This is a genomic window from Billgrantia montanilacus, assembly GCF_003336675.1.
Lineage (GTDB): Bacteria > Pseudomonadota > Gammaproteobacteria > Pseudomonadales > Halomonadaceae > Halomonas > Halomonas montanilacus.
The window spans coordinates 456359-569702 of record NZ_QPII01000002.1 but is presented as its reverse complement, the minus strand read 5'-3'; the positions used below and the strand labels follow the sequence as shown (position 1 = coordinate 569702).

The following is a 113344-nucleotide window of genomic DNA, read 5'->3' as shown; positions in this document are numbered from 1 at the left end:
GGGTGCGCTGCACACCCTCGTCCAGAGGGTCCTGATCCAGCAGTCGCATGGCCAGCTGGATGCCGGCATCGATGGCGCCGGTGAGCACATAGTGGTCGAGCAGGCGATGCATCAGCTGCTGCATTGCCTCGTCCAGCCAACAGCGCTGCTCCAGCAGCCATGCCTCGAAGGGCTCGCCGCCATCGTCCAGGCCTTCCAGGAAGGGGCCGCGATAGAGTGCCAGCGCTCCCTCGAGCGTCTCCGGGGTGCCATCGGCGAGCCATCGCTCGAACGTTTCCAGGTCCACTCGAGCCGCCCGGGCCTTCAGTCCTACCGCCTGGCCATCGAGCACCAGGCACTCGCGCGTCGGCGGCGGAAGCGCCTGCTGAAGGCGCGACAGGGTCTTGCGCAGGTTGGCACGGGCGCGCGACTCGGGCATGGCATCCCACAGCAGCCCTGCCAGCTTGCTGCGCGAGTGTTGCCGGCCTGGGGTTGCCGCCAGGTAGGCGAGCAGCGCCGCGACCTTGCGTGTCGGAAAGGCGATCGGCTTGCCCTCGGCCGTCTGGCAGGCGAACTCACCCAGCAACGAGACGTGCAGGAGCGTCATGGTTATCTCCCTCCTCCTCCCAGCCTAAGCGGTGGTGTCGTTACCCGCTACGTTTTCGCGCCCTGTCACGTCCGTGTCACGCTGCCGGGACACCGAGCAGCTATTCCTGACGATGTACGCCACAACACACCATCGATCAGGAGGAACCATGATGGATATCAGACAGGAAACCGCGCGCCTCGCCTTGCCAAGCGACGCGATCCGGACGCTCGGGCAACAGCTGCACGGGACCCTGATCCTGCCCGATGACGCCCGGTATGACACGGCACGGCGTGTCTACAACGCCATGCATGATTGCCATCCGGCGCTGATCGTCGAGGCGGCGAACGTCGCGGATGTGATCTCGGCAGTGACCTTCGCCCGGCAGCAGGGGATTGACCTGGCCGTGCGTGGTGGCGCGCACAGCGTGCCTGGCTTCGGCACCTGCGACGGGGGGATGGTGCTGTCGCTGGAGCGCCTGCGCGGCATTCGGGTCGATCCTGAGCACCGTTGTGCCCGTGCCGAAGGCGGTTGCACCTGGGCCGATCTCAACCATGCCTGCGCCGCCTTCGGCCTGGCAACGACCGGCGGGATCGTGTCTACCACCGGTATCGCCGGGCTGACGCTGGGCGGCGGGTTCGGCTTCCTGGCACGGCGCTATGGACTCGCCTGTGACAACCTGCTCTCGGCCGATGTGGTCACCGCCGACGGAGATTTCCTGACCTGCAGTGATAGCCAACATGCCGAGCTGTTCTGGGCCATTCGTGGCGGCGGGGGGAACTTCGGTGTGGTGACCTCGTTCGAGTACCGCCTGCACGCCGTGAGCGATATTCTCGGCGGCCCGACCTTCTATCCGCTTGAGGCAGACGTGATGCGCCACTATCAGGAGTGGATCGTCGCGGCCCCCGAGGCGCTGGGGGCGATTCTAGGCGTTACCCTCGGCCCACCGCTGTCATGCCTGCCGGAAGAATGGCACGGTCAACCGGTGATCGTGGTGCTGACCTGCTGGAGCGGCTCACCGGACGAGGATGCGGTGGTCCGCGAGCAGCTTGCCCATCTCGGACCCGTGCTCGGCCAGGCTGTCCAGCGAATGCCCTATCCGGGAATCAATACCTTGTTCGATGAGCTGCTGCCCGCCGGGCTCTACCACTACTGGAAGGGCTGTTTCAGTCGCGAGCTCACCGACGAGGCGATTGCGGAACACATCGAGCATGGGGCCCACACGCCTTGCCTGGAAAGCGCGATGCTGCTGTTTCCCCTTGATGGTGCCTGCCAGCGTGTCGCCGACAACGCCACGGCGTTCCCCTACCGGGATGCCAGCTTTGCCACGGTAGTCAGCGCGAGCTGGCCGGATCCCGCCGACAACGAACACAACATCGCTTGGGCACGTGCCTATTTTCAGGCGCTCAAGCCTCATTCGGAAGAGGGTGGCTACGTGAACTTCATGTCCGCCGACGATGCGGGGCGGGTGCGCGCCAACTACCGCCAGCACTATGCGCGGCTGGCTGTGATCAAGCACCGCCATGACCCGACCAACCTGTTCCATTTGAACCAGAACATCGAGCCCTGCGGCGGTACCCCCGCCTGATTGGACCAGGCGCAGAGATCAGGTGGGGCGGTCAGGCCTGGTCGCCCAGGCGCTGGTGGAGTCGCAGCATGACCTCGACCTCGTGCTCGGGCCGCATCGGCTCGAGCCCCATCTCGCCGAACAGCTCGTTGCGGGCACGGCTCCACTCGCCGCCGACCAGGGCGGGATAGAGGCTGTCGGCCGGCGCCAGTTCGACGAAGGGATCGATGCCGTAGGTGTCGAAGAGGCGTGCCAGGGCGGCCTCGTCGTCGCTGATGCCGGCGGTGAAGAGCGTGGCGTTGAAGTGGTCGTTTTCCAGTTCCCGGATCACGTCCAAGGGGCTTGCGCCAAAGCTGGTCAGCTCTTCCATGCTGTATCCGTTCAGGGCATTCATCTCGTCGTCTAGCCAGTCATCATCCGGCTGGATTAAGGTGTGCTTGATGCGTCCGTCAGACAGCACCCAGGCGATGGCCAGGGGCAGGTCGCTGTCGTCGCCGGTCTCCACGGCAATGAATCCGGGAATGTCGGCCATCTCAGTGCTCCTCCTGCTGGAAATTGCCAGCAACGTTGGGATCCTCGGTCTCTGCCAGCCGGAAGAAGGCCCGAGCGGTTTGGGTGGTGGCCTGGGCCAGCTTGCCTTCGCTGATTCCCTGCCAATGGGCGATCTCTTTCACGATCCAGGGCAGCAACGAGGGCTCGTGCCGCCTGCCCTTGAGTTTGGCAGGTAAATTGCGTGGCAGCAGGTAGGGGCAGTCGGTTTCCACCATCAGGCGATCCAGGGGGATTTCGCCGACCAGTTCGCGCAGGTGGTGGCCTCGGCGTTCATCGCAGATCCAGCCGGTCAGGCCGATATGCAGGTCGAGATCGCGGTAGCCGTAGAGTGTCTCACGGTCGGCGGTGAAGCAGTGGATCACGGCATCCGGGAGATCGTCGCGCCAGGCATGGAGGATGTCACGCATGCGCTTGCCGGCGTCGCGTTCATGGATGAACAGCGGCTTGCCGCATTCCACCGCCAGGCCCAATTGCGCCTCGAAGGCGTGCTCCTGCTCTGCGGGCGTCGAGAAGTTGCGATTGAAGTCCAGCCCGCATTCGCCCACCGCCACCACCTCGGGCTGCCGATGCAGCTCGCGCATTGCCTGCTGCAGTGAGGCGTCCCAGCGGCTGGCATCGTGGGGATGGACACCGGCGGTGGCATGCAGCCCAGGGTGACGCCGTGCCAGCACCACGGCCTGCTCGGCGTGCTCCCGGTCGGTGCCGGTCAGGATCAGGTCGGTGACGTTGGCCGCCCGGGCGCGAGCGATCACCGCATCGAGATCGCGGGCGAAGCTCTCGTGGGTCAGGTTGGCGCCGATATCCACCAGCGGTGCTGGGGCGCGAAACCGCAGGGCCTCGGGCAGGAAATCATCGCAGGTCTCGGTCGGGTCAACCAAGGCAGAACTCCTACTGTCATCAGGACGTCGGGGCGAATGCCTCCGGGATGCGGCGTATTGTACAGGACCACGCCGAGCCGGCCATGCGTTACACTAGCCGCCTCGATGACTGGAAGAGGTAATCGCGTGACCCTGCTACGTCTGGAACGGCTGCAACTGGCCTATGGCAACCATGTGCTGCTCGACGGCGCCGACCTGGTGCTGGAGAGGGGCGAGCGACTGGCGCTGGTGGGCCGCAACGGCACCGGCAAGTCGACGCTGCTCAAGCTGGTCGCCGGTGAGATCCTGCCCGATGGCGGCAGCATATGGCGCGCGCCGGGACTCAAGATCGGCGTGCTGGCCCAGGATCTGCCAGCGGCCTCCGGCGAGACCATCTTCGATGTGGTGGCCGAAGGGCTGCCCCAGGCCGGCAAGCTGCTCGCCGAGTATCATCACCTGGTTCAGGATCCCGACCCCGACATGAACCGCATGGCACAGCTCCAGACCCGGCTGGAAGCCATCGAAGGCTGGTCCTTCCACCAGCGCATCGACGTGGTGCTGACCCGTCTCGGACTGCCCGCCGACGACGAGATGGCCTCACTCTCGGGTGGCTGGCGCCGCCGCGTGGCCCTGGCCCGGGCCCTGGTTGCCGAGCCGGACCTGCTGCTCCTCGACGAACCCACCAACCACCTGGATCTGGATACCATCGCCTGGTTGGAGGAACAGCTTGCCGCCTTCCCCGGTTCGGTGTTGTTCATCACCCACGACCGAGCCTTCCTGTCCAAGCTGGCGACGGCCATCCTGGAGCTCGACCGCGGCCGCCTGGGTCGCTACCCCGGCGACTATGCGAAGTACCAGGAACAGAAGAGTCATGAGCTGGAGGTCGAGGCCCGGGAGCACGCCGAGTTCGACAAGAAGCTGGCCCAGGAGGAAGCGTGGATTCGCCAGGGCATCAAGGCCCGTCGGACCCGCAACGAGGGCCGGGTGCGTGCGCTGGAGCAGCTGCGTCGCGACCGCAGCCAGCGCCGCGAGCGCCAGGGAAAGGCCAACCTCAGCGTGGACAGCGGCGAACGCAGCGGCAAGCGGGTCGTCGAGCTCAAGCATGTCACCCAGCGCTTCGGCGACGAGGTGGTGATCCGCGACCTCAGCCTGGAGATACAGCGCGGTGACCGAATCGGCTTGATCGGTCGCAACGGCGCCGGCAAGACCACCTTGCTCAAGATTCTGCTCGGGCAGCTCGAGCCCAGCGAGGGAGAGGTGCGGCTCGGCACCAACCTGCAGGTGGCCTATTTCGACCAGTTGCGCGCCGGCCTGGAACCGGAGAAGACCGTCTACGACAACGTGGCGCAGGGCAGCGACCGGGTCACCGTGGGCGGCAAGGACAAGCATGTCATCAGCTACCTGCAGGACTTCCTGTTCACCCCCGAGCGCGCCCGCCAGCCGGTCAAGGCGCTCTCCGGCGGTGAGTCCAACCGCCTGTTGCTGGCCAAGCTGTTCACCCAGCCGGCCAACGTGCTGGTGCTCGACGAGCCGACCAACGACCTCGATGTCGAAACGCTGGAGCTCCTGGAAGAGTTGCTGCTCAACTTCGAGGGCACGCTGCTGCTGGTCTCCCACGACCGTGCCTTCATGGATAACGTGGTGACCGGCGTGCTGGCCTTCGAGGGCGACGGCCAGGTTCGCGAATACGTGGGTGGCTATACCGACTGGGTGCGCCAGGGTGGCAGCCTGCCGCCGGCGCCCTGGGAAGGTGCTGCCCGCCAGGGCATCGAGCCCACGCGCCAGGCGGCCGAGCCGGTCGAGGACAAGAAGACATCCCAGCCCGATACGGCGAAGAAAGCGGTCAAGCTCTCCTACAAGCTGCAGCGCGAGCTGGATACGCTGCCGTCACGGATCGAGACCCTGGAGGCCGAAGTGGCCGAACTCGAGTCTCAAGTGGGTGATCCTGGCTTCTACCAGCAGGACGCCGACAGCGTCACGGCCACCTTGCAGGCGCTGAACGACAAGCAGGCCGAGCTGGAGGCTGCCATGGAGCGCTGGATGGAGTTGGAAGCGATGGCGGCGGGGGAGTAGGTTGGTGAGCTGTCGCTCGAGGCATCCAGTGGCATGAAGCGACAAGGCGCCTGAAAACAGGCGCCTTGGATGACAGCGGATTACTCCTCGCTGGTTTCCCCCTTCTTGCCGACGCGAACGGCAAGGACGTCGCACCTGGCGCCGTGCAGTACGCCGGTGGAGGTGGAGCCGAGCAGAAGGGCGAAGCCGTGGCGGCCATGGGAGCCCACCACGATCAGATCGACATTGTGCTCCTCTGCGAAGCGGTGGATCTCGGTGTCGGGCATGCCCACCACCACGTGCTGGTTCTCCTTGGCAACGTGGGGATCGGCAATCTCGGCCAGGCGTTGCTTGGCATGCTCGTCGAGCTGGTCCTGAATGCTGGTGAGGTCCATGGGGATATCGCCGCCGTAGGCGAAGCCCAGCGGCTCCAGGGTGTGCATGATGGATAGCTTCGCCTGGTTGCGCTCGGCGATCTGCATGGCACGTTCGAGGATCTTGTGAGAATCCTTGGTCAGATCGACGGCGACCAGGATGTGGCGATATTCATTGCTCATGTCAGGCTCCTGCGCAATGGCATGGTTATTTGGGGCATGCCTCCACTCTAGGACGACTGCCGAGTCAAGACAACGACTTGCGTCAAGATTCATTCAGGAGAAGCCGATGGTTTGGGCAATGATAGTGTTGGTGCTGCTACTGATGATTGCACCGGTGATGTGGCTCAAGCCCAGCCCGAGACAGCGTCGTATCGTGCCGCTGCGCAATGCCGCGGCGAAAGCGGGGGTCAAGGTGAAGCTGGAGACACCGCCGCTGCATGGCTTCGGTACGGCCATGCCAGGCTATCGCTGGCACTATCCCGTCGATTCACCTGGCCCCCGGTTTCTGCTGGTGCGTGACAGCGAGGCCAGCGATGCGTTGAAGCCCTATGTGGCAGGCTGGCGCTGGCGTATCGAGCCCCTTCGTGCCTTGCCGGAGAGGGCGCGCAAGCCGCTTGAAGCGTTGCTGATGAGGCTGCCACAGGACGCCCTGGTGGTCGAGTCCAGCGAGGCTGGTATCACGCTCTGGTGGTGGGAGTCCCAGGGCGCCGAGCGATTTCAGACCTATGTGGCCGATTTTCGCCGCATGCGCGATGCCCTGGCAGGCCGTGCCGACCGGCCGCCGGCCACCCGCGCCCTGGACGGGGACAGCGACTCCATCTCTCGTTGACTCTCGCTGAGCGGTTCAGGCCTCGCTTTCGCGGGCCTGAATTGCCAGGCCGTTGTTTTCGATATGGGCCAGCAGGGCGTCGAGGCGCTTGACATCGTCCTCGTTGAGGCCTGCGAGCATTTCGCGGCGCGCCTGGGTCACAACCTCGTCGATCTGTTCAAGTAAAGGCGTCGCCTCGGGGGTCAGGAAGACCCGCTTTGTGCGGCGGTCCTGCTCGCAGGGTCGCCGTTCGATCAGGCCCTGCTCCGAGAGCTGGTCGAGGGTCCGTACCAACGATGGCGCTTCCACGCCGATGGCTCGGGCCAGGTCGCACTGGGGCTGGCCGTCGCCGAGACGCCAGAGATGGTAGAGGGTGATCCAGCGCGTCTGAGTCAGGCCCAGTGGTGCCAGTCGCTCGTCGATAATGGCTCGCCACAGACGGGGCAGGCGGGACAGCCGGAAGCCGATGTTCTGGTGCATGGGACTCCGCAATTGCGTTGAATTTGCCGAATTGTCCGGACCCGTAGCGTGTAATGCAACTCAAAGCGAACGGCGGCATGTGACAGGCGCTATCGAGGAGCTGCTACGAGGATGTGTCTGTTCTCGGCGCCTCCGCTTTATGCGCGTCGGATTCGCTGCCTTCCATGGGGTGAGGGGCAGATTCTGCTGGCGTATCCAGCGTATCGGGCTGTTCGCGCTGGCTTGAGCGATTCCCCGGGACAAGACGTCGCAGGTCGAGACCGGGCAGCCCAGGCGGCGGTGAGGCACGGCCATCGGCCAGGGTAGCCGTCGACGCATCCTGCGCTACCTGAAAGCGCAGCACGCCGATGCGCTGCCCGCTGTCCGTCATCACGTCGATGCGCCACCGGCCGGCAGGGTCCGAGGGAAAGTTCAACTTGTGAGTCCAGGCCCGATAGCCCTCCTGGCGCCCTCCGTGAATGGTCAGCGGAATGCGGTCGACCAGTTCACCTTCGTGTCGCCATTCATGTACGACCTCTTCGCGCAGGCCACGTGGCGCGCGAATGGCCGTGTAGGCATAGAGTCCCTGGCTGCCCAAGGTGTCGGGTGTCAGCAGGGCGCTACCTTCGGGGCTTCGCTTCGCAACATCGAAGGCCGGCGACAGGGCGCTGGCCGATATCCAGAGGTTGGCTGGGGGCACCCAGGCGCGCCCGGTCCAGGCCAGTAGCGTCAAGAGCGGTAGCGTGACCAGCACAATGGCCCAGCGTCGGATAGTCATCGGCCGCAAGAGCTGCAGCAGGCTCGGTAGGCTGAATACCAGCATGCACGCCAGGGCCAGCCTGAGGCTCTGGCCTGTAGTCAGTTGAAGCATCAGCGGCATGATCACCAGTACGACCAGGAAGACGCACTGGGCATGGAAGGCGAAGTAGAGCCAGCGGGCTCGCTCGGCCAGCTTGTAGTAGAGAGGGTCGAGTATCGAAAACACGGCCATGCCGAGCACCAACAGGGCAAACAGGCCCTGACCGCTGGCCCAGACGGTCGTCGCGAGCACGAAGGGAAGACAGAAGAACAGGGTCTCCTGGTGCACCATCTGAGCGATGAAGGTGGTGACGCCCCGGGGCAGGCTGGGGTGGCCGCGGCGTGCGAGCAGGCGCCCGATCAGGCTCTCGGAGAGGAGCAGGGCCCAGGCCAGCAGCATGCTCAAGGCCAGTACGGCTCCCAGCCACTGTTGGCGTTCCACCAGAAAGAAGCTGCCAACCCCGGCGGCAAAGGCGAGAGGCGGCCAGAGCCAGCTCCACGGGCGGACTTGCTCGACGAGTCGTTCGAGGCGTTCCTGGAAACGCTGCATCCGGGGCGAAGGGGAGACCGGTGGCGGAGAGGGCACCGTATCGGACAGGCTCATGGACGACACCTTGGAGAGACATTGGGTCTATCCTATCAGCCATTCGTACTGTCGGTGCATCGATACACCGCATGCTGGGCCATGGGTGATGAATCCAGGGCTTGACGTCTCGGCTGTAGTGCACCAAGCTTCGAAGAATCAAACGGCCGTATGAAACTAGGCACTCCTCCAACGCCAACCTCTGTGTGGAGATTCGTGGATGATTTATCAAGGCAACGCCATCACGGTGGCACGCGGTACCCAGAACGGGGGCGATGACATCGCCATGCTCACCTTCGACCTGAAGGGTGAGTCCATCAACAAGCTGTCCAGCGCGGTTGTGGCCGAGTTGGACGATGCCATCAAGGCGATCCAGGGCGAGAGCGGTCTCAAGGGGCTGGTCATCGGCAGCGCCAAGGATGTCTTCATCGTCGGTGCCGATATCACTGAATTCCATGGTCTGTTCGACAAGGGCGAGGAGTATCTGGTCGAGATGAACCTCAAGGTTCACGACATCTTCAACGCCATCGAGGACCTGCCGTTCCCCACGGTTACCGCCATCAACGGCCTGGCGCTGGGCGGTGGCTGTGAGGTGACCCTGACCACCGATTTTCGCGTCATGGGCGAGAAGGCCAAGATTGGCCTGCCCGAGACCAAGCTGGGGATCCTGCCGGGCTGGGGTGGCTGCGTGCGCCTCCCACGCATGATTGGTGCCGACAACGCCATCGAATGGATCGCCGGTGGCACCGAGAACCGTGCCGATGCCGCCCTCAAGATGGGGGCGGTCGATGCCGTAGTGCCGGATGAATCCCTCGAAGCCGCCGCGCTGGATATCCTGGCACGCGCCTTCAGCGGCGAGCTGGACTACCAGGCACGACGCGACGAGAAGAAGGGGCCGCTCAAGCTCAATCCCATCGAGCAGATGATGGCCTTCGAGACCGCCAAGGGCTACGTCAAGGGCAAGGCTGGGCCGCACTACCCGGCTCCGGTGGAAGCGATCAAGGTGATCCAGAAGGGCGCCGGCGAGGAGCGCGGGCGTGCCCAGGCTATTGAGGCCAAGGCTTTCGCCAAGCTGGCGCTGAGCGATGTTGCCTTCAACCTCGTGGGGCTTTTCCTCAACGATCAGGTCGTGAAAAAGAAGGCCGGCAAGTACGAGAAGCAGGCCAAGGCGGTCAAGCAGACGGCCGTACTGGGCGCCGGCATCATGGGTGGTGGCATCGCCTACCAGAGCGCCTCCAAGGGCACGCCGATCCTGATGAAGGACATCAAGGAAGAGGCCATCGAGCTGGGGCTCAAGGAGTCACGCAAGCTGTTTGCCAAGCAGGCCGAGCGCGGCAAGCTGACCACCGAGCAGATGGCCGAGAAGCTGACCCATATCCGTCCGACCCTCTCCTATGGCGATTTCGGCCACGTCGACCTGGTGGTCGAGGCGGTGGTAGAGAACCCCAAGGTCAAGGACAAGGTTCTCACCGAAGTGGAAGGCCTGGTCGCCGAGGACACCATCCTTACCTCCAACACCTCGACCATCTCGATCACGCGTCTGGCCGAGAACCTCAAGCGTCCCGAGAACTTCTGCGGCATGCACTTCTTCAACCCGGTGCATCGCATGCCGCTGGTCGAGGTCATCCGTGGCGAGAAGACCGGCGATGCCGCCGTGGCCGCTACCGTCGCCTACGCCCGCGCTATGGGCAAGACGCCCATCGTGGTCAACGACTGCCCGGGCTTTTTGGTCAACCGCGTACTTTTCCCCTACTTCGGCGGCTTCAGCCTGCTGGTCGAGCAGGGTGCCGACTTCCAGCACATCGACAAGGTGATGGAGAAGTTCGGATGGCCCATGGGCCCGGCCTATCTGCTCGACGTAGTGGGCATGGATACCGCCGTTCATGCCAATGAGGTCATGGCCGAAGGTTTCCCCGACCGCATGGCACGCGAAGGCAAGACAGCCATTCAGGTCATGTACGAGAACGAGCGTCTGGGACAGAAGAACGACAAGGGCTTCTACGCCTATGAGGAAGACAAGAAGGGCAAGCCGAAAAAGGTCAACGACGACGATGCCTACGCGCTGGTCAAGCAGGTGGTGAAGGAGCAGAAGACGTTCTCCGACGATGACATCATCGCTCGCATGATGGTGCCGCTTTGCCTGGAGACCGTGCGCTGCCTGGAGGATGACATCGTGTCGACACCGGCCGAAGCCGATATGGCGCTGATCTATGGCATCGGTTTCCCGCCGTTCCGCGGTGGCGCGCTGCGCTATATCGACGCCATGGGAGTCGGCGAGTTCGTCAAGCTGGCCGAAGGCCTCGCCGAGGAACTGGGCCCGCTATACGCCCCCACCGACAAGCTGCGCAAGATGGCCGAAACCGGTGAGCGCTTCTATTCCAGCCAGGCCAAGAGCTGAACCCACCACGAGAAGGAGTAGCGAAAGATGAGTTTGAATCCGAGAGATATCGTGGTGGTCGACTGTGTCCGCACTGCCATGGCGAAGGCCAAGAACGGCGCTTTTCGCAACGTGCGTGCCGAGAACCTTTCCGCCGCGGTGATGCAGGCGCTGTTCGATCGCAATCCCAACCTGGATCCGTCCGAAGTCGATGACGTGATCTGGGGCTGCGTCAACCAGACCCTCGAGCAGGCCATGAACATTGCCCGAAACGCGGCGATCATGACCGGTATCCCGCGCAGCGTGCCGGCTCAGACCGTCAACCGTCTCTGCGGCTCTTCCATGACCGCGCTGCATATCGCCGCGGCCAACATCAAGGCAGGCATGGGTGATTTCTACATCATCGGCGGCGTGGAGCACATGGAGCACGTGCCCATGACCCACGGCGTGGACGTCAACCCGGCGGCCAGCAAGTATGCCGCCAAGGCGGCCATGATGATGGGTCTTACCGCGGAACTGCTGGGCAAGATGCACGGCGTCACCCGTGAGGAGCAGGACAAGTTCGGCGTGCGTTCGCACCAGCGTGCCCTGGCGGCCAACGAGAAGGGCTACTTCGATAACGAGATCATCGGTATCGAAGGCCATGACCAGCGTGGCTTCAAGACCCTGTTCAAGCATGATGAAGTCGTGCGCAGCGATGCCAGCCTGGAGAAGATGGCTGAGCTCAAGCCGGTCTTCGACCCGCGGGGTGGCACCGTCACCGCCGGTACTTCCTCGGCGCTCTCGGTAGGCGCCGCCGGCATGGCCGTGATGAGCTACGAACGCGCCCAGGCGCTGGGCCTCGAACCGATCGCCAGGGTGCTGTCGACCGGCGTTGCCGGCTGCGACGCCTCGATCATGGGCTACGGCCCGGTGCCGGCCTCGCAGAAGGCGCTCAAGGCGGCGGGCCTGACCAGCGATGACATCCAGACCGTGGAGCTCAACGAGGCCTTTGCCGCCCAGGGGATCCCGGTACTCAAGGACCTCGGCTTCCTCGACGCCATGGACGAGAAGGTCAACCTCAACGGTGGTGCCATCGCCCTGGGGCACCCGCTGGGCTGCTCCGGCGCTCGCATCAGCACCACGTTGCTTAACGTGATGCAGCAGCGCGATACCACGCTGGGTCTGGCTACCATGTGTATCGGCATGGGGCAGGGTGTGGCCACGGTGTTTGAACGGCTGAAGTAAGCGTTTTTGTCGCCGGCGGCCCCGTCCTTGCAGATACGGGGCCGTTCTTGTTTTGAGGCGTTGACGGTTTGGTGGATGATCAATAAGATGCATTTTGTCTACTTCTTATTAAATCCACTGCGAGGTGACTCCCATGGGGCCGCTCAAGAACCTTTTCAAGAAAGGCAAGACAGAAGACAAGCCAGCCGTTCAGACGTTTGAGCCCGAGGCATCAACAACGCCGGGCAAGGATGCCACCGCTGACGAGGCTGCCAGCGCCGACGCCGACGCAGTAAAGAAGGCAAAGCATGGAGAGCCTGGTGTTTGCTGTGGATCATGCCACTGACCCCGGCCAGCGTTTAGCTGGATAGCCATTGCCAAGCGATAGCAGCGGGCGTGCCCATCAAGACACGCCCGTTTTTTCACAGCTCGCGGATTGCGCCCTTTGTCTGGCCAGCAGGCTATAGCACGCCCGCTTCAAGCCCTGCTGCCAGATAGAGGCCTAGCTCCTCGACCTGATCTACGAAGCTTTCCTGCCACTTACCGCGCAGTACTAGCGGCTCCTGCGCCCATTTCCAGCGCAGCCCGGTGACGATGCTCTCCACCGCCCGGCGTGTGCCGGTGCCGTCATGGCCGGCGCGTATATAGAGCGCACAGGGTAGCCCCTGCTTCTCTTCCAGCACCGGGTAGTAGCAGCGGTCGAAGAAATCCTTCAGGGCTCCGCTCATGTAGCCCAGGTTTTCCGTGGTCCCCAGCAGGATGGCATCGCATGACCGCACGTCGTCAGGCTCCGCTTCCAGCGGCGGCTTGACCATGACTTCCACCGCCTCGATCTCTGGGTGTCGCGCCCCGCGTACGGCGGCTTCGAGGAGTCTCTGCGTATTGGGGGAGGGCGCATGGGCCACGATCAGAAGCTGTTTCATATTGACAGTCTAACGGCTTTTTCCGACGCTGTTTCAGCACCTCGCCCTTTCGCTTTCGAATCGCTGGAATGACAGGAGCTATGACAGGAACCATCACAGGAGCCATCACAGAAACTAGCACTGGAACTAAGGAGGATGCCTGAATGGCCTTTGCACTTTCGAATATGCAGCTGGAGAGTTCCGCGTTCACTGCCCATGGCGCGATACCCGAGAAATACTCAGGTGAGGGCGACGATGTCTCGCCGTCGCTGAGCTGGCGTGATGCGCCTGAGGAGACCAGGGGGTATGCCATCATCTGCCACGACCCGGATGCTCCCCTGGTCCAGAACGGCGGCTACGGGTTCGTCCACTGGCTGCTTTACAACCTGCCGGGCTCTACCACCTCCCTGGCGGAGAACACCGGTGAGGGCACTCGGGGCAAGAACGATTTCGGCAAGATGGGCTATGGCGGACCCATGCCGCCGGAGGGACATGGTCAGCACCACTACTATTTCTGGGTATTGGCACTGGACAAGCCGACCGATCTTCCAGAAGGCCTCGGCCTGCCCGAGCTTCTCAAGCAGCTCGAGCCCCACCTGCTGGGCATGAATCGCCTGATTGGCACCTACCAGCGAGCCTGAGGCCGAGCGTGTTCCGATAGTCTCGACTCGTGGCGCTCCCCACCTCAGCGCTGCGAGCTTGCTCGCGAGAAGGGCATCTACGCCAAGGATGACGGGATCTTTGCACGTTTTGGCACAATCGAGGAGGGCGGTATACCAAGCTATTACTGCCGCAATGTGGTGAAACAAAGTCGCGTTGCAGGGCCCTGCTCGACTGGCTAGGGTGGAATAACCAATCGTGAGATTGGTAGAACGAATGATCAAGGAGGAGCATGCAATGAACGACGCTCAGGATCTATTTCCGACCCGGCTGGAGCGTAAGCTGGGAATGTTCGAGCGTTTCGACCCCGTCGTGCACAGCGAGGGAGCGCAACGCAGGGACGGCCCGCTGAGCGAGGAACAGCTCAGGGAGTACGAACGCAAGGGCTTCCTCTCCTTCGAGGACTTTTTCGACAAGGATGAGATGGATGCCTTTCTGCAGGAGCTGACCGACTACGAGGAGGATGAAGACCTCAAGCTTTCCGAGGGCACCATTCTCGAGCCCGGCCTAGGCCGCCAGGAGATCCGCTCGATCTTCGGTATCCACGACATATCCGAACGCTTCAGCCGCCTGACCCGGGATCCGCGGCTACTGGCGATGGTCCAGCAGCTGCTGGGTAGCGACGTCTATATCCATCAGTCACGTATCAACTACAAGCCCGGCTTCAAGGGCAAGGGCTTCGACTGGCACTCCGATTTCGAGACCTGGCACAGCGAAGACGGCATGCCCCGCATGCGCTCGTTGAGCTGCTCGATCATCCTGACCGAAAACGGCGAGTTCAACGGACCGCTGATGCTTGTGCCGGGCTCCCACAACTATTTCGTTCCCTGTGTGGGACGCACTCCCGAGGACAACTACAAGGCGTCGCTCAAGAGCCAGGAAGTGGGTGTGCCGGACTATGTTAGCCTGCGCCAGCTTATGCTGGACGGAGACATTGAAGCACCCAGGGGCGGTCCGGGCTCGCTGGTGCTGTTCGAGTGCAACACCATGCATGGTTCCAACATCAACATGTCCTGCTGGCCCAGGAGCAACCTGTTCTTCGTCTATAACAGCGTGGAAAACGGATTGCTCAATCCCTTCTGCGGCAACCGGCCACGGCCCGAGTTCCTGGCCAACCGCAAGGACTGGAGCCCGTTGACGCCTGTCAGATAGAGACAGCGGCCCGGCACGGCTCACCTGCCTGCCGGGTTTGCCCGCCTATCGGCTCTGGAGTAGGCTTCCAGGCTGAGTAAGCTGACCGATAGGTGCGTGATGAAGCTGGGCTGTGTGGCTTGGACAGGCAGGAATCAGGGTCGCCGGCGGTGGCTTCCATGGGGCACATGGCGGTCACTGCCTCGGTTATGGGCAGTGCCTCGGCTAGGCGTAGTGGCTATCGGTCTACTGACGTCGGGCTGTGCGATGATGGCACCTTCGCCTCCGCAGGATCAGACCAATATCTGCCGGATCTTTCATGAGCAGCCGAAGTGGTACGACTATGCACGCGCTGCGGAAGAGCAGTGGGGGACGCCCATCGCCACCCAGATGGCCTTCATTCAGCAGGAATCTTCCTTCCAGAGCCATGCTCGGCCGCCCAGGAAGCGCATCCTGGGCTTCATTCCCGGCAGCCGGGCCTCTTCGGCCCGTGGCTATGCACAGGCCATGGACCCCGTCTGGGGAGAGTACCGGGAGGATGCAGGCAGTACGCTGGCACGCCGCAGTCAGATGAAACATGCCACCGACTTCATTGGCTGGTACAACCGCCGCACGCACGATCAACTCGGTATATCGCTGCACAATCCCGAGCACCTCTACCTGGCCTATCATGAAGGCCAAGGTGGTTACCGGCGTGGCACCTACCGGAGCAAGCCCCAGGTTCGCCGTGCCGCCAGTCAGGTCAGCTCGCGAGCCGCCCGCTACCAGGCGCAACTTCCCGCCTGCGAAGCGGAACTGCGCTGTCGTCGCTTTTACCAGTTCGGCCCCTTCTGCACGTCGTGATGACCCATGGCGGCGTATCGTTTGGTGCCTCCCGATAGCTCGCGGCGATCCCATTCTCGTTTACCGCCGTGCAGACGACTTGGAAAGTCCCGTGCCTGTTGCCATTCCTCGTGTCGTCGTGCTTCGCCCTGAGCCGTGGCACTGCGGGCGATAAGCGGCGATGGCGTCGTTTCTGTAGCCGACGTTTGATGTTGTCGCCGATCGAGATTTTGGCTTTTTACTTTGGGTAACAAGAGATGCCTGGGCACTTGCTGCTTAAGTGATAGGCTGACAGGTGGAGCGCGGCATTCAGCCACGCTCCTTATCCAGAGTACTGCGCCAGAGATCAGCGCTCTTATCCCGAGCACTACGCTCTGGCGTAGTCCAGGAGTCACTGCCTATGCGTGTCTATGCCAATCCGGTCGGTCGCGGGTCTCTGTGGTTTGACAACCTCGCTACAGCCACGGGTACGCCTGTTGCCTATGACCCGCAGGCCAGGGCCTTCATTACCATGCCGCCATTCTGCGCCAATCGCGACGTGATAGGTTGCAACTGGATCGCCCCCGAGCAGGGGGGCTTCTGTCGCTCTTGTGCGATGACGGCACTAGCCCCGGATCCTTCCATACCCAATGCCATGCCCCATTGGGCCAAAACCGAGGCCGCCAAGCGCTGGGTGATCGATAACCTGGGCCGGTGGAACTGGTTTCGGCCGGAAGATCCCGGGGCTCCCCCGGTGTTCCATCTGCTGGCCGAAGGGCCAACGCCCGTTGCCATGGGGCATGTAGGGGGGGTGGTCACCATCAGCGTGGAAGAAGCGGACCCTGTGCTGCGAACCGCCCGTCGTGAGGCGCTTGAAGAGCCATACCGGACCATGATCGGCCATATGCGGCACGAAGTATCGCATATGCTCTGGTGGCGACTCAGCCTGCGAGACGACTTTCTCGACGCCTTCCGGGCGATGTTTGGAGACGAGCGTGAAGATTACGCCGAGGCCCTGCAGCGGCACTACAGACAAGGCCCGCCTGCGGGCTGGCGCTCGAACTTTGTCAGCACCTATGCCTCCGCACATCCCCATGAGGACTGGGCAGAAACCGCTGCCCATCTGCTGCATCTCACGGATATCGCCGATAGCTTCGTTGCCGCCGGCCTTTCCTCTGCCGACCTGCCGCATCATGGGTGGGATCCCTACATGGAGGCGGATGCCGAGCGCTTGATCCATGTTGCGACTCATCTAGTCATGGGGGTCAATCACATCAATCGCTCAATGGGGCTGCTGGATCTTTATCCCTTCGTGCTTTCCGAAATGTCGCGCCGCAAGCTTGTTTTCATGCATGACTGGCTGCGCCGAGGCGCCCAGGGGCTATGAACGCTTTTCCCCACAGTCCCGGCAGCGGGTGACTTCCTGTTGGCTATTCGCCTAAGAAGCCGGCAAGGCCCGAAACGCTCGCCTGAAAATCAGCCATACGCTACGATTTGTGCAGCGTTTCTATAGAGATTTGCCAGAGGTTTGCCATGCAGCCCAGAATCAGCATGATCACACTCGGTGTCCGTGACCTGGAGAGGTCTGTTCGTTTCTATGAACAGGGGTTGGGGCTGCCGCGCATGGAGTCGCCACCGGAGGTGGCTTTTTTCACGTTGAACGGCAGCTGGCTGGGTCTGTATGGGCGCGAAGCGCTGGCGGCGGATGCCGGTGTTTTGCCGGAAGGCAGCGGGTTTGCCGGGGTTGCTCTGGCCCACAATCTGGGCTCGGAGGCGGCGGTCGATGAGCTGCTGGCCCAGGCCGTGGCTGCAGGGGCAACGCTGGTCAAGGCGGCCGAGAAGGTCTTCTGGGGCGGCTATTCCGGCTACTTTGCCGATCCGGACGGCTACCTTTGGGAGGTGGCACACAATCCCTTCGTCTGGATTGGCCCGGCTGACACCGGGATCTGATCCCCATCCTGCCCCCTGCCCTGGCCTCGTTCCTCAGCGGTATGCCTTGAGACGCAGGCGGACGTAGTCGGCGGTCCAGTTACCGTGGCTGTCGCTCAGGCTATGGGACAGCAGGCCGATTGCATCGTCGAGGATCGCTTCGCGCACCTCTTCCTCAAGGCCGTGCAGGAAGGGATTGGCGAAGGTGGCCAGCCAGCCGGCCATTCCGGTGGGCAGGGGGGTGGGGCGCGGAATCAGTTCAATGGAATCGATGGTAAAACCGGCGGCTTGCAGGCTGGTACTGTACTCCTCCACCGTAGGAAAGAACCAGGGGAAGCGCGCCTTGCCGCTGATGCCGCGAGCCTGAAGCGCCGCCAGCAAGGCGGTGCAGATGGCGGCGACGTTGCCGTGACCGCCGAACTCGGCGACGAAGCGCCCCCCTGGCTTGAGTGCGCGGTGCACGCTGGCGATGACGGCCTCGTGATTGAGCATCCAGTGCAGCGCGGCATTGCTGAAGACCGCATCGAACTCATGATCGAAGGGCAGGTGGTGGGCATCCACCACTCGCGCATCCAGCCCGCGTGCCTTGGCGGCTTCGACCATGTCGGGTGATGCATCCACGCCGATGACCTTGGCACCGGACTTGGCCAAGACTTCGGTAAGGCTGCCGTCGCCGCAGCCCAGGTCGAGAATACGTTCGCCGCTTTTCGGATCCAGCAGCGTGGCCACAGTACTGCCCAGGGCGGGAACGAAATCGGCGTTATGGGCATAGCGACTGGCTTGCCATTGCTGCCCGGGGGCGTTGTGGGGAACATCGTTCATGGCGGGCTCCGGGGAATCGTTGTTATTGCATCTACGTTACCGCATTCGCACCGTTCCGCCATCATGCCGCTGTCCCGGACGCGTAGAAGATGAGCCATCGATCAGGAAACGAATGACCTAGTGGTCGATCGGTGCTTCGTCGCGAGCCGCCAGCTCCTGGGGTAGCAGGGCGGCGTGGACCAGCTGATGGGTCGGGGTGGCGACGCCCACGGCACGGCCAAGCCGCACCACGGCGCCATTCTGCGACTCCAGTTCCGAGGGCTGGCCGGCCATGATATTGCGCTGCATGGAGGAGGTGCTTTCCGCCGGCATGGCATCGATGAACTGCATGGCACGAGCGGCGGCATCGCTGGGGAAGGCCACCCCATGGCCACGGGCGACGGCATCGATCTCATCGAGCATGCGTTCGATGGCGGCGCGTGTCTCGGGCAGCTGGCGCGTCACCCCGATGGGCATGCGGGTGATGCTACCGATGCCGCTCATGGCGCAGATGAACAGGAACTTGCTCCACTGGGCCACCTTGATGTCATCGGGGATCTCGGCGCTGACCCCCCGGGCCCCGTCGAAGACGGCCTTGAGCTGGCTGATTCGCTCGCTGGTATGATTGTCGCACTCGCCGAAACGCACGAAAGGGTCCACCCCGGCGTGGCGCACATGCCCCGGGGCCTCGAGCCATGCCAGAATGCCGCACAGGCCATCGACCACCGGTGCCTTGCCCAGCACATCGCTCAGTGTGTCGGCAGCCTCCACTCCGTTCTCCAGTGGCAGCACGACGGTGTGCGGTCCGATCATCGGTCGAATCGCTTCCGCCGCCTCGCGCACCTGCCACGCCTTCACCGCCACGATCACGCAATCCACCGTGCCGACGCTTGCCGGGTCGTCGGTGGCCTGTGCAGGGCGGATCAGGACATCCCCCTTGATACTGGTGACGGCCAGCCCATCCTGGCGGATAGCGGCCAGGTGCTCGCCACGGGCGATGAAGGTCACGTCCTCACCCGCCTCGGCCAGGCGAGCGCCGAAGTAGCCTCCCACACCGCCGCTACCCATGATTGCGAATCTCATCTTGTCTCCTGCGACTCGGCGTCTTCCCGTAAGGATAGGATAATCAGGATAGTGTGACTGCAAGTCGACGTATTCAACGACTTCCGGCCACGATGAGCGACATTATGTCGAACAGGCCTTCGAGGCCGGCGCCGAAGGGTATATCCTCAAGGGCAATCCAGACGAGCTGCCAGTAACTATTCACCAGATGATGCAGGGGCGGCGCTACTTCAGCAAGACCTTGTAATATGTCCTGGGTCATACAGATTCGTGCAATAGAAGAAGGAGGCACTTTGTTCAAGGGTAGGGGGCGTGGCGAAGTAATACCGGGCAGGGAGCCGTGAGGCGGGCACTGGTTTGGCGGCTGTCACGCTGGCGGCATTGCCTGCTGGCTTCGCTGGTCGGCCTTGCCCTGGTGCTTGCGCAAGCCCAGCCTCTGGCGCAGGTTCCGGTGCGTGCCGATATGCCCACGGGGACGCTGGGTACAGTGGGCTCCGATACCCTGGCGGGACTGATGCTGCGCTGGGGTGAACAGCTCACCCACCGTTACCCGGGCGTACGCCTGCAACTGCAGGCCAGCGGCTCCGCCAGTGCCCCCCCGGCGCTGACCGCCGGTACCACCCGACTGGGCCCCATGTCGCGTGCCATGACCGATGAGGAACACGACGCGTTCGTGACGCGACATGGCTATCCGCCGTTGGAGGTCGAGGTGGCCCGCGACGCCCTGGTGGTGGTGGTACATCGCCACCACCCGCTCGAGGCCCTGTCTCTCGAAACGCTCGACGCGATCTTCTCGCGTACCCGTCATTGTGGTGCCGAGCACCCCGTTACGCGTTGGGAACAGCTGGGTCTAGACGCCCCCGCCCGACGCATCGAGCTGCATGGCCGCAACCTGGCGTCAGGCAGCTACGGCCTGTTTCGCCAGCGGGCGCTATGCGACGGCCAATATCGGCGGCGGCTCAACGAACATCCCGGTTCAGCGGCCGTGGTGGCGGCGGTTACCGAAAGCCTCGACGCCATCGGTTATGCGGGCCTCAACCACCTGACCCCGGGAATCAAGACCCTGGCCCTGGTGGATGCCGATGGGGTGGTGCATGCCCCGGATGCCGAGAACGTACGGCAGGGCGGTTATCCCCTGAGCCGCTCGCTCTATCTCTACCTCCATCTGCCCCCGGGTGAAGCGCTGCCGGCGCCGGAGCGCGCCTTTCTCGACTTGGTGCTGTCGCCTCAGGGGCAGGGCACGGTAACGGAGTTGGGCTTCGTGGCCCTGCCCGAGGAGATGCTAGCGCGCCAGAGGCAAGAACTGGGCCTGGCGCCGTGAGGCCGTCATCCAACTGTCATCAAGCTGTTATATGCTTCTGCTCATGATCAAGCCCTCGTCCGCTGCGCCTTCGCCCCGCTCCCCCCGGCGTCATCTACTCGACCGCCTGGCGACGGGGCTGATCGCGGCGGGGGGTATCGGTGTGATCCTGGCGGTGCTGGCCATCGGCGCCTTCCTGGCGCTCGAAGTGGTGCCGGCGCTGCTAAGCGGTGCACTGAGTCAGGGGCAGATCACCCGTTCACTGTCACCGCTGGCCTGGGGCACGTTGAAGGCGGCTTTCTGGGCGATGGTGTTTGCCGTCCCCATGGCACTGGGAGCGGCCATTCACTCTTCCGTCTACATGTCTCCACGGCTACGCAGCCGCATCAAGCCCACACTGGAGCTGATGGAAGCCCTGCCCGGGGTGGTGGTCGGCTTCGTGGCGGGCCTGGTGCTGGCACCCTGGGTGGAGCGCCACTTGGCTGGCGCCTTCGTCCTGCTGCTGGTGATGCCGCTGGGCGCCCTGATGGCAAGTGGCATTTGGCGACGCTTGAGCCCTGCCGTTCGCCAAGGAATGCCGCTGGCCTGGGCCGGCCTATGGCTGGTGCCCTGGCTGGCCATGCTGGGGATGGGTGCGCTGGAATTGGCCCCCTGGCTGGAAGCGTGGCTGTTCGGCGGTGATCTGCGCGGCTGGCTGGATGCCGAGCTTGGTATCGATTATGCCAGCCGTAACGCCCTTATCGTCGGCCTGGCCATGGGCTTTGCGGTCATGCCCAGTGTCTATGCCCTGGCGGAGGATGCGTTGTCGGGCGTGCCGAGCAGCCTGGGAGAAGGTGCCCAGGCCATGGGGGCAACGCGCTGGCAGACCCTGTGGAAGGTGGTGCTGCCGGCAGCGGCGCCCGGCGTCTTCGCTGCCGTGATGATCGGCGCCGGCCGCGCGGTGGGTGAGACCATGATCGTGCTGATGGCCAGCGGCAATGCTGGGGTGATGAGTCTCAGCCCCCTGGAGGGAATGCGCTCCATGGCGGCGGGAATCGCCATCGAGCTGCCCGAGGCAGTACCGGGCAGCGACAGCTACCGGCTGCTGATCCTGGCGGCACTGCTGCTGTTCCTTTTTACCTTCCTGGTGAATACCCTTGCAGAGGTGGTGCGTAGCCGGCTGCGGCGTCGCTACCGTCGGCTGGGAGATTTGTCGTGAGCCTCTCCGCGGTAACGGGTTTTCGCGCTCGGCTGCCCCGGGGCGAAGGCCCCTGGGCCTGGCTGGCCGCCGGCAGCGTGGCATTGTCGCTGCTGCTCTTGGCAGGGCTGCTGTCCCTGATTGCCGTTCGCGGCCTTGGCCACTTCTGGCCGTCATCGGTGTCGCTGGTGGAGCTCGACGATGGCCAGGTGTTCGCGGGCCGTGCGGTGCGCGAACTGCCGTTGCCGGCAGCGGATGGGGCAATCCGGGCCCGGGAGCGGCTCTACTTTACCGGCAACCGCGACCTCGATGGCCATGTCTGGCGATGGGTGGCGGTGGCGCGCATTACCGGGAGCGAGCGGCCCCGCGAACTGGTCGTGCTGGAGCGCGGTCGCCACGGTGATTTCATCGGTCGCCTGGTCGAGGTGATGCCTGCCGGACAGCGCGGCACATCGGTCGGCGATGGTGATGGCGATGGTGGTAGTGGTAGTAAGGTCGCCTGGGCCACGCTTCAGGCACGCCTCTCCGCCGTCGATGCATTGCGCGCCGAGCGCGACGAACTGCAACACCGCGTCATCCCGCCCTTGGTGCGTCGGCTCGGGAATGACCCCGCCGATAGCCAGGCGCAGCGTCGACTGGCCGAGACCAACGAGCGGATTCGCGGGCTCCAGCAGAGCATGCGGGCGGATGCGGTGGTACTGGAGAGCGTTGACGGCCGGCGCTTGGTCCTTACCCTGGACGAGGTGCTGCGTGCCTGGCGACCCAATGCCATGTCGCTGCCGCAAAAGCTGGGTGCCTGGGGGCGGGGGGTATGGCGCTTCCTCTCCGAGGGGCCAAGGGCCGCCAATAGCGCCGGCGGCGTATGGCCGGCGATCTTCGGTACCGTGCTGATGGTGATGCTGATGTCGCTGCTGGTTGCCCCATTCGGCGTGCTGGCGGCGGTCTATCTCAACGAGGTGGCTCACCAGGGCCGCTTGACGAATTGGGTACGCATCGCGGTTCGCAACCTGGCAGGCGTTCCCTCCATCGTCTACGGCGTGTTTGGCCTCGGTGTCTTCGTCTACGGTATCGGAGGCTCCCTTGATGAATGGTTCTTCAGCGACGAGCTGCCATCGCCCACCTTCGGCACGGGCGGGCTGCTGTGGGCTTCACTGACGCTGGCGTTGCTGACCCTGCCGGTGGTGATCGTGGCCACCGAGGAGGGGCTGGCGCGGATTCCCGACCACCAGCGAGAGGGGGCGCTGGCGCTGGGGGCCACGCGATTGGAGATGCTGACCCGGGTGGTGCTACCCATGGCGGTACCGGCGATGCTGACCGGCATGATCCTGGCGGTGGCCCGCGCCGCCGGTGAGGTGGCTCCGCTGATGCTGGTGGGTGTTGCCAAGCTGGCGCCCCAGGTGCCGGTGGACGGCGAATTTCCTTTTCTGCATCTTGAACGCAAGTTCATGCACCTCGGTTATCACGTCTACGATACCGCTTTTCACGGTGATGACATCCAGGCGGCCATGCCGTTGGTCTATGCGACGGCACTATTGCTGGTGCTGGTGGTGGTAGTGCTTAACCTGACTGCAATATTTCTGCGCCATTATTACAGGGCGCGTCACGGGGCGCTGTCGCGCCACTGACCGAGGATAGAGCCACACGATGCCCGAACTGCCGCTCTCACCATCAAGCCAGCCGCGACCGGATGCCACTCGTCCGCACTCGGATCGCGCGAATGTCACGGGGCCGATCATCGACTTCGCCCCCGATGTCAGCTGTCTCGATGTCGAGGGATTGAGCCTGGCCTATGACGGCAAGACGGCACTGCGCGATTTGACCCTACGCCTGCCGCGCCATCGGGTAACCGCCTTCATCGGCCCCTCGGGCTGCGGCAAGTCGACCCTGCTGCGAGCGCTGAACCGGCTGCACGACCTCAACGAAGCAGTCAGTCGACAGGGCAGCATTCGCCTAGAGGGGCAGGAGATTCACGCGCCCGAGGTGGCGGTGGACGAGCTGCGGCGCCGAGTGGGTATGGTATTCCAGGCGCCCAACCCATTCCCCATGTCGATCTACGAGAACGTGGCCTTTGGGCTACGATTGCAGGGTGGCCTGACGCGGCGGCGGATGAACGACATCGTTGAGTGGGCGCTGGGCGCGGCGGCGCTGTGGGACGAGGTGAAGGATCGCCTGCGTGCCTCGGCCTGGTCGCTCTCCATCGGCCAGCAGCAGCGCCTGGTGATCGCCCGTACCCTGGCGGTTCGCCCCGAGGTGCTGCTGCTGGACGAGCCGGCTTCGGCACTGGATCCGATTTCGACGCTGAAGATCGAGGAGCTGATCCGCAGCCTGAAGTCGCAGCTGACCGTGGTGCTGGTTACCCACAACATGCAGCAGGCGGCGCGGGTCTCGGACTATACCGCCTTCCTTCACGACGGCGAGCTAGTGGAGTATGCCCCTACGGCCAGTCTCTTCACCAACCCGCGCCTGGCGCGCACCGAAAATTACATCACCGGCCGTATGGCCTGACCTCGACGGTCACCAGGAGAGTCACATGGACATCACCAGCGATACCCATAGCCAGCATATTTCCCGGCAGTTCAATCAGGAGTTGGAGGAACTCAAGACCCACCTGATGACCATGGGTGGGCTGGTCGAGAATCAGGTCCTGGAAGCGGTGAAGGCCCTGCTCGAGGGAGATAGCCGGCTGGCCGAAAAAGTGCGCGACAACGACCGCCAGGTCAATGACATGCAGCTCAAGATCGACGATGAGTGTACCCGGGTGCTAGCGCGCCGGCAGCCGGCGGCATCGGACCTGCGCCTGGTGCTGGCGGTGATCCGTGCCACCGCGGACCTGGAGCGGATCGGCGACGAGGCGAGCAAGATTGCCCGCAATGCCCTGATCCTGATCGAGAACGGCACCACGGTGCGTGGCCTGGTGGAGGTGCGCCATATCAGCGAGCACGTGCGCAAGATGCTGCGCGATTCGCTTACCGCCTTCGCCCGTTTCGACACCGAGTTGGCGCTGCAGGTGGTGCGTGAGGACGAGGCGGTGGATGACGAGTACGGCAGTGCCATGCGTTCGCTCATGACCTTCATGATGGAGGACAACCGCGCCATCGGTCCGGTGCTCAGCGTGATGTGGATACTGCGTGCCCTGGAACGGGTCGGTGACCATGCCGACAACCTGGCCGAGTACGTCATCTATCTGGTCAAGGGGCTGGATATTCGTCACATGGACCCGGACCAGATCGACGAGGATGCGCTCAAGCGTCGTGGTTAATGGATGCCAGGACCAGCCGCGTATCAGGAAAGGCGCAGCGAAACAGCGCCCCTTGGCCGGGGCGTGTATCGATTTCCAGGGTCGCGTCGTGGCGCAACAGCACGTGCTTGACGATAGCCAGACCCAGGCCGGTGCCGCCGGTGGCGGTGCTTCTACCCTTGTCGACCCGGTAGAAGCGTTCGGTGAGCCGGGGCACATGCTCCGGGTCGATGCCGTCGCCGTCGTCCTCTACCTCGATGCAGGCACCTAGGCCGCACGCCTTCCAACGTATGACGATATGGCTGCCCGCCGGCGTATAGCGTACGGCGTTGTAGGCCAGATTGGATACCGCACTGCGGATCTCCTGTTCGCTGCCGAGCAGCGCCCGCTGCTCGTCGATCTCCACCGATATCCGCTGCTGGCCGTTGGCGAGCGCCGCGGCATCGCGGCGGATGCTCTCGAGCAGTTCGCTCATGTCCAGCGGCGCGTGGTCGTCACCGCTCTGCTCGAGTTCCAGTCTCGAGAGCAGCAGCAGGTCGTTGACCAGACTCTGCATGCGCGTGGTCTGCCCCTGCATCTGGGCGAGGCTACGGGCGAGGCGGGGAGGCAGCTGGTCGGCGTTGTCGGCGTAGGTTTCGAGATAGCCGGCGAGTACGGTCAGCGGCGTTCTTAGTTCATGAGAGACGTTGGCGACGAAGTCGCGTCGCATCTGCTCCAGGCGATGCAGGCGCGTGATGTCCCGCGCCATCAATAGCCGCTCGTCGTCACCGTAGAGGGTGATCTGGATCTGCAGCATCATCCGCTCGTCGATGGGCGATGGCAGCGTCAGGGGGTCACGGTAGTCGCGGGCGTTAAAGTAGGAGACGAAGCGCGGATCGCGCACCAGGTTGGTGATGTGCTGGCCGCGATCGTGCTGTGAGCGTAGGCCCAGCATGCGGTCGGCGGCGCCGTTCCACCACTCCAGGTCGCCATGCTGGTCGAGCATCACCACGCTGTCGCGCATGGCTTCCGAGGATTCCTGGATGCGTTTGAGGGTGGTACGCAGTCGCTCCTGGGTGTGCCGCTGGCCCTTCTGATAGCGGTAGAGGCGGTCGAACAGCTCCCCCCACAGGCCATTGGCGGCGGGTGGCTCGGCCTGGGGGTTGCGGGTGAGCCAGCGGTGCAGGGCGCGCAGCCGGCACAGGTGGCGGTAGAGGTAAAGACCCAGGCCAGCGGCAAGGCCGAGCCCGAAGGCTGAGAAGAACCAGCCGATCAGGCCGCCGGCCCCGGCTATCAGCCCCAGGCGCCAGAGTTCATGGCTCCATAGGCGCATGTCAGACCTTGTTGGAAAAACGGTAACCGGTTCCACGCACCGTCTGGATCAGGTGCTGGTGGTCGCCCAGCGCCTTGCGCAGGCGACGGATATGCACGTCCACGGTGCGCTCCTCGACATAGACATTGCCGCCCCACACCTGGTCGAGCAGCTGGCCGCGGGTATAGGCCCGTTCCTGATGGGTCATGAAGAACTGCAGCAGGCGATACTCGGTAGGCCCGATTTCCAGCGACTTGCCATTGGCACTGACCCGATGGCTGACCGGATCGAGCTGCAGCCCCTCGACCTCGACCAGGTCTTCCACTCCTTTCGGGGTGGAGCGGCGCAGCACGGCCTTGAGCCGGGCTACCAGTTCTCGCGGCGAGAAGGGCTTGGTGATGTAGTCGTCTGCGCCGGCCTCGAGCCCAAGGATCTTGTTGTCTTCCTCGCCCTTGGCGGTGAGCAGGATGATCGGCAACTCGCTGGTGGCGGTCTCGCGCTTGAGGCGTCGCGCCAGCTCGATGCCGCTGGTACCGGGCATCATCCAGTCGAGCAGCAGCAGGTCGGGCTGCTGGTCGACGACCATGGCGTGGGCGGTCTGGGCATTGTCGGCCTCGAGCACGCGGTAGTCGGCCATTTCCAGGGCCACGGCAATCATTTCGCGGATCGGCGCTTCATCATCGACGATCAGAACGGTCTTGGTTGTCATTCGGGGCCTCTAGCTCAGTAGCGGGTCGATGACGATAACAGCACGATATCATGTCATTTAGATGACAGCGCTGCACCAGGATCTCGATGGGGAGCTGTGCAGCCTGCCGCGGCCGCGATAGAATCCGACGGGATTCGCCACCTTGTTCCGCCCGTCGAAGGGGCATGAGGGGTTTCGTCAATGAATCGCCGATCGAGGGAGTACGGGCACTATGGCAATACGCACGCGTTCAGCAGGATTGGGCCTGCTGGTGGCCCTGCTGGCAACTGGCTGTGCCGGGCGTTCGGAGCCGCCCCCGATGGAAGCGCAGGCGCCACCGCAGGCCGATGTACCGCCGCCTTCCGCGCAAGCCGAACTGCCGCCGAATGGCACGACACGGGAAGATCGCTACTGGCTGCCGGCGCTGTTCGCTACCGAGGAGGATGAAGTGCATTACTTCATCAGCCGGCTGGCGGATCGGCGCTTCATCGACACCTATGGCGGCGACGAGCATCCGCGGGTCTGGTACATCGCGGCGGAGCGGCTGGGTCAGATCGGCAAGCCGGCCGTGCCACTGCTGTTCAGCCTGATCGACAGTACCGACCCCTACGAGCTGATGCTGGTGCTCTACGCGCTACAGCTGGCGACACAGGACCCTGCACTGCTGGTGGAGACGGGCGGTGACTACGTCCAACTGGGGTCCGTGCTGGCGGAAAGCGCCAACCTCGAGAACCGCCAGATCGCGCTGGCGTGGTGGCAGCGTCACGGCTGGCGCTGGGAGTAGGTGCTTGCCTGCATAATCAGGGGTTCCCCCGGGCTAGCGGTTGAATAGCCTCGTTGTATCGACCAGTCGCTGACAGATGGCGTCGAGCTTCTTTTGATGGGCCTCGTCGGTCAGGGCGCCATCGTCATCGAAGGCGTCACCCGCCTTGGCCACGGCCAATTGGTCCGGCAGTACCGTCACCCCGATATTGCTCAGCAGTTGGCGCATCAGCGTCAGGCTGCGCATGCCGCCAAGCCCGCCGGGAGAGGCGGCGAGCAGCGCTGCGACCCGGCCCGCGAACAGCTTGAGGCCGCTTTCGCCTTCATGGGGGCGGCTGATCCAGTCGATGGTGTTCTTCATCAACGGGGTGATGAAGCCGTTGTACTCGGGGGAGGCGAGCAGCAGGCCCCGGTGCTCGGCCAGCAGCTTGCGCAGTGCCAGTGCGTTTTGAGGCAGGCCATGCTCGGCCTCAAGGTCGCCATCGTAGAGCGGCATTGGATAGTCGCGAAGGTCGATGAAGGTGGCCTGGGCGCCTAGCGCATCCAGTCGTCGGGCACCAAGGCGGGCCAGCCGTTTGTTGAAGGAGGCTTCCCGGGTACTTCCGGCGAACACCAGAATACGGGCTTGGGTCGTCTGATCGGGCATGTTGGGTCTCCCTGGGTCATTTCGTCATCGCGGTGAGTCTGGTCGGGCAGGGCGTCACATCCTTCGCTTCGCCGGCCGGTCGCCGCGCAGAGTCGCTGCTGTTTTGCTATGGTCACGTCGGAACTGGCTTTTTCCTTCTCATGGACTCGGAGTCAACCTTCCATGGACAAGTATATGCAAGCTGCCCTGGATGAAGCGCACCAGGGCCTGGCTGAGGGAGGTATCCCCATCGGCTCGGTGCTGGTCTATCGTGGGCGCATTCTGGGGCGGGGCCATAACCGGCGGGTGCAGTCGGGCAGCACCGTGCTGCATGGCGAAATGGATGCCCTGGAGAACGCGGGGCGCCAGCCAGCCTCAGTGTATCGGGATTGCGTGCTCTACACGACGCTGTCACCCTGCCCGATGTGTAGCGGAGCCATCCTGCTCTACGGTATTCCCCGAGTGGTTGTCGGCGAGAATCGCAGCTTCATGGGTGAAGAAGCGTTGCTGCGCTCTCGGGGCGTCGACGTCGAAGTCCTGCAGTCGCCGGCCTGCATCGACATGATGTCCGATTTCATCGAGGCGTCGCCCGAACTCTGGAACGAAGATATCGGGGAATAGCGCACCGTACCGGGAGGTAAGCCCATGCCGGCGAGGCGATTTACCTGGCTGTCATGAAACTGTCACATATCCCGGTTACCTTGCGCGGACAGTAACGTGGGTGTCACACACCCGTCATTCTGAACGTGTAACCTCACAACGGCCTTTTCATGTCGAAACCAGATACCTCTTCGCCCGACACGAACCGAGCGGCTCTTACCCGCGAGCACAAGCGTGAGGTACCGGCCTGGATGCGCGGCATCTACGCCGGTATCTGTCTCTACCTCTTCCTTGCGGCGCTGAACGTACTCGGTTCGGGTCTGGGGACGTTCGGCAAGGCCAGCGATTTCCTGACCCAGCTTTTCGCCTACGGTGAGAACCCCTTCATCGCCCTGTTGGCCGGTGTGCTGGTCACCATGATCGTGCAGAGTTCGTCCTTCACCTCGGCGCTGATCGTGACGCTGGTGGCCAGCGGTGAGATGACGCTGGGTACGGCGGTGTTCGCCATCATGGGGGCCAATATCGGGACGGCGGTCACCGGGGTGATCGTGGCGCTGGCCAATGTGCGCATCAAGCGCAACTTCCGGCGCTCGTTTACGGCGGCCTTGATGCATGACTTCTTCAACATCCTTACCGTGGCGCTCGTCTTTCCCCTGGAGTACATCAGCGGGCTTTTCCATGAGGAAGGAAGGGGGATCTTTACTCAGGTGGCGGGCTGGCTGGCCGAGCTGATCGGCCTTGAAGAGGTGGCCCGACCCAACAGCCCGATCAAGGTGGTCACCGCACCGGTGGTCGATGCCGCGAATGGTATCGCCTCCCTCCTGACGACCGCCCCCACTTCCCAGGGGCTGCTGGTAGCCGGTCTCGGCATGCTGCTGATGTTCGGTGCGCTGATCTTCATGGTGCAGAATCTGCGCGGCGCACTATTGCGCCATATGGACGGTCTGTTTCGTACCTACTTCTTCCGCAGCGACCTGCGTTCCTATGGTGTTGGCCTGGTCTCCACCGTACTGGTTCAGTCCAGCACCATCACCAGCAGCCTGATGGTGCCGCTGGCTGGCGCCGGCGTTGTTCGCCTGCGCCGTGTGCTGCCCTTCATGATGGGGGCCAACCTAGGTACTACGATTACGAGTGTGCTGGCCGCCACAGCGAACCCCGTGGCCGCCGCGATGACCGTGGCCCTGTTCCATGTCATCTTCAATTTGACCGGCACCGCCATCTGGTACCCGCTGCGCTATATCCCGGTTCGGATTGCCATCTGGTATGGCCGGCTGGCAGCACGCCAGACCCGCTATGCCTTCGTCTTCCTGATCGGCGTATTCCTGGTGATACCGCTGCTGGGAATCGGCGCCACCGAACTGTTCACGAGCCTGCGCTGAGCGCGGTGACTCAGGAGATTTCTGCCATGTTTCGACAGCTTTATAGCGCCCTGACTTCGGAAAACACGCTCAACTTGGCGTTCGAGGACCTGACCCAGATGCTCAAGCACGGAGCCTGGATGTTCGACCGCGCCAACGAGGTCCTGCACAGCAAGGCATCGGCCGATGAGGTTCGCCAGCCGCTCTATGACCGCGACCGGGCAATCAATGAACTGGAGCGTTCGATTCGCCGCAAGGTGCTGCGTCACCTGACCGTCAATCCGGGCCATGATGTCGCCATTTGCCTGGCCTTGATGAGCGTGGCCAAGGATGCCGAGCGCATCGGGGACTACTGCAAGAATGTCTTCGAGGTGGGGCATTTCTACAGCGAAGGCTTCCATGTGCCCAAGTATCAGGAGCCGCTCGATAATATGGCGCTCGAGATGGGCGACATGTTTGACAAGGTGATCAAGGCAACGCGAAATTCCGACGAGCAGCAGGCTCGCCAGGCGCTCTCCAAGGCCGTGGAAGTGCGCCAGCGCAGCGACCGCTTGATCGAGGAACTGTTTCGCGACGAGCGCCAGATCGAGTTTCACGAGGCGGTGGCTTACTCACTTCTGGCGCGGCATTACAAGCGCGTTGCCGCGCACCTGGCCAACATCGCCACAGCTGTGCTGGGGCGGTTGGAGGACCTGGATTTCTATTCCGAGGCCGACGGCGATGGCTGAGCGGGCAGGGGTTGGTTCAGCCAGAAATAGCCGCCAAGCATAGCGGCAGGCTGTCCCGCAGGGAGCGTGGCAGTATGCCCAGGTGTTCGAAGGTGCCGACGTCATCGCCGGCGACGTTGTCATGGGCCATCATGACCACTTGGTCGCGCGTCAGCGGGGGGGTAGGCAGGGGCGAGGCCATCAGCGCCAGCAAGTGCCACAGTGTGAAGGGCATCGGCAGCAGGGGGCGTTCTCGCTTCTGCTCCCGCATGACCAGTTCGATCACCTCCCTATAGCGGATAATGTCGGGGCCGCCGAGTTCGAAGAGGCGTCGCTCAAGTGGTTCGTTACCGAGCAGCCGGCCGATGGCGCGGGCCACGTCCATCACATGGACCGGTTGCAGCCGCGTTTCGCCATGGCCGAACAGGGGAATGACCGGCAGCCGCGTCAAGCCTGCCACGGTCGACAGGAAGGCGTCATGGGGGCCGAACATGACGCTGGGGCGCAGGATCGTCGCCTTGGGCAGTGCTGTAACCACGGCTCTCTCGCCTTGGCCTCGGGCACTGACATAGGCCGAGCGTGATGCCGGATCGGCGCCGATGCCCGATATCTGTATCAGGCGTTGGATGCCCGCCTCATGGGCAAGCTGTGCCAGTTGAGCGGCGGCGTCCACATGGATGGTCTGGAAGCGCGCGTTCCGGCTTTCCACGTAAAGGCTGACCGCATTTACCACGCTCTCGGAGCCCTCGAGCGCCTTGGCGATATCGGCCTTGCTGCGAATGTCGACGCTGGCCAGCTCCAGCGGATCACCGGGTTCCGCCCACTCGGGCAGGGCAGGCCGACGTGCGGCGATGCGTACCGTGCGTCCTGCCTCCGTCAGCTCACGAACCACCTGGCCGCCGAGAAAGCCGGTTCCCCCGAAGACGGTGACGCAGCCGATCGCCATCTTTGACTCCCTTCATTCTTTCGTGGGTTCTTAACCTACCAGGCGGCCCATGAGTGGTGCAAAAGGGGCATTTGAGCCCAGATTCAGCCCAGTGGCAGGGGCAGTGCCCCGTTCTCCTTGACGGCGCGTATGGCGAAGCTACTGTCCACGCTGTTGACCATGGGTAGCTTCTGCAGTCGTCGCACCCACTGCTCATAGCCGCGCAGGTCGGCGGTCACCACCTGAAGGAGATAGTCGAAGGCCCCGGAAATGGTATGGCAGTTGATGACGTCCGGCATCTCCCTGACCGCTGCTTCGAACTGTTCGACCAAGGCATCCTGATGCTGGCTGAGGCGTACTTGTACGAAGATGGTGACGTCCAGGCCCAGGCGCTCCCTGTCCAGCTCGGCGCGATAGCGGGTGATCAGGCCATCCTGCTCGAGTCGTCGGATGCGCCTGGCGCAGGGGGAGGGCGATAGATTGACGCGCTCCGCCAACTCTGCGGTGGTCAGGCGGGCGTCCTGCTGCAGGGCCTCCAGCAGCATGCGGTCGATGCGGTCGAGCTTCAAGATACGCATGTCCTTGCCTCATATATGTAACTTTTCGTTATTCCTTGGCTGGGACGGCTAATACTATCTTTGATTCTGGTTAAGATTACCCATGTTTGCCAGCGGAGTTGGCGCACGCTGCCGCCGCTCCTTTCTTGTCCGAATCAGCGGCGGCGGTTGAATCGGGTGGCTGGAGTCGCATTGATCGGACGTGTAGGCTATTCGCCTTTCCTCGACCCCGTGCAGCCCAGCGATTCGCTCGCGCAGTCCTCTGTGCCGTGTTAGCGCTGGCTCGTCTCCACTGCCATCAGGATATAACCCATGAGTGACCTGCCACATTGCCCGGCCTGCGCCTCGGAGTTCACCTATGACGACGGCCTGCAGTTCGTCTGCCCGGAGTGTGGGCATGAGTGGTCGAAGGGGGCGGGGGCCGAAGCGACAGAGGATGAGGTTGCCGTACGCGATGCCAACGGCAATCCGCTCGCCGATGGCGATACGGTCACCGTCATCAAGGACCTCAAGGTCAAGGGCTCTTCCTCGGTGGTCAAGGTTGGCACCAAGGTGAAGAATATTCGTCTGGTGTCAGGGGATCATGACATCGATTGCAAGGTCGACGGCATCGGACCGATGAAGTTGAAGTCAGTGTACGTCAAGAAGGTGTAAGCGCTAGGCTGCTAGTCCGTCTCAGCGTTCGTCTCGGCCTCATCGGCTGCGTCATTTTCTTCGCCGTTGGCCTCATCCTCGATCCAGCCACGCTCGCGGTAGTAGCGCAGGGCGCCTTCGTGCAGCGGGGCCGATAGCCCCTCCTTGATCATTCGCTCAGGCTCGAGCACCGAGTAGGCGGGATGAAAGGCAGTAAAGCGTTCGAAATTGTCGAAAACGGCGGCCACCAGGGTGTAGACCTGGTCCGGATCGGTGGCTTCGCTGGCCACGACGGTAGCGCGGACGCCGAAGGTCTTCACTTCCGGCTGCTCGGGGTAGTAGAGCCCGGCGGGGATTTCGGCCAGGCTGTAGTAGGGAGCGTCGTCCACCAGGGCTTCGACGAAATCCCCCTCGACACCCACCACGGCGGCGTTGCATAGATCGACGGCCTGGCGAATCGTCAGGTCCGGGTGACCCACGGTATAGACCATGGCATCGATATTGCCGTGACACAGCTCCAGGGACTGCTGATCGGCGGGCAGTTCATTGACCAGGGCAAAATCGTCCAGTGACCAGCCCCTGGCCGACATCAGTTGCAGCATGGTGGCACGCTGCCCGGAGCCGGGGTTGCCGATATTCACCGCGCGCTGTTTCAGGTCGTCGAACCCCTGTATCCCCGCTTCCCGGCGTACCACCAGGGTAAAGGGCTCGCTATGCACCGAGAACAGGGCGCGCAATGAATCGTCCGGCCCGGTATCGGCGAAGTTTTCTCGCCCCTCGACGGCATGATACTGCTGGTCCGATTGGGCCAATGCGATCGGGACTTCACCATGACGAAGGTCGCGGAGATTGGCTACCGAGCCTTCCGACGGACGGGCATGGCAGGGGCCCTCTATCAGGCGACAGAACGCCTGGCCTGTGATGTGGTAGACCCCGGTCGAACTGGCCGTGCCGATGACGATTTGTGTTTCACCAGCCTGAGCGGGCTGCAACAGTGCCAAGGCAAGCAGCAGGCTACCGCCAAGTCGTGCCACCCCCGCGCTGGCTTTCGTGACAGTTTCACATGGTTTCATGGGGTCTCCCTGCCACGTCTCGCGGCGCGTAGCGGCTTTATTATGTCTCTGTTCAGTCTAGCAGGCAGGTGGAGATAGGCCTCGACCTTGGCAGGCGCACGCGAGCCATCCTTTGAATGACCTGACATGGGATTGCCCAGCCAGCCCAGCAAATGCGAATGATTGTCGTTATTGTGCGATCGGCGTCGATCTTGCCGCTATCGTGCCGCTAGCCCTGGCCAAATGGGCAGAGGGGACTTCACATCGAATCCATACAGGACTAAAATGGTCCTCAATCGAATGCGAAGCTCGTACAGGGCTTGGCGGCGAATCGTGAGGAGTCAGGCATGCTCAAGCTTTCTCGGCTGACCGACTATGCCGCGGTGGTGATGGCACAGATCGCGCGTCACCCGGAGCAGCCTCACGCGGCGGCCGACTTGGCCGAGGCGGTGCAGTTGCCTCATCCGACCGTGAGCAAGACATTGAAGATGCTGGTGCGTGCGGGGCTGCTGGAATCCCGTCGTGGCGCCCAGGGCGGCTATTCGCTGGCACGGCCGGCGTCGCGCATCACGGCGCGCGACATCATCACCGCCATCGAAGGGCCGGTGGCGATGACCGAGTGCAGCCATGTGGATGGCGACTGCGACCTGCTCGCCACCTGCGGTGTGTCCGATAACTGGCAGCGTGTTTCGCTGGCGGTACGCACCCTGCTCGATAGCGTGACCCTGGCGCACCTGGCCGACTCCTCGCCGATCAAGTTGCCGGTACAGCTGCCCATACAGAGTATCAGTCTGGCCGCCGATTCGGCCTGAGACGCGCAAGCCACCGAACACATTACCCGAGCGGGCTCGCTGCTCGCCGACCCAACCGCCCGGGAGGGGAACCATCATGGCAAGTCAGGAAATGGAACAGCTGGTCCGTCGCGAATACAAGGAAGGCTTCGTCACGGATATCGAGAGCGACACCATCCCGCCGGGGCTCGATGAGGGCACCATTGCCTTCATTTCCCAGAAAAAGGGGGAGCCGGAGTGGATGCTGGAGTGGCGGCTGAAGGCCTATCATCAATGGCTGAAGATGACGCCACCCTCCTGGGCGCACCTCGATTATCCGGCCATCGACTACCAGGCGATCTCCTACTTCAGTGCGCCGAAACGCCCGGAAGATCGCCCCCAGAGCCTCGACGAGGTCGACCCCAAGCTGCTCGAGACCTATGAGAAGCTGGGTATCCCGCTGCACGAGCGGGCGGCGCTGGCCGGCGTGGCGGTGGATGCGGTATTCGATTCCGTGTCGGTGACCACCACCTTCAAGGAGAAGTTGGGCGAGGCGGGCGTGATCTTCTGCTCCATTTCGGAGGCGATCCGCGACTACCCGGAGCTGATCAAGCAGTACCTGGGCACGGTGGTGCCGGTGGCCGACAACTACTTCGCCGCGCTCAATTCGGCGGTCTTCACCGACGGCTCCTTCGTCTTCGTGCCGGAAGGCGTGACCTGCCCGATGGAGCTCTCCACCTATTTCCGGATCAATGCTGCCAATACCGGCCAGTTCGAGCGCACGCTGATCATCTGTGAGAGCCGCGCCCAGGTCTCCTACCTGGAAGGCTGTACCGCACCACAACGTGACGAGAACCAGCTGCACGCCGCCGTGGTCGAGCTGGTGGCCCTCGATGATGCCTACATCAAGTACTCCACAGTGCAGAACTGGTACCCGGGTGACGAGGACGGCAAGGGCGGCATCTACAATTTCGTGACCAAGCGCGGCGACTGCCGTGGCGACCGTTCACGCATCAGCTGGACCCAGGTCGAGACCGGCTCCGCCATCACCTGGAAGTATCCCTCCTGCGTACTGCGCGGAAAGGACAGCATCGGTGAGTTCTACTCAGTGGCGGTGACCAACGGCCGCCAGCAGGCCGACACCGGCACCAAGATGATCCATATCGGCGAGGGCACGCGCTCCTACATCGTCTCCAAGGGCATCTCCGCCGGCCGCAGCAACCAGTCCTACCGTGGGCTGGTCAAGATCGGCCCCAGGGCCAAGGGCGCGCGCAACTTCACCCAGTGCGACTCGCTGCTGATCGGCGACCAGTGCGGCGCTCACACGTTTCCCTATCAGGAGATCGGCAACAGCACCGCGACCGTCGAGCACGAGGCGACCACCTCGAAGATCGGCGAGGACCAGCTGTTCTACTGCCAGAGCCGGGGTATCTCCGAGGAGGACGCGGTGAGCATGATCGTCAACGGCTTCTGCAAGGACGTGTTCCAGGAGCTGCCGATGGAGTTTGCCGTGGAGGCCGAGGCATTGCTTAACGTGACCCTGGAAGGCGCTGTCGGCTAGACGCTATTGGGCTCGCTCATGATGCGCTTCAAGGGCGATGGAAAGACACTTTTATCGGGTCGCCGCGGCGGCTCGCCAGAATCGAAAAGGTACTCAAGATGCTCGAAGTCAAGGATCTGCACGTCACGGTCGAAGGCAAGGAAATCCTCAAGGGCCTCAGCCTGACCGTCAACGCCGGGGAAGTTCACGCCATCATGGGCCCCAACGGGGCCGGCAAGTCGACCCTGTCGGCGGTGATCGCCGGCAAGGAGGGCTATGAGGTGACCAGTGGCACGATCACCTTCGAAGGCCAGGACGTGCTCGAGATGGAGATCGAGGAGCGAGCCCTGGCTGGCATGCTGCTCGGCTTCCAGTATCCGGTAGAGATCCCCGGGGTCAAGAATATCTATCTGCTCAAGGCGGCGCTCAACGCCCAGCGTGCGGCAAACGGCCAGGGCGATATTCCGGCGCCGGAGTTCATGAAGCTGATCAAGTCAAAGATCGCCGAGATGAAGATGGACGCCAGCTTCCTGCAGCGTGCCGTCAACGAGGGTTTCTCCGGCGGCGAGAAGAAGCGCAACGAGATCCTGCAGATGCTGGTGTTGCAGCCGAAGCTGGCCATGCTCGACGAGATCGACTCCGGCCTCGACATCGATGCCATGCGGATCGTGGCCGATGGGGTCAACAGCCTGCGCGCCGCCGATCGCGGCATCCTGCTGGTGACCCACTACCAGCGCCTGCTGGACTACATCATTCCCGATCACGTCCACGTCCTGGTCGATGGCCGCATCGCCAAGAGCGGTGACAAGGAGCTGGCCAAGGAACTCGAGTCACGTGGCTATGACTGGGTGGTGGAGGAGACCGCTGCATGAGCGATGTTCAGACCTTTCTCGATCGCCTGGCCGAGCGCACCGAAGCCAGGCGCCAGGCCCACGGTCAGGAGCCGACCTGGATCGCCGCCCGGCGCCAGGCGGGTGCCGCGCGTTTCGAGGCGCTGGGCTTTCCCGATCGTCGCGTCGAAGCATGGAAATATACCGACGTGCGTGCCATCGCCCGTGGCGACTTTGCCCTGACCGACAGCGCCGAGTTTTCGCCTGCCTCAGCGGCAGCGCTGACGCTGCCCATCGCGGCGCATCGGCTGACCTTCGTCGATGGCGTCTTCTCCGCGGCACTTTCCGACCTTGGCGAGCTGCCGACCGGGGTTGCGGTGCTGCCGCTTTCCCAGGCGCTGGCCGAGAATCACGAGGCCGTGGGCGGCCCGCTGGGGCGCCTCACCGGGGTGGAGTTCTCGCCCTTCTCGGCCCTCAATACCGCCTTCATGGAGGAGGGTGCCGTGGTACGCCTGGCCCCGGGCAGCGTGGTGGAAAAGCCGATCCTCCTGCAGTTCCTTTCCCGTGCCAATGCGCAGCCGGTGATGAGCCATCCGCGGGTACTGATCGAGGCCGGCGCTCGCAGCCAGGCAACGGTGATCGAGCATCACATCGGCGAGAGCGAGGCGGCCAACTTCACCAACCTGGTGGATGAGGTCATGCTCGATCGCGGAGCGATCCTTACCCACTACAAGCTGCAGGAGGCGTCGCTCAAGGACCTTCATGTCGCCAGCATCCATGTGGAGCAGGGGCGTGACAGCCGCTACACCTCGTTCAATCTGAACCTGGGCGGCAGCCTGGTGCGCAACGATCTGGTGGTCGACCTCAACGGCAAGGGCGCCGAAGCCAACTTCAACGGCCTGTTCTTCGCCCAGGGGCGGCAGCACGTGGACAACCACACCCTGGCCAACCACAACGCACCGCTCACGTTCTCCAACGAGAACTACAAGGGCATTCTCGACGACCGGGCGCGTGGCGTGTTCAACGGCAAGGTGGTGGTCAAGCGCGATAGTCAGAAGATCGAGGCGCACCAGAGCAACGCCAATCTCCTGCTCTCCGACCGTGCCGAGATCGATACCAAGCCCGAGCTCGAGATTTACGCCGACGACGTCAAGTGCTCCCACGGGGCCACGACCGGCCAGCTCGACGAGGAGGCGGTGTTCACCCTGCGCACCCGTGGCATCGACGAGCAGACGGCCCGTGGGCTGCTGACGCTTGCCTTCGCCGGGGAAGTGATGGAGCGAGTGGAGCTGGAAGCCGTGGCCGAACGGGTCGAACTGGCGGTGGCCGGCAAGCTGCCGGAGCGCTTCAATCTTTCCGGGCTGGTGGAAGCCGCCATGTCGTTGCATGACGACTGAGCCGAGGAGTCAACCATGAATCACCTGGCCACCGATCGCGTGCTTGAGACCCCGGCCCTGGATGTGGCCGGGATACGTGCGCAATTTCCGATTCTCGAGCGGCAGGTGCATGGCAGGCCGCTGATCTATTTCGACAACGCTGCCACCAGCCAGACGCCCCTGTGCGTCATCGATACCTTCCGCGACTACTACAGCCGCTACAACGCCAACATCCACCGCGGGCTGCACACCCTGGCCGACGAGGCCACGGCGGCCTATGAGGCCACGCGCGAGACGGTGCGAGCCTTTCTCAATGCGGCCGATCGGCGCGAGATCGTCTTTACCCGCGGCACCACCGAAGCAATCAACCTGGTGGCCAACAGCTGGGGCCGGGCCAATCTTCAGCCGGGCGACGAGGTGCTGGTGTCGCTGCTCGAGCACCACTCCAACATCGTGCCCTGGCAGCTTCTAGCAGACCAGCTCGGGATCGTCGTCAAGGTGATCCCGGTGGACGAGCGTGGCGTGCTGGATCTCGATGCCTACCGGGCGCTCTTCAACGAGCGCACGCGGCTGGTAGCAGTGAATCATGTCTCCAACGCTTTCGGCACCATCAACCCGGTGCGCGAGTTGGCAACCATCGCCCATGGGCACGGTGCCAGGATTCTCATCGACGGCGCCCAAGCCACACCGCACCAGACGGTGGACGTGCGCGACATCGATGCCGACTTCTACGCCTTCTCGGGTCACAAGGTCTATGGTCCCACCGGGGCCGGCGTGCTCTACGGCAAGGCCGAGCTGCTGGAGGCAATGCCACCCTGGCAGGGTGGTGGCGAGATGATCAAGAGCGTCTCCTTCGACGTGCCGACCACCTTCGCCGACATCCCCCACAAGTTCGAAGCCGGTACCCCGGCCATCGCCGAGGTCATCGCGCTTGGGGTTGCCCTCGATTGGGTCAGCGACGTGGGGCTCGCACGTATCGGCACCTGGGAGGCCGAACTGCTGGCACGGGCCACCGCGGGTGTCTCGCGTATCGATGGGTTGAGGCTGCTCGGTACCGCGCCCGACAAGGCCGGCGTGCTCTCCTTCGTCGTCGATGGCGCCCACTCCCAGGATATCGCGCTGCTGATCGATCAGTTGGGCGTGGCGATCCGCACCGGCAATCACTGCGCCCAGCCGTTGCTGGCTCGATTCGGTGTCGATGCCACCTGTCGGGCTTCCTTTGCCGTCTACAACACCCCGGAAGAGGTCGACGCCTTCGTGGCGGCCCTGGAGCGGGTCATCGGGATGGTGCGCTGAGCATGAGCGATATCGAACAGATTGCCAGGCTGGAGCGGGGGCAGACGCTCCCGTTGCAACGTGACGTGGCAGCGATTTCCATCCCTTTCGGCAAGACCATCACCCTGCCCGAGGACAGCATCGTCAGTGTGATGCAGGCCAAGGGCAGCTCGATCAGCGTGGGCTACGAGGGTCGGCTCTACCTGATCGAGGGAGCCAATCTCGACGCCCTGGGGCTAGAGGCCTTGCCGCGGCCGACACTGCCCGAGGATGCCACGGAGGAGGAGATAGAGCAGTTCGTCTGGGATCAGCTGCGCACCTGCTTCGACCCGGAGATCCCGGTCAATATCGTCGACCTGGGGCTGGTCTATGGTTGTCGCATCGAGCGGCTGATCACCGGGGAGCGCCTCGTCACCATCCGCATGACCCTCACCGCGCCGGGCTGCGGCATGGGGGACGTCATCGCCGCCGATGCACGCAACAAGATCCTCGGCGCGCCACAGATCAGTAAGGTACACACGGAAATCGTCTTCGATCCACCCTGGAGCCGTGAGATGATGAGCGACGAGGCGAAGCTCGAGCTGGGCATGTTCTAGCCGCAGGTCCGATTCATTGGTGCGGTTCTCGCACTCGCAACGCGAATCGGCGCTTCTGCTTCCCCATTGCCGGTCCGGGGATATCGATGGTTGCGCTGTTGTGGAAAGTCTTCAAGGTACTTCTTATGGCGCTGGGAGCCGCACTGCTCCTGGCGTCGCTGCTGTTCGTGGGAGCCAACGTCTGGGTGTTGAGTCAGACCCAGGGTCGTATCCAGCATGCGCTGCCGCTATGCGGGCCCGAGCGGGTCGGCATCGTCTTCGGTACCTCGCACTGGACCCGCAGCGGGGTTCGCAACCCTCACTTCGATGCGCGAATCAATGCCGCCTCCCGCTTGATTCGGCTGGGCAGGGTCGAACATCTGCTGCTCTCCGGCGACAACCGGACCCGTTATTACAACGAGCCCGTGACCATGTGGCGCGACCTGCGCGGACAACACGTGCGTCACGAGGACATGACGCTCGACTATGCCGGCTTTAGCACCTTCGACACCCTGGCTCGGGCGAGGGATGTATTCGACGTCGAACGGGCCCTGCTGGTCACCCAGTCCTGGCATCTTCCCCGGGCGCTCTTCATTGCCGATGCACTGGGTGTAGATGCGGTTGGCTGTGCCGCGCCGGAGCGGCCAGTAGCCGGGCTATGGCGGCTGCAGGCCAGGGAGTGGGTTGCCAGGGCGTCAACCGTGGGGGATCTCTATCTCTGGGGCCGAGAGCCCTATTTCCTGGGTCCCGTCGAGCCACTGGAGATCGCTCCACAGATTTGGAATGCCGTCATGATCGACGGAGCTCTCGACGAGGTCGGAACCGGCGAGGAAGACCTGGCGGAGTAGCGCCAACGCCTTGGTTTTTGCTGAAGCAGTTTCTAACGCTGACGTTGCTTCTGTAGCCGATAGAGCTCACGGATCAGAGCGCGGCACTGCTGCCAGCACTCTTCGGCGATGGGCTCCAGGGGGTCGGGCAGGGGATGCGTGAACAGGGTGGAGAGTGCCTGCATCAGCACGCGCTCCTGCTCCAGCAGTTCGCCGATGACGACCTGACTTTCGTTGCCAACGAAGCTCTTCAATCGGCTCCAGAGCCACATGTAGTCGTCGCGCTCGACATCGGCATCCCGGGGGAGCAGCTTGAGATGGTGCCTGGCAAGCTCCTGGAGCTGGCGCATCGCCTTGGCCCTGGCCTCGTAGTGGGGCTTGAGGGCTTCGCGCAGCGACGGGCGCAGGCGCTCCAGATTGTCCTGAAAATAATCGATGCTGTCGGCCAGCGCTTCCAGAACGCCGTCCATCGCCACTTGGCGATTGTCGAGAAACATGAGCGGTCACCTCCTCCGGTGACGCAGATTGTGGGGGTCTCGCCGTCCTTTTGCCACCCCCCCGGTAAATTAATTGCCGGTTCAACCCTTTGGCTTGGCCGGCGTCTTGCGGGGCGTGATTGAGTGTTTTTCCAGATGCTCGATAATCAGGCCGGCAATATCCTTGCCGGTAGCGGTTTCAATGCCCTGCAAGCCGGGAGACGAGTTGACCTCCATGATCACCGGACCGTGATTGGCGCGCAACAAATCGACACCAGCGACCCTCAATCCCATGGCCTTGGCTGCCCGGATTGCCGTGGAGCGCTCCTCAGGCGTGATACGGATCACGCTGGCGCTGCCCCCGCGATGCAGGTTGGAGCGGAACTCCCCATCGGCGGCCTGACGCTTCATGGAGGCTACCACCTTGTCGCCGATCACGAAGCAGCGAATGTCGGCCCCTTTGGCCTCCTTGATGTACTCCTGCACCATGATATTCGCCTTCATGCCCATGAAGGCCTGGATGACCGACTCGGCGGCCTGGTTGGTCTCGGCGAGTACCACGCCGATGCCCTGAGTCCCTTCGAGCAGCTTGATGACAAGCGGCGCCCCCTTGACCATGGTGATCAGGTCTGGAATGTCGTCGGGAGAGTGGGCAAAACCGGTGATGGGCAGCCCCAGGCCCTTGCGCGAGAGCAGTTGCAGCGAGCGCAGCTTGTCCCGGGAGCGCGTGATGCCAACCGAGTCGTTGACCACATAGGTACCCATCATCTCGAACTGGCGCAGCACGGCGCAGCCGTAGAAGGTTACCGATGCCCCGATGCGCGGAATCACGGCATCGAAATGTTCGAGTTCCTGTCCCTTGAGGTGGATCGAGGGGTGGTGTGCCGCGATGCTCATGTAGCAGCGCAGGGTATCCACGACCCGAATGCTGTGGCCGCGGTTCTCGGCGGCTTCCACCAGGCGACGTGTGGAGTAGAGATTACGATTGCGGGACAATATCGCGATATGCATCGAGGACTCCGAAGTCGAGGGGCGTGTGGGGGTCAAGGCTCGCCGTGCAGGAAGGTGGCGCCGGGAGCCACCAGCAGGCGGCGCAGGGCGCGGCGGCCAAGCAGCATGGGGTAGCGCATGTCGCTGCGGTCGGTCAGGGTCAGTTCTACCATCACTTCTAGTTCGCCCATCTGCATCGGCGTACGAATGACGTAGCGCCACTCCTTGTGGCCATTGGAACTCGTCACGCGGCGGCGGTCGTGCAGGTGGGTGCGAAAGACATGGGGTGGTGTCTCCTGGCCACCACTGCGGGTGGTGAAGCTGACCCACAGGTGACCCTCTTCTTCGAAGATCTCGATGTCCTCCGCATGCAGGGCAGAGGTATAGGCACCCGTATCGATCTTGGCGCAGACGGTAACGCCGATCGTCGGCAGCGTGACCATCTCGAGGCGTCCGATGACAGCCTTGGGAGTGTAGGGCAGTTCCTTCATCGATTCACTTCCTGGTTTCCGTACTTCAGTGGCCGAGCCCAGCGAGGCGCTGGCCGATGGCCGATCCCGGAGCGGCTTCTCGCAGCACCATCAGCACCGGTAGCCGCAGACGCGGTATCAGGGCGAGGTCCCGGGCCATGGCCGCAAAGTCGGCTTGTGGTGTCTCCGCCAGCCGGTTCAGAAAACGGGGCAGGCGCTCGGTATGTTCCAGGTGTCGCCAGCCCCGCCCGGCCATGGCCGCCAGCAGGTCCGGGCCACAGGCATTGGGGTCATCCAGCAGGGTATCGAACCACTCGCCGGCCATGGCGGCACCGCTGACGGCACGAACACAGGCGCAGAAGCTCTCGAGCTCACCCTCGGCAGCGGCGCCTTCTCCCCGGTGGCGTATCGCCAATGCCAGGGTGGCGGGCACGTCGACATGCTCAAGGCAGTAGCATAGAGAAGTCAGTACCTCGCCGGGGAGGGCGGGTAGCCGCTCGGCCAGCACCTGGCTAGCCTCTTCGTCCAGACGCACCGCGTAGTCGGCCAATCCCTGCAGTCCCAATGCCTGCCAGGCCAGGGGCTGTTGGCCGCTGAGATACGCTTCCACGGGCTCCAGGTAGGGGCTGGCGGGCTTGCCCATGTCATGGCTTGCCCGGGCATGCAGCATCGCCTGGAAGTGCAGCGAGGGGGTGAAGGCCAGCGGGTTGTCCTTCATCAGGTTGTCGATTGATTCGCCCGGCTGGCTGCGGCCTACCTGCTGTACGCTGCGACCCAGCGTCTCCAGCAGACGCTGAAGGAAGGCGTCACGCGAGGCGGGTACCAGCTGGCCCTGCTCATCCAGTGGCAGCGACAGGAACCAGATCAATGGGTCGCTCACGTCGCCGAGGCGAAACACCAGGCCCACCCTGGCCTGGCCCTGCCATGGGTTGGGCCAGGGGAGTTGGCCGATTTCGAAATCGGCCAGGATGTCCAGGGTGCAGGGTTCGACCCGCCGCCCAAGGTGATAGGCCCGCACTTCGGCACCGGTGCGCACGAAAAAATCGTGAAGCGTATGGATCGGCTGCATGTCGGCTCCCTTCTTGAAGCGTGCACTCTACCTTGCCCCCCGGGGGCTTGTCAGCCACTGCCGTGGGTTGGGTGCTGAAGAATCTGGTCAAGAATTGACCGGTCGCTTCCAGCGCCCTGCCCATCGGGGGCAAGGGCAGCTTTCCATAGTTTATCCACAGGCTCGTGCAGGATATCTGTGTATAGAGCGCTGCAGGACGGGGTGGCCAGGGCGGAACAGGAACGAGATAATGGAACTCAATGCAAGCGAGGTGCCCGACATGACCGTCTACGAGGAACTCGACGTAGCGCTACGCCGGCTGGAAGCCACTATGAAGGCCACCAACATGTGGCGTGTGGCGCGGCCCGACGCCGATGCCTTGGCCAGTCAGCAGCCGTTCTGCATCGATACCATGGCGTTGCCGCAGTGGCTGCGCTTCGTCTTCATTGCGCGGCTGGATGCCCTGGTCGAGGCGGGTGGGCCGATGCCGGAGAAGTGTGACGTGGCTCCGGCAATGGAGGCCTACCTGACGCAGCAGGGAACGCGCTCCACCGACCGGCTCTTGATCTGCAAGGCAGTGGAAGAGATCGATCGGTTGGTGACGGAAAACTGACCCAGGATAGCGAGACGCAAATGTCTTACTACTTCGCCTATGGCAGCAACATGAACACGGCCCGGGTCGAAGCACGTATTGGTGCAACCCAGCGCTCCCTGGCGGGTGTGCTGCATGATTATGCGCTGCGCTTCGACAAGGCGTCGCGGGTTGCCGGGATCGCCCATGCCAATGTCGTACCCGTGGTCGATGAGCGAGTCGAGGGGGCACTGTTCGAGCTTGTTGAGCCCGGGCAGATCGAGCTGATGGATCCTTACGAAGGTTATCCACATGAGTATCAGCGCCATCGGTTGCCAGTCGTTACCGAAGAGGGAGCCTTCGATGCCTGGGTGTATATCGCCGCCCCCGGCACCACGGCCAACGCCCTGAAGCCAGCCCGTGAATACCTCGCGCACCTGCTCGCCGGCCAGCCTTTCCTCAGCGCCGAGTACCACCGGAAGCTGGCTGGCGTGGAGGCCGTTGTCGGCCTGGACGATCCCACGCTGAATCTGCTGGGGTTGTCGCGTCATACCCCGCGTTAACCGGTTGCCACTAGACAGCGAGGCCCGCTGACTGGCGGGCCTCGCTGTATCAGGGTTGGCATGGCACTAATCAGAAGCGATAGCTGATGCCAGCCATGAAGCCCCAGGGGTCGATGCTCACCTTGCCGATGTCAGTCCCATTCAGGCTGGCGTCGGTATCGATATCGATATACCAGGCGGCGGCGTTCAAGCCCCAGTTGTCGTCCAGGCGTACGTCGACGCCCAGCTGTCCCGCGGCACCCCAGGAACTGCTCAGGTCGAGTTCTGCCGAGCCATCGATTTTCTCACTGAAGAAAGTGGTGTAGTTGAGGCCAATGCCGGCATAGGGCTGGATTTGAGATCCGGTGCCGCCCAGCGGGTAGTACTGCACGGTCAGGGTCGGGGGCAGGTGCTTGGTAGAGGCAACGTCGGCGCCATCAAGCCGGATATCATGCTTGAACGGAAGCGCCGCCAACAGCTCGACGCCAAAATTGTCGTGGAGCAGGTAGCCCAGGGTGAAGCCGAGGTTGGTGTCGCTGCGCACGTCGACATCGATTGTGTCGCCCGCCAGGCTGCCGTTGTTGCTCTTGGGGTCGACATGGGCAACGCCCACGCGGGTGATGAAATCGCCTTCGCTGTAGGCGAGTGCCTGGCTGCTGGCAATGAAGGTAGTGGCGGCCAGGCCGGCGGTCAGCAGGATGGGAAGTGGGTGCTTGCGCATGAGTCGACTCCTGTCGTTGCAAAGAGGCAGCCTCGGGCTGCCATGAACGAAGTCAGTCTAGTCAGTGGCTGGGAATGAATTATTGACCCATGACAATAGTTGTTACCGACAACTAAAAGTGTATTTCAAATATTACTTATACGCATGACCTTCATACACGTGCCCATGATGCAAAACGCCGGGCGCATGCCCGGCGTCGTCCTGCTATCGTCTCGTTCGGCTTTAGAAGCGGAAGGTTACGCCGCCGCCGATGGTCATGGGGTCGACCTTGGCGGTGCCCACCCGTTCGCCACCTTGCGACAGGCGAGAATCGACGTCGGCATAGTTGGCGAAGCCGTTGAGCATGAAGTTGTCGGTGACCGCCAGGTCGATACCCACCTGGCCGACGGCGCCATAGGAGCGACGTGCGTCGATCCCATCGGGCTCGCCGGAGAAGCGAGTGTAGTTGAGACCGGCGCCGACATAGGGCTGCACGCGGGAATCAAATCCACCCAGCGGGTAGTAGTTCACCAGCAGGTTGACCGGCATGCGATCGATGGTCCCGGCATCGGCACCGTCGGCGCTGAGGCTGTGCTCGATCTTTTCGGAGCTGTTGAGCTCGATGCCGATCTGGTCGTGGAACAGGTAGCCTGCGCCAAAGGTGAAGCCGGTCTCACCGCTGCTGATGCCCAGGTCGGCATCACCGATGTTGCCACTGTCAGAGCGGGTATCGGACTTGGCGAAGCCACCGCGTACGAAGGTGTCTCCGGCGCTGTAGGCCAGGGCCGCCTGGCTGACGAAGGCGCAACTGGCGGCAATGACAGCCACGGGAATCAAGCGAGTCGTTTTCATCAGTGCGTTCTCCTGGTCGACGCTGGCCGGAAGAGTCCGGCCTATTGAACTGCCCCTAGTATAGAAACACCGTTTCTAAAAGTCTTGTTTAATTTTGTTATGAGCACGATAGGCAGGATGAATAGCGACATTTCTCTAAATTAAGCGCCTCTTTTCCTCCTGAGATGGAACGGTCAAGGGCACTAGTGTGTATAACTATTGCTGTGGCGCAATATTGGCGTGGAGGAGCGCGAGGGGCTAAGCCTTGTCTATAGTCGATCGGAAGGAGCAGGTAATGAAGAGTATGACGAACGAGCGACCGGTCTGGTTGGCGATGGGCGCCATGCTGTTGGCGGCAGGCTTGGCCCTCTCGCTATTGCTGCACCCCGAGTTGATCAGCGGTCTGCCCATGCCGCTGCGCCTCCCAGCGATTGGCCTGGGTTTCTGGGCGCTGGGAGCGGCCTTCATGCAGCCGATGGGACTGACGCTGCGTCGCCACTGGCAGAGGCGCGCCACTACGCCGCCCTGGAACCTGGCGGCCCTGGGGGCGTTCACGCTGATCGTGGTGGTCCGTGGCCTGTGGTTGGCATGAAACGGTGGGGATGAAAGCGCAACAAGCCGCCCGAAGGCGGCTTGTTGCGCTAATGGCAGACAGGGTGCCATCGGCGTGTGCTGTCAGGCTTCTTCGAAGGTATCGAAATCGGCGGTGACCCGCAGGTCGGGCTCTTCGGTGGCAAGGCTTGCCACCATGATGGCGACATAGGCCAGGATCACACCCGGCACGATCTCGTAGAGATCGAAGATGCCGCCGGAGATCTCGGCCCATACCACTACTGTCACGCCACCCACCACGATGCCGGCGAGCGCACCCCACTTGTTCATGCGCCGCCAGTAGAGCGACATGATCAGCGCCGGGCCGAAGGCGGCACCGAAGCCGGCCCAGGCGTAGGCCACCAGATCGAGCACGGTGGCATCGGGGTTGAGTGCCAGCAGGTAGGCGAGCACGGCGATACCGATGACAGCAAAGCGACCGACCCAGACCAGCTCTGTCTGGCTGGCATCCTTGCGGAAGATCGCCTTGTAGAAGTCGTCGGTCAGGGCCGAGGAGGAGACCAGCAGCTGCGAATCGGCGGTGGACATGATGGCGGCCAGGATGGCGGCCAGCAGGATGCCGGCGATCACCGGATGGAAGATGATGTTGACCATCACCATGAAGACCGTCTCGCCATCGGCCAGGTCGCGCTGCACGAAACCCACCCCGAGGAGGCCCACAGCAATGGAACTGACCAGCGCGATGGCGGTCCAGGAGACGGCGATGCGGCGGGCGGCAGGAATGTCGCGGGCGCTGCGAATCGCGGCGAAGCGAGCCAGGATGTGGGGCTGGCCGAAGTAACCCAGGCCCCAGGCCAGCGAGCTGATGATACCGATGGTGGTCAGTGCCTCGCCGGTGGAGGCATCGCGGAACCAGGCGAGCATGTGCTCGCTCTCGGCCGCCAGTGCGGCGCCAGCGCCGCTGGTACCGCCCAGGTCGCTGAAGGCGATGACCGGAACGATGGCCAGCGCCGCTGCCATCATCAGACCCTGGATCAGGTCGGTCCAGGATACCGCCAGGAAGCCGCCGAAGAAGGTATAGGAGATGATCGCAATGGTGCCGATGGTCACGGCGACAGTGTAATCATAACCGAACACCGTCTCGAACAGCCGGCCACCGGCCACCAGACCGGAGCTGGTATAGAAGAGGAAGAACATCAGGATGAAGATGGCCGAGATCACCCTCAACAGCTGCGTCTTGTCCTGGAAGCGGTTGGCGAAGTACTCCGGCAGGGTCAGGGCGTCGCTGACCTTGAAGCTGTAGAGGCGCAGTCGGCGTGCCACGAGCAGCCAGTTGAGCCAGGTGCCGATCAACAGGCCAACGGCGATCCAGCTCGCCGAAATGCCGCTGACATAGGCCGCCCCCGGCAGGCCGAGCAGCAGCCAGCCCGACATGTCCGAGGCGCCGGCCGAGATCGCCGAGGTCCATGGGCCGAGCGAGCGGCCGCCGAGGATGTAGTCGGAGAGGTTCGTAGTGCGCCTGTAGGCGACGATACCGATGCCGAGCATCAGTATCAGGTACGCCAGAAAGGTAAAGCCGATGGCCATGTTGTTGTCAACCATGTGAAGGGTCCTTCAGTGTTGTTGTCGTGGCGACGAGTGGGGGAATCACTCGTCTCCCAGCGCGAGCAGTGACGCGTTGCCGCCCAGCGCGGCGGTATTGACGGTCACGGTCTTTTCCGTGGCGAAACGCAGCAGGTAGTGGGGTCCTCCCGCCTTGGGTCCGGTGCCGGAAAGGCCCTGGCCACCGAAAGGTTGTACCCCTACGACGGCGCCGATGATATTGCGGTTGATGTACACATTGCCAACCCGAATTTTCTCCGCAATGGCGGCGGCAAAGGATTCATTGCGGCTATGCACGCCAAATGTCAGTCCATATCCTCGGCGGTTGATGGAGTCGATGACCTGGTCGATCTCGTTGGCCTTGTAGCGCACGATATGCAGCACCGGACCGAACTGTTCTCGCTCCAGGGCATCGATACCATCGATGCGGAAGGCCACCGGCGGCACGAAGGTGCCAAGCGCGGTGAACGCCGGGTCCAGCCGGGTCTCTGCCAGTAACCGTCCCTCGCCCTTGAGCCTGTCGATATGAGCCATGAGTCCCTTGCGGGCATCCTCGTCGATCACCGGACCCACGTCGGTGCCCAGGTCCCGGGGGTCGCCGACATGCAGTTCGTCCATGGCACCCTTGAGTATCTCGATCACTCGGTCGGCAACATCATCCTGCAGGTAGAGCACCCGCAGTGCGGAGCAGCGCTGGCCGGCGCTCTGGAATGCCGACTGGATCACGTCGGCCACGACCTGCTCGGGGAGGGCGGTGGAGTCGACGATTAGCGCATTCATGCCGCCGGTCTCGGCGATCAGGGTCGGCAGGGGAGCATTTTCCCGCGCCGCCAGGGCGCGATTGATAATCTGGGCGGTATCGGTGCCGCCGGTAAAGACCACGCCGGTGATGCGTGTGTCAGCGCTTAGCACGCTGCCCACGGTGGGGCCGTCGCCGGGCAGCAGCTGCACCACGTCGCGAGGCATGCCAGCCTGGTAGAGCAGCTCGATCACGCGGTGAGCGACGATGGAGGTCTGCTCAGCGGGCTTGGCCAGTACGGTGTTGCCCGCTACCGCCGCGGCAACGACCTGGCCGCAGAAGATCGCTACCGGAAAGTTCCAGGGGCTGATCGCGGCGAAGACACCCTTGCCGCTGAGCATCAGTTCGTTGGATTCACCGGTGGGGCCCGGCAGCACGGTCGGCGCCTCGAACAGCTCTGCCGCTCGCATGGCGTAGTAGTGGCAGAAGTCCACGGCTTCACGGATCTCGTCGACACCGTCGGTGAGCAGTTTGCCACCCTCGCGTGAGCAGAGCGTCATCAGCTCGGCCAGGTTCTCCTCCATCAGATCGCCCAGCCGCCGGATGATCGCGGCCCGTTCAGCCACGGGCGTGGCGTCCCAGCGAGGAAAGGCCGCCCAGGCGGCGTCTACCGCCCGCGACGCCTGCTCCCTGCTGGTCCACTGAATGCTGCCGACTCGCCGATTGCGGTCATAAGGGCTATTGATCTCATGAGTATTGGCGGGGTCCCTCGGCACCTCGAAGGCAAGGAGCGGGGCTGCATCGTAGGTCTTGTCCATGAAGCCGGCCATCGCGTCCATCAGGGGTTGGTAATGGCTGTGCACGTTGAGGTTCACCCCTTTCGAGTTGCGACGTCTGTCGCCGTAAATGTCCTTGGGCAGCGGGATGCGAGGGTTTGCATGACTGTCGTACTGGCGAAGGCTCTCCACCGGGTGCACGCACAGAGATTCCACCGGCACCTTGGGGTCGACCAGTTGATGCACGAACGAGGAGTTGGCACCGTTCTCGAGCAGTCGCCTCACCAGGTAGGGAAGCAGGTCCTTGTGGGCACCCACCGGGGCATAGACGCGGCAGTAGGTGCCTTTCGGTGCACGCTTGAGGGCGGCGTCGTAGAGCGCCTCACCCATGCCATGCAGACGCTGGAACTCGAACGAGCGCTTCGCCTCGTTCGACAGCTCGAGAATGGTGCTGATGGTATGGGCGTTATGGGTGGCGAACTGCGGGAAGATGCGTCCGCGGGTCTGGTCCGAGAGCAGGAAGCGTGCACAGACCAGGTAGGCCACATCGGTGCTCGCCTTGCGAGTAAAGACCGGATAGCCCTCGACCCCCAGTTGCTGGGATTCCTTTATCTCGCTGTCCCAGTAGGCGCCCTTGACCAGGCGCAGCGGGATCTCGTCGCCCTGGCGCTCGGCCAGGCGGTTCAGGTAGTGCAGTACCGGCAGGGCTCGCTTGGAGTAGGCCTGTACCACAAGGCCGAAATGTCCCCAGCCCTTGCAGGTGTCGCTTTCGTAGATGGCACGAAAGACCTCCAGCGAGATCTCCAGGCGATCCACCTCCTCGGCGTCGATGGTCAGGGCCACGTCCCGTTCTCGGGCCATGGCGGCAAGCTCTCGCACGGTACCCACGAGCTCGACCAGGACCTGGTCGCGACGGCCGAATTCATAGCGTGGATGCAGGGCCGAGAGTTTGATGGAGACCGAAGGGGAGGGGGTGGTGGCGGGAAGCGCCTGGCTGGTCTTGCCGACACGCTCGATGGCACGGGCATAATCGTCGAAGTAGCGCTTGGCGTCGGCCCGGGTACGTGCCGCTTCGCCGAGCATGTCGTAAGAGTAGGTATACCCCTTGTTGAACAGCGGCTTGGAGCGCTTCAGTGCCTCATCGATATCACGACCGAGCACGAACTGCTTGCCCATGATCTTCATGGCTTCGACCATGGCGCGTCGGATGACCGGCTCGCCCATGCGGTTGACCAGCTTGTTGATGAAACTCGATGGCTTGCCTTCCCGCGGCTTGTCGAGGGAGACAACGCGACCGGTCATCAGTAGTCCCCAGGTGGAGGCGTTGACCAGCCAGGATTCGCTCTGTCCCATATGTGCCTGCCAGTCGGCGGGGCCCAGCTTGTCCTCGATCAACGCATCGGCGGTGGCCTTGTCGGGAATGCGTAGCATGGCCTCGGCAAGACACATCAGCATCAGGCCCTCATGGGTATCGAGGCTGTACTGCTGCAACAGCTCATCGATGGTATCCACCGCGGTGTCCATCTCGCGCACTTCGCGCACGAGCTCGGCGGTCTTGCCAGCAATACGCCGGAAGTCATCGGTATCGGCACTCAGCACTTGAACGAGTTCGTGGACGAAGGCGTCTTCATCGACCGCATAGTGTTCACTGATCCGTGCGAACAGGGTGTCGAGTTCCTGCTGCCAGGTGGCAGCGTCCAGCATGTTATTGGCATTGAGCATGAGAGGTCCCCGGGGTGTCATCCGCGTTGAAACGGCAAATCCACGGCTTCACCAGGCAAACTTGCCTGGTGCCGTTGGATACCTTTGACTGTAGGGGGGCAGGGGAGAGGGCGCTTGTCAATTTCCCGGTTTTGTTTGTCGATTTCGTGGCTAATCGTCGTTCCAGAAGCGATCTTTCGACTTAAGTCGTAGGTTGTGGCTGGGCGATCAGGGGGGTATTGCCACGCTCGCTGCTTGCCCGCCGTAGCTGGCTGGGAGGGCAGCCGAAGGTGCTGCGAAAGGCATGGGAGAGCGCACTTTGATGCGCGAAGCCGGTGCTTGCGGCGATCTCCGACAGTGGCAAGCGACTCTCTTCCAGCAGTCGCCGGGCCGCTTCCAGACGGCGGCGGCGAACGTACCGCCAGGGTGACAGGCCGGTCTGGTCACGAAAGCAGCTGCGAAAATGCGCTTCGCTCAGGCAGGCTTGCTTTGCCAGGGCGCCAACGGTCAGCGAGCGGGCGAGATTCTGGTCGATATAGAGGTCCAGCTTTTGCAGGTCCAGCCGGCGTCCGGCGGGGGGCTGTATCGCGTCACCACCCAGACGGGCATGCAGGCAGCCGAGCAGGGTAGCCGCCAGGCGGTCGCTCTGAGCGGGCGCACTCAGGCTCGCCTGGGTGATTGCCAGCTCGTGAAGCAGGAAGTCGAGATAGCGCTTCAGGGGGTCGTCGAGGGCGAAGAAACGAGGGGCATCGAAGAGGCGCGAGAGTTCATGATGATAGCCGGTTAATGATGGTGCATCGGTCGGCAGGTCGAGGATCAACTGGCGATTCTCACCCTGGCCGACATAGTAGTGCACATGGTTGGCCGGAACGATGCAGCCGGAGAGGGCGGAGATGGCGCCGCCGAGCCCTTCGATCTCGAATTCGGCCTTGCCCTGCAGGCCGATCACGATCTGGTGGAAGTCGTGAGCGTGGTGCTGGGTGGCGGTGTCGAGTGGAATCTGGCGAATGGCGCTGGGCATGGGAACCTCCCGGCCTGACTGGCATCTTTTCAAAGCATACTATACTCGAAAAGCCGTCAGCCTTCGCCTTGGTCACGCTGTCGTTGTCTGAGTCGGGTATGGGCAGACAGGTGATCGCGCAGAGCGGCCAACTCCTCCTGACCGGTGCTGTCGAGAAGCGGTTTACCCTGCGGGATGCGCCAAGCCCGCCCATGCGCTTCCATCAGTCGATACGCCCGGCGTCTTACCCCATCCAGGTACTCGTCATGGCGTATGGGGTAGTTGATGATCGTATCCCACTCGTGCTGGCTGAGGCGGTTTTCCAGCGCCTTGTCGAAGAGTTCGAGCAGGTGCTCGGACTCGGTGCGATAGCGTGGGGTGCGTGAAAACAGCAGAATCAGCACCATCCCGCCGATGATCAGCGTACAGACGGCGAAGATGAGAAGGAAAAGTGCCATGCGGGTACTCGCGTCGGGAGACGTCAGGGCCGCAGCAGGGGTGATCCGTGGGCCCAAGTGCCGCCGGGTGACGATTGGCAGGAGATCTTTAGCGGGTGAAGGCTATCGGTCTAACCCTTCATGTTTCTCTTGAATCAATGGGTTGCGTGATCGAAGAGGCGATCTGTAATCGCTGATATAGCCTTTCACGTGGCCATCAAATCATTCTTATAATACGTGGGCAGCTCGATGCTTTCAATCTCGACTTAGTCGCCCGCAGTGCGGTATTTCTCAAGTACGGATAACTAAACTGGCTTGTCGAGGAGTCGATCCCAGCGTTGCCGCTGCTCGGCCCTGGTCAGGCTCATGAGCGGTGTCATCTCCTTGAGGGTGGCATCTCCAGGTTCCGGGTGTAACGCGTTTATCACTCAATTTTATCATTCGGGATTTTTCCTTTAGGTGACAGCTGCGCCGACAGATAGGGGGAGAAGTTGAAATCTTACTGTCACATAAGCGCTGCATACTAGCGGATGTGCTAGCCATGCCCGTCTGAAGAAATACAGTACGAGCGTTGCGTGGCAATGTCGGATCCACCAAGTGGCGTCGGCTATTCAGATAAAAGGGAGAAAAAAGCCCCCTGGCGATACAGGAGTTTGTAATGTCAGAATTGCATGGCCAGGATAGTACTATTGAGCAAGATAACCGCCAGGATTTTCACCATGCTGAGCTCATCAGCGATGAGTCCCATTTAAGGGTCAATCATACGCGCACCGGGGTGCGTGCGAGACCTGTTACATCTTCTTCATCAGCGAACCTGGAAGACGCGAGTCTCTATTTCAATCGTGAAATATCAACACTGAAATTTCACATTCGTGTGCTTGAGCAGGCGCTGGATCCCTCGCATCCGCTGCTCAATCGGCTAATGTTTCTGTTGATTTTTTCCTCCAATCTTGATGAATTTTTTGAGATTCGTATTGCTGGGCTGAAGCGTCTTATAGCCTTGCAGTTCGATGAGGTGGGAATCGATGGGATGCGTTCCTCGGAGCTGATGGAAGATATTTCCCGTATCGCCCATGAGCAGGTCAATCGACAGTATCGGATCCTGAATGATACCCTGATACCCGAGTTGGCCCAGCAGAACATTTACTTTCTCCGCCGTGCTGACTGGACCAAAGAACAGAAAGAATGGGTGAGCGACTATTTTAAAGAAGAGATCACGCCGGTCATAAGCCCGATTGGACTTGATCCATCACATCCCTTTCCGCGCCTAGTCAATAAAAGCTTGAATTTTATTGTTGAACTGGAGGGCAAGGATGCCTTTGGGCGTGAAGGAGGACTTGCCATCCTCCCTGCACCTCGCTCTCTGCCTCGCCTAATCCGACTTCCGGAAGGCCTCCGACGTCCGGGATGCGACGAGTTCATTTTTCTCTCTTCGATGATACATGCCCATGCTGAAGAACTATTCCCTGGCATGAAAATCATGGGGTGCTATCAATTTCGCCTGACACGCAATGCCGATTTAACAATCGATAACGGAGAAATTTCCGATCTTGCCTCCGCATTAAAAGGTGAATTGCTAGCACGTCGATATGGTGATGGTGTACGTCTGGAGATTGTAAATAATTGTCCTTCCCACCTCACTGATTTTCTATTACGCCAATTTAATCTTGAGCCTAGGGATCTCTATCTGGTTGATGGGCCGGTAAACCTGAGCCGGTTGATGTCAATCCTTGGTGATGCTGAAAGACCAGATCTGTTCTTTCGGCCGTTCACCCCAGGCCTGCCCAAGGCCTTGAACAATAGCCAGGAAAGCCTGTTCGACCTGATGCGGCAGGAAGATATACTGCTCCATCACCCCTTCCAGTCATTCGCTCCGGTTGAATACTTGCTACGAGAAGCGGCTTGCGATCCCAGCGTGTTGGCCATCAAACAGACCTTGTATCGCACCGGTACTAACTCTCCGATCGTAAGCGCCCTAGTTGACGCGGCGCGGAACGGCAAGGAAGTGACAGTAGTAATCGAGCTGCGTGCCCGTTTCGATGAGGCGGACAACTTGGCCTTCGCAGCACGCTTGCAGGAAGCGGGCGCTATCGTGATATATGGCGTGATGGCGTACAAGACGCATGCCAAGATGTTGCATATCGTGCGACGCGAGAAAGGGGGTCTGCGTTACTATGCCCACCTGGGTACCGGAAATTATCATTCAAAGACAGCCAGGCTTTATACCGACTATAGCCTTCTTACCGCCAACGAGAAACTGTGTGAAGATGTTTATCTCGTTTTCCAGCAACTTTCTGGTATGGGGAAGCAAAGAAAGATTGAGACCCTTCTCCATGCACCATTCGTCCTGCATTCCCGACTTGTGGAGATGATTGATCGGGAGGCCAAATTTGCCGAAAAGGGCAAAAAGGCGCAAATTATCATCAAGTGCAACTCCCTGACTGAGCCAAAATTGATACGTGCACTCTACCGTGCTTCACAGGCGGGTGTACGCTGTGATCTGATCATACGTGGTATGTGTTGCCTGCGCCCTGGGCTACCAGGTGTCTCGGAGAATATTCATGTTCGCTCAGTTGTGGGGCGTTTCCTTGAGCATACGCGGGTCTTCTACTTTCTAAATGACAGTAAACCTGAAGTCTGGGCTTCCAGTGCCGATTTTATGGAGCGCAACATGTTTCATCGAGTGGAAACCTGTTTTCCGCTTCTTGATAAGAAGCTGATCCAGCGCGTTCGTAAGGATTTGGAGACCTACTTGGTGGATAACTGTCAAGCTTGGATTCTGACGGTAGAAGGCAACTACACAAAGCTTGTTCCTGAAGAAGGCGTGCCGGCTATCAGCGCGCAGGAAACGCTACTTTTTGCCTATTCGGCAAAAGCTTGATGGACAGCGTTGCGTTAGGTGGATCCTGTGAGCCTCGGTTAATTTGGCGTTGCTGTCGAGTCGGGACTAAACAAACATACCAGTAGAATTTTTTATGCGCGTACAGACACAGTGGAAGAACAAGCCAAATCTTGAGCTGAACCAGCCGCATCGTTTGGCGGCTATTGATTTAGGGTCCAATAGTTTTCATTTGTTGGTGGCTAATTATCAAGAGGATAAGTTGCAAGTTGTGGCTAAAGTAAGCGAAAAAGTTCAGTTGGCTGCCGGGCTGGGTTGTGATAATACGTTAAGTGAAGAAAGTATTCAGCGTGCGCTGTCTTGCCTGGCACAATTTGCGCCGTTTGTCGAAGGCATCCCACCTGAGCAAATGCGTATTGTTGGTACTAATACCGTGCGTTCCGCAGATAACAGCCAAACGCTGATCCAGCAGGGAGAAAGTCTGCTTGGTCATAATATTGAAGTTTTATCCGGGCGTGAAGAAGCTCGACTGATCTACTTGGGTGCGGCCCACGCTTTGGCTGACGTGCATGGTAAGCGGCTAATCGTAGATATAGGGGGCGGTTCCACCGAATTCATTGTTGGTGAAGATTTTAAGCCCTTGGCATTAGAAAGCTTGGAAATGGGCTGCGTAACGTATACAAAACGTTTTTTTTCGGATGGGCGGATCGATGAGAAGCGCTTTCGGCAGGCTGAAATTTCAGCACTTTCCGAGCTGGAGAATATCCGCCAGCAATACCTGTATCTGGGCTGGTCTGATCCGGTCGGAACTAGCGGTACCATTCGAACTGTGGCTGCGGTACTTGCCGCCACAGAAGGTTCCCCTAGTGGAATGATATATCGTGATTCATTGTATGCGCTGCGCAAAAAAATAATTAAATATAAGCGTGTCGATAAAGTGGCTATGGAAGGGCTGAAGGCCGATCGTGCCAGTGTTTTCACTGGTGGGCTGGCGATACTTTGTGCAATTTTCGAAGCTTTTGATTTGACTCATCTCAGCTGCTCGGATGGCGCCTTGCGTGAAGGCGTGCTCTATGATCTGGTTGGGCGCAATACCGCCGAAGATTCTCGTCTTCTGACTCTCGAAATTTTATGCCGACGCTATAGTATTGATATGCGCCAAGCTGATAACGTTGCAGCAAGTGCCATGGTCGCCTTCGACCAGGTGCGCGATGCCTGGCAGCTCACCGAAGAGCATCGCCATTACTTGACCTGGGCAGCGCGTCTACATGAGCTCGGGTTGGCTGTTTCGCATAGTCAATTCCAACGGCATGGTGCCTACCTGATTGAATACTCAGACCTTTCAGGCTTCTCACATACCGAGCAGCAGGGCCTGGCTTTTCTTGTGCGGGCTCATCGGCGTAAATACCCTCTTAAAGAGTTTAAATTACTGCCGAGCTCGGTTATGCAATGCTACGCTCGTCTTGCACGCTTGCTTCGCTTGGCGGTAGTGTTTAACCATTCCCGCCCGAACCTGCCAGTCACAGACTTTCGTTTATTTGTCGAAGGTGAGACTCTTCAACTTCAGCTTTCAAAAAACTTGGTTGGAAATGTTTTGTTACTAAATGACCTGATACAGGAGCGCGACTACCAGCAGTCTGCTGGCTTCGGATTAGATATCGGCCAGCATTCTCCTGCTACTGTGGCTGAACCCCATTCAGGAGATGGAAATTAGTCAGTCACGAATGGACATACTCGTATCGCGACGGCGGTAAGCCTGACCGGCAAGGGGCAGCATACGGTTGAAGGTATCCTGTCGGTGAACACGCCTTAGCGCGTGGACCTGATACGGCGCTGGCCAAGGTGGTGAAGGCGTTCGGCTCTTCCAGGCCGCGCTGTGCCTACCTGTTCGCCAAGCGCCGCGGCAACTGGATGAAGCTGCTGGTCCTATGGCCTTGGCATCTGGGTCTGGATAGGGTGCGGACCGCGCTTGAGCCAGGACATAGGCATTACGAGGTGTTGGAGCGGGTGAAGGGAATCGAACCCTCGTCTTAAGCTTGGGAAGCTTCTGCTCTACCATTGAGCTACACCCGCTGTCCGGATTCGATAGTAAACTCAATGCCTTATGTGGCGCAAGCCGTCACGCGCTTTTACCGTTTCTGCTTCGCTAAGTGCTTGTTTTACCGCTCAGAAGAACTTCAATCGAGGGGAGGCCGCTCCCCATCGTAGCCGGGCTAAGGATAGTGAAAGCGGTTGGCAAGAAAAATCTTTCGCCGAGCGAGAACTTTTGTCGATTGCGCTGTCTGATCTAGTACAGACAACAGCGCGATGGCAGTCGCTAACACTGTTGCTCTGGCTCGCAGTTTCGATCTTGCCGCCCATGTCCGCATGTGGCGGCTTTCTTTTGCGCCTACGTTCCTGTGCCCTAGCGCCTGCTGGCCAAAGGGGCCGGGGGGCTTCGAGACTGCGCCCGGCGATCGCCGGGCGCAGTGTCAGGATGAATAGGGTATGGATAGGAGGGCAGCCCTGACCTATTTGTGTCGCATGCGCACAATGGCCGTGAGGACGTCGCGACGAGTGACGATGCCGACCAGCCTCTCCTGCTCGACTACCGGATAGACCTTGGGCTTGTTTCCCAGCATCTCCTGGGCAAGGTCGGTGATGCTCTTGTTGGGTGAAACCGACAAGACCTCGTTACGCATCAGATCCCTGACCAGCGGCGGCTCGTCGTTGAGGTAGGCGCTCTGGAGAACCTTTCCCATGACATCCTGTTCGGATATGAAGCCGATCAAGTGGTCACTCTTGTCGACCACGGGAACACCCGGCAGCCGATGCAGGGCCAAGCCTTCGGCAAGGGTTGTCACGGAGGTGTTGGCGGTGACCCGATAGCAGTCGCGGGACATGATATCGCGAACGATAGTGGGAGCCTTTGTGGGCATGGGGCATCTCCTTGGCCGGTGGCACTTGGCAGGTCATGTAACCATCATAGCCGAGAGGGGCCCTGGTCTGGCCAGTCGGCATAAACACTTTTTCCAACGCTGCTGCGATCCTGTCCTGGAACATCGCGCCCATGTCATGACTCCAATCCTGTACGCTACCTTCGAGGTCGGCTTGCCCTGCTGATGAGCCGCCTTATCAGAGGAGACTGTGATGGATGCCCGGGAATATCTGGCCAGGAAAGGCATTGGCCAGGGTCGAGAGGAAGAGCGGCCCAATACGCTGGAAGAGAAGGCATGGGAGCGAGCGCGTGCTGCCGGCGAACATCAGCCGCATGCGGGCACTCCTCATGACTGGGAGGACTGGGAACGCTATCACGATGACTTGGCTGAGGGTGCCGAGAGCATCGAGCAGAAGATCGACCGTGATTCGCACCATCATGCATCGGAGCGGGTTACGCGTGATGCAGTCCAGCATTTTACTCCCACTGATACCGACAACTTACACCCCGGGGACGCGCCTCAATTGCAGGGCGCGCCCTGGGTGTATTCCACGGCGCTTAGCATTTCCTTGAAGGTGCTGGCGGTATTGATGCCGCCGCTGGCGGTGGGACTCTCTCATGGCGGTCAGCGACGTGTGGCGGTTAGCCTGCTGTTGACCCTGCTGGGCTGGGTGCCGGGTGTCATTCACGCTTTTACCTGGCTCAAGCGCGTCTTGGGTTGAGCCTGGACCTCGTTTTTCCCGCCTGTCGTTCGCGCATCGAGCCGCAATGCGCGCCTTTCTTGCCATAATGTTCGTAAGCGAAAGGTTTCTCCCGAAACGAATTTTTCCTCCCTGCCTGCTTTTCAGTAAAAACAACGAGTTGTTGGCTTTCTCAGCTTGGTTATCTTCATTCATAGACGAAGGTATAAGGCATAAAGCGGCCGCCAGCGTTGCCCATGATGGGGTCATAAGCTAGGCTCGCTATCGAAAACGAACATTATTTGGCTGGAATGATTGAAAACGAACATTTGGCGTGGGCCAGACGTGATCGATTCCGCCGGATCTACCCATAACAATAACCAGGGCGAAGTGCATGGCTTCCTATCTTCTATCCATCGATCAGGGTACCACCAGTTCCAGAGCGATCCTCTTCGACCGTGAATTTCGCCCTGTCGCCATGTCTCAGCAAGAGCTAGTCCAATCATTTCCTGCGGATGGCTGGGTCGAGCATGACCCGCAGTCGATTTGGGAGTCGGTGCTTTTCATTTGTCGCGACGTGCTGAGAAAAGGAAATGTTCGGGCCACCGACCTGGCCGGTATCGGAATCACCAATCAGCGTGAGTCCACGCTGGTCTGGGATCGTGCCACCGGCACGCCGATTCATCCGGTCATCGTCTGGCAGGATCGGCGCACCGTCCAGCAGTGCGAAAAGCTGAATGATGCCGGCTATGCCGAGGACGTTCAGGCGCGTACCGGTCTCCTGATCGACCCCTATTTTTCTGCCACTAAGCTGGCCTGGATACTCGATGAAGTCCCCGGGGCCCGCGAGTGTGCCGAGCGCGGTGAGCTGGCCTTCGGCACCATCGACACCTTCCTGATCTGGCGACTGACCGGTGGCAAGCAACACCTCACCGATGCGACCAATGCATCGCGCACCTTGCTTTTCAATATCCACACGCAGGCCTGGGACGAAAGGCTGCTCGAACTATTCAACATCCCCGCCGCACTGCTGCCCGAAGTCAAGGACTCCAGCGATGATTTCGGTCTGGCGGAGGCAGCGCTTCTCGGCAGTGAAGTACCCATAGCCGGTGTGGCAGGCGACCAGCATGCCGCGCTGGTCGGACAGGCTTGTTTCGAGCCGGGTATGGCCAAGAGCACCTATGGCACCGGCTGCTTCATGATGCTCAATACCGGTGAGAAGGCGGTCGTTTCAAATAATCGTTTATTGACCACGCTTGCCTATCGACTCAACGGTCGGCCTACCTATGCCATCGAGGGGAGTATTTTCGTGGCCGGTGCGACCGTGCAATGGCTCAGGGATGGCCTGCAGCTGTTCAAGGATGTCGCCGAGACCGAGCGGCTCGCCCACGAGACTCGCGCGGGGCACAGCGTCTATCTGGTACCCGCTTTCACCGGTCTGGGGGCGCCGCACTGGGATCCGCGGGCACGAGGTGCGATCTTCGGCTTGACCCGGGATACCGGTATTGCCGAGATCGTCGCGGCTGGCCTGCAGTCGGTCTGCTTCCAGTCACGTGATCTGCATGTCTGCATGGGGCAGGACATGGCGCAGGGCCAGGGGCGGCTGAGGGTCGATGGCGGCATGGTTTGCAACAGCTGGCTCATGCAGTTCCTGGCCGACATGCTCGGACAGGAAGTGGACAGGCCGGTGGTCCTCGAGACGACAGCCCTGGGGGCGGCGTATCTGGCCGCGCTGAGAGTAGGGTGGTACCGCTCACTGGATGAGCTGGTCGCGCTCTGGCAATGCGAGCGAACCTTCACACCGAGCATGGCTTCTGCGGAGCGGGAGTCGCTCTACGACGGTTGGCAGAATGCCGTACGACGTGTGAAGAGCGATCTCGGCGAGGCCATGCCGGCCTGAGCCGTGTGCCTGCCCCGGCAGGTCAGATCCATGGCGGTCATCGCGCTGACGGGCGGTGGCTAACACATTCGATATAACAACGTTGACAGCGAGTTCAGCATGTCACTGATTTTGGAAAACATCGATCATGTGGTCAATGGGGCCACACACATCGAAGGTGTCAATCTGGAGCTGGCGCCCGGCTCATTCAATGTCCTGCTGGGAAGAACCCTGGCCGGCAAGACGACGCTGATGCGAATCATGGCCGGACTGGATACGCCGACCCGAGGACGAATACTGATGAACGGGGAGGACGTTACCCGCAGGTCGGTGCGCCGGCGCAATGTGTCGATGGTGTACCAGCAGTTCATCAACTATCCAAGCCTGACTGTCTTCGACAATATTGCGTCGCCATTGAAGCTGGCCCGTGTTCCCAAGGCGGAGATCAACAGGAGGGTTAATGAAACCGCTGAGATGCTTCATATCGAGCATCTCCTGGACCGTTATCCCCAGGAGCTGTCGGGTGGCCAGCAGCAGCGCACCGCCATGGGCCGAGCCTTGGTCAAAGATGCCGACCTGATCCTGTTCGACGAGCCGCTGGTCAACCTCGACTACAAGTTGCGCGAAGAGTTTCGCGAAGAGCTTCGGGAACTTTTCAAGACACGTAACTGCATTGCCGTCTATGCAACGACTGAACCCAACGAGGCGCTGGCATTGGGAGGCTATACTGCGGTGCTGCATGAAGGCAGGTTGTTGCAGTATGGCCGTACCGACGATGTCTATCATCGACCGAAGGACATCCTTTCCGCCGAGATGTTCTCCGAGCCACCCATCAATATCTTGCCTGCGATGGTGTCGGGTTCAGAGGTGACATTCGACCGAAATATCCATTTTCCATTGAATCAGGATCTGGGCGCGCTGGCCCCAGGTCAGTATCACTTCGGCGTCAGGGCATCGCATATCGGCTTGCAACCACAGGCCGATGATGACCTCGAGCTCGAGGTAAAGGTTGATATTGCGGAAATCAGTGGCTCTGAAACTTACCTGCATGTGAGAAACGATTTGTTCAAATTGGTTCTTCATCTCGCGGGGATTCATGAGTTCGACGTAGACCAGACGATCAAGGTCTATTTTCCGACACACAAGATCTATGCCTTCGACAGGAGTGGTGGCGTCGTACACATTCCTGCACGGCCAGGGGTGCAGTGAGATGGCTCAGATTACTTTGAAGGCGCTGGCTCATAGCTATTCGACCAGTCCAGACGGCCCGCAAGACTATGCCATACGTGAAATGGATCACGTGTGGCATCAGGGAGGGGCCTATGCGCTTCTTGGGCCTTCGGGCTGTGGAAAATCCACCCTGCTCAATATCATATCCGGCCTGCTGACACCCTCTGAGGGGCAGGTGCTGTTCGATGACCAGGTCATGAACGAATTACCTCCTGAGGAGCGTAATATCGCTCAGGTTTTCCAGTTCCCGGTGGTTTACGACACCATGACGGTTTTCGATAACCTGGCGTTTCCTCTGAGAAATATCGGGACACCGGCAGAAAAGGTCAAGCAGCGCGTCGGAGAAGTGGCGGATATCCTCGATCTCACCTCTCTGCTCAAGCGCAAGGCAAAGAACCTGACTGCGGATGAAAAGCAGAAAGTGTCAATGGGACGCGGGCTGGTACGTGACGATGTTTCCGCCATCCTCTTCGATGAGCCGTTGACGGTCATCGATCCTCAGCTCAAGTGGAAGCTCAGGCGCAAGCTCAAGGAGATCCACGAAAAATTCAATATCACCATGATTTATGTGACGCACGATCAGCTAGAAGCCTCCACCTTCGCCGACAAGATAGCGGTGATGTATGACGGACAGGTGGTGCAATTCGGTACCCCTCGGGAACTGTTCGAAATGCCGGCACATACGTTCGTTGGCTATTTCATCGGTAGTCCGGGGATGAATTTCCTCGATGTCGAGCTGACGAAGACAGGGGTGCTGGTCAATGGTGTCTCTCTTCCATTGAGCCAACGTTTCCAGATGGCCATGCGACGTGCAGGCTCTCGTAATCTAAAAATCGGTATACGTCCTGAGTTTGTCGAGGTCTTACCGAAACCATCCGACGATACCTGTATGGTGGAAGTGAAGAACACCCAGGACTTCGGCACCTACCGTATCCTCTCCTTCCAGTTCGCTGGCCAGAACCTGAAGGCGCGTATCGATGAGGGTCAAGTCGTGTCAGGGGATCGGGCTCATGTGCGCTTTCCGGATACATATTTGAACCTGTACGTCGACGAGTATCGCGTGGAGGTAGGTGATGAATAAGGTATACAATAACAAGGCGTGGTTTCTCATCCTGCCTATGCTGCTGCTGGTGGCTTTCTCCGCCATCATACCCCTGATGACCGTAGTCAATTACTCGGTCCAGGACGTCTTCGATGCCAATACGCGTTTCTTTACCGGAACCGAGTGGTTCGAGACGATGCTGAACAATCCGACGCTGCAGGCCGCTCTCCTGCGTCAGTTTGCCTTTTCCTTTACCATACTGGCCATTCAGGTGCCGCTCGGCATCGGTATTGCCCTGTTGATGCCAAAGCGTGGCTGGCAGGCATCTGCCGTGTTGATCCTCATAACCCTTCCCCTGCTGATTCCCTGGAACGTGGTTGGCAGTATCTGGCAGCTTTTCACCCGCGGCGACATCGGCCTGATGGGCGTGGGCATTCGCCAACTGGGCTACGCCTACAATATTACTCGCAATCCCGCCGATGCCTGGGCCACCATCATTCTTATGGACGTGTGGCACTGGACGCCGCTCATCGCTCTGCTCTGTTACAGCGGCCTGCGTTCGATTCCCGATGCCTACTATCAGGCAGCGCGCATCGACAGGGCATCGAAGTGGGCGGTGTTCCGCTACATTCAGCTCCCCAAGCTGACTAACGTTCTGGTCATCGGCATTCTGCTGCGCTTCATGCACTCCTTCATGATCTATGCCGAGCCATTCGTGCTCACCGGCGGTGGGCCGGGCAGCTCCACCACTTTCCTCAGCCAGTCGTTGACCACCATGGCCATCGGCCAGCAGGACCTGGGCCCGTCGGCGGCGTTCTCCCTGATTTATTTCCTGATCATCCTGCTGGTCTGCTGGGTCTTCTATACCGCCATCATGAATATGCAGAAAGACAATGCCAATCAGGGAGGAGCTTGACATGACCCGCTCCGTACCGACCACGCCTGAAACCGTCCGCCAACAGGCCGCCGAGAGCGCTGCCAAGCGTCGCAAGCGGGCGCGCTCCGCCCCTATTCGTTGGCGTCGCCGCACGTTGCTCGGGCTCTACCTCGTCTTCGTAATGCTGCCGATCTACTGGCTGCTCAACCTGTCGTTCCAGACCAACAGCGAGATACTCGGCAGCTTCTCGTTCTGGCCTCAGAACTTCACACTGGGCAACTACGTGGGCATCTTCACCGATGCCAACTGGTACATGGGCTACGTCAATTCGTTAGCCTACGTGCTGATGAACATGCTCATCAGTATCTCGGTGGCGCTGCCCGCCGCTTACGCTTTTAGCCGTTTCAAGTTCATTGGCGACAAGCATCTGTTCTTCTGGCTGCTGACCAACCTGATGGCGCCCCCGGCGGTTTTCCTGCTGCCCTATTTCCAGCTCTACTACTCGGTGGGCCTGTTCGATACCCATATCGCCGTGGCACTGGCCCATTGCCTGTTCAACATCCCGCTGGCGATATGGATTCTTGAAGGTTTCATGAGCAGCGTGCCCAAGGAGGTCGACGAGACGGCCTATATCGACGGCTACAGCTTCCCGCGCTTCTTCGTCACGATCTTTATCCCGATGATCCGCTCGGGCATTGGCGTGACACTGTTCTTTCTATTCATGTTCTCGTGGGTCGAGTTGTTGCTCTCCCGCACGCTGACCGCCACCAATGCTCAGCCGATTGCCTCGATCATGACGCGTACCTCGACGGCGTCGGGTATTGATTGGGGAACCCTGGCAGCGGCCGGTGTGCTGACCATCCTCCCGGGTATCGTGGTGGTCTACTTCGTGCGTAATCACATTGCCAAGGGCTTCGCCCTGGGCCGGACCTGAACAGGAGGAAACCACGATGGAATGGATGGTCTGGACGTTACCCACGGCAATCTTCTTCTCCGTCATCGCTGCGATACTGCTCGGCATGACAGCCTGGGAGTTGGTTTCGCCCACGGTGGAGCGGCGTGGCTTCCTGCCGATCGCCACCACCCGCGGTGACCGGCTCTTCATAGGCCTGCTTTCCGCTGCCTATATTCATCTGGCAGTCGTCGGCTTCACCGATATCACGATTTGGTTTGCCCTGGGGGCTTCCGTCCTATGGTTGCTGGTGCTGATGCGCTGGGGCTGAACCAAGGCAGTACGGACGATAAACGTGTCACGGATGACTAAAAACGCACAACGAGGTCAACATGAAGAACAAAAGGATCCAACTAACGGCAATCGCAGGCAGCATTCTGCTTGCGTCCGCCGCGCTGCACGCCGACTCCCACGATGCACGGGCCATCGCCGAACGCCTGGTCGATGAACACTTCCAGAACTCCACGCTCTCCCGCGAAGAGCAGATAGAGGAGCTGCTGTGGTTTGCCCAGGCCGCCGAGCCGTTCCGTGGCATGGAGATCAATACCGTCGCCGAGGGCCTCACCACCCACGTCTGGGAGCGCGACGTGCTGGCGCCGGCCTTCGAGGAGCTTACCGGCATCAGCGTGACGCACAACATCATCGGCGAGGGTGATGTGGTGGACAACATGCAGACCCAGATGCAAACCGGGCGCAACATCTACGATGGCTACGTCAATGACTCGGATGCCATCGGCACCCATATCCGCTATGGCACAACCATCAACCTGTCCCAGGCGATGGAGAACGAGTGGGCCGATTACACTCTGCCGACGCTGGATCTGGATGACTTCATCGGGCTGCAGTACACAACCGGTCCCGATGGCAGCATCTATCAGCTGCCGACCCAGCAGTTTGCCAACCTCTACTGGTTCCGCTATGACTGGTTCCAGCGCGAGGACCTGCAGGAGCAGTTCCGCGATATCTACGGGTATGACCTGGGTGTGCCGACCAACTGGACGGCCTACGAGAACATTGCAGAGTTCTTTACCCAACACGTAGGCGAGATCGACGGTGTACAGGTCTACGGTCACATGGACTACGGCCGTCGTGATCCGTCACTAGGCTGGCGTTTCCATGACTCCTGGCTCTCCATGGCCGGCATGGGCAGCCCGGGCGTTCCTTTCGGCAATCCGGTCGACGACTGGGGTATCCGTGTCGATGAAGAGAGCCGCCCGGTGGGTGCCAGCGTGACCCGCGGCGGTGGTACCAATGCGCCTGCCTCGGTATTTGCCATGCAGAAGGCCGTGGACTGGCTCCGCGACTACGCGCCACCCGAAGCGCAGGGCATGACTTTCGGCGAGGCTGGCCCGGTGCCTGCCCAGGGTCAGATCGCCCAGCAGATATTCTGGTACACGGCCTTCACCGCCGACATGACCGATCCCAGCGTCGCGGTCACCGATGAAGAAGGCAATCCCAAGTGGCGCATGGCGCCGTCGCCGGTAGGGCCGTACTGGGAAGAGGGCATGAAGGTGGGCTATCAGGACGTGGGGTCCTGGACCTTCTTCGACTCCACCCCGGAGGATCGCCGTACCGCTGCCTGGCTGTTCGGCCAGTTCACTACCGCCAAGACCGTCTCCCTGGAAAAGCTGATTGCCGGCCTCACGCCAATCCGTGAATCCGACATCTTCTCCGACAAGATGACCGAGATGGCACCGAAGCTGGGTGGCCTGGTGGAGTTCTATCGCAGCCCCAACGAGTCCAACTGGACGCCGACCGGTACCAACGTGCCTGACTATCCGCGCATGGCACCGCTCTGGTGGCAGAACCTCGCGCCGGTCATCAGTGGTGAGATCACGCCGCAGGAAGGTCTCGACAACCTTGCCGGTGCCATGGACAACATCATGTCCCGCCTGGCTCGTGCCAATGTCTTCGAGGCCTATGCCCCGGCGCTCAACGATGAGCAGGACGCCGAGTACTGGCTGTCGCAGGATGGCGCGCCCAAGGCCAAGCTCGATGACGAGATGCCGCAGGGCACCACCGTTCCCTATGACCAGATGATGGAGGAGTGGATGGCCGCCGGTACACGTTGAGGGGTCCTGTCGGGCAGTGGTGCCTGACCGAGACCACTTTCACCGGCGCGGCAAGCCGGAATCGGCTTGCCGCGCCCAAGTCCGACACTCGCTGTTCGTGTTTCCGGTAGCCTGACCGGGTCAACTTTTGCCCCGTTCGGCGCTTGCCGAGCGGGGTTTTTTTCTCGAAAAGGTCCGAATATCCAGATAGGTCCGCACATGCAACTGCGCAGCAGCAATATCGACAAGTTGACGGGAGAGGTCTTCGACGTCCTGATCGTCGGCGGTGGCATCAATGGTGCAGCCGCCGCGGCGGCCTTGGCAGGGAAGGGTGCCAGGGTGGCGCTGGTTGAGCGCGGCGACTTCGCCGGTAGCACCAGCATGCACTCTTCCAACCTGGTCTGGGGCGGTATCAAGTACATGGAGAGCCGTGATTTCGCCCTGGTTCGCAAGCTTTGCAAGAGTCGTAATCACCTGATAAAGAGCTACCCCTCGACGGTGCAGGAAATTCGGTTTCTGACCACCATTCCCAAGGGCTTTCGCTATCATCCCCGCTATCTCTGGGCCGGCAGCTGGCTCTATTGGCTGATTGGCAACGGCTTTACGCGTATCCCACGTTTCCTTGCGCCCTCGGCGATCAAGCAGAGTGAAGCAATCGTTGACGTGGCAGAGGCCATGGGTGGCTTCGAGTACTCGGATGCCTATCTCCATGACAACGATGCCCGCTTCGTCTTCAATTTCGTGCGCGGCGCGCTCAATTACGGTGGTGTGGCCGTCAATTACGTCGAGTCACTGGGTGGAACGCGTGAGAACGGGCTTTGGGTCACCCAGTTGCGCGACGTGATTGACGGCGGAACGCTGGAAGTGCGCTCTCGCGTCCTGATCAATGCGGCGGGACCCTGGGTAGACAAGCACAACGCGCTGACGGGACAGCAGACCGATTATCACCATGTCTACTCCAAGGGTATCCACCTGATCGTACCGCGACTGACGGATAATCAGCGCGTACTGGCCTTCTTCGCCGATGATGGTCGTCTCTTCTTCGTCATTCCGATGGGGCCGAGAACCTGTATCGGCACCACCGACACCCGGGTCGAGAAGCCCGAAGTCGGGGTCACCGAGGATGATATCCGTTTCGTCCTGGACAACATCAACAAGCGGCTCACCCTGGAAAGACCACTGACCACCGCCGACATCATTTCCACCCGTTGCGGTGTTCGTCCCCTGGCCGTTCGGGCCAACGGCGGCGGTGAACGCGATTTTCTCCAGCTGTCGCGTAAGCATGCCATCGACATCAATGGCGAGGATGCTCACCTGAGCATCTTCGGCGGCAAGCTCACCGATTGTCTCAATGTCGGTGACGAGGTGGTCGATGCCGTTCGCGACATGGGCGTGTCAATACCTCACCCGGGTCATCGCTGGTATGGCGAGCCGCCGCAAGAGGTCCGTCATGAGTTCATGCATCAGGCCGCCCTGATGGGGCTCGACGTCATGACGGCACCGGAGGCCTCCGAGCCATTGTCGACGCGCCTGTGGCGTCGCTACGGTACCCATGCCCTAGAGATGCTCGAGGAGATCCGCGAGGATCCGCGTCAGGCCGAGGTGTTGATAGAGGGGACCGAATACCTTCGCTGCGAACTGCGTCATGCTCAGCGTCGTGAAATGGTCACCCGGCTGGAGGATTTCCTGCGTCGACGCTCCAAGATCGCCCTCGTCGTGGATGAGGTGGCGATACGTGACTCGCCGGGGCTGAGAGAAGCATGCGCCATTCTGTTCGGTGACCAGGCCGAGGCCCGTTATGAAGAGTACTTTGCCGCCAGCCGTGGCGAAGAGGCGGTCCTGCCGTCAACCGGCGAGTAATGAAAGGCTCGGGTGGCCTCGGCCAGGGGAAAGGGTGGTCGGCCAGAGGGGAAAGAGGGCGACAGGGGAATTGAAGCGGGACGGGTTGTGCGTATAATCGCTGTCAACTATCTCGCAGTATGGAGTTTACCGTGGGTTATCTGATTGGCGTTACCGCACTATGGGCCTTTTCGTTCTCGCTGATCGGCGTCTATTTGGCCGGCCAGGTGGACAGCTATTTCGCCGTGCTGGTGCGGGTTGCACTGGCGTCGGTGGTTTTCCTGCCCTTCCTGCGGCCGTCGCTCCTGCAGGGGCGGCAGCGCATGACGCTGATGGCGCTGGGAGCGGTGCAGCTTGGCTTGATGTATATCTTCTTCTACCAATCATTCCTGCTGCTGACGGTGCCGGAAGTCCTGCTCTTCACCATATTCACGCCCCTCTATGTCACGCTGCTCGACGATGCGCTGTTCGGTCGTTTCACGCCTTTCTACTTGCTCACGGCGGCCCTCGCCGTACTAGGGGCGGCGGTGATCCGCTACCAGGGCCTCGATAGCGGTTTCTGGCTCGGATTCCTGGTGGTACAGGGCGCAAACCTCTGCTTCGCCCTCGGCCAGGTGGGTTATCGCCGTCTCTCGGCGACCCTGCCGCCATCCTTGCCGCGCCATAGTGTCTTCGCCTGGTTCTATCTCGGCGCGTTGATGGTCGCATTGCCGGCCTTTGCCCTGCTGGGTAATCCCTCTGCCACGCCCACCACTAGTCTGCAGTGGGGCGTGCTCGCCTGGCTGGGCCTGGTGGCTTCCGGCATCGGTTATTTCCTGTGGAACCTGGGGGCGACCCGAGTGGATGCCGGTGCCCTGGCGATCATGAACAACGCCTTGATTCCCGCGGGACTGCTGGTCAACCTGGTAATCTGGAACCGCGAGGCCGACCTGCCGCGCCTGGCAATCGGCGGAGCCATTATCGTCGGCTCATTGTTTCTCAACGAGTGGTGGCAGCGCCGCCGGGCGACTGCTGCGGCTTGAGTTTGCCCGGCCTGCTGCCAGCCTCCATAATGGCCGGCCGTGATCCGAGAGGCCAGGGCATGCAAACCTTCAAGAACATCGGTCTGATCGGTCGCCTGGGAAGTACCAAGGTGGTCGATACACTTAAGCGCCTGTTGCATTTCCTCGACGAGCGGGACTATCACGTGATCATCGAGGATCGCACCGCAACCGTGCTGCTCGGCCATGGGCATCCGGAGGCCAGTCGCCGCACCCTCGGTGAGCTCTGCGATCTGGTCATCGTGGTGGGCGGTGACGGCAGCCTGCTGGGTGCGGCTCGGACGCTTTGCCATAGCGGTACCCTGGTGCTGGGCGTCAATCGCGGCCGCCTGGGATTTCTGACCGATATCTCGCCGGACGAACTCGAGGAACGTGTCGGGCAGGTGCTGGCCGGGCAGTACGAGGTCGAGGAGCGGTTCCTGCTCGATGCCGAACTCTACCGGGATGGAACCCAGGTCGGCAGTGGCGATGCGCTCAACGAGGTCGTGCTGCATCCGGGCAAGGCGGTGCGGATGATCGAGTTCGAGCTGTTCATCGACGGCCAGTTCGTCTACAGCCAGCGCAGCGATGGCCTGATCATCGCCACGCCGACCGGTTCCACCGCCTATTCGCTCTCGGGCGGCGGCTCCATCATGCATCCCAAGCTGGACGTCATCGAACTGGTGCCGATGTTTCCCCATACCCTCTCCAGCCGGCCCATCGTGATCGATGCGGCCAGCGAGATCCGCGTGCATATCGGCGAGACCAATCAGACCTACCCCCATATCAGCTGCGATGGCCAGACCCGTGCCGTGGCCAAGCCCGACGATGTCCTGGTCGTGAAGCGCAAGCCCCAGCGGGTTCAGCTGGTCCATCCCCTGGGCCACAATTTCTATGAGGTCCTGCGCAGCAAGCTGGGCTGGAGCAATCGGCTGGGGGACTGACGTGACGAGACAGGCAGCAATCGAAGGCTACGATCTCATCGGTGACGTGCACGGCTGCGGTGCCACCCTGGGCGCCCTGCTGGAGAAGCTCGGCTACCATCAGCGCGGTGGCGTCTATCGCCACCCACGCCGGCGAGTGATCTTCCTGGGTGACCTGATCGATCGAGGCCCCCGCATCCGTCTGGCGGTGAGTATCGCCCGGCGGATGGTGGAGGAGGGTGAGGCGCATATCGTCATGGGCAACCACGAATACAATGCGTTGGCTTACTGCCATCGTGCGCCCCGGCCACTGGGCCGGGAGTGGCTGCGCGAGCATTCGCCGCGACACAATCGCATCATCAAGGAGACCCTGGACCAGTATCGAGACCATCCGGCGGAGTGGGACGAGACACTGGCCTGGTTCATGGAGATCCCTCTCTATCTGGACTTCAGCGAGTTTCGGGTGGTGCATGCCTGCTGGGACCAGCCCCTGATCGATGCGCTTGAGCGAGAGTGCCCCGGGGGCATCATCGACGAGACGTTCCTGCAGCAGTCCGTGTCGACGGACACTCTCGCCTATCGAGTGCTCGATCGTCTGACTCGCGGTGTACACCTGCCCCTGCCGGAAGGCGTCGAGATCCATTCAGGGGACGGCTTTACCCGGCGTAGTTTCCGGGCCCATTTCTGGGCGCGGGAACCGCGAACCTGGGGCGATGTGATCTTCCAGCCGGACAACCTGCCTGGTGATCTCGAGGAGCGTGAGCTCAGCGCGGCCGAGCGGGCTCGTCTGCCACATTATGGGCTCGATGAGCCTCCGTTGTTCATCGGCCACTACTGGTGTGAGGGAATTCCGGCTCTGCCGACGGCCAACATCGCGTGCCTTGACTATAGTGCCGTGAAGTTCGGGCGGCTGGTCGCCTACCGCTGGAGCGGCGAGGCGCGGCTCGACGCCAACCATTTCGTCTGGGTTCGGGTGCCTCAGGAGGAGGCGGCAAGGCCCAGGCCTTGGGAGATCGATTTCGACTGAGCGATGCCGTTCTCAAGGCTGGCAATGCCATTACAAAGAATAACAACATTTTTTCTCTCGGCCCTGAACTTACCGCCGCAATGTCCATCAGAGTAAGTGTTCCCTTGAATGATCCCTTGCTCTTATCCGGCGGCCCCCTCCGCCGGATTTTTTCTGTACGTCGGTATGCCGCTCTCGTGGGAATCCTCGTGTGAAGCCTATTTTCCGGTTCGAGCCATTGTGGCGCTCGCCATTGCGAAGCAGAATTGAATCCCTAATGACTTCCGGGAGTGTTCATGTACCGCATCATGCTGTTTCCCCATGATGCCGAGATCGGAGAGCTGCGCCGAGCGCTTTGGGCCCACCGGATCGGTCACCGCTTCACCGAAGAGGAGGAGGGGCAGGTATTGTGGCTGGCCAATCCAGACCAGCATGACGCCATGATGCAGCTGTTGTCGCGCTGGCAGCGGGGCGAACGGCTCGCGACCGAACGGCGTCGGAGGGCGTCTGGCGGCAACTCGCTGGCAGTGCCTTTTCGGCAGGCGCCGGTTACAGCCACGGCGCTGGCAATTTCCCTGCTGGTATTCGCGCTGATAGGGTTGATGGGCGATATCGTGGTGGCCACGCTGACCATCGTGCCTGTGGGTATCGTCAACGGTAGCGTCATGTTCGGCAGTCTGGGCGATGCCATGGTATCGGGACAGGTATGGCGGCTACTGTCCCCGGCTTTCCTGCATTTCGGTTGGATGCATCTGATCTTCAACATGATGTGGCTGTGGTATTTCGGACGCCAGGTCGAGGCCCTGCAGGGCTCCTGGCGCATGCTGACGATTCTGCTGGTGGCCGGCATCGGCGCCAACCTGGCCCAGTACGCCACCGGCACGGTGCTGTTTGGCGGCATGTCCGGGGTCGACTTCGCGCTGCTGGGCTATGTCTGGCTGATGTCCCGGCGTGCGCCGCAGAGCGGCTTCTTCGTTCCCCAGATGCTGGTGGTCTTCATGCTGGGCTGGATGGTCTTCACCATGACCGACGCCGCCGCTGCCGTGGGCTTCGGCAATGTGGCCAACGAGGCGCATCTTGGCGGCCTGGTCGTGGGGCTGGCCATGGGGTGGTATTATTCCGGACGTGCCCGCCGCCTTTGATCAAGAGAGTTTGCAATGAGCGACATGACCTTCGAGCGCATGATCCAGCAGATGACCCCGGCCATCTACGATAGCCTCAAGCAGGCGGTGGCCCTGCGCAAATGGCCGGACGGCCGGATGCTGACCCCTGACCAGACCGAGCTCTGCCTCGAGGCGGTGATGCGCTACGAGGTGGAGAACAACGTGCCCGAGGCGCAGCGGGTCGGCTATCTGGAGCAGCGCACCTGCGGTAGCGCCAGCTCCGGCGCCGATGTGCCGCCGGAGCTGGCTGGCCTGGCCCGGGATGCCACCCGTGACTGAGGAAATACGGCATAAATGGCTGCGCGTGCGAATCGCTTCGTTGCGCGCTGCCGAAGCGTCGGACCGTCGACATCCTCACCTAGTACCGCATAGGCTCCGGTGGACTCGAAGCCTTCGGCTTTTCGCCCCTTCGGGGCCAGCCTACGGCTGTTTGTCGCTTCGCTCGGTTCTGCGCTGCGTGCGCCTTGCTCTTCATCCCGCTCGCCAATCTATGCCGCACTTCCTATGAACATTATTGAAAAGACAGAAATCAATCTCGCCGTCATTCAGGGCTGCCTGAGCAAGATGGCTATCGTCCCCGGTGAACAGGGCGAACCGGTACGCTATACCCTGCGTGCCGGCGAGGAGCGTCTCGACCTTAATGCGCGTCTGGGCAAGCCGCTGCGGCTGACCTGGACGGGCGCCATCGCTTGCACCCATTGCGGTCGTGCGACGAAGAAGAGCTTTGCCCAGGGCCACTGCTATCCCTGCTTCAAGAAGCTGGCCCAGTGCGATACCTGCATCATGAAGCCGGAGACCTGTCATTTCTTCGCCGGCACCTGCCGCGAGCCGGAGTGGGGGGAGCGCCACTGCTTCCAGCCCCATGTGGTCTACCTGGCCAACTCCTCCGGCCTCAAGGTCGGCATCACCCGCGGTACCCAGGTGCCGACTCGCTGGCTGGACCAGGGAGCGATCCAGGCCTTGCCCATACTGCAAGTCGAGACGCGTCAGCAGTCGGGCTTCGTCGAGATGCTGTTCAAGGAGGAGGTGGCCGATCGCACCAACTGGCGGGCCATGCTCAAGGGCGAGATCGAGCCGCTGGATCTTTGTGCTGAACGGGATCGGCTGCTGGCGCGCCTGGAAGGTGGGCTCGCCAACCTGCACGAGCGCTTCGGGGCCGAGGCGATTCAGGTGCTCGAGGCCTCGCCGATGGCGTTCGATTACCCGGTCCTGGAATTTCCCCGCAAGATCGTCTCCCACAACTTCGACAAGAACCCCGTCGTGGCCGGCACCCTGCTGGGCCTGAAGGGGCAGTACCTGATCCTCGACAGTGGCGTGATCAACCTGCGCAAGTTCACCGGCTACGAGGTGGCGGTGGCCTGAAACGGTGTCGCAGTGTTGCGGCAAGCGGCTATGCTTGTGCTTCCGACATCGACAGCTCAGGGAAGAAACATGTACCGCCTGCATATCGCCAACAAGAACTACTCTTCGTGGTCGCTGCGCCCCTGGGTGCTGATGCGCCAGCTCGAGATCCCCTTCGAGGAGTGCCTGACACCCTTCGCGACCGGCACCCCCGGTATCAACTGGGCCTCGTTTCGTAGCTTCTCGCCATCGGGCCTGGTCCCCTGCCTGGAAGATGGTACCCGCCCGGTCTGGGACTCGCTGGCCATCATCGAGTACCTGGCGGAGCGACATGCCGGCGTATGGCCTGACGACGACGATGCCCGGGCCTGGGCCCGCTGCGCCAGTAGCGAAATGCACGCCGGCTTCTCCGCGCTGCGTGGACAGTGCGCCATGAACTGCGGGGTGCGGGTGCGGCTGCATGAGGTGTCGCCGAAGCTGGCGCATGACCTGGCACGGCTCGACGAGCTCTGGCAGCAGGGGCTCGAGCGCTTTGGCGGACCCTTCCTGGCGGGCAACGCTTTCACGGCGGTGGATGCCTTCTTCGCTCCGGTGGCATTTCGCGTGCAGACCTTTGGCCTGGAGTTGAGCGATCCGTCACTGGCCTATACCGAGCGCCTGCTGGCACTGCCGGTCATGCAGCAGTGGTACGCCGAGGCACTGGCCGAGCCCTGGCGCGAAGCGGACCATGAAGCCGAGCTGCACAGGAGCGGCACCGTGCTTGAGGATCGGCGTGAGGTGACGGAAGAGTCGCCTCCACAGACCGGCTGACTTTATTCGAACAGGTCGCCCTGGTCGCGGGGCGGCCGGAAGGCCGTGACATCCAGTCGCTGCGCCGAGCGTGCGGCCGGTTCATTGAGGCCCAGTCGCCGGCAGGCATGACCGAAGCGCTGGGCCAGCAGGTCGGCAAACACCCCTTGGCCACGCATGCGCTTGCCGTAGCGGGCGTCATAGGTCATGCCGCCGCGACACTGACGCATCAGGCTCATCACCTTGCCGGCCCGCTCGGGGTAGTGGGCATGCAGCCACTCCTTGAACAGCGGTGCGACCTCGTGGGGAAGTCGCAGCAGGGTCCATCCGGCGCAGTCGGCACCGGCCTTTCGGGCCGCCTCCAGCAGTCGCTCCATTTCATGGTCGGTGAGCCCGGGAATCACCGGGGCGATCAGGGTGCCGACCGGCACGCCGGCCTGGGCGAGTCCCTCGATGGTTCGCAGCCGGGCGGTGGGGGAGGCGGCTCGCGGCTCCAGGGTGCGCTTGAGGTCAGGGTCCAGGCTTGTCAGGCTGATCATGACGCGAACCAGGTTGTGGCCGGCCAGCTCGGTCAGCAGGTCGAGATCGCGCAGGATCAGGGCGCTCTTGGTAATGATCGAAAGCGGATGGCGGCATTCGAGCAGAAAGGTGAGTATCTCTCGGGTGCTGCCGCGCTCCGCTTCCAGCGGCTGGTAGCAGTCGGTATTGCCGGAGAGGCTGATCGGCCGACAGACATAACCCGGCTGGCATAGCTCCTCCCGCAGGCGTTCCACCAGGCCGCTGCGGGCGATCAGTCGGGTCTCGAAGTCGAGCCCGGGCGAGAGGTCCCAATAGGCGTGACTGGGCCGGGCATAGCAGTAGATGCAGCCATGCTCGCAGCCCCGGTAGGGGTTGAGCGAGCGGTCGAAGGGCAGATCCGGGGAGCGGTTCCATGACAGGGCACTGCGGGCGGTTTCGTCGCGTACCAGTGTGGCGAGGCGCTGAGGCGTCGCGTCCTGCCACCAGCCATCGTCCTCGGTTTCGCTGTGAGTGGGGGCGAAGCGGTTGTCCGGATTGAAGGTGGCGCCGCGCCCCTTGCGTGGCGGCTGCTGGTCGGATGGCGGCATGGTCACGACTCCGTTAGCTGTATTTATGTACAGTATAGAGGCCAGCCTATGAAGTGCCAATGCTGGATAAATGACGACGGCCCATTACGCTTGTTGGCATGACGTCATCTACCCACAGTGAATCCCGGGACCTCGCCGAAGCGCTCTTTTCGGTGCAGGGGCTCTGGTGCACCAGCTGTGCCCTTGCGGTGGAGGCGCAGTTGGAACGGTTGCCCGGCGTGACGTCCGCCAGCCTGCATTATCCCAGCGCGACCCTGCTGGTGTGCGGGCAAGCCGAGGCACTCGACGAGAGCGTCCTGGCCAGCGCGGTACGGCGCATCGGCTATCGGCTGGGACCACCGGAGGCGGCGGGCGATGCCGAGGCACGCCTCGAGAAGGAGAGCCGCTACCTCATCCTGCGCCTGCTGATCGCTGCCTCCTTCGGCATGTGGACGATGATCGCATCGCTGCTGATCTATGCGGGGGCGCTGCCCGATGCCGGACTGGAGCAGGTACTGGCCTGGGTGTCGGGGGCCTTTGCCCTGCCGGTGGTGGCCTATGCCGGGCTGCCATTCTATCGTGCCGCCTGGCGAACCCTGCGTGCCAGGCGCCCCGGCATGGATGCGCTGGTCTCGCTGGGTACCCTGGGGGCTGTGGCGGTGTCGCTGTGGCTGCTCTATCGCGGTTTGTCAGAGGTCTACTTCGACACGGCGGTCATGCTGATCCTGCTGCTGCTGGCGGGTCGGCTGGTCGAGACCCTCTGTCGTCATCGCGGCCTTCGTGCACTGCATGCCCTGCATACGCCACCGGCTGATGTGCGCCGGCGGCAGCGGGGGCGCTGGCGGAGCTGCCCGGTGGAGGACGTAGCGCCGGGCGATTGTCTCTGTGTGGATCAAGGCGAGGTGCTTCCCCTGGATGGGGTGCTCAGGGAGGGGGAGGCGTTGCTCGACCTTGCACCGCTCACCGGGGAGAGTGCGCCCCGTCGTTGCCTGCCGGGTGACGCCGTGGCAGCTGGCTGTCGCAACCTGGGTGGGTCATTGATACTGGAGGTGACGGCCCTCGCCGGTGAGTGCCGACTGGACAAGCTGCGTGAGCAGATGTGGTGGCAGCAGGCGCGCAAGGGGGAGCTACAGCGCCTGGCCGACCGCTTCGCCGCCTGGCTGAGCCCGCTGGCCGTAGCGCTTGCCCTGCTCACTTGGGGCATGGCGCTGCTGGCGGGCGTGCCCGGAGAGGACGCCCTGGTGCGGGCGCTGTCGGTACTGGTCGTGGCCTGTCCCTGTGCCGTGGGCCTGGCGGTGCCCCTGGCCGGGCTGGCGGGCAGTGGTCAGGCACTCGCCCGGGGCGTGGTGTTTCGCGACCCGAGCACCTTCGAGAGCCTGGCGGGCATCCGGGCCGCGGCGTTCGACAAGACCGGCACCCTGACGCCCGGGGAGCCGAGGGTGCTCGGCGTCAACGTGGCCCCCGATGGCGTACGGGCGACGCTGCTGTCGCTCGCGGCCAAGGCGGCACGGGATAGCCAGCATCCGCTGGCAAGGGCGTTGCGACGTCATCTGCGTGATGAAGGCGTGTTCGAGACGGAGGGCATCGCCCTGGCGGAGGAGCTCGCCGGACGCGGGCGACGGGTTCGGCTCGATGATGGCCGCGAGCTGCTGCTGGGCAGTCGTTCGTGGCTGGCGGAGCAGGGCATTCGTGCGCCTGAAAACGGCGAGGAAGCTAGCAGCGAGATACTGCTGGCCTGCGATGGCCGCTGGCTGGGGAGTTTTGCCCTGGGGGAGCAGCCGTTACCCGGCACCGGCGAGACGCTGGCAGGGCTGCGTGAAGCCGGCCTGGCCCTGGCTCTGATCAGCGGCGATCGGCGAGGTGCCGTCGAAAGCCTTGGCAGGACTGTGGGCCTGTCGGCCGAGGAGTGCTACCCGGAGCGGAGCCCCGAAGCCAAGGCAAGGCTCGTCGGGGCACTGCCCCAGCCCTCGCTCTACGTGGGGGACGGCATCAATGACGTGCTCGGCCTGGCTACCGCCACGGTGGGCATGGCCCCGTTGGGTGCGAGTTCGGCCGCCCGGGAAGGGGCCGGCGTGGTGTTGATGCGCCCGGGCATCGAGGGCGTGGCCTCCGCATGGTGGTTGGCCCGTCGGACCCGTCGGGTGATGCGCCAGAACCTGGTGCTCTCGGGGCTCTACAATGCCCTGGCGCTGGGGCTGGCGGTGAGCATGGCGATTCCTCCCCTGATCGCCGTGCTGGCCATGGTGGCGAGTTCGCTGAGCGTCATGGGCAACTCCGCTCGGCTGGCATGGCATGACAGCGCGGAGCCGGCAGCCGAGCCGGGCGAGGCAGGGGAACCGTTGCGGCCAGGGGGCGGCAATTTCGCGATAGAGACTAAGCGGGTCTCCTGAGCGGCATGCGCACCATGCCCTGCTCTTGCTAATATGGTGCCCCTTGCCATGCTCCTTTCCACACCCACGCAGGATGCCACGATGCTCGCCGATACCCTTGCCCGCCTCCAGTCCACCGACAGGGACATCGCTGGACGCGTGGCCGATCACCTCGATCGGTTGACCAAGCCGCCGGGCAGTCTCGGCCGGCTGGAATCGCTGGCGATCACCCTCGCCACCATCACGGGCGAGGAGCTGCCCCGTATCACCCCGCCCGGCGTGCTGGTATTCGCCGCCGACCATGGTGTCGCCGCCGAGGGCGTCTCGGCATTTCCCCAGGCAGTTACCGCCCAGATGGTGGGAAATTTCGTTGCCGGCGGGGCAGCCATCAATGTCTTCGCCCGCCAGATCGGTGCGCGGCTCGAGGTCATCGACGTGGGTGTGGCCAGCGAACTCTCCCGGGACAGCGCCGCGCGGGGCGGCGAGAGTGGGTTGGTGCACGACAAGGTGCGCAGGGGCACCGCCAATTTTGCCGAGCAGGATGCCATGCAGCGGGCCGAGGCGGTGCAGGCGATCGAGGTGGGCATTCGCGCCGCCGAGCGGGCCGTGGCCGCCGGGTGTCGCTGCCTGATCGTGGGAGAGATGGGCATTGCCAACACCACCGCAAGCAGCGCCATGCTGGCGGTGCTGACCGGTGAGCCGGTAGCCGACCTGACCGGGCAGGGCACCGGCATTCCCGAGAGCCGGCTGGCCCACAAGCAAGCCGTCATCGAGCGCGCCATCGAGGCCCGGGCGCCGGACCCTCAGGATCCGCTGGATATCCTGTCCAAGCTGGGAGGGCTCGAGATCGCCGCCATGGCCGGCGCCTACCTGGGAGGGGCGTCTCGACGTGTCCCACTGCTGGTGGATGGCTTCATTGCCACCGTGGCGGCCCTGCTGGCCTGTCGCATCGATTCGAAGGTGCGCGACTATCTGATCTTTGGACACCGTTCCCGGGAGCCGGGCCACGTGCATGCCCTGACGGCGCTGGGCGGTGACCCGCTGCTGGAGCTCGGGTTGCGCCTGGGAGAGGGCACCGGGGCGGCGCTGGCGTTTCCGCTGCTGGAAGCGGCGACCCGCATGCTGGCCGATATGGCCACCTTCGCCTCTGCCGGGGTTGCGGGCAGCGAAGGCGCATGACGGCAGAGCCGTTCTCTCTGGCCCTGCTTGCCCTGGTGGCGATGGCGATCCTGCTCGACCTGATGATTGGCGATCCACGCTGGCTGCCCCACCCGGTGGTGGGCATGGGGCGGGTGATCGCCCGGCTGGAGCGAGCCTGGAACCGCGGTTCGCCACGGGCGCGCCAATGCAAGGGAGCCATCATGACCCTTCTCGTGGTCATGGGCGTCTATCTCCTGGCCTGGGGGCTGCTGGCGGGGCTGGCATGGCTTCACCCTCTGCTGGCGCTGGCCGCGGAGATCGGCCTGCTGGCCTCTGCGCTGGCCATCAAGGGACTGCAGGATGCCGCACGGGACGTGGCTCGGCCCCTGGTCGCCGGTGACCTGGCGGGGGCGCGCCGTGCCCTGGGGATGATCGTTGGGCGCGATACGGCAACGCTCGACGAGAGCGAGATCACACGGGGGGCAGTGGAGACGGTGGCCGAGAACAGCGTCGACGGTGTCACCGCGCCGCTGTTCTGGGCCCTGCTCGGCGGGGCTCCCCTGGCCCTGGCCTACAAGGCGGTCAATACCCTGGACTCCATGGTCGGCTATCGCAACGAGCGCTACAGTGACTTCGGCTGGGCATCGGCCCGGCTCGACGATACGGCCAACTGGGTGCCGGCACGCCTCACCGCGCTGGCGATGTGGCTGGCGGCCTTCACGATTCCCGGCGCACGTACCCGCGGTGCCCTGGCATCCACCTGGCGCGAGGCTCCACGCCATGCCAGTCCCAACAGCGGCTGGCCGGAGGCGATGATGGCCAACCTGATGGGCGTTCAGGTGGGCGGCACCAACCACTATGCCGGGGTCGCCTCCCATCGTGCCACGCTGGGACGGCCGCTCGCGGCGCTGGAGGTTCGTCATATCGTGCTGTCGATCCGCCACCTGCATGGAACCTGGCTGCTCTTCGTTCTGCTGATGGCGCTCATGATAGTGGTAAAGGAGGGGCTGGCATGAGATCACACAGTGCCTGGCCGAGTCACGGCGGACAGGCGTCAGCCCTGCTGGCACGCTTCGGCCTGCCGGCGATCCAGCCCCTGGTGGACTTCAGTACCAATCTCAATCCGCTGGGGCCGCCCGACTGGCTGGGCGATGCCATTGCCGGTGCGATGGCGGGACTATCCCGCTACCCCGACCCGAGCTACACAGAGCCACGCGAGGCAATCGCCCGTCACGACGGCGTTGACCCGAATCAGGTACTGCTGACCAACGGCGGTGCCGAGGCGATCTTTCTGGCCGCCGGGCTGCATGCCCGTGGCCAGGCTGTCATCGTCGAGCCAAGCTTCTCGGAGTATGCACGGGCCTGCGCGGCACATGGTTTCCAGATCACCCCGCTTCCCCTGGCGGCACCGGCCTTCGACCTGGCCCTGGACAGGCTGGCCTCCCCGCTCCACCAGGCCGACGTGCTCTTTCTCTGTCGGCCCAACAACCCCACCGGCACCCTGTTGCCATGGCATACCATGGAGAGGCTGCTCGATTCGGCGCGGCAGCAGGGCGTCACGGTGGTGGTGGACGAGGCCTTCATCGATTTCGTTGACGAGCCAGGGGAAGCGCTGACTCCGCTGCTGGCACGTTTCGACAACCTGATCCTGCTGCGTTCCCTGACCAAGCTGTATACCCTGCCGGGACTGCGGCTGGGCTATCTATTGGCAGGCGCGCAGACGATCCGTCGGCTCCAGGCTGGCCAGCCCCCCTGGAGCGTCAATCACCTTTCCGCTGCCCTGGTGGCGCCCCTGATGGCGGATAGCGACTTTCTCGATCGCACCCATGCCTGGCTGCGTGAGGAGCGCCCGCGCCTTCAGTCGGGCCTGCTGTCGCTGGGCCTCGAGGTGGTGCCGAGCCGGGTCAATTTCTTTCTGGTGCGCCAGGGCAGTGGCTCGCCAGCAGGCGATGCATTGCTGCGGCGATTGTTGCAGGCCGGCATCCTGGCCCGCCATACGCATAATTTCCCCGGCCTCGACGGAGGCTGGGTTCGGCTGGCGCTGCGCGGACGCGCCGATAACGATCGTCTGCTCGCGGCGCTGACGGCGGAGGGGGCGCCATGATCGCCTTCGTCAGCGGCGGGGCCCGATCGGGCAAGAGCGCAGTGGCCGAGCGGCTGACCCTCGACTGGCAGCAGCGGCGTGGTGGGCCGTGTTTCTACCTGGCCACCGCCACGGCTTCGGACAGCGAGATGGCGGCCCGTATCGAGCGTCATCGACGCGAACGAGGCAGCGGCTGGACCACCCGGGAGGCTCCGCTGGCGCTCGGTAAGGCGCTCGCGGAGGTGCCGGTCGGGGCCACCGTGCTGCTCGACTGCCTGACGCTCTGGGCCAGCCGAGCGCTCTATGAAGCCGGCTTCGACGAAGAAGAGGGATGCGCAGAGCTGGCGGAGCTGCTACTCGATGCCGGGAAAAGACAGATCGCCCTGGTGGTGGTATCCAACGACCTCAACGAGGACCTGCCGCCCCGGGATGCCGAGACCTGGCGCTATCTGGCCTTCCTGCAGCGGCTGCACCGTCAGTTGGCCATGGAGGCGGATCGCGTGGTCGAGGTGGTGGCGGGCATGGCCATCGAATGGAAAACCGATGAGGAGCCCGCACCATGAGAGAAGCCGGCTATGGCCTGCTGCTGGCGATCCAGTTCCTGACCCGGCTGCCGGTGCCGGTTGCATGCCCCTGGACGCCTGCCACTAGCCGCTGGGCGCTGCGCTGCTACCCGCTTGTCGGATTGGTGCTCGGGGCGATCCTTGCCAGCATCGGGGCGCTGCTGCAGAGCGTTCTACCCACGCCAATGCTGGCGCTGCTGCTGCTTAGCCTGTGGGTGGCACTCTCCGGTGGGTTGCACCTGGATGGCCTGATGGATGTGGCCGACGCCCTGGGCAGCAATGCGCCGCTGGAGCGGCGCTGGGAGATCATGAAGGACCCCCAGGTGGGCAGCTTCGGCATCCTGGCGCTGCTCTTCCTGCTGGCCTGGAAGGTGACGCTGCTCTGGACCTTGCTGGAGGCGGGAGTGAGTCTGGTCGTGCTCGTGGTGGTGCCAGCTCTGGGGCGCCTGGGTGGTGTCGCGTTGCTGCTGCTTGCACCCTGCGCCCGGCGCGAGGGCCTGGCCTGGGCTTGGCGACAGCACCTGCAGCGCCGCGATCTTGCGTTCTCGCTGGTGCCCCTGGTGGCGGTGTACTGGCTGCTGCCGGGGGGGCTTTTCCTGGCGAGTGGGCTGGCTGCGCTGCTGCTGGGTTGTCTGCTGCTTTTCCTGCTGGGCTATGGCCTGCTCATGAGCCGCGCCTTCGGCGGGGTCAATGGGGATATCGTCGGGGCCGCCATCGAAGTTGGGGAGCTATGGCTGCTGCTGATTGCCTGGGCCTGGTGGGTGTCGGGCTGACTGCCCGGGAAAGGAGGAAGGATGATGGAACCGACAACGCTGGAACTGGTGATCGTTCGCCATGGGCTGACCGACTGGAACCGTGAGCAGCGCTACCAGGGGCAGCGCGACATCCCGTTGCTGCTGCCCGATGCCCTCGATGCCATGGATCGACTGCGAGACCAGTTGGCCGATAAGCGTTTCGAGGCGGTGTACTGCAGTGACCTGACCCGCTGTCGCCAGACCCTGGCACATGTGTGGAGTGCCGGTGACACGTCCTGCGAGCCTCGTTTCGACGCCAGGCTGCGAGAGCTCGACTTCGGTGACTATGAAGGCATGCGCTATGCGGACCTCAAGGACGAGCCGCTCTATCGGGCCTGGATCGACAGCCGCGGCGAGCAGGCCCCGCCCGGCGGAGAATCCACGGCAGCGCTGAGGCAACGGCTTGGCGCCTGGCTGACGGAGCTGTTTCTGGCCGCCGAGGCCGAAGGGTATCGACGGATACTGACCGTGACCCATGGCGGCGTGATACGTGAACTGCGCCGACGCTGCGAGGCCATCGACTTCTGGGACGGCAGCGTCGGTCAGGCCCAGGGGCGGCGGCTGACCTTTACCCATCGGCAGGGAGGCTGGCAATGCAGCTCTTCATCGGCGGTGCCTGCGCCGGCAAGCGTGCGGCCGTAGTCCGTCATTTTCCTACGGCTGCCTGGTATCGCCTCGATCCACAGGCAGACCTATTCGACTGGCAGGCGGCACTTGAGCCGGGAGGGGGGCTGGTCGTGACGGGCTGGTCGGCCTGGTTGGAGGCGGCCCTGGTTCGGGAACCCGATGATGACCGGCTACGGCATGAACTAGCCGCAGCCTTGGCGGTTATCCTTGAAGCCGAGCGTGATCTCGGGCTGACCATGATACTGGTTCTAGCAGAAATAGGACGCGGGATCGTCCCAATGGCGCATCGGGATAGACGCCTGCGCGATCTTGCTGGTTGGCTGGGCCAAGATGCAGCGTCACTGGCGGAACAGGTATGGTACGTGCGCCACGGGCTCGTTCAACCACTGCGCCAGGTCAATACTCGGGTGATTGAGATTGACGCCCCTCGGAGCGATTGCTAGCTTACGTCCACCTTTCAGGTGCCTCATCACGTTATCTGAGGTTAATCGGGAAGTCGGTGATCGCTCCGCTCTTCATGATGAACGGAGAACAATCCGACGCTGCCCCCGCAACGGTGATCGAGTCTGGGTCCATCATTGCGCCACTGTGCCCTGGCATGGGAAGGCGATGGTCCCGAAGCTGGCCTGTTCTACATGCCGCTTCGCTCGTAAGCCCGGAGACCGGCCTGAGAGCTCAGGAAACGCCCATTTGTCGATGAGCGGAATGACGCGTATCACTGCGCTTCGTCCATTCAGTCATTCTTGCGGCGTTTCCCTTATGCCGGGTTGCGGTGGGCGACCAGGGGCAGGGCAGGCATGGTTTTCACGTTTTCCCTCTCCTCGTCCCTTCACGTCGCCCCGGCTTCATAGAGAAGACCGTGCGGGTAGGCACGGCGAGCAAGGGAATACCATGAAAACCAGAACCAACGCCTCTCTTGGCCTGGCTGCCTTCAGCCTGGCTGCACTTCCGCTGGTCGTCCAGGCCCAGACCACCACCGCCGAGCACGACGATACCGTCGCGCTCAACCCGATGGTCGTCACCGCCACCCTGGCGCCGCGCACCGCCGACGAGACGCTCTCCTCCGTCACCTTACTCGACGAGGCCACCCTGCGCCGTCAGGATCCAACCAGCATGACCGATATGCTCCGCGGCCAGCCTGGGGTGGATGTCACCTCGAATGGCAGCTTCGGCAAGAACAGCAGCGTCTATCTGCGCGGTACCGGCAACGAGTCGACGGCACTGATGATCGACGGCATCCGGCTGCGCTCCGCCACCGCCGGTGGCGCGGCTTGGCACTACCTCGAACCCCGGATGTTCGAGCGTGCCGAAATCGTCCGCGGCCCCCGTGGCAGCCTCTACGGCGCCGATGCCGTGGGCGGCGTGGTGCAGCTTTTCACCCATGAGGCTGAAGAGGGCGGCCCGCATCCGCGTGTCTCCGTTGGTGGTGGCTCCTTCAATACCCAGCGTTACAGTGCAGGTCTCTCCGGCAGCAGCCGCGGTACCCGCTACAGCTTCGCCGGTAGCCATTTCAGTACCGACGGAACGCCGGTGCGGCGCGACGGCGAGGACAAGGGCTACGACAATACTTCGGCTCTGGCCCGCATTGCCCATGAATTCGACGGCGGAGCCGAGGTCGGCATGCTGGCCCTGAGGGCGCGGGGCAGCAACGAATACGATGGCGGTGAGATGGATTTCGTCCAGCAAGTCGCCGGCGTTTACGGCGAGCTTCCGGTGACTGAAAACTGGCGGAGCCGCCTGACTCTGAGCGAAGCACGGGATGAAAGTGATAACTTCCGGACTACTGGCGATTCCATCATCGACACTCGCACTCAGACCGTTCGTTGGCAGAATACGCTTGGCTTCGGTCCGCACGAGTTGGTTGCCGGTGCCGAGTACAGCGAAGATCGGGTTTCCGGCACGACAGGCCACGCCGTGACAAGCCGCGATAATACCGCTGTTTTCACCCAGGGCCTGCTCGACTTCTCCCCCGTTGCTGTGCAGGGCGCCCTGCGCTATGACGACAACGAGGCCTACGGCGACGAAGTCACCGGTAGCCTGGCGCTGGGCTATGATCTCGATGGCCACCATACCCTGCGTGCTAGTTACGGCACCGCTTTCCGCGCGCCGACTTTCAATGACCTGTATTGGCCCTTCGAAGACTTCGGGCCTTGGGGCTCGTATCAAGGCAATCCTGACTTGCGTGCGGAAACGTCATCCACTGTCGAATTCGGTATCCGCGGTCAATACCAGACCATGTTTTGGGATCTGGCCGCGTACCAGACGTCGGTTGACGATTTGATCGCCACGGAGAGTATTGATGGTGATAGTCGCCCTACCAATATCAACGAGGCGAGAATTCGTGGCATCGAGCTGTCGGGTGGCGCTGATGTTTCGGGTTGGTCTCTGGCAGGGACGTTGACTTGGACGGATCCTGAAGATCGTGAAACGGGTAACCGGCTGCGTCGGCGCACCTCGCAAGCTGCACGCTTCGACGTGGATCGGGAACTGGGCGAGTGGTCCTTGGGCGGCTCCTGGATCCTGCAAGGCTACCGCTACGAGGATGCCGCTAATACCGATCGCATCGGTGGCTTTGGGTTGGTTAATCTGCGCGCCGGGTGGCAGTTTGCCCCGCTATGGTCCGCTCGCCTCACCGTCGAGAATGCCTTGGACAAGGAGTACGAAACTACCCGTGACTACCTCAGTGCCGGCCGTGCCGCGTTTGTCAGCGTTCACTTTGGCCATTGATCTGGCGTGCCTCGGCGGCGCTTGGCGCTGGCCGCTGGTCGCGCTGGGTCTAGCCGGCCTCCCGGGGCTCTCGGCCATGGCGGATGGCGAGGAGCGCTGCGTGGTCGATGACCGCGACCGGGAGGTCTGCCTGGAAGCGCCTGCCACCCGCATTGCAGCACTCTCGCCGGGTGCCACCGAGCTGGTCTACGCCGCCGGTGCGGGGGAGAAGGTGGTCGCGGTGGTGGCCTACAGCGACTACCCGCCCGAAGCGCAAGAGGTCCAGTCGGTGGGAAGCCACACCCGGATGGACCTGGAAGCTTTGGTGACCCTGCTACCGGACCTGGTGATCGGCTGGATGACCGGAAACCCGCCCGAACAGCTCGAGACCATCGAGGCGCTCGGCATGCCGGTTTTCTACATCGAGCCTCGTGATGTCGAGGGCGTCTCCAGTGCCATCGAGCGACTGGCGATCTTGGCCGATACCCGGGAGGCGGGCGACCAGGCAGCCGCGGTATTTCGCGACGGCATGGCGGCGCTCGCCGAGCGATATGCCGACGCCGAGCCGGTGTCGGTGTTCTATCAGGTCTGGGATGAGCCGCTGATGAGCATCAACGATGAACACCTGATAGGCCAGGTGGTCTCCCTGTGCGGCGGTATCAACGTCTTCGGCGCACTGCCGCGACTGGTGCCGCGTATCGATGACGAGTCGGTACTCGCCGCCGATCCCGAGGCGATCGTCGCTGGCGGCATGGGCGAGGAGAACCGCCACTGGCTGACACACTGGGAGCAGTATCCGACGCTGACGGCGGTAGCCCGGGACAATCTCTTCTTCGTGCCGCCATCGCTGATCCAGCGTCCGACGCCGCGTCTGCTGGAAGGCAGCCGGATCCTGTGTGAGAAGCTGGAGGTGGCACGTGGCAGACGGTAGACCAGCCTGATGCGACAGTTGAGCTTGCCCCTGGGCATATTGCTGGCGGCATCGCTGGCGGCGCTGGCGTTGTCAGTCAGCGTCGGCAGCGCCAACGTGGCGGCCGGCGAGCTGTGGGCGGTGCTGCGTGGCGGGGGAGAGGCCCTGTCGCGCACGCTGGTCCTCGAATTGCGGGTGCCGCGCTCGCTGTCGGCTTTCGCCGTGGGCGGGCTCCTGGCGGTGGCGGGTGCGCTGATGCAGGTGCTGTTGCGCAACCCATTGGCCGATCCGTATGTGCTGGGGCTATCCGGCGGCGCGTCGGTGGGCGCCCTGGCGGCGATGTTGGGGGGCATGGGAGGCATGGTGATCTCCGGTTCGGCGTTTGGTGGCGCCTTGCTATCCACCCTGCTGGTATTCGGCCTGGCCCATGGCACCGGCAGCTGGACCCCCTCGCGGCTGCTGTTGACCGGGGTCGTGGTGGCCGCCGGCTGGGGTGCGGTCATCACCCTCATGCTGGCGATTAGCCCCGCCGAACGGCTCCCGGGAATGCTCTATTGGCTGATGGGCGATCTCTCCTACGCGCGCACACCCTGGCCGCCAATGACGCTGCTCATGGCAGTCTGCCTGCTGGTGATACCGCTGGGGCGAAGCCTCAACGTGCTGGCGCGTGGGCCGCTGCAAGCCGCGGCGCTGGGGGTATCGGTTCGCCCGCTGGAGTGGTTGATCTATATTGCGGCAAGCCTGCTCACCGCCATGGCGGTGACCACCGCCGGTAGCATCGGCTTCGTCGGCCTGGTGGTGCCGCACATGCTGCGCCTGATGCTGGGCAACGATCAACGCCTCATCCTGCCGGCCTGCGCTTTGGCTGGCGGTACCCTGCTGGTGCTGGCGGATACCCTGGCACGCACCATGATTGCCCCGGAGCAACTGCCGGTGGGCGTCATCACGGCGTTGCTCGGCGTTCCGACCTTCCTCTACCTGCTCTACCGGAGCCGCTGATGAGCCGTCTCGAGGCGAGAAAGCTGGTCATCGACGTGCCGGGCCGTGCCGATGGGCAGCCGCTGGATATCTCTCTCGAGCCAGGACAGGTCTGGGGGGTGCTGGGTCCCAATGGCGCCGGCAAGACGACCTTGCTACACACACTGGCCGGCCTGCGTGCGGCGCGTGACGGCCAGGTGTCCCTCGATGATCGTCCGCTCTCCAGGCTGGGCCGCCGCGAGATAGCCCAGTCGCTGGGCCTGGTGTTCCAGGATAGCCAGGATGGCTTCCCTGCCACGGTGCGTGAGACCGCTCTGATTGGCCGTCACCCTTTCCTGTCGCCATGGCAGATGGAGAGAGGAGAAGACCTGCGCCTGGCCGAGGCGGCCCTGGCCCGCCTGGACGTGGCACACCTGGCCGACCGGCTGGTGAACACCCTCTCCGGCGGTGAGCGTCAGCGTCTGGCCATTGCCACGGTGCTGACCCAGGGGCCGAAGATATGGCTTGCCGACGAACCCACCAACCATCTGGACCTGCATCACCAGACCGCTGTCATGGCATTGCTCGCCGAGCAGGCCGCTTCAGGGCATGCGGTAATGATGTGTCTCCACGACCTCAACCTGGCGGCACGCTGGTGCGACCATCTGTTGCTGCTCTATCCCGGCGGCGAGGCCTGCTGGGGCCCTCGCGAGACCATGCTGGTGCCGAGTGCCCTGGAACGGCTCTATGACCAGCCCCTGGCCACCGCCGAGATCGACGGTTCCCCCGTTTTCGTTCCTGCGAGGTGATATGACAACCACAACCATTCGCGGCGAGTGCCACGCCGCCTTGATCACCGCCCCAGGCTCCGGCCAGGGCAAGTCCATGGTCACCGCGGCGCTGGCGAGACTGCACCGCAATGCGGGCCGCAAGGTTCGTGTCTTCAAGCATGGTCCGGATTATCTCGACCCTATGGTGCAGGAAGTGGCCTCGGGCCAGTCGGTCTATCAGCTGCATCCCTGGATGACTGGCGAGGCCGAGTGTCGCTGGCGGTTGGCCGAGGCCGCCCAGGAAGCCGACCTGATCCTGGTCGAGGGCTCCATGGGGCTGTTTGACGGCGACCCGTCCAGCGCCGATCTGGCGATACTCGCCGGACTTCCGGCGCTGCCGGTAATCGATGCCTGGGGCATGGCTCAGACCTTCGGCGCCGTGGCGCAGGGGCTGGCCAATTACCATCCCGAGCTCGCCATCCACGAGGTGATCGCCAACCGTGTCGGCAGCCCGGGCCACGGCAGGTTGCTGGCGGAGAGCATGCCGGCAGGGCTCACTCTGCTCGGTGCCATTCCGCGACATGAGGCGATGGCCATTCCCGACCGTCACCTGGGACTGGTGCAGGCCGGCGAACTCGCTGGCTTGGATGCGCAACTTGATGCCGCCGCCGAGGTTCTCAAGGAGGCGGGCCTCGACCGCTTGCCGGCACGGGTGACGCTCGAGGCCGAGGCCCCCGAGCCGCCGCCGCGCCTGCTCGATGGCGTACAGATCGCCGTGGCTCGGGACGACGCCTTCGCCTTTCTCTATCGCGCCAACCTCGATCTGCTGACGCAGATGGGCGCCGAGCTGCATTTCTTCTCGCCGCTGGTCGAGTCCGAGCTACCCGCATGCGACGCCCTCTGGCTGCCTGGTGGCTACCCTGAGCTGCACGCGGCAAAGCTCGCTGCCAATGCGCCGATGCTTGGCGCGATTTGCGCCCATCGAGACGCGGGAAAGCCGATCCTCGCCGAGTGCGGTGGCCTGATGGCGTGTATGGAGTCCCTGGTGGATGGTGAGGGGCGCAAGCATCCCATGCTGGGGCTGTTGCCCGGCACCGCACGCATGGCCGGCAAGCTGACAGCCCTGGGCCTGCAAAGCCTGGCCACCGAGAGCGGGGAGCTGCGTGGCCACACCTACCACCACTCGCTGCTGGAAACACCTCTCGAGCCGGCGGCCCACGCCCGGCGCCTGGCCGGCAGCCCTGCCGAGCCGGTCTATGTCGAAGGCAGGCTGGTAGCAAGCTACTTCCATGGCTATTTCCCTTCGGCGCCGGCGTTGACTGCTGCCATCTTCCGCGGCGAGCCGCTGCGTTTCACCCCGATGGGAAATGAGTGAGGAAAATACCCATGCGAGAAAATGCCAAGGATTCCCAGCGCCACGCCGAGCGCATGGCCCACAAGCAGAAGATCATGAACGAGCGCATCGCCCAGGCTAACAAGGAGCAGGGCGTGCTGCTGGTGCTCACCGGCCCCGGCAAGGGCAAGAGCAGCTCGGGCTTCGGCATGCTGGCTCGGGCTTTGGGGCATGGTATGAAGGTGGGCGTGGTGCAGTTCATCAAGGGCAAGTTTCAGACCGGCGAGGAGGCGTTTTTCCGCCGGCAACCTGGCGTGGAGTACCACGTGATGGGCGAGGGCTACACATGGGACACCCAGGATCGCGATCGCGATGTCCAGGCTGCCGAGGCCGCCTGGGCAGAGGCCAGTCGGATGTTGGCCGATGCCAGCTTCGACCTGGTACTGCTCGACGAACTCAATATCGCCTTGCGCTACGAGTACCTCGATCTCGACCGGGTGCTCGACGACTTGCAGGGGCGGCCGGCCATGCAGCACGCCGTGGTCACCGGCCGCCACGCTCCGGAGGCGCTGATCGAGCTGGCCGACACCGTCACCGAGATGCGCGTAGTCAAGCACGCCTTCAAGGAGCAGGGGGTCAAGGCTCAGAAGGGCATTGAGCTTTGATTCCCTGCATCGTCACGGTCACATCAAGGCGAGTCGCTCCTGATTTCCTCATGCTGCCTCCGATACGTCTCGTAGTCTGGAGGTAGATGATCGAGACAATCCGCCCGTTGCGCGCCGGGCAGTTGGTTGCATTCGTTAAGGTTACTCTGCTTGAGGCCTTCATAAATGCCGCGAGTCGTGCAGGATGCCAGTGTCAGCATTGATAAGCACAGCATGATTATTAGGCAATTCTGTTTCATTCAACTGTCCCTGTCGGCATGAGTGGCGGTAATCTGCCTCGAATCGGCACCAGTGCCGCTCGGCGAGCCCGCTGCGCAGAGCCCGCGTAGATGAAGGATAGACAGGAGATTGCCATGGCGACGCTCATGATCCAGGGCACCACCTCGGATGCCGGCAAGAGCACGGTGGTGGCGGGGCTGTGCCGGGTGCTGGCACGGCGGGGCGTGTCGGTGGCGCCATTCAAGCCGCAGAACATGGCGCTGAACAGTGCGGTGACCGTGGACGGCGGCGAGATCGGCCGCTCCACGGCGCTTCAGGCGCTGGCGGCAGGCGTCGAGCCCCACAGCGACATGAACCCGGTGCTGCTCAAGCCGGAGAGTGACCGTGGGGCCCAGGTGATCCTGCGCGGACGGGTCCACGGTCATATGAATGCACTGGATTATCATGCCTACAAGCGCACGGCGCGTGAGAGCGTGCTGGCGGCCTGGCAGGCGCTGTCGGCGCGCTTCGACGTGATCATTGCCGAGGGGGCGGGCAGTCCTGCCGAGATTAACCTGCGCCAGAACGACATCGCCAACATGGGGTTCGCCGAGATGGTAGATTGCCCGGTCGTGCTGGTCGGCGACATCGACCGAGGCGGCGTCTTCGCCCAGCTGGTGGGCACCCTGGAGCTGCTCAGCGAGAGCGAGCGCTCACGTACCCGTGGCTTCATCGTCAACCGTTTCCGCGGCGATATCGCCCTGCTCGAGCCGGGCCTCGAATGGCTGGCAGAGCGTACCAGCAAGCCGGTATATGGCACGCTGCCCTATCTGCAGGGATTATTGCTCGACGCCGAGGACAGCATCGGTCGCAGCGGTCGGGTGGGGCAGGGGGATACCCTCAAGGTGTTAGTGCCGGCGCTGCCGCGCATCAGCAACCACAATGACTTCGACCCGCTGCGCCTGCATCCACAGGTCGAACTCAGCTTTATCGGGCCGAATCAGGTTGGGGCGGGTCGGTCCCTTCCCCCCGCAGACCTGATCATCCTGCCCGGCAGCAAGAGCACCCGCAGTGACCTCGCCTGGCTGCGTGCCCAGGGCTGGGAGGCGGCAATACAGCGGCACCTGCGCTACGGCGGCAAGGTGCTGGGCATCTGCGGCGGGTTTCAGATGCTGGGGCGGGCGGTGCACGACCCAGACGGGTTGGAAGGGCCAGCCGGCTCGACGCCGGGGCTCAAGCTGCTCGACTTCGAGACCCGCATGGTGGCCGGCAAGCAGCTGCGAAACGTGAGTGGGCGCTTGCTACCCGAAGGCGTGCCGATCAGCGGCTACGAGATCCACAACGGCGTGAGCGAGGGTGCTGCCCTGGCGGGCCCCCTGTGTGAGCTGGAGGGAAGGCCTGACGGCAGTGTTAGCCCGGATGGCCAGCTCATGGGCACCTACCTGCACGGCCTGTTCGACCGCCCCGAGGCGTGCGCGGCGCTGTTAGCACGCTGTGGACTCAATGCACAGGGTGCTGCGGTGGATTATCAGGTCCATCGGCAGCAGGAACTCGATCGGCTGGCCGACTGCCTGGAAGCGCACCTGGACATGGCGGCCATCGATCGCCTCGTTGGTCTCTGAGCCTACTGTCGGACTCGTTGTTCTTTGGTTGTACGCGGGCTCTGCCCCTCTGTGTTTCTGCTCTGTAAATGCCGGCTCCACCTGCACCCTCTGCTTTCCAGGTCTTTAATTGACGTTAACGTAAACTTCCCGAATTTTGCTTTGAACTTGTCGACAACTTCTGCCAATCGAAGCGGCCATGCCGGCGTGGAATGCGCTTTGCGCAGGATTTCTGAGTACTCTTTTGTAATGTTGTCGACAAGCTCCGGAAAGTGTCAGCTTGTCCACTCGTTCCATGGTCGAATGTTGCGCTGCGTCAGACACGCGTACAACCAAGCTCAGCCAAGAACAACAACAACCGACCAAGAGGACCGCTCAACAAACAGAACCGCTGAGGTGTCGACGTGCTGCTCAAACGCGAATACGGCCAGGAACATCCCTACTGGCCTCTGGGACCGTTCAAGGTCCGCCTGCCTTTCATCCACTTCAAGTGGGCCATTCCCGAAACCATCCAGGCCATGGTGATGTTCGTCATCTCCCTGGGCATGATCCCGCTGCTGGAGCAGTACCTGGGCGTGCCCTACGAGGTTGGCCTGGCCTTCGTGGTGGTATGCGGCATCGGCTTCATCCTGCCGCCGCTGCTGGGCGTACCCTTCATCGCCGGCTGGATCACTCCGGCCATTCCCGTGGTGTTGCTGTTCATCGGTCAATTCGAGCCGGGCCCCGAGGCGATGCGCGCCATGGTGGCGCTGCAGCTGATGGTCACCGCCATCTTCCTGTTCATGGCCGTCACGCGGCTGGGTAGCAAGCTGGTCAACAACGTGCCGGCCTCGATCAAGGCGGGGATTCTGCTCGGGGCGGGTATCGCGGCGATCAGCGGGGAAATCGTCGAGGGCGGTCGTCTCTACAACACGCCGATTTCGCTGGGCATCGGTGGGCTGATCACGCTCTACGTCCTCTTTTCGCTCTCCTTCCGTGACCTGGCCGAGAAGTATCGCTGGGCACGCAATATCGTTGCCTTCGGCATGGTGCCGGGCATGCTGATCACCATGGCGATCGGCTGGGGTGTTGGTGAGTACTCGATGCCGACGGTGGAGTGGGGTATTGCCGCGCCCGATTTCGCCGGTATCTGGGCCTATCTGCCGTTCTCCATCGGTGCGCCGGGCATCAAGCTGATGGTGGCAGCGATCCCCACCGCCATCATCGCCTACATCATCGCCTTCGGCGACATCGTGGTGGGCCAGACGCTGCTCAAGCGAGTCGATCACCTGCGCCCGGATGAGAAGATCGAGGTGAATATAGACCGGGTACACCTGATCACCGGCATCCGCAACCTGATGCACTCGCTGCTGGCCCCCTATCCCGGCCTGGCCGGGCCGCTGTTCACCGGTGGCATGGCGACGGTGACCGAGCGCTATCGCTATGGGCGCAAGACCATGGACACCATCTATTCCGGTACAGGCGTGTTCTGGATCGTTGGCTTCTTCGCGCTCTTCCTGCTGCCGCTGGTGACCTTCTTCCGCCCGGTATTGCCGATTGCGCTCTCCATCACCCTGCTGATAACCGGTTACCTCTGCATTGCGGTTGCCGTGGAGCAGATCAAGAACGCCACAGCCATGGGCGTGGCGGGCATCATGGGCGTCGTGCTGGCCACCCATGGCGCCGCCTGGGGGCTGGGCATCGGCCTGATTCTCTACTTCCTGATCGAGCACCGTGCGCGTGGTGCAAGGGAGGCGGAAGAGCAGGAGCCGATCCATGTCGAGGACGATATGGTGGTCGAGCGGGACGCGGAAGAACCCTTGCAGCCCGAGCCTTCTGCGCGCTGATCGCTCCTGAGCCATGACCAAGCGGGCCGACACCTCTGGTGTCGGCCCGATCTCCATGCTCCAAGGCTCGGATTTAGTCCGGAGCGATAGGCAACTGCCGCTTGTGCTCGGTGCGACGGTAGGTGTTTACGATGGTATCGAACGCGCGCTCGGAGACGTCCAGGTTCTCCAGGAAGGCGTCGATCTCCTCGTAGCTGACGCCGAGGGCCACCTCGTCGAGCTTCTGCGGCGCGAGGGACTCGAGATCGGCGGTTGGGGCCTTGTTCACCAGCGATTCCGGTGCGCCGAGGTGCTGCCCCAGCAGGCGCACCTGGCGCTTGGTCAGGCCGGTCAGAGGGGCGACGTCGCAGGCCCCATCGCCATACTTGGTGAAGAAGCCCATGAGCGCCTCGGCGGCCTGGTCGGTGCCGATGACGAGGCCGCTGCGAGTGCCGGCCACGGCGTATTGGGCCACCATGCGCTGGCGTGCCTTGATATTCCCCAGTACGAAGTCGCGCTGGCCGGGGTCCTCGAAGCTCAGGCCGCCGCTATCCAGCGATTCCAGCAGCGCATCGCTGGCTCCCTGGATGTTCACATCGAGCACTTCGTCAGGCTGGATGAAGGCCAGCGCCTTGTCGGCATCGTCGGCGTCCTGCTGTACGCCGTAGGGCAGGCGCATGGCGATGAACGTGGCCTGCTCGCCCTCATCGCGCCGTTGCTCCACAGCGAGCTGTGCCAGGCGACCCGCCACCGTGGAGTCGACGCCGCCGCTGATGCCCAGCACCAGCGTCGTCTGACCGCTCTCGTTCATGATCCGGCAGAGAAAGTCGCGGCGCCGCTCCATCTCATGCTGGGCTTCGATATCGGTGCGGGTCTGCAGCTGTGTCACGATGGCGCGCTGAACCGCCTGGTGCGAGCGTGTCTTTTCCGCTGGCGTCGTTGTGCTTTCGAGACACAGCCGATGGTAATGGGGCAGGCGTTCCAGGGCGTAGTGCGCCGCGGCCAGGCGCACTTCATTGCGTTCGCCGTCGAAGCGGCGAGTCTCGCAGTAATGGTAGTGATCTCCGCTGTGGCGAAACGCCCAGGCGAAGCAGACGGTGCCGATGGGCGTGTCATCATCGCCGGGATTGGGGCCGGCGATGCCGGTATTGGCCAGGGCCACGTTGGCATCGTTGTTGTTCAGGGCGCCGGCGGCCATCTCGCAGGCCACGGCTTCGCTGGTCAGCCCGTAGCGCTCGATGGTGTCGTAGCTGACACCGAGGTAGCGGTTCTTCGATTGCGGCGAATAGACCCCGAGCCCACAGTCGATGCTCTGGCCGCTGCCGGGCACCCGGGTCAGCTCCGAGATGATCAGCCCGGCGGTGCAGGACTCGGCGGTGGCGAGCCTCAGTTCATTGTCGATCAGATAATCCGTGATGCGATTCAGCAGTTCCATTGCTCCAACTCCTGTATGTCGGCTGGCCTTGATGTCAGGTCCACTCTAACCCTAGGACATTAGCCTCCAGGGGGGCGAGTCGAGAAGGCGTTGCGAACACGCCACAGCGTTGCCGGGCTGCTTATGCTTAAGCCGGTCTCCGAGGAGTGGCACTCGGCCGATTTGCCTAGCTGTCAACCAGGTCCGGGGGCGGTGCAATACCGGCGAAGCAGGCGGGATCGTCGCTGATGGCGCTGTCGACACCCCAGCGCCAGTGGCGAGCGAAAGCTGTCGGGTCGTTGGGGGTATAGCAGAGCAGTCGGTAGCCGGCATCCTTGATTTCCCGGGCACGCCGGGCGGTTAGGCGTGTCCAGTCGGTATGCACGCTGAAGGCATCGAGCGCCTTGCAGCGAGACTGCCAAGTCTGGGTGATGCTCTCGGTGAGGATGCCGATCGGCAGACGCGATGCGTCGGCCATCGACCTGGCGTGGTGCAGGGCCGCCAGGTCGAAGGACGAGAGGATGATGCGTTCAGGGGGGAGTGTCTCGAGCAGGCGTGGCACCACAGTATCGGCCAGTTCGGTGCCACTGCGGTTGCGCCCGACCTTGAGCTCCAGATTGACCCCCATGTCCAGGCTCGCCAACAGCTCCAGCATGTCGGCAAGCGTGGCCATGCGTTCACCGCGGAAGGCATCGCCGAACCAGGAGCCAACGTCGAGCCCGCGTGCCTCGTCCATGCTGAGCCGGGAGAGCCGGCCATGGCCATCCGAGCAGCGCTTGAGGGTCGGGTCGTGCCAGATTACCGGGGTACCGTCACCCAGCAGCTGGACGTCCAGCTCCACCCAGTGGCAACCGATGTCGAAGGCGGCACGCACGGCAGTCAGCGTGTTCTCGGGAGCGTGTGCGGAAAGCCCCCGGTGGGCGATAAGGCGGGGCAATGCGATGTTGGGGTGTGGCGGCATTCGTCGACTCCGTGAGGGCCTGAGCAGTCTATGGTCAACAGGTGACAGAATAGCGACTCTCGGCGCTCGTGGCACGGGCGGAGACGAGCCGGATTATGCTAGGCTTGCGGGCTTTGAACGATGCAGCGAGGCATGGCATGAAGGTGATGACCCCCGAGCGTGACGAACAGCGCGATGCCTGGCTGGCCAGGCTGTGTGCCGACATCTATGGTCGAGAGGCGGGGTTGACGCCCCTGGTCACCTTCTCGGGCGCGCGACAGGTGCTCTTCGCCCACGAAGCGGCTCGCCTCTGGGGGCTGGTGGACGATCAGGAGCGTCCCGGTGCCTTGGCGCTGCTGGTACTCGACGAATCGGGCGCGGGCATGGTCTTGGGGCTGAGCGCTTCCCCTAGCGGCGATCGCGAAAGTGAACGGCGGCTGATTCGTGAGCTCGCGCTCAAGGCCCCGCTGCGCGTGGAAGCCGCTGACCAGGATGCCGAAGCCTTCTACCGTCGCTGTGGTATCTCGCGCTGGTTTGCCGCTCCCGGTGGGCGCCGGATCGGTCTGGCCCAGGGACATCCGGCTCAGTCCATCAGCGACGTGGAACCGGCGCTGGATTTCGACGAGGCGGCGATTCTGCGCCGCTTCAAGCATGATCCCCGCTTCTTCGAGCAGGAAAAGGGGCGCTTCGTCGCTGCCCTGGCGGCGTTTCCCGGCTGAGAGTGTCCGGCAATCGCCGCGCTCCTTGACCGCTGCCGTTTTCGGCGTTTGGATGGGGACTGTCCTTCATCTTATTTCTTTCGCTCAACCGAACTCTTTCCACCACAGAACAAGGAACATGGCGCCATGGCCAAGCGTATCCAGTTTGCACGCACCGGAGGGCCGGAGGTTCTCGAACTGCTTGACGTCACCCCCACTGAGCCGGGACCCGGCGACGTTCGCATCCAGAACCACGCCATAGGCCTCAACTTCATCGATATCTATTTTCGTACCGGACTGTACCCCGCGCCGTCGCTGCCGTCCGGCCTGGGTACCGAAGGCGCCGGCGTGGTCGACGCCGTGGGTGAGGGCGTGACGCACCTCAAGGTGGGGGACCGTGTCGCCTACGCCCAGGGCCCGCTGGGGTCCTATGCCGACTATCATGTACTGCCCGCCGCCAAGGTGGTGGTGCTGCCTGAGGGCGTCGATGTGGAAACCGCAGCCGCCTGCATGCTCAAGGGGCTGACGGTGCAGTACCTGCTGCGCCAGACCTGCCCCCTCAAGGGTGGCGAGACGATTCTGTGGCACGCGGCGGCCGGCGGGGTTGGTTCGATTGCCTGCCAGTGGGCGAAGGCACTGGGCGTGAAGTTGATCGGCACCGTGAGTTCGCCTGAAAAGGCCGCTCTCGCCGAGAAAAACGGTGCCTGGGCGACCATCGACTATACCAAGGAAGATGTTGTCGAGCGGGTGCGTGAGCTGACCAATGGCGAGATGGTGGATGTGGTCTACGACTCGGTGGGCAAGGACACCTGGGAGATCTCGCTCGATTGCCTCAAGCCCCGTTCACTGATGGTCAGCTTCGGCAACGCCTCGGGAGCGGTCGAGGGGGTCAACATCGGCATTCTCAACCAGAAGGGCTCTCTCTTCGTGACCCGCCCCAGCCTGAACGGCTATGCCGACACCCGGGAGCGGCTGGAGATGATGGCCAATGAGCTGTTCGATATGCTCAAGAGCGGTAAGGTGACGATCGATATCGGCCAGAAATATTCCCTGGCCGAGGCGGGCAAGGCCCAGGAGGACCTGGCAAGCCGCAGGACCACCGGTTCCACTATCCTGATTCCCTGATCTGTTACCCGGGTCGGTACCGCCCACAACACTTTCTGATTCGCCTTGCGCCGCCGGTTCCTGTTTCAGGGCCGGCGGCGTCTTGCGTGCGCTACTCATTGCTGACATAGGCACCCATCTCACGCATTCGCGATTCGAAGCTCGCCACGTTATCGACCAGGCTGTCGGGGCCGAAGGCCACGCACTCGGCGAGCAGCACTTCGATCAGGGTGATGGCAGAAAGGATCGAGGGAAAGAAGTGCGGTGTGGCATTGGCCACTGTGAAGGTGATGGCGGCGCCGGGCACCAGAGGAGAGCGCAGTGTGTCGGTCACCACGATGGGCCGGACGCCATTGGCCCGGGCGATATCGAGGGCGCGCACCGTTTCGCCGCAATAGGGCTCGAAGCCGAAGGCCACCACCAGGTCCTTTTCGCCGAAGGGTGCCAGCTCGGTCAATAGTCCGCCTTCCTGACCCCGTATGAGCTGGATGTTGGGCATGGCGATACGGCCCACGTAGGCGAAGTGGTAGGCGCAGGCGAAGGTGTCTCGAAACCCCACCACGGCGATCTTTTCGGCGCCGAGCAGCATCCTGGCCGCATCGCGGACCCGGGCCTGGGTATCGGCGGTGAAGAGCCGGCCGATATTGTCGAAGGCCGCGTCGCCCACGTCGAGAAAGACCTGGTCATCGGTCTGGCTGGCCAGATTGCGCAGGTTGCTGGCTCGCCCGGATAGTTCAACCGGGCTCGCCTGCACCGCCGACTGGAATACCTCGCGAAACTGCTCGTAGCTGTCGAACCCCAACCGCTTGGCCAGGCGCACCAGTGTCGAGGCGGTTACCCGTGCCGCCGTCGCCGACTTGCGGATCGATTGGAAGGCGATTTCCACCGGATGTTCCAGCACATAGCCGGCGGCAAGCTTCAACTGCGGGCTGAGCTCCGGATAGGCGGCGGCCAGCTGCTGGTTCACTGTATCCAGATCCGATGGTGGGCCGGTCTCGTCATTCTGTGCGTCGGCGTTCTGCGGTTCCTGTTCCAGCACGTCGGTCTCCTGCAGGGGCGCGGTACCCCAGTGGCATGATGCGGGCGGCCGGTAGCCGTCGCTCGGCATTGTAACGCATGGACTTCGTCAATAAATGAAACATTTGTTTCTCGTTCTGTTGTTTTGCAATACGTGCGTATTGACGAGGGTCCGTGGCTTGGCTAGGATGCCAACAATACATCTGTGCCAATATGGTTTTCATAACGGTACGTTTGTTTCCGTCCGAGGTTGCGCTATCGGGCGTTATGCAGTCATTCACAGCCATCGTCGATCACTAGAGTGTCCGGTTCGCCCATGAGTCAACCCAGTTCCAGCTCCAGTCCCGAAACCCTGAATATCATCCATACGGGTGGCGTCATGGAGATACGCTTCAATCGCCCCCATCGCCTGAATGCCGTCGTGGAGACCCTCTATACCGATCTGCTGGCGGCGCTGGCCAGCGCCGAAGCGGATGACGACATTCGTGCCGTGATCCTGACCGGTGAGGGTCGCGCCTTCTGTGTCGGCGCCGACATGAAGGAGCATGGAGGCGCCAAGCGCACGCTGTTCCAGCGTCGTCAGTACCTGCAGCTCGGCAACGACGTCTGCGAAGCGATCTTGCGCCTGCGGAAGCCGGTGATTGCGGCCGTCAACGGCTATGCCCTGGGTGCCGGCGCCGAGATGGCGGTTTCCTGTGACTTCATCGTCATGGCCGACGAGGCACAGATCGGCTTCCCGGAGACCAGTATCGGTACCTGCGTGGGCGGCGGTGTTTCCAAGATCCTGCCCCAGCTGGTGGGCCTGAACATGGCGCGCCAGCTGCTGTTCACCGGCAGGCGTATCGATGGCGAGGAGGCGAAGCGGATCGGTCTGGCCACCTCGAGCTGGCCCCAGGATTCGCTGTTGAACGAGGCGCACCGCCTGGCGGGCGATCTGGCGAAGCAGGCTCCTGTCTCCATCGCCATGCTCAAGCGCCTGGTGAACCAGGGCGGACACACCGACCTGGAAGGGCAGCTGCAGCAGGAGCTGGACGCCGTCTTCACCTGTTCGACCACCGAAGACTGGCAGGAGGGCGTCGACGCCTTCGCCGAGAAACGTACCCCGAACTTCAAGGGCCAGTGACAGGCCAAGGTAAGCGAGACATGAATCCCATCGAAGGACATCTGCCGACCCGCAGCCCGCTGCACGACATCCTGGCGCCGACCGGCATTGCCGTGATCGGGGCTTCGAGCGACCCCACCAAGCGCGGCTACAAGGCCATGGTCGGCCTGGTCAAGGACGGCTACAAAGGCGATATCTACCCGATCAATCCCAAGGCTGACATGATCCTGGGGATCAAGGCGTGGCCCTCGGTGACGGCCATCCCGGGCAATCCCCAGCTCGCCCTGATCTGTACCCCGGCGGCCACCGTGCCTGCCCTCGTCGCCGAGTGCGGACGGCGTGGCATCAAGGGGGCGATCATCCTGGCAAGTGGCTTCGCCGAGACCGGCGACGAAGGGGCCGCCCTCGAGCGCGAGATGATGGCCAGGGCCGAGGCACACGGCGTGCGTATCATCGGCCCCAATACGTCGGGCGTGTTCAATCTGCACCACAGGATCAACCTGCTGGCGCTCGACAACGTCAAGGCGGGCGATGTGGGCATCATCTCCCAGTCCGGCAACATGCTGCTGTCGCTGGCGCTGGAGGCACAGCACAACGGCCAGGTAGGCTTCAGCACCTATGTGGGCCCGGGCAACCAGAGCGACATTGGCTTCAACGACTACCTTCGCTACCTGGGCGAGGATGAGAACACGCGGGTCGCCGCTCTTTATGTGGAAGGCTTTCGCGACGGTCGCAAGTTCCTGGAAGTGGCCCGGGAAGTCACCGCCATGAAACCGGTGGTGGTCTATAAGTCCGGCTCCACGGAGCAGGGCCAGAAAGCCGCCAGCTCCCATACCGGCGCCCTGGCCGGCAGCTACGCCATGACCGTGGACCTGCTGCGCCAGGCCGGGGTCAGCGTCGTACAGTATTCCGACGAGATCCTGCCGGTGGCCGAGGGGCTGGGGCTGTTGCAGAAGGCGCGGGGCAAGCGCGTGGCGGTGATCTCGGACGGCGGCGGCCAGGCGACCATCGCCTCGGACCGCCTGGCCGAGGCGGGACTCGAGCTTGCCGAACTCTCCGATACGACCCGTCAGCGCCTGCGCGACATCCTGATACCCCAGGCGTCCACCGTAAACCCGGTGGACGTGGCCGGCTCCACCGACGCCCACCCCTCCTTGCTGGCCACCTGCATGGAGATCGTTGCCGAGGACGACAATGTCGACAGCGTCTTCCTGGTCGGCATGTTCGGCGGCTACAGCATCCGCTTCGCCGAGTCGCTGCTGGGCGACGAGATGCGTGGCGCCGAGGCCATGGTGGATCTCTCCCATGCCACCACCAAGCCGCTGGTGATCTATAGCCTCTATACGCCGATCAAGCCGCCTGCCCTGCGCCGCCTGCATGAGGCAGGCCTGCCCATCTACGCCTCCATCGAGCAGTCGGTCAGGGTGCTGGCGGCCCTGGGCGAGCGCGGCCAGTACCTGGCGCAGAGCCATGGCCAGCCACCGGAAACCGCCGTGGAACCGAAGCCGGCGCTTTCCGCCCTGTTCGCGCAAGCCCAGGCCGAAGGGCGAGATCTCTTCGAGTACGAGGCCAAGCAGCTCTTGCGCGACCATGGTATCGATGTGCCCCTTGAACTGGTGGTTCGCAGTGAAGAGGAACTGGTCGAGGCCGCCGCCCGGTTCCGTGGTGCCGCCGGCGATACGCCGCTGGCCATGAAGGTGGTCTCCAGGGACATCCTGCACAAGTCCGACGCCGGTGGCGTCAAGCTCAACCTGGTTGGCGAGCAGGCGCTGCGGCAGGCCCGTGCGGAGATACTGGGTGCTTGTCGGGCCTACGATCCCGATGCCGAAATCGAAGGGATGCTGGTGACACCCATGGCCAGGAAGGGGGTGGAGGTCATCGTCGGTGTGATTCGGGACCCCATCTTCGGCCCGGTGCTGATGTTCGGCCTGGGTGGTATCTTTGTCGAGATACTCGAGGACGTGGCCTTCCGCTCGATACCGCTGACACGCCATGATGCGTGCAGCATGGTCGAGCAGATCAAGGCGAAGAAGATCCTTTCCGGGGTGCGTGGCGAGTCGGCCGTGGACAAGGGGGCCCTGGTCGACCTGCTGTTGACGGTATCGCGGATCGTCGAAGCCTATCCACAGCTTTCCGAGCTGGATCTCAATCCGGTGATTGCCCATGCCGATGGCTATGCCGTGGTGGATGCTCGGGTTATCGTGGATCGCACCATAGAGAGCACTGACAAGGAAGCCCACGCATGAGCCACTCCACGTCTCAACCGACTCTGACCGACGCGCGCCTGAGCCTGGAAGGGCGGGTGGCGACCTTGACCCTGGACCGCCATGACGTGCGTAACGCCCTGACCGGCACCGCCCTGGTGGATGACATCGTCGCCACCGCCGAGTGGGTCAACGACTGCGACGATGTCTCGGTACTGGTGATCACCGGCGAGGGCAGTGCCTTCTCGGCCGGTGGCAACGTCAAGGACATGGCCAGCCGCGGCGGCGACTTCGCCGGCGACGTGGCCGAGGTCGCCGCTCGCTACCGGCGTGGCATCCAGCGTATCCCGCTGGCCCTCCAGGCGGTGGAGGTGCCGATCATCGCAGCGGTCAACGGCCCGGCCATCGGCGCCGGCTTCGACCTGGCCAATATGGCGGATATCCGTATCGCCTCGAAAAAGGCGAAGTTCGGCGAGACCTTCCTCAACCTGGGCATTATCCCCGGTGACGGTGGTGCCTGGTTCATGCAGCGCCTGATCGGCTATCAGCGCGCCTTCGAGCTGACTCTCTCCGGCCGCGTGATCGATGCTGATGAAGCGAAGACGTACGGCATCGTGCTGGACGTCACCGAGCCGGACGCCTTGATGGAGCGTGTCGCAGAGCTTGCTGCCCGGATGGCCGCCCAGCCACCCAAGGCGACCCGTCTGACCAAGCGTTTGATGAAGATGGGCAGTCGCATGGAGCTCAAGGATTTCCTCGATGTCTGCGCGGTTTTCCAGGGGATGTGCCACAACGAGCCGGAACACCTGGATGCGGTGGATGCCATGCTGGAAAAGATGGCCAAATAGCGTTCTCTAGGAGCCTGTCGGACTTAACGCTGCGATAGACTTGTCTCGAAATCCAACTCTCTCGTGACGATCGGTCAAATCCGACAGGCTCCTAGGCAGACAACCCGGCTCAGTCCGGGTTTTTTGTGCCTCAGCGTAGGGCGGGATCCTGCGGAAAAGGCTGGATTTTTTCCCTGACTGCTGTTGTGCTGGAACGCATTGCAATCACAGGGAGGTGACCGGATGGCCGACCATACGCTGGTCTTCATCGTTCTCGGCCTGACCCTTGCCGCCTTCGTCTGGGGGCGCTTTCGCTACGACCTGGTGGCGCTGACGGCGCTGCTGGGGTCGGTCATGCTGGGCCTGGTGCCGGGCGACCAGGCGTTTCTGGGCTTTGGCCATCCTGCGGTGATCACCGTTGCTGCGGTACTGGTAGTGAGCCGCGGCTTCGAGCGTTCCGGGGTCGTGGACGTGATCGCCGAGCAGGTACTCAAGGTCGGCGACCGCCTCTTCCTGCAACTGGTGGCGTTGAGCGTTACCGTCGTGGTCCTCTCCGGCTTCATGAATAATGTCGGTGCCTTGGCGCTGTTGCTGCCCGTGGCCATGCGACTGGCGCGAGAGCACGACACCTCTCCCTCCCTGCTGCTGATGCCGCTGGCCTTTGGCTCACTGCTGGGTGGACTCACTACCCTGATCGGCACTCCGCCCAATATCATCATCGCCAGCTACCGTCGCTCGGTTTCCGGCGAGGCATTCGGTTTGTTCTCCTTTTCGCCGGTCGGCGTGGCGGTGGCCTTGGCCGGGCTGGCCTTCATTCTGCTGATTGGTTGGCGGCTGGTCCCCCAGCGCGCCGGTAAGGCGTCCACCGAGGCGATGTTCGATACCGCCAACTACCTGGTCGAGCTCAAGGTCGGCGAGGACTCCAAGGCCAACGGACTGACCCTGCGTGAGCTGCAGCAGGAGCTGGAAGAAACCATCCCGGTACTGGCGGTAGTCCGCGATGACAAGCGTCGCGCCGGCCATGCCTTCTTCGGCGTGCTCAGGGAGGGCGATATTATCATGCTGGAGGCGGGCCCCGAGGAGATGAAGCTGCTGGAGGACAAGGCGGGGCTCTCGCTCGGCGCCGAGCCTGAAGAGGATGAAGTATCGGCCGACGAGACGGCTTCTCGGGAGAGCGGCGCGGAGCCGGTGCAAGAGAATCCGGGGAAGCAGCACCGCAAGGAGAAGAAAGAGAAGAAGGAAAAGAAAAAGGAGGTTGATACCGAGGGGCTTGAACTGGTCGAGGCGGTGGTGCGAACCGACTCCATGATGGTTAATCGTACCGTGAGCCAGTTACGCCTGCACAACCAGTTCGGGTTGCATCTGGTGGCGGTAGCTCGGGACGGGGGCCGCCTCAAGCAACGCCTTCGTGATATTCGTTTTCGTGCTGGCGACGTCCTGCTGCTACAGGGTGGCGAGAGCGAGCTCTCCGAGAGCTTGGCAACGCTGGGGTGCTTGCCTCTGGCGAGCCGCAATCTGGCGCTGGGCCAGCCGCGCATGCTGCTGGTATCACTGGGTATCTTTGCGGCAGCCATCCTGGCCATTCTGCTGGGGGTCCTGCCCGCGGCAGTGGCTCTTTCGAGTGCGGCACTGATCTCGCTGTTGGTGGGAGTGCTGCCGTTGCGTGACGGCTACCAGGCCATCGACGGCCCTGTAATCGTGCTGCTTGCCGCCATGATTCCGGTGGGGCAGGCGCTGGAGACCACTGGCGGCGCGGCGCTGATCGCAGAGGCGATGCTGGTATGGGGGGGGGAGTGGCCCGCAGTGGTTACCCTGGTAGGGCTCTTCGTGATCACCATGATGCTGTCGGATGTTATCAACAACGCGGCGGCTGCCGTTCTGATGGCACCCATAGCCGTCAGCCTGGCCAACGGTTTCGATGCATCGATGGATCCATTCCTCATGGTTGTGGCAGTCAGCGCCTCTTGCGCTTTCCTGACACCCATCGGCCACCAGTCCAATACCCTGGTGATGGGCCCAGGCGGTTACCGCTTCGGTGATTACTGGCGCATGGGGCTGCCGCTCGAGCTGGTGGTGCTGGTGGTGGCGATACCGATGATCTTGATGGTATGGCCGCTGTAGCATGAAACGAGAGCGCCCCGGTATTGCCGGGGCGCTTTCATGGTATGCCGTAAGCGATCAGGCGGCGTTGTGGCGCAGAATGTTATCCTTGTCGGTGGCGAACTCGTCGTATTCGAAGTCGTCGACGCTGAGCATCTCCAGCACTTCCGCCTCGAAGGTGCGCATGAAGACCGCATCCTCCTCGGAAATGATCCCTGCCTCGAGACCCGCTTCAACACGCTGCTCCGGATGCAGGGCATACATCGGCAGCTCCCCCTTGGCGAAGGCCTTGTTGAGTGTGCGATAGAGCCCCTCGGCACGGTCGTACTCGTGCAGCAGGGCGTTGTAGTGGGCGAGGGGATTGTCCTTGACGCCATCCTGGGCGTCCCAGGTGTTGCGTAGCAGCTTGGTGCGCAGCGCGCTGTCCCGGGATACCGCCTGGGCGATCTCTCGGGTCAGGGTATCGTGGGGGCGCTTCCAGCGACGCCCGAGCGGCATCACCACCGCACGAAGTGTGCCCGCGAGAATACGATTTGGCATATTGTCGAACAGTTCGTCCAGCGCCTGTTCAGCACGCTCCAGCAGGAAGGTGCAGCTGTAATGCAACAGCGCGGCCTCACCCTCGACCTTGTCGCCTTCCTTCCAGCTCTTGAGCACCATGGAGGCCAGGTAGAGGTTGGATAGTACGTCGCCCAGCCGCGCCGACAGAAGCTCGCGCTGCTTCAATGAGGAGCCCAGGCTGGCCATGGCGGCATCGGCACAGAGCCCGAAACCGGCGGAAATCCGGTTGATGTCCTTGGCATAGGGCGCGGCGGTGGCATCGAAGGGGACACTGCCCTTGCCGATACCAAAGGCCAGAGTGAACGCCCGTGCCACGTTGCCGAAAATCAGCCCGGCATGGCCGAAGAAGGCACGGTCGAAGGCCTTGAGGTCGTCGGTATCCATGGCGGCCAGCTCCTCCAGGACGAAGGGGTGGCAGCGTATGGCGCCCTGCCCGAAGATCATCAGGTTGCGGGTCATGATGTTGGCGCCCTCCACCGTGATGGAGACCGGGTTGCTGCTGTAGCCGATGCCGATGTAGTTGCGTGGCCCCAGGGTCACGGCCTTGCCGCCATGGATGTCCATGGCGTGGGAGAGAGCGTCACGCTGGAATTCGGTGAGCTGGCTCTTGAGGATCGCCGAGGGCACCGAGGGCTTCTCGCCGCGATCGATGGTATTGGCGGTCTGGTAGACGGCGGCCTGGGCGATATAGCCCAGGGCGGCCATGCGAGCCAGGGGCTCCTGAACGCCTTCCATCTCGGCCACGGGGACATTGAACTGACGGCGAACCCGGGCGAATCCGCCGGTCCAGCCGAGGGCGTAGCGAATGGTGCCGCTGGCCCCGGAGGGCAGGGTGATGCAGCGGCCGATGGAGAGGCACTCCACCAGCATGCGCCAGCCCTGGCCGATCATCTCGGTGCCGCCGATGATGGTGTCCAGCGGTACGAAGACATCCTTGCCCTTGATGGGGCCATTGAGGAACGGGCTACCGATGGGATGATGACGGCGACCGATTTCCATGCCGGCCGTGTCGCGGGGCACCAGGGCGAGGGTGATGCCGCGGTCTTCCTCATCACCCAGCAGGTGGTCCGGGTCGAACAAGCGAAAGGCCAATCCGACCACGGTGGCAATGGGTGCCAGGGTGATCCAGCGCTTCTCGAAGTTGAGGCGCAGGCCCAGCACCTCCTTGCCGTCGACGAGCTCCTTGCAGACAATGCCGGTGTCGGGCAGTGAGGTGGCGTCGCTGCCGGCCCGCGGCCCGGTGAGGCCGAAACAGGGAATCTCGCGACCGTCGGCCAGCCGGGGCAGGTAGTGATCCTTCTGCTGCTGGGTACCGTACTTGAGCAGCAATTCGCCTGGCCCCAGGGAGTTGGGCACGCCCACCGTGATCATCAGCATCTCGTTGATGGTCAGCTTCTGCAGCACCATGGACTGGGCCTTGGCGGAAAAGCCCAGGCCGCCATACTCCTTGGGAATGATCATGCCGAAGAAGCCCTCTTTCTTGAGGTACTGCCACAGTGCCTCCGGGAGGTCGGCGCGCTCCTTGGCGATTTCCCAGCTATTGCACATGCCGGCGGCGACCGAGCACTGGTTATCGAGAAAGGCCTGCTCCTCGTTGCTCAGGCCATCGTCGCGATAACGCATCAGGCTGGTCCACTGCGGCCGACCCGAGAACAGCTCCCCATCCCATGCCACGGTGCCGGCCTCCAGGGCGGTACGCTCGGTTTCGGAAACCCGCGGAGCTACCTTCTTGAACATCGCGAACAGACGCGGGGATAGCCACTGGATGCGCAGGGCCGGAAGCCCGGCGGCGGCAACGCCAGCGGCACCGATCAGCAGCAGCAGGCCAAGGATCGGGGAGCCCAGGAGCAGGCCGACCAAGCCGAGTACGGCCAGTACCGCCAAGGCGGGTACGGCGCCGGCTTCGCGGCGCATGACCACCAGGAGTCCGACAATCGTCAGCAGGAGCAGTATCAGGGTGAGCATGCCTCGTCTCCGTTGGGAATGGCGTTTCGAACAGTTGTTTGAATTTACTAGCCTAGCCGATCATGTCGTGGGTGACCAGCCCCTACTTGTAGCAGCTATGTCTCTTGGCGGCCATTTCTTGGAGAGCTGTGTCTTGCAGGGGCGTATCGGAGACACACATGCAAGAGCGCCCCGCAGGGCGGGGCGCTAACGGTGGGACAGGTTTCCGTTTCAGTAGAGTCGGCGCTCGGGTTCCATGCGCGCCGGAATGCCTTGCGCGACGAAGTAGGGGGCGGCCGAGCGCGGTAGCGGTTCACGTCCACGTATCTTGTCGGCCAGCTTTTCGGCCAGCATGATCGTCGGCGCATTGAGGTTACCGGTGGGTATGACCGGAAACAGCGAGGCGTCCACGACGCGCAATCCCTCGAGGCCGTGCACGCGACCGCTGCCATCGACTACCGCCATCTCATCGTTCCCCATGCGACAGCTGCCGCAGGGATGATAGGCGGTTTCGGCGTGTTCGCGCACGAAAGCGTCGAGCGCTTCATCGGAATCGACGTTCGGTCCCGGTGACACTTCCCTTCCACGGTAGGCATCCATGGCGGGCTGGGCGATGATCTCCCGGGTCAAGCGGATGGCGTCGCGGAACTCCTGCCAGTCCTTTTCCTGCGACATGTAGTTGAACAGGATGCTGGGCGCGGCCTCGGGGTCCCGGGACGTCAGCCGAATCCTGCCCCGGCTCTCCGAGCGCATGGACCCGACGTGGGCCTGGAAGCCGTGGGCCTGTACCGCGCTCTTGCCGTTGTAGCTGATGGCGATGGGCAGGAAGTGATACTGCAGGTTGGGCCACGCTTCGTCGTCGTTGCTGCGGATGAAGCCCGCTGCCTCGAACTGGTTGCTGGCGCCGACGCCGGTGCCCTTGAACAGCCACTCGGCGCCGATCTTGGGCTGGTTGTACCATTTCAGCGCGGGATAAAGGGAAATCGGCTGCGTGCATTCGTACTGGATATACATCTCCAGGTGGTCCTGGAGGTTCTCGCCGACGCCGGGCAGGGCGTGGACCACCGGGATGTCGAGCTCACGCAGATGTTCGGGGTTGCCGACGCCGGAGCGTTGCAGGATCTGCGGCGAGGCGATGGCACCGGCACACAGCAGCACCTCGCGGCGGGCGCGGACCTGGTGGGGCTGGCCGCGGCGCAGGTAGCGCACACCCACGGCGCGCTTGCTCTCGAACTCGATCACGTCCGTGGTGGCGTGGGTCTCGATGGTGAGGTTCTCGCGCTGCTTGGCCTGGTCGAGATAGCCGCGAGCGGTGGAGGCGCGGCGCCCCTTGGGCGTGACGAAACGGTCCATGGGGCCGAACCCCTCCTGCTGGTAGCCGTTCACGTCGGGTGTCTCGGGATAGCCGGCCTGCACGGCGGCATCGATAAAGGTCCGATACAGCGGATTGTTATCGGCCTTCGGGGTTGTCACGGAGACTGGGCCGTCGCCACCATGGTAGTCGTCGGGTCCGATATCGCGGGATTCGGCCTTGCGGAAATAGGGCAGGCAGTCGGCATAGGACCAGTCGGTCAGGCCGGGCAGGCTGGCCCAGTGGTCGTAGTCCAGCGCATTGCCGCGGATGTAGCACATGCCATTGATCAGCGACGAGCCGCCTAGCCCCTTGCCACGGCCGCACTCCATGCGGCGGTTGTCCATATGCGGCTCGGGGTCGGTCTCGAAGGCCCAGTTGTAGCGCTTGCCCTGCAGCGGGTAGGCCAGTGCCGCCGGCATCTGGGTGCGGAAGTCGAGACGATAGTCGGGGCCGCCGGCTTCCAGTAGCAGTACGCTGACCTCGGGGTCTTCCGTAAGCCGGGCGGCAAGCACGTTGCCGGCCGAGCCGGCGCCGATGATGATGTAGTCGAATTCGCGAATCTGGGACATGACGATCTCCCCAAGGCTGAAACGGAAGTGGGCGTCGGGCTGCCGCAGCCTAGCCCGCGGCTGATCCGCGGACAGGTCTACGAGGGGGCGCTGTGAATCCTTCCCTGGACGCTACCGATGCCATCCCTGGCATCGGACCCCCTCTACGACCTGTCCCCGGCGCCGCTCATCTTGCTGGCCGCAGCATACACACGGCCTGTCGCTCGAGATCTTGGCTTAGAACACCGACTCGAAGGGGCCCATCTCCACCTGCACCGATTTGGTCTGGGTGTAGTGGGCCAGTGTCTCGATGCCATTCTCGCGGCCCACACCGGACTGCTTGTAGCCGCCCACCGGCATCTCGGCCGGCGACTCGCCCCAGGTGTTGATCCAGCAGATGCCGGCTTCAAGGCGGTGGATGGTGCGGTGCGCCCGGGAGAGGCTCTCGGTGAAAACGCCCGCGGCCAGCCCGTAGTGGGTGTCGTTGGCGCGCCGGATCAACTCTTCGTCGTCATCGAAGGCGAGTATCGCCATCACCGGGCCGAAGATCTCCTCTCGCACGATGCGCATCTCGTCACTGCAATCGGTGAAAACGGTGGGCGCTGCCCAGGCGCCCCTAGCGAAGGCGCCCTCTGCCATCGGTTCGCCGCCGATCAGTAGCCGGGCACCCTCCTGCTTGCCCAGCTCGATGTAGGAGAGCACCTTTTCCTGATGGCCATAGCTCACCAGGGGGCCGAAATTGGTCACGGGGTCGAGCGGGTCGCCGGCCCTGATACGGGCCACGCGCTCGGCGATTTTCCCCTCGAAGGCCGCCTTCACGGAGCGATGGACGAAGACGCGAGTGCCATTGGTGCAGATCTGGCCACTGGAATAGAAGTTGGCCATCATCGCCGCATCTGCGGCACGGTCCAGGTCGGCGTCGGCAAAGACGATCAGCGGCGACTTCCCGCCGAGCTCCATGGTCACGTCCTTGAGGCTCGAGCCCCCGGCTGCGGCCATCACCTTCTTGCCAGTGCCCACCTCGCCGGTAAAGGACACCTTGTCGATGCCAGGGTGCCCGGTCAGCATCTGTCCCACACGGCCATCGCCCTGGACAATATTGAAGACGCCATCCGGCAGCCCGGCCTCGGTGAAGATCTCGGCCAGCTTCATGGCGGTCAAAGGCGTGACTTCGCTGGGCTTGAGCACCACGGCATTGCCCGCGGCCAGCGCCGGGGCTGCCTTCCAGCAGGCGATCTGGATGGGGTAGTTCCAGGCCGCGATGGCGCCGATCACACCCAGTGGCTCGCGGCGGGTATAGACGAAGGACGACTCGCGAAGGGGAATCTGGCTACCCTCGATGGCGGGGGC

At 62.8% G+C, this 113344-nt stretch carries 105 protein-coding genes, 1 tRNA gene and 1 riboswitch (2 of these 107 cut by a window edge); of the genes, 71 read left to right on the top strand and 35 right to left on the bottom strand.

The window, feature by feature from the left end; all coding sequences use genetic code 11:
• Window positions 1–586 carry the 5' portion of a BTAD domain-containing putative transcriptional regulator gene (locus DU505_RS05295; RefSeq protein WP_114477927.1) on the bottom strand. Its footprint begins 1457 nt before the window's first position, so 586 of the gene's 2043 nt are visible here — the first part of the coding sequence; the start codon lies at window positions 584–586; the stop codon falls past the left edge of the window.
• 148 nt (window positions 587–734) lie between these two features.
• Here DU505_RS05295 and DU505_RS05290 point away from each other — a divergent pair, with 148 nt between their 5' ends.
• Window positions 735–2153: an FAD-binding oxidoreductase gene (locus tag DU505_RS05290; protein WP_220250375.1), complete on the top strand. Its 1419-nt coding sequence runs from the start codon at window positions 735–737 to the stop codon at window positions 2151–2153.
• A 31-nt stretch (window positions 2154–2184) separates the two neighbouring features.
• On the opposite strand, the gene DU505_RS05285 is transcribed toward DU505_RS05290, so the two are convergent.
• Together DU505_RS05285 and DU505_RS05280 are read right to left on the bottom strand one after the other, a co-directional pair.
• Window positions 2185–2664 carry a hypothetical protein gene (locus tag DU505_RS05285; protein WP_114477926.1) on the bottom strand — a complete coding sequence of 160 codons (480 nt, stop codon included), beginning with the start codon at window positions 2662–2664 and terminating at the stop codon, window positions 2185–2187.
• 1 nt (window position 2665) lies between these two features.
• Window positions 2666–3562: a TatD family hydrolase gene (locus DU505_RS05280; protein ID WP_114477925.1), complete on the bottom strand. Its 897-nt coding sequence runs from the start codon at window positions 3560–3562 to the stop codon at window positions 2666–2668.
• Between the two features lie 126 nt (window positions 3563–3688).
• Here DU505_RS05280 and DU505_RS05275 point away from each other — a divergent pair, with 126 nt between their 5' ends.
• Entirely contained in the window at window positions 3689–5614 is a 1926-nt protein-coding gene (locus DU505_RS05275) for an ATP-binding cassette domain-containing protein (RefSeq protein ID WP_114477924.1), read from the top strand.
• A gap of 80 nt (window positions 5615–5694) precedes the next feature.
• Here DU505_RS05275 and DU505_RS05270 read toward each other — a convergent pair whose 3' ends face one another.
• A complete protein-coding gene (locus DU505_RS05270; RefSeq protein ID WP_114477923.1) occupies window positions 5695–6150 on the bottom strand; it encodes a universal stress protein in 456 nt (151 codons plus the stop codon).
• Window positions 6151–6256: 106 nt separating this feature from the next.
• Between DU505_RS05270 and DU505_RS05265 the strand changes: the two genes are divergently transcribed.
• Window positions 6257–6799: a preprotein translocase subunit YajC gene (locus DU505_RS05265; RefSeq protein ID WP_114477922.1), complete on the top strand. Its 543-nt coding sequence runs from the start codon at window positions 6257–6259 to the stop codon at window positions 6797–6799.
• Window positions 6800–6814: 15 nt separating this feature from the next.
• On the opposite strand, the gene slyA is transcribed toward DU505_RS05265, so the two are convergent.
• Together slyA and DU505_RS05255 are read right to left on the bottom strand one after the other, a co-directional pair.
• Window positions 6815–7258, bottom strand: a complete 444-nt coding sequence (gene slyA / locus DU505_RS05260) for a transcriptional regulator SlyA (RefSeq protein ID WP_114477921.1) — start codon at window positions 7256–7258, stop codon at window positions 6815–6817.
• 103 nt (window positions 7259–7361) lie between these two features.
• A complete protein-coding gene (locus DU505_RS05255; RefSeq protein WP_114477920.1) occupies window positions 7362–8639 on the bottom strand; it encodes a DUF5924 family protein in 1278 nt (425 codons plus the stop codon).
• 199 nt (window positions 8640–8838) lie between these two features.
• Between DU505_RS05255 and fadB the strand changes: the two genes are divergently transcribed.
• The 3 genes from fadB (at window position 8839) to DU505_RS05240 (ending at window position 12547) form a co-directional block, all read left to right on the top strand.
• Window positions 8839–11016: a fatty acid oxidation complex subunit alpha FadB gene (gene fadB / locus DU505_RS05250; protein WP_114477919.1), complete on the top strand. Its 2178-nt coding sequence runs from the start codon at window positions 8839–8841 to the stop codon at window positions 11014–11016.
• 27 nt (window positions 11017–11043) lie between these two features.
• Window positions 11044–12222: an acetyl-CoA C-acyltransferase FadA gene (gene fadA, locus DU505_RS05245; RefSeq protein WP_114477918.1), complete on the top strand. Its 1179-nt coding sequence runs from the start codon at window positions 11044–11046 to the stop codon at window positions 12220–12222.
• 133 nt (window positions 12223–12355) lie between these two features.
• Window positions 12356–12547, top strand: a complete 192-nt coding sequence (locus DU505_RS05240; RefSeq protein ID WP_114477917.1) for a CCGSCS motif protein — start codon at window positions 12356–12358, stop codon at window positions 12545–12547.
• A 115-nt stretch (window positions 12548–12662) separates the two neighbouring features.
• Here the strand turns inward: DU505_RS05240 and DU505_RS05235 are convergent, their stop codons facing one another.
• Window positions 12663–13124, bottom strand: a complete 462-nt coding sequence (locus DU505_RS05235; RefSeq protein ID WP_114477916.1) for a flavodoxin family protein — start codon at window positions 13122–13124, stop codon at window positions 12663–12665.
• A 143-nt stretch (window positions 13125–13267) separates the two neighbouring features.
• Between DU505_RS05235 and DU505_RS05230 the strand changes: the two genes are divergently transcribed.
• The 5 genes from DU505_RS05230 to DU505_RS05210 all read left to right on the top strand — a co-directional run bounded on the left by DU505_RS05230 (window position 13268) and on the right by DU505_RS05210 (window position 17645).
• On the top strand, window positions 13268–13744 hold the full coding sequence (locus tag DU505_RS05230; RefSeq protein WP_114477915.1) for a YbhB/YbcL family Raf kinase inhibitor-like protein: 477 nt from the start codon (window positions 13268–13270) through the stop codon (window positions 13742–13744).
• Between the two features lie 256 nt (window positions 13745–14000).
• Window positions 14001–14915 (top strand): ectoine hydroxylase, encoded by a 915-nt coding sequence (thpD, locus tag DU505_RS05225; protein WP_114477914.1) that lies wholly within the window; start codon window positions 14001–14003, stop codon window positions 14913–14915.
• A gap of 99 nt (window positions 14916–15014) precedes the next feature.
• A complete protein-coding gene (locus DU505_RS05220; RefSeq protein ID WP_220250365.1) occupies window positions 15015–15737 on the top strand; it encodes a transglycosylase SLT domain-containing protein in 723 nt (240 codons plus the stop codon).
• 379 nt (window positions 15738–16116) lie between these two features.
• Window positions 16117–17082 carry a zinc-binding metallopeptidase family protein gene (locus DU505_RS05215; RefSeq protein WP_114477913.1) on the top strand — a complete coding sequence of 322 codons (966 nt, stop codon included), beginning with the start codon at window positions 16117–16119 and terminating at the stop codon, window positions 17080–17082.
• Between the two features lie 146 nt (window positions 17083–17228).
• On the top strand, window positions 17229–17645 hold the full coding sequence (locus DU505_RS05210; RefSeq protein WP_114477912.1) for a VOC family protein: 417 nt from the start codon (window positions 17229–17231) through the stop codon (window positions 17643–17645).
• Window positions 17646–17678: 33 nt separating this feature from the next.
• Here DU505_RS05210 and DU505_RS05205 read toward each other — a convergent pair whose 3' ends face one another.
• The 3 genes from DU505_RS05205 to DU505_RS22485 all read right to left on the bottom strand — a co-directional run bounded on the left by DU505_RS05205 (window position 17679) and on the right by DU505_RS22485 (window position 19749).
• Window positions 17679–18446, bottom strand: coding sequence for a class I SAM-dependent methyltransferase (locus DU505_RS05205; protein ID WP_114477911.1), 768 nt, complete (start codon window positions 18444–18446; stop codon window positions 17679–17681).
• 117 nt (window positions 18447–18563) lie between these two features.
• Window positions 18564–19508 (bottom strand): 2-dehydropantoate 2-reductase, encoded by a 945-nt coding sequence (locus DU505_RS05200; protein ID WP_114477910.1) that lies wholly within the window; start codon window positions 19506–19508, stop codon window positions 18564–18566.
• A 73-nt stretch (window positions 19509–19581) separates the two neighbouring features.
• Window positions 19582–19749, bottom strand: coding sequence for a hypothetical protein (locus DU505_RS22485; protein WP_181872730.1), 168 nt, complete (start codon window positions 19747–19749; stop codon window positions 19582–19584).
• 78 nt (window positions 19750–19827) lie between these two features.
• Here DU505_RS22485 and DU505_RS05195 point away from each other — a divergent pair, with 78 nt between their 5' ends.
• The 5 genes from DU505_RS05195 to phoU are packed head-to-tail and all read left to right on the top strand — an operon-like array spanning window position 19828 to window position 25223.
• The gene (locus DU505_RS05195) at window positions 19828–20808 is read left to right on the top strand and encodes a PstS family phosphate ABC transporter substrate-binding protein (protein WP_422666996.1); all 981 of its coding nucleotides are present in this window, start codon (window positions 19828–19830) and stop codon (window positions 20806–20808) included.
• Between the two features lie 43 nt (window positions 20809–20851).
• Window positions 20852–21985: an ABC transporter permease subunit gene (locus DU505_RS05190; protein WP_114477974.1), complete on the top strand. Its 1134-nt coding sequence runs from the start codon at window positions 20852–20854 to the stop codon at window positions 21983–21985.
• Window positions 21982–23589, top strand: coding sequence for a phosphate ABC transporter permease PstA (gene pstA, locus DU505_RS05185; RefSeq protein WP_114477909.1), 1608 nt, complete (start codon window positions 21982–21984; stop codon window positions 23587–23589). The genes DU505_RS05190 and pstA overlap by 4 nt, the downstream gene beginning before the upstream one ends.
• Window positions 23590–23608: 19 nt before the next feature.
• Window positions 23609–24469, top strand: a complete 861-nt coding sequence (gene pstB / locus DU505_RS05180; protein WP_114477908.1) for a phosphate ABC transporter ATP-binding protein PstB — start codon at window positions 23609–23611, stop codon at window positions 24467–24469.
• 25 nt (window positions 24470–24494) lie between these two features.
• A complete protein-coding gene (gene phoU / locus DU505_RS05175) occupies window positions 24495–25223 on the top strand; it encodes a phosphate signaling complex protein PhoU (protein WP_114477907.1) in 729 nt (242 codons plus the stop codon).
• Here the strand turns inward: phoU and phoR are convergent.
• Window positions 25207–26514 (bottom strand): phosphate regulon sensor histidine kinase PhoR, encoded by a 1308-nt coding sequence (gene phoR / locus DU505_RS05170; RefSeq protein ID WP_114477906.1) that lies wholly within the window; start codon window positions 26512–26514, stop codon window positions 25207–25209. The two genes, phoU and phoR, sit on opposite strands and share 17 nt — an antisense overlap.
• 1 nt (window position 26515) lies before the next feature.
• Window positions 26516–27202, bottom strand: a complete 687-nt coding sequence (phoB, locus tag DU505_RS05165; protein WP_114477905.1) for a phosphate regulon transcriptional regulator PhoB — start codon at window positions 27200–27202, stop codon at window positions 26516–26518.
• Between the two features lie 211 nt (window positions 27203–27413).
• On the opposite strand from phoB, the gene DU505_RS05160 reads away from it, so the two are divergent.
• The gene (locus DU505_RS05160; RefSeq protein ID WP_114477904.1) at window positions 27414–27965 is read left to right on the top strand and encodes a hypothetical protein; all 552 of its coding nucleotides are present in this window, start codon (window positions 27414–27416) and stop codon (window positions 27963–27965) included.
• A 33-nt stretch (window positions 27966–27998) separates the two neighbouring features.
• Here the strand turns inward: DU505_RS05160 and DU505_RS05155 are convergent, their stop codons facing one another.
• On the bottom strand, window positions 27999–28589 hold the full coding sequence (locus DU505_RS05155; protein ID WP_114477903.1) for an NADPH-dependent FMN reductase: 591 nt from the start codon (window positions 28587–28589) through the stop codon (window positions 27999–28001).
• A gap of 162 nt (window positions 28590–28751) precedes the next feature.
• Here DU505_RS05155 and DU505_RS05150 point away from each other — a divergent pair, with 162 nt between their 5' ends.
• From DU505_RS05150 to DU505_RS05140, 3 genes are all read left to right on the top strand, one after another.
• Window positions 28752–29189: a nucleoside deaminase gene (locus DU505_RS05150; RefSeq protein WP_114477902.1), complete on the top strand. Its 438-nt coding sequence runs from the start codon at window positions 28752–28754 to the stop codon at window positions 29187–29189.
• 149 nt (window positions 29190–29338) lie between these two features.
• Window positions 29339–30547: a Na/Pi cotransporter family protein gene (locus DU505_RS05145; protein ID WP_245947772.1), complete on the top strand. Its 1209-nt coding sequence runs from the start codon at window positions 29339–29341 to the stop codon at window positions 30545–30547.
• Window positions 30548–30573: 26 nt separating this feature from the next.
• Complete coding sequence (locus tag DU505_RS05140) at window positions 30574–31254, top strand: phosphate signaling complex PhoU family protein (protein WP_114477900.1); 681 nt, start codon at window positions 30574–30576, stop codon at window positions 31252–31254.
• 16 nt (window positions 31255–31270) lie between these two features.
• Here the strand turns inward: DU505_RS05140 and DU505_RS05135 are convergent, their stop codons facing one another.
• Together DU505_RS05135 and DU505_RS05130 are read right to left on the bottom strand one after the other, a co-directional pair.
• Window positions 31271–32179, bottom strand: a complete 909-nt coding sequence (locus tag DU505_RS05135; protein ID WP_114477899.1) for a complex I NDUFA9 subunit family protein — start codon at window positions 32177–32179, stop codon at window positions 31271–31273.
• An 83-nt stretch (window positions 32180–32262) separates the two neighbouring features.
• The gene (locus tag DU505_RS05130; RefSeq protein ID WP_114477898.1) at window positions 32263–32736 is read right to left on the bottom strand and encodes an Lrp/AsnC family transcriptional regulator; all 474 of its coding nucleotides are present in this window, start codon (window positions 32734–32736) and stop codon (window positions 32263–32265) included.
• Between the two features lie 291 nt (window positions 32737–33027).
• Between DU505_RS05130 and DU505_RS05125 the strand changes: the two genes are divergently transcribed.
• Window positions 33028–33369 (top strand): zinc ribbon domain-containing protein YjdM, encoded by a 342-nt coding sequence (locus DU505_RS05125; RefSeq protein ID WP_114477897.1) that lies wholly within the window; start codon window positions 33028–33030, stop codon window positions 33367–33369.
• Window positions 33370–33380: 11 nt separating this feature from the next.
• On the opposite strand, the gene DU505_RS05120 is transcribed toward DU505_RS05125, so the two are convergent.
• Window positions 33381–34421 (bottom strand): TAXI family TRAP transporter solute-binding subunit, encoded by a 1041-nt coding sequence (locus DU505_RS05120; protein WP_114477896.1) that lies wholly within the window; start codon window positions 34419–34421, stop codon window positions 33381–33383.
• 326 nt (window positions 34422–34747) lie between these two features.
• On the opposite strand from DU505_RS05120, the gene DU505_RS05115 reads away from it, so the two are divergent.
• The 7 genes from DU505_RS05115 (at window position 34748) to DU505_RS05085 (ending at window position 41614) form a co-directional block, all read left to right on the top strand.
• Window positions 34748–35212 carry an SUF system Fe-S cluster assembly regulator gene (locus tag DU505_RS05115; RefSeq protein WP_114477895.1) on the top strand — a complete coding sequence of 155 codons (465 nt, stop codon included), beginning with the start codon at window positions 34748–34750 and terminating at the stop codon, window positions 35210–35212.
• A gap of 76 nt (window positions 35213–35288) precedes the next feature.
• Window positions 35289–36731 (top strand): Fe-S cluster assembly protein SufB, encoded by a 1443-nt coding sequence (gene sufB, locus DU505_RS05110; protein ID WP_114477894.1) that lies wholly within the window; start codon window positions 35289–35291, stop codon window positions 36729–36731.
• Window positions 36732–36829: 98 nt separating this feature from the next.
• The gene (gene sufC / locus DU505_RS05105) at window positions 36830–37582 is read left to right on the top strand and encodes a Fe-S cluster assembly ATPase SufC (protein WP_114477893.1); all 753 of its coding nucleotides are present in this window, start codon (window positions 36830–36832) and stop codon (window positions 37580–37582) included.
• On the top strand, window positions 37579–38937 hold the full coding sequence (gene sufD, locus DU505_RS05100; protein ID WP_114477892.1) for a Fe-S cluster assembly protein SufD: 1359 nt from the start codon (window positions 37579–37581) through the stop codon (window positions 38935–38937). The genes sufC and sufD overlap by 4 nt, the downstream gene beginning before the upstream one ends.
• Window positions 38938–38952: 15 nt before the next feature.
• Window positions 38953–40212: a cysteine desulfurase gene (locus DU505_RS05095; protein ID WP_114477891.1), complete on the top strand. Its 1260-nt coding sequence runs from the start codon at window positions 38953–38955 to the stop codon at window positions 40210–40212.
• Window positions 40213–40214: 2 nt separating this feature from the next.
• Entirely contained in the window at window positions 40215–40787 is a 573-nt protein-coding gene (sufT, locus tag DU505_RS05090; RefSeq protein ID WP_114477890.1) for a putative Fe-S cluster assembly protein SufT, read from the top strand.
• 86 nt (window positions 40788–40873) lie between these two features.
• Window positions 40874–41614 (top strand): SanA/YdcF family protein, encoded by a 741-nt coding sequence (locus DU505_RS05085; RefSeq protein WP_114477889.1) that lies wholly within the window; start codon window positions 40874–40876, stop codon window positions 41612–41614.
• A 32-nt stretch (window positions 41615–41646) separates the two neighbouring features.
• On the opposite strand, the gene DU505_RS05080 is transcribed toward DU505_RS05085, so the two are convergent.
• The 4 genes from DU505_RS05080 to DU505_RS05065 all read right to left on the bottom strand — a co-directional run bounded on the left by DU505_RS05080 (window position 41647) and on the right by DU505_RS05065 (window position 44598).
• Window positions 41647–42090, bottom strand: a complete 444-nt coding sequence (locus DU505_RS05080; RefSeq protein WP_114477888.1) for a hypothetical protein — start codon at window positions 42088–42090, stop codon at window positions 41647–41649.
• A gap of 81 nt (window positions 42091–42171) precedes the next feature.
• Window positions 42172–43080, bottom strand: coding sequence for a 30S ribosomal protein S6--L-glutamate ligase (gene rimK, locus DU505_RS05075; RefSeq protein WP_114477887.1), 909 nt, complete (start codon window positions 43078–43080; stop codon window positions 42172–42174).
• 32 nt (window positions 43081–43112) lie between these two features.
• Window positions 43113–43550 (bottom strand): ATP-dependent zinc protease family protein, encoded by a 438-nt coding sequence (locus DU505_RS05070; protein ID WP_114477886.1) that lies wholly within the window; start codon window positions 43548–43550, stop codon window positions 43113–43115.
• 25 nt (window positions 43551–43575) lie between these two features.
• On the bottom strand, window positions 43576–44598 hold the full coding sequence (locus DU505_RS05065; protein ID WP_114477885.1) for a DUF3549 family protein: 1023 nt from the start codon (window positions 44596–44598) through the stop codon (window positions 43576–43578).
• 259 nt (window positions 44599–44857) lie between these two features.
• On the opposite strand from DU505_RS05065, the gene DU505_RS05060 reads away from it, so the two are divergent.
• Window positions 44858–45190, top strand: coding sequence for a YqcC family protein (locus DU505_RS05060; protein ID WP_114477973.1), 333 nt, complete (start codon window positions 44858–44860; stop codon window positions 45188–45190).
• Between the two features lie 20 nt (window positions 45191–45210).
• Window positions 45211–45711 carry a gamma-glutamylcyclotransferase family protein gene (locus tag DU505_RS05055; protein ID WP_114477884.1) on the top strand — a complete coding sequence of 167 codons (501 nt, stop codon included), beginning with the start codon at window positions 45211–45213 and terminating at the stop codon, window positions 45709–45711.
• Between the two features lie 70 nt (window positions 45712–45781).
• Here the strand turns inward: DU505_RS05055 and DU505_RS05050 are convergent, their stop codons facing one another.
• Both DU505_RS05050 and DU505_RS05045 read right to left on the bottom strand, forming a co-directional pair.
• Window positions 45782–46411 carry an OmpW/AlkL family protein gene (locus DU505_RS05050; protein WP_114477883.1) on the bottom strand — a complete coding sequence of 210 codons (630 nt, stop codon included), beginning with the start codon at window positions 46409–46411 and terminating at the stop codon, window positions 45782–45784.
• A 222-nt stretch (window positions 46412–46633) separates the two neighbouring features.
• Entirely contained in the window at window positions 46634–47242 is a 609-nt protein-coding gene (locus DU505_RS05045) for an OmpW/AlkL family protein (RefSeq protein WP_114477882.1), read from the bottom strand.
• A gap of 274 nt (window positions 47243–47516) precedes the next feature.
• Between DU505_RS05045 and DU505_RS05040 the strand changes: the two genes are divergently transcribed.
• Window positions 47517–47813: a hypothetical protein gene (locus tag DU505_RS05040; RefSeq protein ID WP_114477881.1), complete on the top strand. Its 297-nt coding sequence runs from the start codon at window positions 47517–47519 to the stop codon at window positions 47811–47813.
• A gap of 83 nt (window positions 47814–47896) precedes the next feature.
• On the opposite strand, the gene putP is transcribed toward DU505_RS05040, so the two are convergent.
• The 4 genes from putP to DU505_RS05020 form a co-directional block, all read right to left on the bottom strand.
• Window positions 47897–49375 (bottom strand): sodium/proline symporter PutP, encoded by a 1479-nt coding sequence (putP, locus tag DU505_RS05035; protein ID WP_114477880.1) that lies wholly within the window; start codon window positions 49373–49375, stop codon window positions 47897–47899.
• Window positions 49376–49420: 45 nt separating this feature from the next.
• On the bottom strand, window positions 49421–52612 hold the full coding sequence (gene putA / locus DU505_RS05030) for a bifunctional proline dehydrogenase/L-glutamate gamma-semialdehyde dehydrogenase PutA (protein ID WP_114477879.1): 3192 nt from the start codon (window positions 52610–52612) through the stop codon (window positions 49421–49423).
• Between the two features lie 181 nt (window positions 52613–52793).
• Window positions 52794–53612, bottom strand: coding sequence for a helix-turn-helix domain-containing protein (locus DU505_RS05025; RefSeq protein WP_114477878.1), 819 nt, complete (start codon window positions 53610–53612; stop codon window positions 52794–52796).
• A 56-nt stretch (window positions 53613–53668) separates the two neighbouring features.
• On the bottom strand, window positions 53669–54049 hold the full coding sequence (locus DU505_RS05020; RefSeq protein WP_114477877.1) for a hypothetical protein: 381 nt from the start codon (window positions 54047–54049) through the stop codon (window positions 53669–53671).
• A gap of 637 nt (window positions 54050–54686) precedes the next feature.
• Between DU505_RS05020 and ppk1 the strand changes: the two genes are divergently transcribed.
• Window positions 54687–56909 carry a polyphosphate kinase 1 gene (gene ppk1, locus DU505_RS05015; protein ID WP_114477876.1) on the top strand — a complete coding sequence of 741 codons (2223 nt, stop codon included), beginning with the start codon at window positions 54687–54689 and terminating at the stop codon, window positions 56907–56909.
• 94 nt (window positions 56910–57003) lie between these two features.
• Window positions 57004–58581 (top strand): Ppx/GppA phosphatase family protein, encoded by a 1578-nt coding sequence (locus tag DU505_RS05010; protein ID WP_114477875.1) that lies wholly within the window; start codon window positions 57004–57006, stop codon window positions 58579–58581.
• A 285-nt stretch (window positions 58582–58866) separates the two neighbouring features.
• Here DU505_RS05010 and DU505_RS05000 read toward each other — a convergent pair.
• A tRNA-Gly gene (locus DU505_RS05000) sits at window positions 58867–58940 on the bottom strand.
• Window positions 58941–59377: 437 nt separating this feature from the next.
• Entirely contained in the window at window positions 59378–59785 is a 408-nt protein-coding gene (locus DU505_RS04995) for a CBS domain-containing protein (protein WP_114477873.1), read from the bottom strand.
• Window positions 59786–59996: 211 nt separating this feature from the next.
• On the opposite strand from DU505_RS04995, the gene DU505_RS04990 reads away from it, so the two are divergent.
• The 16 genes from DU505_RS04990 to DU505_RS04915 all read left to right on the top strand — a co-directional run bounded on the left by DU505_RS04990 (window position 59997) and on the right by DU505_RS04915 (window position 76596).
• On the top strand, window positions 59997–60506 hold the full coding sequence (locus DU505_RS04990; protein WP_114477872.1) for a YqaE/Pmp3 family membrane protein: 510 nt from the start codon (window positions 59997–59999) through the stop codon (window positions 60504–60506).
• A gap of 352 nt (window positions 60507–60858) precedes the next feature.
• On the top strand, window positions 60859–62364 hold the full coding sequence (glpK, locus tag DU505_RS04985) for a glycerol kinase GlpK (RefSeq protein ID WP_114477871.1): 1506 nt from the start codon (window positions 60859–60861) through the stop codon (window positions 62362–62364).
• Between the two features lie 99 nt (window positions 62365–62463).
• Window positions 62464–63552, top strand: coding sequence for an ABC transporter ATP-binding protein (locus tag DU505_RS04980; protein ID WP_114477870.1), 1089 nt, complete (start codon window positions 62464–62466; stop codon window positions 63550–63552).
• A gap of 1 nt (window position 63553) precedes the next feature.
• Window positions 63554–64654: an ABC transporter ATP-binding protein gene (locus tag DU505_RS04975; protein WP_114477972.1), complete on the top strand. Its 1101-nt coding sequence runs from the start codon at window positions 63554–63556 to the stop codon at window positions 64652–64654.
• Window positions 64647–65531, top strand: coding sequence for a carbohydrate ABC transporter permease (locus DU505_RS04970; RefSeq protein ID WP_181872729.1), 885 nt, complete (start codon window positions 64647–64649; stop codon window positions 65529–65531). The genes DU505_RS04975 and DU505_RS04970 overlap by 8 nt, the downstream gene beginning before the upstream one ends.
• A gap of 1 nt (window position 65532) precedes the next feature.
• Window positions 65533–66426: a carbohydrate ABC transporter permease gene (locus tag DU505_RS04965; RefSeq protein WP_114477868.1), complete on the top strand. Its 894-nt coding sequence runs from the start codon at window positions 65533–65535 to the stop codon at window positions 66424–66426.
• Between the two features lie 16 nt (window positions 66427–66442).
• A complete protein-coding gene (locus DU505_RS04960; RefSeq protein ID WP_114477867.1) occupies window positions 66443–66715 on the top strand; it encodes a DUF2160 domain-containing protein in 273 nt (90 codons plus the stop codon).
• Between the two features lie 61 nt (window positions 66716–66776).
• Window positions 66777–68516 carry an ABC transporter substrate-binding protein gene (locus tag DU505_RS04955; protein WP_114477866.1) on the top strand — a complete coding sequence of 580 codons (1740 nt, stop codon included), beginning with the start codon at window positions 66777–66779 and terminating at the stop codon, window positions 68514–68516.
• A 198-nt stretch (window positions 68517–68714) separates the two neighbouring features.
• Window positions 68715–70355, top strand: a complete 1641-nt coding sequence (locus DU505_RS04950; RefSeq protein WP_114477865.1) for a glycerol-3-phosphate dehydrogenase/oxidase — start codon at window positions 68715–68717, stop codon at window positions 70353–70355.
• A 131-nt stretch (window positions 70356–70486) separates the two neighbouring features.
• Window positions 70487–71356 carry a carboxylate/amino acid/amine transporter gene (locus tag DU505_RS04945; protein WP_114477864.1) on the top strand — a complete coding sequence of 290 codons (870 nt, stop codon included), beginning with the start codon at window positions 70487–70489 and terminating at the stop codon, window positions 71354–71356.
• Between the two features lie 59 nt (window positions 71357–71415).
• Window positions 71416–72297, top strand: coding sequence for an NAD(+) kinase (locus tag DU505_RS04940; protein WP_114477863.1), 882 nt, complete (start codon window positions 71416–71418; stop codon window positions 72295–72297).
• Between the two features lie 19 nt (window positions 72298–72316).
• Window positions 72317–73303: a metallophosphoesterase gene (locus DU505_RS04935; RefSeq protein ID WP_114477971.1), complete on the top strand. Its 987-nt coding sequence runs from the start codon at window positions 72317–72319 to the stop codon at window positions 73301–73303.
• 275 nt (window positions 73304–73578) lie between these two features.
• Window positions 73579–74424 carry a rhomboid family intramembrane serine protease gene (locus DU505_RS04930; RefSeq protein ID WP_114477862.1) on the top strand — a complete coding sequence of 282 codons (846 nt, stop codon included), beginning with the start codon at window positions 73579–73581 and terminating at the stop codon, window positions 74422–74424.
• 15 nt (window positions 74425–74439) lie between these two features.
• Entirely contained in the window at window positions 74440–74724 is a 285-nt protein-coding gene (locus tag DU505_RS04925; protein WP_114477861.1) for a YeaC family protein, read from the top strand.
• Window positions 74725–74949: 225 nt separating this feature from the next.
• On the top strand, window positions 74950–75807 hold the full coding sequence (locus DU505_RS04920; RefSeq protein ID WP_114477860.1) for a DUF2797 domain-containing protein: 858 nt from the start codon (window positions 74950–74952) through the stop codon (window positions 75805–75807).
• 69 nt (window positions 75808–75876) lie between these two features.
• Window positions 75877–76596 (top strand): glutathione S-transferase family protein, encoded by a 720-nt coding sequence (locus tag DU505_RS04915; RefSeq protein ID WP_114477859.1) that lies wholly within the window; start codon window positions 75877–75879, stop codon window positions 76594–76596.
• Window positions 76597–76598: 2 nt separating this feature from the next.
• Here DU505_RS04915 and DU505_RS04910 read toward each other — a convergent pair whose 3' ends face one another.
• Window positions 76599–77681 carry a PA0069 family radical SAM protein gene (locus tag DU505_RS04910; RefSeq protein WP_114477858.1) on the bottom strand — a complete coding sequence of 361 codons (1083 nt, stop codon included), beginning with the start codon at window positions 77679–77681 and terminating at the stop codon, window positions 76599–76601.
• A 98-nt stretch (window positions 77682–77779) separates the two neighbouring features.
• Between DU505_RS04910 and DU505_RS04905 the strand changes: the two genes are divergently transcribed.
• From DU505_RS04905 to DU505_RS04830, 16 genes are all read left to right on the top strand, one after another.
• The gene (locus DU505_RS04905; RefSeq protein ID WP_114477857.1) at window positions 77780–80050 is read left to right on the top strand and encodes a heavy metal translocating P-type ATPase; all 2271 of its coding nucleotides are present in this window, start codon (window positions 77780–77782) and stop codon (window positions 80048–80050) included.
• Between the two features lie 81 nt (window positions 80051–80131).
• Window positions 80132–81208, top strand: coding sequence for a nicotinate-nucleotide--dimethylbenzimidazole phosphoribosyltransferase (cobT, locus tag DU505_RS04900; RefSeq protein ID WP_114477856.1), 1077 nt, complete (start codon window positions 80132–80134; stop codon window positions 81206–81208).
• On the top strand, window positions 81205–82185 hold the full coding sequence (gene cbiB / locus DU505_RS04895; protein WP_114477855.1) for an adenosylcobinamide-phosphate synthase CbiB: 981 nt from the start codon (window positions 81205–81207) through the stop codon (window positions 82183–82185). Before cobT ends, cbiB begins: the two co-directional genes overlap by 4 nt.
• The gene (cobD, locus tag DU505_RS04890; RefSeq protein WP_114477854.1) at window positions 82182–83273 is read left to right on the top strand and encodes a threonine-phosphate decarboxylase CobD; all 1092 of its coding nucleotides are present in this window, start codon (window positions 82182–82184) and stop codon (window positions 83271–83273) included. The genes cbiB and cobD overlap by 4 nt, the downstream gene beginning before the upstream one ends.
• Window positions 83270–83815: a bifunctional adenosylcobinamide kinase/adenosylcobinamide-phosphate guanylyltransferase gene (locus DU505_RS04885; RefSeq protein WP_114477853.1), complete on the top strand. Its 546-nt coding sequence runs from the start codon at window positions 83270–83272 to the stop codon at window positions 83813–83815. Before cobD ends, DU505_RS04885 begins: the two co-directional genes overlap by 4 nt.
• Window positions 83812–84588 (top strand): adenosylcobinamide-GDP ribazoletransferase, encoded by a 777-nt coding sequence (gene cobS / locus DU505_RS04880; protein ID WP_114477852.1) that lies wholly within the window; start codon window positions 83812–83814, stop codon window positions 84586–84588. The genes DU505_RS04885 and cobS overlap by 4 nt, the downstream gene beginning before the upstream one ends.
• 21 nt (window positions 84589–84609) lie before the next feature.
• Window positions 84610–85251 carry a histidine phosphatase family protein gene (locus DU505_RS04875; protein ID WP_114477851.1) on the top strand — a complete coding sequence of 214 codons (642 nt, stop codon included), beginning with the start codon at window positions 84610–84612 and terminating at the stop codon, window positions 85249–85251.
• The gene (locus DU505_RS04870) at window positions 85203–85679 is read left to right on the top strand and encodes a bifunctional adenosylcobinamide kinase/adenosylcobinamide-phosphate guanylyltransferase (RefSeq protein WP_114477850.1); all 477 of its coding nucleotides are present in this window, start codon (window positions 85203–85205) and stop codon (window positions 85677–85679) included. Before DU505_RS04875 ends, DU505_RS04870 begins: the two co-directional genes overlap by 49 nt.
• Window positions 85679–85921: riboswitch (cobalamin riboswitch) on the top strand. (Overlaps the previous gene by 1 nt.)
• 206 nt (window positions 85922–86127) lie before the next feature.
• On the top strand, window positions 86128–87963 hold the full coding sequence (locus DU505_RS04865) for a TonB-dependent receptor domain-containing protein (RefSeq protein ID WP_114477849.1): 1836 nt from the start codon (window positions 86128–86130) through the stop codon (window positions 87961–87963).
• A gap of 76 nt (window positions 87964–88039) precedes the next feature.
• Complete coding sequence (locus tag DU505_RS04860) at window positions 88040–88873, top strand: cobalamin-binding protein (protein WP_114477970.1); 834 nt, start codon at window positions 88040–88042, stop codon at window positions 88871–88873.
• Between the two features lie 9 nt (window positions 88874–88882).
• Window positions 88883–89851 (top strand): FecCD family ABC transporter permease, encoded by a 969-nt coding sequence (locus DU505_RS04855; RefSeq protein ID WP_114477848.1) that lies wholly within the window; start codon window positions 88883–88885, stop codon window positions 89849–89851.
• On the top strand, window positions 89851–90618 hold the full coding sequence (locus DU505_RS04850; protein ID WP_114477847.1) for an ABC transporter ATP-binding protein: 768 nt from the start codon (window positions 89851–89853) through the stop codon (window positions 90616–90618). Before DU505_RS04855 ends, DU505_RS04850 begins: the two co-directional genes overlap by 1 nt.
• 1 nt (window position 90619) lies before the next feature.
• A complete protein-coding gene (locus DU505_RS04845; protein WP_114477846.1) occupies window positions 90620–91954 on the top strand; it encodes a cobyrinic acid a,c-diamide synthase CobB in 1335 nt (444 codons plus the stop codon).
• A gap of 11 nt (window positions 91955–91965) precedes the next feature.
• On the top strand, window positions 91966–92577 hold the full coding sequence (gene cobO / locus DU505_RS04840) for a cob(I)yrinic acid a,c-diamide adenosyltransferase (protein ID WP_114477845.1): 612 nt from the start codon (window positions 91966–91968) through the stop codon (window positions 92575–92577).
• A 353-nt stretch (window positions 92578–92930) separates the two neighbouring features.
• On the top strand, window positions 92931–94397 hold the full coding sequence (locus DU505_RS04835) for a cobyric acid synthase (RefSeq protein WP_114477844.1): 1467 nt from the start codon (window positions 92931–92933) through the stop codon (window positions 94395–94397).
• 383 nt (window positions 94398–94780) lie between these two features.
• Window positions 94781–96202, top strand: coding sequence for a xanthine/uracil/vitamin C permease (locus DU505_RS04830; RefSeq protein WP_114477843.1), 1422 nt, complete (start codon window positions 94781–94783; stop codon window positions 96200–96202).
• 73 nt (window positions 96203–96275) lie between these two features.
• Here DU505_RS04830 and nadE read toward each other — a convergent pair whose 3' ends face one another.
• Together nadE and DU505_RS04820 are read right to left on the bottom strand one after the other, a co-directional pair.
• On the bottom strand, window positions 96276–97616 hold the full coding sequence (gene nadE / locus DU505_RS23020) for an ammonia-dependent NAD(+) synthetase (protein WP_114477842.1): 1341 nt from the start codon (window positions 97614–97616) through the stop codon (window positions 96276–96278).
• Window positions 97617–97782: 166 nt separating this feature from the next.
• On the bottom strand, window positions 97783–98556 hold the full coding sequence (locus tag DU505_RS04820) for a glycerophosphoryl diester phosphodiesterase (protein WP_114477841.1): 774 nt from the start codon (window positions 98554–98556) through the stop codon (window positions 97783–97785).
• A gap of 137 nt (window positions 98557–98693) precedes the next feature.
• Between DU505_RS04820 and DU505_RS04815 the strand changes: the two genes are divergently transcribed.
• Window positions 98694–99254, top strand: coding sequence for a hypothetical protein (locus tag DU505_RS04815; protein ID WP_114477840.1), 561 nt, complete (start codon window positions 98694–98696; stop codon window positions 99252–99254).
• 126 nt (window positions 99255–99380) lie between these two features.
• Window positions 99381–100358: an NADPH:quinone reductase gene (locus DU505_RS04810; protein ID WP_114477839.1), complete on the top strand. Its 978-nt coding sequence runs from the start codon at window positions 99381–99383 to the stop codon at window positions 100356–100358.
• Window positions 100359–100449: 91 nt separating this feature from the next.
• On the opposite strand, the gene DU505_RS04805 is transcribed toward DU505_RS04810, so the two are convergent.
• Window positions 100450–101376 carry a MurR/RpiR family transcriptional regulator gene (locus DU505_RS04805; protein ID WP_114477838.1) on the bottom strand — a complete coding sequence of 309 codons (927 nt, stop codon included), beginning with the start codon at window positions 101374–101376 and terminating at the stop codon, window positions 100450–100452.
• A 294-nt stretch (window positions 101377–101670) separates the two neighbouring features.
• Here DU505_RS04805 and DU505_RS04800 point away from each other — a divergent pair, with 294 nt between their 5' ends.
• The 4 genes from DU505_RS04800 (at window position 101671) to DU505_RS04785 (ending at window position 107608) form a co-directional block, all read left to right on the top strand.
• Window positions 101671–102477, top strand: a complete 807-nt coding sequence (locus DU505_RS04800; protein WP_114477837.1) for an enoyl-CoA hydratase/isomerase family protein — start codon at window positions 101671–101673, stop codon at window positions 102475–102477.
• 20 nt (window positions 102478–102497) lie between these two features.
• Entirely contained in the window at window positions 102498–104702 is a 2205-nt protein-coding gene (locus tag DU505_RS04795) for an acetate--CoA ligase family protein (protein WP_114477836.1), read from the top strand.
• Window positions 104699–105508, top strand: a complete 810-nt coding sequence (locus DU505_RS04790) for an enoyl-CoA hydratase-related protein (RefSeq protein WP_114477835.1) — start codon at window positions 104699–104701, stop codon at window positions 105506–105508. The genes DU505_RS04795 and DU505_RS04790 overlap by 4 nt, the downstream gene beginning before the upstream one ends.
• A 222-nt stretch (window positions 105509–105730) precedes the next feature.
• Window positions 105731–107608: an SLC13 family permease gene (locus DU505_RS04785; protein ID WP_114477834.1), complete on the top strand. Its 1878-nt coding sequence runs from the start codon at window positions 105731–105733 to the stop codon at window positions 107606–107608.
• A gap of 57 nt (window positions 107609–107665) precedes the next feature.
• Here DU505_RS04785 and DU505_RS04780 read toward each other — a convergent pair whose 3' ends face one another.
• The 3 genes from DU505_RS04780 to betB all read right to left on the bottom strand — a co-directional run.
• Window positions 107666–110113 (bottom strand): acyl-CoA dehydrogenase, encoded by a 2448-nt coding sequence (locus tag DU505_RS04780; protein WP_114477833.1) that lies wholly within the window; start codon window positions 110111–110113, stop codon window positions 107666–107668.
• Window positions 110114–110323: 210 nt separating this feature from the next.
• Window positions 110324–112015, bottom strand: coding sequence for a choline dehydrogenase (gene betA, locus DU505_RS04775; RefSeq protein WP_114477832.1), 1692 nt, complete (start codon window positions 112013–112015; stop codon window positions 110324–110326).
• 216 nt (window positions 112016–112231) lie between these two features.
• Window positions 112232–113344, bottom strand: the 3' portion of a protein-coding gene (gene betB, locus DU505_RS04770) for a betaine-aldehyde dehydrogenase (RefSeq protein WP_114477831.1). It continues 357 nt past the right edge of the window; the window shows 1113 of its 1470 coding nt (coding positions 358–1470); its start codon lies beyond the right edge, outside the window — the gene reads right to left on this strand; the stop codon is at window positions 112232–112234.

What these genes read in the sequence shown, in the direction of transcription:
- DU505_RS05190 (WP_114477974.1), top strand. Translation starts at nt 20,852, where the DNA reads ATGATCAAGCCCTCGTCCGCTGCGCCTTCGCCCCGCTCCCCCCGGCGT.
- DU505_RS04865 (WP_114477849.1), top strand. Translation starts at nt 86,128, where the DNA reads ATGAAAACCAGAACCAACGCCTCTCTTGGCCTGGCTGCCTTCAGCCTG.
- DU505_RS05220 (WP_220250365.1), top strand. Translation starts at nt 15,015, where the DNA reads ATGAAGCTGGGCTGTGTGGCTTGGACAGGCAGGAATCAGGGTCGCCGG.
- phoR (WP_114477906.1), bottom strand. Translation starts at nt 26,514, where the DNA reads ATGCGCCTATGGAGCCATGAACTCTGGCGCCTGGGGCTGATAGCCGGG.
- DU505_RS04915 (WP_114477859.1), top strand. Translation starts at nt 75,877, where the DNA reads ATGTACCGCCTGCATATCGCCAACAAGAACTACTCTTCGTGGTCGCTG.
- DU505_RS05025 (WP_114477878.1), bottom strand. Translation starts at nt 53,612, where the DNA reads ATGCCCAGCGCCATTCGCCAGATTCCACTCGACACCGCCACCCAGCAC.
- DU505_RS04810 (WP_114477839.1), top strand. Translation starts at nt 99,381, where the DNA reads ATGGCCAAGCGTATCCAGTTTGCACGCACCGGAGGGCCGGAGGTTCTC.
- phoB (WP_114477905.1), bottom strand. Translation starts at nt 27,202, where the DNA reads ATGACAACCAAGACCGTTCTGATCGTCGATGATGAAGCGCCGATCCGC.
- DU505_RS05285 (WP_114477926.1), bottom strand. Translation starts at nt 2,664, where the DNA reads ATGGCCGACATTCCCGGATTCATTGCCGTGGAGACCGGCGACGACAGC.
- fadA (WP_114477918.1), top strand. Translation starts at nt 11,044, where the DNA reads ATGAGTTTGAATCCGAGAGATATCGTGGTGGTCGACTGTGTCCGCACT.
- DU505_RS05145 (WP_245947772.1), top strand. Translation starts at nt 29,339, where the DNA reads ATGTCGAAACCAGATACCTCTTCGCCCGACACGAACCGAGCGGCTCTT.
- DU505_RS04885 (WP_114477853.1), top strand. Translation starts at nt 83,270, where the DNA reads ATGATCGCCTTCGTCAGCGGCGGGGCCCGATCGGGCAAGAGCGCAGTG.
- sufC (WP_114477893.1), top strand. Translation starts at nt 36,830, where the DNA reads ATGCTCGAAGTCAAGGATCTGCACGTCACGGTCGAAGGCAAGGAAATC.
- DU505_RS05235 (WP_114477916.1), bottom strand. Translation starts at nt 13,124, where the DNA reads ATGAAACAGCTTCTGATCGTGGCCCATGCGCCCTCCCCCAATACGCAG.
- DU505_RS04820 (WP_114477841.1), bottom strand. Translation starts at nt 98,556, where the DNA reads ATGCCGCCACACCCCAACATCGCATTGCCCCGCCTTATCGCCCACCGG.
- slyA (WP_114477921.1), bottom strand. Translation starts at nt 7,258, where the DNA reads ATGCACCAGAACATCGGCTTCCGGCTGTCCCGCCTGCCCCGTCTGTGG.
- DU505_RS04870 (WP_114477850.1), top strand. Translation starts at nt 85,203, where the DNA reads ATGCAGCTCTTCATCGGCGGTGCCTGCGCCGGCAAGCGTGCGGCCGTA.
- DU505_RS05270 (WP_114477923.1), bottom strand. Translation starts at nt 6,150, where the DNA reads ATGAGCAATGAATATCGCCACATCCTGGTCGCCGTCGATCTGACCAAG.
- DU505_RS05085 (WP_114477889.1), top strand. Translation starts at nt 40,874, where the DNA reads ATGGTTGCGCTGTTGTGGAAAGTCTTCAAGGTACTTCTTATGGCGCTG.
- DU505_RS04970 (WP_181872729.1), top strand. Translation starts at nt 64,647, where the DNA reads ATGAATAAGGTATACAATAACAAGGCGTGGTTTCTCATCCTGCCTATG.
- DU505_RS05125 (WP_114477897.1), top strand. Translation starts at nt 33,028, where the DNA reads ATGAGTGACCTGCCACATTGCCCGGCCTGCGCCTCGGAGTTCACCTAT.
- cobT (WP_114477856.1), top strand. Translation starts at nt 80,132, where the DNA reads ATGCTCGCCGATACCCTTGCCCGCCTCCAGTCCACCGACAGGGACATC.
- DU505_RS05060 (WP_114477973.1), top strand. Translation starts at nt 44,858, where the DNA reads ATGACCGTCTACGAGGAACTCGACGTAGCGCTACGCCGGCTGGAAGCC.
- DU505_RS04785 (WP_114477834.1), top strand. Translation starts at nt 105,731, where the DNA reads ATGGCCGACCATACGCTGGTCTTCATCGTTCTCGGCCTGACCCTTGCC.
- DU505_RS04875 (WP_114477851.1), top strand. Translation starts at nt 84,610, where the DNA reads ATGATGGAACCGACAACGCTGGAACTGGTGATCGTTCGCCATGGGCTG.
- DU505_RS04980 (WP_114477870.1), top strand. Translation starts at nt 62,464, where the DNA reads ATGTCACTGATTTTGGAAAACATCGATCATGTGGTCAATGGGGCCACA.
- fadB (WP_114477919.1), top strand. Translation starts at nt 8,839, where the DNA reads ATGATTTATCAAGGCAACGCCATCACGGTGGCACGCGGTACCCAGAAC.
- DU505_RS04855 (WP_114477848.1), top strand. Translation starts at nt 88,883, where the DNA reads ATGCGACAGTTGAGCTTGCCCCTGGGCATATTGCTGGCGGCATCGCTG.
- DU505_RS05255 (WP_114477920.1), bottom strand. Translation starts at nt 8,639, where the DNA reads ATGAGCCTGTCCGATACGGTGCCCTCTCCGCCACCGGTCTCCCCTTCG.
- DU505_RS05130 (WP_114477898.1), bottom strand. Translation starts at nt 32,736, where the DNA reads ATGCGTATCTTGAAGCTCGACCGCATCGACCGCATGCTGCTGGAGGCC.
- ppk1 (WP_114477876.1), top strand. Translation starts at nt 54,687, where the DNA reads ATGTCAGAATTGCATGGCCAGGATAGTACTATTGAGCAAGATAACCGC.
- DU505_RS04850 (WP_114477847.1), top strand. Translation starts at nt 89,851, where the DNA reads ATGAGCCGTCTCGAGGCGAGAAAGCTGGTCATCGACGTGCCGGGCCGT.
- DU505_RS04910 (WP_114477858.1), bottom strand. Translation starts at nt 77,681, where the DNA reads ATGCCGCCATCCGACCAGCAGCCGCCACGCAAGGGGCGCGGCGCCACC.
- DU505_RS05210 (WP_114477912.1), top strand. Translation starts at nt 17,229, where the DNA reads ATGCAGCCCAGAATCAGCATGATCACACTCGGTGTCCGTGACCTGGAG.
- DU505_RS04860 (WP_114477970.1), top strand. Translation starts at nt 88,040, where the DNA reads ATGGCGGATGGCGAGGAGCGCTGCGTGGTCGATGACCGCGACCGGGAG.
- DU505_RS05040 (WP_114477881.1), top strand. Translation starts at nt 47,517, where the DNA reads ATGAAGAGTATGACGAACGAGCGACCGGTCTGGTTGGCGATGGGCGCC.
- DU505_RS05115 (WP_114477895.1), top strand. Translation starts at nt 34,748, where the DNA reads ATGCTCAAGCTTTCTCGGCTGACCGACTATGCCGCGGTGGTGATGGCA.
- cobO (WP_114477845.1), top strand. Translation starts at nt 91,966, where the DNA reads ATGCGAGAAAATGCCAAGGATTCCCAGCGCCACGCCGAGCGCATGGCC.
- DU505_RS05135 (WP_114477899.1), bottom strand. Translation starts at nt 32,179, where the DNA reads ATGGCGATCGGCTGCGTCACCGTCTTCGGGGGAACCGGCTTTCTCGGC.
- DU505_RS05065 (WP_114477885.1), bottom strand. Translation starts at nt 44,598, where the DNA reads ATGCAGCCGATCCATACGCTTCACGATTTTTTCGTGCGCACCGGTGCC.
- DU505_RS05205 (WP_114477911.1), bottom strand. Translation starts at nt 18,446, where the DNA reads ATGAACGATGTTCCCCACAACGCCCCCGGGCAGCAATGGCAAGCCAGT.
- DU505_RS04815 (WP_114477840.1), top strand. Translation starts at nt 98,694, where the DNA reads ATGAAGGTGATGACCCCCGAGCGTGACGAACAGCGCGATGCCTGGCTG.
- DU505_RS05055 (WP_114477884.1), top strand. Translation starts at nt 45,211, where the DNA reads ATGTCTTACTACTTCGCCTATGGCAGCAACATGAACACGGCCCGGGTC.
- phoU (WP_114477907.1), top strand. Translation starts at nt 24,495, where the DNA reads ATGGACATCACCAGCGATACCCATAGCCAGCATATTTCCCGGCAGTTC.
- DU505_RS04960 (WP_114477867.1), top strand. Translation starts at nt 66,443, where the DNA reads ATGGAATGGATGGTCTGGACGTTACCCACGGCAATCTTCTTCTCCGTC.
- DU505_RS04995 (WP_114477873.1), bottom strand. Translation starts at nt 59,785, where the DNA reads ATGCCCACAAAGGCTCCCACTATCGTTCGCGATATCATGTCCCGCGAC.
- DU505_RS22485 (WP_181872730.1), bottom strand. Translation starts at nt 19,749, where the DNA reads ATGACCCAGGACATATTACAAGGTCTTGCTGAAGTAGCGCCGCCCCTG.
- DU505_RS05230 (WP_114477915.1), top strand. Translation starts at nt 13,268, where the DNA reads ATGGCCTTTGCACTTTCGAATATGCAGCTGGAGAGTTCCGCGTTCACT.
- DU505_RS05140 (WP_114477900.1), top strand. Translation starts at nt 30,574, where the DNA reads ATGTTTCGACAGCTTTATAGCGCCCTGACTTCGGAAAACACGCTCAAC.
- DU505_RS04990 (WP_114477872.1), top strand. Translation starts at nt 59,997, where the DNA reads ATGGATGCCCGGGAATATCTGGCCAGGAAAGGCATTGGCCAGGGTCGA.
- DU505_RS05200 (WP_114477910.1), bottom strand. Translation starts at nt 19,508, where the DNA reads ATGAGATTCGCAATCATGGGTAGCGGCGGTGTGGGAGGCTACTTCGGC.
- DU505_RS05095 (WP_114477891.1), top strand. Translation starts at nt 38,953, where the DNA reads ATGAATCACCTGGCCACCGATCGCGTGCTTGAGACCCCGGCCCTGGAT.
- DU505_RS05070 (WP_114477886.1), bottom strand. Translation starts at nt 43,550, where the DNA reads ATGAAGGAACTGCCCTACACTCCCAAGGCTGTCATCGGACGCCTCGAG.
- sufB (WP_114477894.1), top strand. Translation starts at nt 35,289, where the DNA reads ATGGCAAGTCAGGAAATGGAACAGCTGGTCCGTCGCGAATACAAGGAA.
- DU505_RS04975 (WP_114477972.1), top strand. Translation starts at nt 63,554, where the DNA reads ATGGCTCAGATTACTTTGAAGGCGCTGGCTCATAGCTATTCGACCAGT.
- betA (WP_114477832.1), bottom strand. Translation starts at nt 112,015, where the DNA reads ATGTCCCAGATTCGCGAATTCGACTACATCATCATCGGCGCCGGCTCG.
- pstB (WP_114477908.1), top strand. Translation starts at nt 23,609, where the DNA reads ATGCCCGAACTGCCGCTCTCACCATCAAGCCAGCCGCGACCGGATGCC.
- DU505_RS05010 (WP_114477875.1), top strand. Translation starts at nt 57,004, where the DNA reads ATGCGCGTACAGACACAGTGGAAGAACAAGCCAAATCTTGAGCTGAAC.
- DU505_RS04835 (WP_114477844.1), top strand. Translation starts at nt 92,931, where the DNA reads ATGGCGACGCTCATGATCCAGGGCACCACCTCGGATGCCGGCAAGAGC.
- DU505_RS04955 (WP_114477866.1), top strand. Translation starts at nt 66,777, where the DNA reads ATGAAGAACAAAAGGATCCAACTAACGGCAATCGCAGGCAGCATTCTG.
- DU505_RS04940 (WP_114477863.1), top strand. Translation starts at nt 71,416, where the DNA reads ATGCAAACCTTCAAGAACATCGGTCTGATCGGTCGCCTGGGAAGTACC.
- cobD (WP_114477854.1), top strand. Translation starts at nt 82,182, where the DNA reads ATGAGATCACACAGTGCCTGGCCGAGTCACGGCGGACAGGCGTCAGCC.
- DU505_RS04790 (WP_114477835.1), top strand. Translation starts at nt 104,699, where the DNA reads ATGAGCCACTCCACGTCTCAACCGACTCTGACCGACGCGCGCCTGAGC.
- DU505_RS05050 (WP_114477883.1), bottom strand. Translation starts at nt 46,411, where the DNA reads ATGCGCAAGCACCCACTTCCCATCCTGCTGACCGCCGGCCTGGCCGCC.
- DU505_RS04800 (WP_114477837.1), top strand. Translation starts at nt 101,671, where the DNA reads ATGAGTCAACCCAGTTCCAGCTCCAGTCCCGAAACCCTGAATATCATC.
- DU505_RS04905 (WP_114477857.1), top strand. Translation starts at nt 77,780, where the DNA reads ATGACGTCATCTACCCACAGTGAATCCCGGGACCTCGCCGAAGCGCTC.
- DU505_RS05265 (WP_114477922.1), top strand. Translation starts at nt 6,257, where the DNA reads ATGGTTTGGGCAATGATAGTGTTGGTGCTGCTACTGATGATTGCACCG.
- DU505_RS05150 (WP_114477902.1), top strand. Translation starts at nt 28,752, where the DNA reads ATGGACAAGTATATGCAAGCTGCCCTGGATGAAGCGCACCAGGGCCTG.
- rimK (WP_114477887.1), bottom strand. Translation starts at nt 43,080, where the DNA reads ATGCATATCGCGATATTGTCCCGCAATCGTAATCTCTACTCCACACGT.
- sufT (WP_114477890.1), top strand. Translation starts at nt 40,215, where the DNA reads ATGAGCGATATCGAACAGATTGCCAGGCTGGAGCGGGGGCAGACGCTC.
- DU505_RS04845 (WP_114477846.1), top strand. Translation starts at nt 90,620, where the DNA reads ATGACAACCACAACCATTCGCGGCGAGTGCCACGCCGCCTTGATCACC.
- DU505_RS05045 (WP_114477882.1), bottom strand. Translation starts at nt 47,242, where the DNA reads ATGAAAACGACTCGCTTGATTCCCGTGGCTGTCATTGCCGCCAGTTGC.
- glpK (WP_114477871.1), top strand. Translation starts at nt 60,859, where the DNA reads ATGGCTTCCTATCTTCTATCCATCGATCAGGGTACCACCAGTTCCAGA.
- nadE (WP_114477842.1), bottom strand. Translation starts at nt 97,616, where the DNA reads ATGGAACTGCTGAATCGCATCACGGATTATCTGATCGACAATGAACTG.
- DU505_RS04950 (WP_114477865.1), top strand. Translation starts at nt 68,715, where the DNA reads ATGCAACTGCGCAGCAGCAATATCGACAAGTTGACGGGAGAGGTCTTC.
- DU505_RS05240 (WP_114477917.1), top strand. Translation starts at nt 12,356, where the DNA reads ATGGGGCCGCTCAAGAACCTTTTCAAGAAAGGCAAGACAGAAGACAAG.
- DU505_RS05120 (WP_114477896.1), bottom strand. Translation starts at nt 34,421, where the DNA reads ATGAAACCATGTGAAACTGTCACGAAAGCCAGCGCGGGGGTGGCACGA.
- putP (WP_114477880.1), bottom strand. Translation starts at nt 49,375, where the DNA reads ATGGTTGACAACAACATGGCCATCGGCTTTACCTTTCTGGCGTACCTG.
- DU505_RS04780 (WP_114477833.1), bottom strand. Translation starts at nt 110,113, where the DNA reads ATGCTCACCCTGATACTGCTCCTGCTGACGATTGTCGGACTCCTGGTG.
- DU505_RS04795 (WP_114477836.1), top strand. Translation starts at nt 102,498, where the DNA reads ATGAATCCCATCGAAGGACATCTGCCGACCCGCAGCCCGCTGCACGAC.
- DU505_RS04930 (WP_114477862.1), top strand. Translation starts at nt 73,579, where the DNA reads ATGTACCGCATCATGCTGTTTCCCCATGATGCCGAGATCGGAGAGCTG.
- DU505_RS05080 (WP_114477888.1), bottom strand. Translation starts at nt 42,090, where the DNA reads ATGTTTCTCGACAATCGCCAAGTGGCGATGGACGGCGTTCTGGAAGCG.
- DU505_RS05160 (WP_114477904.1), top strand. Translation starts at nt 27,414, where the DNA reads ATGGCAATACGCACGCGTTCAGCAGGATTGGGCCTGCTGGTGGCCCTG.
- DU505_RS04965 (WP_114477868.1), top strand. Translation starts at nt 65,533, where the DNA reads ATGACCCGCTCCGTACCGACCACGCCTGAAACCGTCCGCCAACAGGCC.
- DU505_RS05290 (WP_220250375.1), top strand. Translation starts at nt 735, where the DNA reads ATGATGGATATCAGACAGGAAACCGCGCGCCTCGCCTTGCCAAGCGAC.
- DU505_RS05215 (WP_114477913.1), top strand. Translation starts at nt 16,117, where the DNA reads ATGCGTGTCTATGCCAATCCGGTCGGTCGCGGGTCTCTGTGGTTTGAC.
- cobS (WP_114477852.1), top strand. Translation starts at nt 83,812, where the DNA reads ATGAGAGAAGCCGGCTATGGCCTGCTGCTGGCGATCCAGTTCCTGACC.
- sufD (WP_114477892.1), top strand. Translation starts at nt 37,579, where the DNA reads ATGAGCGATGTTCAGACCTTTCTCGATCGCCTGGCCGAGCGCACCGAA.
- thpD (WP_114477914.1), top strand. Translation starts at nt 14,001, where the DNA reads ATGAACGACGCTCAGGATCTATTTCCGACCCGGCTGGAGCGTAAGCTG.
- cbiB (WP_114477855.1), top strand. Translation starts at nt 81,205, where the DNA reads ATGACGGCAGAGCCGTTCTCTCTGGCCCTGCTTGCCCTGGTGGCGATG.
- DU505_RS05020 (WP_114477877.1), bottom strand. Translation starts at nt 54,049, where the DNA reads ATGGCACTTTTCCTTCTCATCTTCGCCGTCTGTACGCTGATCATCGGC.
- DU505_RS04920 (WP_114477860.1), top strand. Translation starts at nt 74,950, where the DNA reads ATGAACATTATTGAAAAGACAGAAATCAATCTCGCCGTCATTCAGGGC.
- DU505_RS04925 (WP_114477861.1), top strand. Translation starts at nt 74,440, where the DNA reads ATGAGCGACATGACCTTCGAGCGCATGATCCAGCAGATGACCCCGGCC.
- putA (WP_114477879.1), bottom strand. Translation starts at nt 52,612, where the DNA reads ATGCTCAATGCCAATAACATGCTGGACGCTGCCACCTGGCAGCAGGAA.
- DU505_RS05155 (WP_114477903.1), bottom strand. Translation starts at nt 28,589, where the DNA reads ATGCCCGATCAGACGACCCAAGCCCGTATTCTGGTGTTCGCCGGAAGT.